We start from the raw sequence: 115,343 nt of genomic DNA on the forward strand, positions 1-115,343 counted from the left end.
GACTCTCGCGATCAGAGCGGCGGCATCCACCAGGTGCGGCGGCTGCACCTCCAACTCCAGCCCGGATGCGGCCGGAACGATACGAGCGCGCAGCATGTCGTGCCGATCCAGCAGCGCCTGAACGGTGCGAGTCAGCGCCGCACGTTCGATACCCAGCGGCAGCTGAACGACCATCGATTGGGCGAAATGCTCCCAGCCCGGCCGGGACAACAACCACGCCGCGACCGGGGTGAGCGGCAGCCGACCCACACCCTCACCGGGCAGCTCGGCGAGCTGCGCGGGACGATCGTCCGCGAGAGCGACCACGGCGGCCAGACCCGCCGGGGTGCGATGCTCGAAAACCTCCCGCGCCGAGAAGATCAACCCCGCCGCCCGCGCCCGCGAGACCAGCGTGATCGCCATGATCGAATCGCCGCCCAGCGCGAAGAACGAGGTATGCGGCCCCACCTCGGCCGTACCGAGAATCTCGGCGAACAGCGTGCACAGCATCCGCTCGGTCGCACTCGCCGGCTCCGCGCGGTGAACAGGCTGCGCGACAACGGGTTCGGGCAGCGCCCGGCGATCAACCTTGCCATTCGCCGTCAGCGGCAACGCCCCCAGCACGGTGACCGTGCCCGGCACCATATAGGGCGGCAGCCGCCGCGCGGCATGATCCAGCAGATCCGCCTCGGTGACACTCACCCCCGCGTGCGGCACCACATACGCCGCCAGCACCGTCCCCCCACCCGGCCCCGGCCGCGCCACGGTGACCGCGATCTCCACCGCCGCATGCGCATTCAGCGCCGCATCGATCTCCCCCAGCTCGATCCGCATCCCCCGCAACTTGACCTGGAAGTCTCCTCGCCCCACGTACTCCAACACCGGGGCGGGACGGCTGCCGCGCAGTTCGGAATCCACTCCCGACGCACCGGGAGTCGAGACCGACCCGAGTGTCCAGCGGACCAGATCGCCGGTGCGGTACATGCGACCGCCGCCGGGGGCGGGGACGAAGCGTTCGGCGGTCAGGCCGGGTCTGCCGACGTAGCCGCGTGCGACACCGGGGCCGGTCACATACAGCTCACCGGCGACGCCGATGGGGACCGGGCGCAGCCAGCGATCCAGGACCAGCATGCCCGCACCGGGGATGGGGTCGCCGATGCCCGCGTTCTCACCGGGCACCAGGCCCCTGGTGTAGGTGACGGCCACCGTGGATTCGCTGGGACCGTAGGAGTTGAGCAGGTCACGGCCGATTCCGAAGCGCGCCACTATATCCGGCGGGGTCGGCTCGCCGCCGGAGGAGACCGCGCGCACGCCGTCCAGAGCATCCGGCTCCAGGGTGGACAGCACCGCCGGGGTGGAACACACCTGGGTGATGCCGTAATCGCGGACCAACGCCGCCAATTCGTCCCCGAGCACCGGATCGGATTCGGCGACAACCAAGGTCGTGCCGGAGGCGAAGGCCATCAGCCACTCCAGCACCGACGCGTCGAAACTCGGGTTCAGGCATTGCAGCACCCGGGCACCGGGTGCGACCCGGTATGAATCAACCATCGCCGCAGCCAAACCCGCGAGACCCGCATGGGTCACCACCACGCCCTTGGGCGTCCCCGTCGACCCGGAGGTGAACACCACATATGCCGGGTTGGCCAGCCGCGGCCGACCGCGCAGCTCATGCGCGGCCAGCGGATCGGCGGAGTAGCGCACCCCGGTGACCTTGCCGCCCAGGTCATTCGGCGAATCCGGGCCTGCGTCGCGATGCGGCGCATCCACCGCAGCAGGCGCAGACTTCCCATCGGGCACAGCAGGCACAGACCCCCCATCGGGCGCTGCAGGCGCAGACTCCCCATCGGGCCGATCGGACGCGGGAATACCGGGAACGTCCTCGGTGGGCACTCCAACGGAGTCAGGGGCACTCGGTCCAGCGGGCGCGACAGGCGGCGCGCTCCGCAGACCCTGAATAAACGATTCGTTCGTCACGCGTTCGGCCAGGCCGTCCGGGTCGGCCTGCTCGGAAAGCAGGTGGTCCAGGGGAATCCAGCGCACCGCGTCGGGCAGGTCGGCGGAATTCGCAAGGGTCAGGCCCAGGGTCGCGCCGCATTCGGAGGCGATGCGCGCCATTCGGTCGGCGGGCATGGCGGTGCCCAGCGGTACGAAAGCGGCTCCAGTTTTGGCCACCGCCCACAGCGCGACCATCGCCTCGATGGAGCGTGGGAGTGACAGCAGCACAGTTGATTCCGGTCCGAGCGCCGGGAACGACGCGTGTGTGGATTCGGCGGATTCGTGTAGGAGCCTGCGCGCCAGGCGGTTCGACAGCGCGTCGAGTTCGCCGTACGTGAGTTGGCGGTCTCGGCCGATGACGGCGAGGCCGTCGCGCCCTGCCTGTCGCAGCCCCGCTGCCAGAATCTCCGGTAGCAAGCGGGGTTCCGGGGCTTTCGCACCGTGTGAACCCGCGAGCAGTGGCTTCTCGTCGGCGGTGTAGTACTCCAGGGATGTCAGCGGCGTATCGGCCTCGGCGGACAGCAGGGATTCGAGCAGAGTCAGGAAGCGGCGGTGCTGTCGGGAGAGCGAATCCTCTTCGTACAGCCGGGGATTCGCGGCGAAGTCGACGTGAATCGGTGCGCCCGCGCCATGCTGGTAGAAGTTGACGAACAGGTCCTCGATCGGACCGGAGGTCAGCACGTGCAGGCTGGAATCGACGCCCGCGAAGTCGATTCCAGCCGGGAACAGCATGATGTTGATGACCGGGCCGACGAAGCCGCGACCGAACTCCGGCCGTGCCGCGTCCTCCCGAGCCTCGCCCGGACGCATACCGTCGCCGCCCGACGGCACCCCCGAATCAGGCCCGGCATCCACGCCGACAGCAGGCCGATCCCCCGCACCCCAGTGCATATCCTCGGCGCGAAAACGCTGGTGGCGCAAGGCCCCCGAGGCCGCCACCCGAACCGCGTCGAGCACCTCGCCCACCGTGCCCTCGCGGGGCACGCGTAGGCGCAACGGCACCACATTGGCGATCATGCCGCCGGAGCGGCGCAGCACCGCCGTGGTGCGGCCCGAGACCGGCAGGCTCAGCACCACGTCCTCGGTGGCGGTCAGCCGCGCGTAGTACAGCGCCAGCGCCGCCATCACGACGGTGGCCGAGCTGGCGTCGAAGCGATGCGCCGCGCTCTCCAGGCGTGCGGCGATATCGGCTCCGAGTTGGGCGCGGGCTTCGCGGCCCAGGGCGCAGGCGGGGGCGGTGGCCGAGACCAGGCTGCACCGTTCGGGCATGCCCGCGGTGACCTCGCGCCAGTACCGCTCATCGGAGCCGAAGCGGCTCGAATCACGGTATGCCAGTTCGGCTTCGTGCACCTGTAGCAGGGAAGCGGCGGTGCCCGCGGGTGCGGATTCGCCGCGTACGGCCGCGTTGTACAGCTCGGCGACCCGGTACAGCATGGTCACCGAACCGAAGCCGTCGATGAGAATGTGGTGGGCGCGGGTGTACCAGAGGTGATGGTCGGACCCGACCCGGATCACCACGGTGATGCCCGCCCGCTCACCCAGCAGATCGATGGGTGCGGCCACATCCGCGCGCATCCATTCCAGCGCCGCCGCAACGGGTTCCGCCCGATCGGCGAAGTCCTCGAACTCCACGGCGGGCTCGATATTGGGGTCGACGACCTGGTAGGGCCGGTCCTCGATCTCCACCAATCGCAGTACGCCGGAACCGAATTCGCGCCCGGCGACGGCAGCGGCGTTACGCAGTGCCCCCAGATCGAGCGGTCCGCGCATCTCGATGTACTGCGCCTCCGACAGCGGCACGCTCGGATCCAGTTGCTGCGCATACCACATGCCGAGCTGGGCCGGAGAGAGCGGAAAGACTGTGGCGGTCTGTTCCGCCGCGAGTTCGCGCGTCATGACGCCTCATCGAGTACTGGTCGAGCAAGATTCGTCTTCCCGCTGTTCCTCATACGCCGGAACCCAGGAATCGGGACGGGCCGTCAGGCGACCCACCATGACCGTCCGCACATGTGCGGGCAGGCCGGGTGCGAACTTGCGCACATACGCGTCCATCCATTCCGGCTTTTCCAGCAGGAAAGGGAAATCGGTTGTCATCATCGAGCGCACCACCAACATGGGCAATGGCGCGTCCAATGGCCGGAAGTCTTTGTTCCACAATCCCGGCTGATCGCATCCCGGATAGAATTGCCCGAGCATCGCACCGCGTTCGACGAATTTGGTCTTGAATTCCGCGTGAATCTCGTCGATCAATGAATAGTCAACCAAATTCGGGAATACGGTGATCATTCCGCGCAACACCGATGTCGAACTACCATTGCCCGTCGGCAGTTCGGGATAGACCTCGAGGGCATCCTCGATGATGGCCCGCACCCACATCGGACGCGGCTCCGCGGCCGGGACCTGCGCGAGCCACAGCAGATCCCGTCGCATGGACGGTTTCACATACGGACATACCGGTCCGTCGCGGCCCAGTTCGGGACTGGGTCGGGTCAGAAAGGAATCAGCCCAAGATCGAAAGGCCGCAACCGTGGAACGGGCGGCAGGACAAGACGATCCAGAGTCCCCCAATGAGACCCATTGCAGCCCCGAACGGGGGCCGATAACAAGCTCGCTCATGACTCACCTCGACAGATTGAGCTACAGCGACAGGCGCCGTTGCCCCATACCTATCAATACTGCTCCGGTCATGGGCCGTTAACACGAGTAGTGGCATACCCAATTGCCAATCAGCGCCCCGAATTTCAGGGGCAACCGAATAAAGAAAAGACCGGTCAGGCATTGACCGGTCTTCCTCGGGAGTCGGAAATCAGGCGCCGATCAGGCGCGCGGCCAGGTAGCCCTCTACTTGATCAAGCGCGATTCGCTCCTGCGCCATGGAATCCCGCTCGCGCACGGTCACCGCGTGATCCTCGAGCGTGTCGAAGTCGACGGTGATGCAGAACGGGGTGCCGATCTCGTCCTGACGGCGATAGCGACGGCCGATGGCGCCCGCGTCGTCGAACTCGACGTTCCAGTTGCGGCGCAGCTGCGCGGCCAGATCCTTCGCCTTCGGCGACAGCTCGGCATTGCGCGAGAGCGGCAGCACCGCGGCCTTCACCGGCGCGAGGCGACGATCCAGGCGCAGCGTGGTGCGATCCTCCACACCGCCCTTGGCGGTCGGCACCTGCTCCACGTGATACGCGTCCACCAGGAACGCCATCAGCGAACGGGTCAGACCGGCCGCGGGTTCGATCACGTACGGCGTGTAGCGCTCACCGCTGGTCTGATCGAAGTAGCTCAGATCCTGTCCCGAATGCTCGGAATGGGTCTTCAGATCGAAGTCGGTGCGGTTGGCGACGCCCTCGAGCTCACCCCACTCGCTGCCCTGGAAACGGAAGCGGTACTCGATATCCACCGTGCGGGTGGAGTAGTGCGAGAGCTTCTCCTTCGGATGCTCGTACAGCCGCAGGTTCTCCGGATCGATGCCCAGATCGGTGTACCAGGCCAGCCGGGTGTCGATCCAGTACTGATGCCACTGCTCGTCCTCACCCGGCTTGACGAAGAACTCCATCTCCATCTGCTCGAACTCGCGGGTGCGGAAGATGAAGTTGCCCGGGGAGATCTCGTTGCGGAAGCTCTTGCCCATCTGGGCGATACCGAACGGCGGCTTCTTGCGCGCGGTGGTCTCGACGTTCTTGTAGTTCACGAAGATGCCCTGCGCGGTCTCCGGGCGCAGGTAGTGCATGCCCTCTTCGGACTCGACCGGGCCCAGGTACGTCTTGAGCATCATGTTGAAATCGCGCGGCTCGGTCCACTTGCCGACGGTGCCGCAATCGGGGCACACGATGAGCTCCATGGACACCGAATCCGGATCATCGAGCTTGTGCTTCTCGGCGTACGCCTCCTGCAGGTGGTCCTGCCGGTGCCGCTTATGGCAGTTCAGGCATTCCACCAGCGGATCGTTGAACACCGCGACGTGACCCGAGGCGACCCACACCTGACGCGGCAGGATGATCGACGAATCGAGGCCGACCACATCCTCGCGACTGGTGACCATCGAACGCCACCACTGCCGCTTGATGTTCTCCTTGAGCTCGACACCCAGCGGTCCGTAATCCCACGCCGATTTGGTGCCGCCGTAAATCTCACCGCTCGGGTACACCAGACCCCGTCGCTTGGCGAGGTTGGCGACGGTGTCCACCTTCGACTTGGGTGCCACTGAGGAAATCTCCATCCGGTCCGTGAAAACTACAAGGGACGTGCTCAAGCCTATCGGTACCGGGCTAGGCGTTTTACCCCGGGCGCGGGCACCGCGACCGAGCCCGGGTGGGCCACGCTGCCCCCGGTATTCGGGGCTGCGGGCATGCGAGCGACACGCCATAGTGGAACGACCGGTCAGCCGCTCCAGTGCGGTGGGCCGTTTCTCGGCCGAGCAGGTGGCCGCGGCCGAGGCGCGCGCCAAACAGCTCATCACGCTGGCCCGGCTCGACCCGCATGTACTCGAGACCGGTGATGCCGAACCGGTGCTGGCACTGCTCGCGCCACACCAGGTGGAAGCGCTGCGCGAGCAGCTCACACCGGGCAATGAGCGCCAAACCGCTTGGATCACCACCAAACTCGCGCCGGGCTTCACACTGCTGCCCGCTACACCGCGCGTGACCGGCAGCATGTCGGCGGACCTCGACGCCAAGGGCGAGCTGAGCATCAAGACCAATTACATCGTGGCCTACGCCTTCCGCCCGCCCGCCTCGCCCGTGATCAAGGATCCGATGCAGGTGATCGTGCTGGTGCGCGAGCAGGTCGAGTACACCTGGGTCGACGATCCCGCCTACGGACAGAGTTCGCAGGGCATGCACTTCGGCGACATCCGGTCACACACCTATGCCGCCAACTGCGAATGGTTCAAGAAGGGCTACCTGGCCCCGTCCTACAGCGAGACCGCGAAACCGAGCGGGACCCCGGCGCGACCGACCGAACAGTACTTCGACCCCACCATCCCGATTCCCACCGAATCCAACTGCTGAGCGGTCACGAACCGATCCCTCCCGATACGCTCCGAGTGTCACGTTTGACATGCGCACCCTTGCATATAAGAATGGCATCGGTTTCCAATAAGGAGTTGGTTCGATGACCACCGACAGTGGTGCCCCCCTGCGGCGCTCACGCGTCGCCACCGAGGCCCCGACCGCGATTCCGCACGACCCGTACCCGTACCGGTCACCCCAGCCGCCTATGGTGCCCTCCCGCACCATTCTGGACTCGGCCGGCGAACTGCTGCGCGCCCTGGCCGCCCCCGTGCGCATCGCCATCGTGCTGCAACTACGCGAATCGCCGCGCTGCGTCCACGAACTGGTCGACACCCTCGGGGTGACCCAGCCGCTGATCAGCCAGCACCTGCGAATCCTCAAGTCCGCGGGCGTGGTGCGCGGGGAGCGCACCGGGCGCGAAGTGATCTACGAACTGGTCGACGAACATCTGGCGCATATCGTCATCGATGCCGTCGCACACGCAGAGGAGGGGTGAGTGGTGGGAACAACCGAGAAGACGGTCGGCGTCCGCAGCACCCGTCAGCGCAGCGCCATCGCGGCGCTGCTCGCCGATATCGACGAGTTCCGGTCCGCCCAGGAGCTGCACGATGAACTCCGGCGGCGCGGTGAGGGCATCGGACTGACCACGGTCTATCGGACGCTGCAATCACTCGCCGAGGCCGGACTGGTCGACATGCTGCGCACCGACTCCGGCGAGTCCGTGTACCGGCAGTGCTCCACCGGACACCACCATCACCTGGTGTGCCGCCATTGCGGGCGCACCGTGGAGGTCGAGGGACCGACCGTGGAGGCGTGGGCGGATTCCATTGCGGCGGAACACGGTTTCACCGATATCAGCCACACCATGGAGATCTTCGGCACCTGCGGCGGCTGCGCGAGCGGCAAGAGCTGAGAGCGTCGGCCGAACGACATATTGCGCCCCTTGCAGTGAGACTGCAAGGGGCGCAATGCATTAGGCGGGTATCAGCCCGCGACGGGGACGGGCTCCCTGAGATCGGCCGTCGCGGTCGCGGGGCGCGAGCGCAGGATGCCGATGCCCAGCAGGGCGAGAGCGGCCGCGGCCCAGACCAGTAGGACCGTCAGCGGGCCGCCCGCCTTCGCGCCGTCGAAGAAGGCGACCGAGCGGAGCAGACTGGCGGCGGCACCCGGCGGGAGCAGCTGGCCGATCGTGCCCCAGGGCCGCGGGAGCAGTTCGGGCGCGGAAGTGGCCGCGGAGAACGGGTTTCCGATCAGCACGATGAGGATGGCGGCCAGGCCGATGCCCGCTCGGCCGATCGCCGCGGCGAGGCCGACCACGGTTCCAGCCACCGCGAAGGACACCAGCCCGGCGATGGCGGCGAGGGTCAGGTAGGAACCGGGGAGCAGGGACAGCCAGCCGCTGATGATGCTCATGCTGAGCAGTCCACCGGCGATCGCGAAGGTCGTCAGACCCAGGCCGCGCGCGGGAATGGACGGGATCAGCAGGGTCAGCAGAACACCAGCGGCGATGCCGGACAGGGCCAGGGGCAGCACCATCGCGCCGAAACCGGTGCCGCGCGGGTCATCCGGATCGGCGGCGATCACATCCCGCACGGCCGGGGCGGGCGTCCCCGACAGCTGCTGTGCGATGGCCGAGAGCTGTTGTGCCACCGCCGGACTCGCGGCGGAGGCGATCAGCACCACCGGCTGACCGCCGGTCACGATGGCCCCGTACACATCCCGGTCCGCGATGGCGGCGCGGGCGGCGGATTCGTCTGCGACGGTGCGGATATCGAAGGCGTCGGCGTCATGTTCGGCCAACTGCCGCGATACGGCCGCGGCCTGCGGGCCGGTGACGGCGATGGGCAGTTCGCGGGGCTTGATATTGGTGGCGGGCCAGGCGAAGGCGATGAGCATGATCGCTTGGATGAGGGCGGCCGCGAGGCCGAAGGCGACAGCGCGCTGGGTGGTGGTCATCAGGCACTTCCAGTAAATCGGATGTTCGTTCTCTTTTATTGGGACAACCCTGACATCGAGCTGTCAGCTTGTCAAGAACGGATATTCGTTTTACTTTGGGCGTATGCCCAGAGTCAGCGAAGAACACCTGGAACGCCGCAGACAGCAGATCCTCGACGCCGCGCAAACCTGCTTCGCCCGCAAGGGCCTGCACACCACCACCATGCAGGACGTCTTCGCCGAATCCGGACTGTCCGCGGGAGCGGTGTACCGCTACTTCAAATCCAAGGACGACATCATCGCGGCCCTCACCACCGAGGCCACCGTCGATCTGCGCGCCGCCCTGAGCGAAGCGGTCTTCAGCGATCCGCTGCCCACTCCCCCGGAGCTCATCCTCACCATCTCCGAAACCATCGTGCGCCTGTCCGGACCCGGCGGCCCGGTCCGGCTCATCCCGCAGGCCTGGGCGCTGGCGCTCACCGACGCCAATATCGCCGACTACGTGCGCACCAATATCGGTGGCATTCGGCGACTCTGGGTCGACTACGCCATCCGCATGCGCGAAATCGGCTGGCTCCCACCGGATGCCGATGTCGAGGCGGTGGCCAAGGCATTCCTCGGCCTGCTACCCGGCTTCATTCTGCAATTCCTGATCCTGGGCGATACCGACCCCGAATCCTTCGCGCGCGGAGTCGAACAGATGCTGCCCGCGTACGCGAAACTGCCGCAGCCCGAAACCTCGCCCAACTGAGCAGGATTCACCGGCGGCAGCGAAAACCGTTGCCGCCGTGCGGATTCAGGGCAGCACCAGGCCCTGGCGGGCGCGGCCCGCACCGGACAGCACCAGCAGCAGCATGGTCGCGAGCGCTTCATCCTCCAGGCCCGCGGCCGGGAACGTGTAGCGCAGGATGATATCCGCCAGCTTGTCATGGCCGACGATCGTGATCGAGCCGAACTGCAGCGCCGCGTTGCGTTCGGCAACCCGCTTGTGCAACTGCGGTTTCAGCGGGCGATCCCAGGCCAGCACACAGGTCAGGGTGAGCACATCCAGGCCGGGGGCCAGATTCACCCCGCGCAGCGAGCAGAGCGCGCCGTCGAATTCGAAACCCAGGCCACCGCCCTCCTCGACCCGGACCGCGACGTCATAGCGGGACAGCGCGGCTCCGGCACGCGCCTGCAATTCCGCCGCCGGGGCGATCGCATCGCTCACTTCGCGCCACCGAAGCGGCGGTCACGCTTGGCGTACTCCAGGCAGGCGTCCCACAGGTTGCGGCGGTCGAAATCCGGGAAAAGCGTTTCCTGGAACACGAATTCGGCGTAAGCGGACTGCCACATCAGGAAGTTCGAGGTGCGGAACTCACCCGACGGGCGCAGGAACAGATCCACATCCGGCATATCCGGCTCATCCAGGAAGCGGGCGACGGTGTCCTCGTTCACCTTCTCCGGATCGATCTCGCCGGACTTCACCCGGCGCGCGATTTCCCTTGCGGCATCGGCGATTTCGGCGCGACCACCGTAGTTGACGCACATGGTCAGCGTCATCACGTCATTGTCCTTGGTGAGCTCCTCGGCGATCTCGAGCTCCTTGATCACGCTGCGCCACAGGCGCGGCCGCCGGCCCGCCCAGCGCACCCGCACACCCATCTCGTGCATCTCATCGCGCCGCCTGCGGATCACATCGCGGTTGAAGCCCATCAGGAACTTCACCTCGTCCGGACTGCGCCGCCAATTCTCGGTGGAGAAGGCGTACGCCGACAGCCACTTCACCCCGATCTCGATACAGCCCTCGACGGTATCCATGAGCACCGCTTCGCCGCGCTCATGCCCCGCGGTCCGCGCCAGCCCGCGCTCCTGCGCCCAGCGGCCGTTACCGTCCATCACCAGCGCGACATGCCTGGGCACGAACTCGGCGGGAATCGCGGGCGGCGTCGCACCCGAGGGATGCGGCGAAGGCGGACGCACCGCGCGCTGGACAGCGGAAGGTTTGCGAGTACCGATCACGCCCACCATCCTGCCCGATGCCCCCAACCCCGCGAACACACCCACGGACTTCCCACCGACTCCCCACACTTCCCCCACACCGACCGGGTCGACGCGGTATCGGGAGCACGGTATGCCGCCACGACGAAAACGCACCGAGTGCGCATGCCGAAGTGCTCGCTATCTCGCCACGCAGCAAGCCGGCCGATACGACGAGCTGGACATGGACACGCTCGCGGCAGGGGTTGCGCGACTTGCGGGATCAGCCGACGGCGGCGGATTCGGCGGCCTCGTGCGGGCGGGTGCGCTCGATCAGGGGCAGGGTGCGGAGTTGGCGTTCGAGATGCCATTGCAGGTGGGCGGCGACCAGGCCGCTGGCTTGGCGGCGGAGGTTGTCGGGGACGGCGTTGACGCCGGACCAGTCGCCGCGGTGCAGGGCGCTGAGGTGTTCGAGGACGCCGAGCATGGGGGTGGCCGAGCCCGGGGGACGGCAGTGCACGCAGACCGCGCCGCCCGCCGCCACGTGGAAAGCGCGGTGCGGGCCGGGGGTGGCGCAGCGGGCGCAGTCGTCCAGAGCCGGTGCCCAACCGGCGAAACCCATGGCGCGCAACAGGAATGCGTCGAGGATGAGTTCATGCGGGCGGATGCCCTGCGCGATGGCGCGCAAAGCTCCGGCGGTCAGGGTGTGCAGTCGGGGCGCGGGCGCGCGCTCCTCACCCGCTAGGCGTTCGGCGGTTTCCAGTACGGCGCAGGCGGTGGTGTAGCGGCCGTAATCGGCGACGATGTCCGAAGCGAAGGCTTCGACCGTATGCACCTGGGTCACCACATCCAGATTGCGCCCGGGATGCAACTGCACGTCCACATACGCGAACGGTTCCAGCCGAGCCCCGAACTTGGACCGGGTACGCCGCACGCCCTTGGCGACCGCGCGCACCAGACCGTGCTGGCGGGTCAGCAGGGTGACGATACGGTCGGCCTCGCCCAGCTTGTGCTGGCGCACCACTACCGCATTGTCTCTGTACAACTGCACCGCAACAGTCTCGCACGCGACACCGACCGCGCGACGACCCATGCGAGCGCGCCGAAAGATTTGGTACGGGCGCGAATACCGGAAACTCCCGATGCCCTGCATCCGATCGCCCGTCTGTGCAGCGCCGGGATCGCAGCAGCCCCGAGGATATCGCCGACTGAGAACGCTCGGGTTCCTAAATGCCCGCGAACCCTGGACGTGTGACCAGAATCGCGCTAGGTTTCCCGCGTGCGGCAGGGAGACGGGATTCACGAATGACCACGGCATCGGTACATGAACTCGGGTTGGCGGAGCTGGCGGCGGCACTCGAGCGGGGGAAGATCAGTTCGGTGGCGGCTACCGGCGCGGTGCTGGATGCCATCGACGCGAGTCAGGATGGGCTCAACGCGTTTCGGATCGTGCGGCGGGAACAGGCGCTGATCGAAGCCGCCGAGGCCGATCGGAGATTGGCGGCGGGTGAGCGGGCACCGCTATTGGGAGTGCCCATCGCAGTCAAAGATGACACCGATATCGCCGGTAGCCCAACGGCTTTCGGATGCGGTGGCGAATTTCCGGATAAGACCGAGGATGCGGAATCGGTGCGCAGGTTGCGCGCGGCGGGTGCGGTGATCGTCGGTAAGACCAATACCTGTGAGCTGGGGCAGCTTCCGTTCACGAGCGGTAATGCGTTCGGGCACACCAGGAATCCGTGGAGTGCCGAGCACACGCCGGGCGGGTCGTCCGGTGGGTCGGCGGCGGCGGTCGCGGCCGGATTGGTGCCCGCCGCACTGGGATCCGACGGTGCGGGGTCGGTGCGCATTCCGTCGGCGTGGAACAACCTGGTGGGCATCAAACCGCAGCGCGGGCGCATCTCCACCTGGCCGCTGCCCGAGGCGTTCTACGGGCTCACCGTGAACGGGCCGCTGGCGCGCACCGTCGCCGACGCGGCGCTGCTGCTGGATGTGGCGGCGGGACCGCACGCGGGCGATCTGCATACGCCGCAACCGATTCGGGCCTCCGACGCGGTCGGCCGCGATCCGGGCAAGCTGCGCATCGCGCTCTCGCTGCGCACCCCGTTCACGGCCATCAAGACCGCACTGGACCGCGAGGTGGAGGCGCGCGTGCACGACACCGCCAACACCTTGCGCGGTCTCGGGCACGAGGTCACCGTCGCCGATGTGCACTACGGCGTACTGCTGGGCGCGACCTTCCTGCCCCGCTCCATGGTCGGCATCCGCGACGCACTGAATCGCCTGCCCGGCGCACAGGTCGATCCACGCACCCGGAGCAACGCCGTCACCGGCCGCGTACTCGGCCCGGCGCTCTTCGCAGCCCGACGAGCGGAACCGTTGCTGCGCATGCGAATCGGCCGCTTCTTCGACAATTACGACCTGGTGCTGGCCCCCACCACCGCCACTCCCCCGCCCGGCGTGCACGAGATCGACGATATCGGCTCGTGGGCCACGGACCAGCTCATCACCTCGTCATGCCCGTACACCTGGCCGTGGAATGTCCTGGGCTGGCCCGCGGTGAACGTCCCCTCGGGCTTCACCGACGCGGGCCTGCCCGTCGGTTCCCAGCTCATGGGCCCCGCCAACTCCGAGCCCCTGCTGATATCTGTTGCGGCCCAATTGGAATCCGAACTCCATTGGCACAAACACCGCCCCACCCCTTGGTGGAACCGCCCCGCCGCCTGACCAAGATCAGACGGCGGCATCGCACGGGTAGCCGATGTCAGAAGCCCAAGCGGCCCAGCTGTTTCGGGTCGCGCTGCCAGTCCTTCGCCACCTTCACATGCAGGTGCAGGTAGATGCGGGTGCCGAGGATCTTCTCGATCTGCTTGCGAGCGCTGGTGCCGACCTCTTTGAGGCGGGCGCCGCCCTTGCCGATGATGATGGCCTTCTGGCTGGGGCGTTCCACGTAGAGCAGGGCGTGCACGTCGAGCATGCCCTCGTGGGTGCGGGTGCCCTCGGTGGCGGTGTCCTCGTTCTCCTCGCGCTCGAGGATGTCCTCGATGACGACCGCGAGGGAATGCGGGAGTTCGTTGTCCAGGCCCTCGAGCGCGGCTTCGCGAATGAGCTCGGCCATGAGGGTTTCCTCGGGCTCATCGGTGAGTTCGCCGTCCGGATAGAAGGCCGGGCCCTCGGGCATCTGCGAGGCGATGACGTCGATCAACGTCTCGACCTGCTCACCCTTGACCGCGGAGACCGGCACCAGTTCGGCTTCGGGGCCGAGCAGCGCGGATACCGCCATGAGCTGATGCGCGATGGCGTCCCGGCTCACCTTGTCGATCTTGGTGACCACACCCAGCAGCTTGGTCTTGGGGGCCATCAACTTGATCTGCTCGACGATCCACCGGTCACCCGGGCCGATCTTCTCATCCGCCGGAATGCAGATGGCGATCACGTCGACCTCGGAATAGGTATCGCGCACCAGGTCATTGAGCCGCTGTCCGAGCAGCGTGCGCGGCCGGTGCAGACCGGGGGTGTCCACCAGGATCAGCTGCGCGTGCTCACGATGCACGATGCCGCGAATGGTGTGCCGGGTGGTCTGCGGGCGCGAGGAGGTGATGGCGATCTTCTGCCCCACCATGGCATTGGTCAGCGTGGACTTGCCGGTATTCGGCCGTCCCACGAAACATACGAAGCCCGAACGGAATACGTCTTTGCTGCTCATTCGAATACCTCCGACTCGGTTTCCAGATCGAAGCCCTCGGGAATACCGGGCCGGGTAGCCGGGTCACCTTCGACCGGCCCTTCCACTACCTCGAACACCGCGCCCTTGGCATCGGTGAACACGATGCGCGCCGTCGCCGACACCTCACGCACCGCGTGCACGCCGGGATCGGAGAACCGCCCGGCCACCACCACCGCGGCCTCGAAACCCTCTGCGCCACTGGAGATCGCGGCCGCCACCGCGGCCTGCAACGCGGTCAGCTTCAGACTGGCCAGACCGACCTCGCCCGCCGCGTAGGTGCGCCCATCGGTATCCCGGATGGCCGCGCCCGCACCACCGCCGGTGCGGCCCATCGCGCCGCGCGCGAGGATCAACAGTTTGTTGTCCTCGGCGTCCAAGTCAGTCATCGGATTCTCCCTCTTGATGTGCGCCGTCCGGTTTCCCTTCGGCCGCTTCGTTTTTGGCTTTCTCCAGCGGACGGCGCACCACGACCGTGTGCACCCGCACCCGGCCGCGCGCATCCGAACCGCCCTCACCGCGCAGGTGCAAACCGTGGATCACGGCCTTGGAACCCGGCAGCGGGACGCGGCCCAGCGCATGCGCGAGCAGACCGCCGACGGTGTCGACATCCTCATCGTCGATTTCCATATCGAACAACTCGCCCAGGTCCTCGACCGGAAGTCGCGCGGAGACACGGTATTTGCCCGGGCCGATCTGCTCGACGGGCGCGGTCTCATCGGTGTCGTACTCGTCGGCGATCTCACCGACGATCTCCTCCAGCACATCCTCGATGGTGACCAGACCGGCGATACCGCCGTACTCGTCCACCAGCACCGCCATATGATTACGGCGGCGCTGCATCTCATCGAGCAGGGCGTCCAGGGGTTTGGAGTCCGGCATGAAGACGGCCGGGCGCATCACCTCGCGCACCTTCACCTTCTTGGCCCGATCCGCGTACGGCACAAGGTCTTTCAGGTAGACGACGCCGAGAATGTCATCGACGTTCTCACCCACCACCGGAATACGCGAATGACCCGACCGCACCGCCAGCGACATGGCCTGCGCCGCGGTCTTCTCCGCCTCGATCCAGACCATCTCGGTGCGCGGCACCATGACCGCGCGCGCCGTGGTCTCACCGAGTTCGAACACCGACTGGATCATCCGGCGTTCCTCGGCGTCCACCACCCCGCGCTCACCGGCCAGATCGACGACCTCGCGCAATTCGATCTCGGAAGCGAAGGGGCCGTTGCGGAATCCCTTACCCGGGGTGATGGCATTACCGACCAGAATCAGCAGGCGGCTGATCGGGCCGAGCAGCGTGCCGATGGCCTGCAAGGGCAGCGACGCGCCCAGCGCCAGCGAATACGCGTGCTGGCGGCCCAGCGTACGCGGGCCGACCCCGATCACCAGATAGTCGACCAGCACCATGACGGCGGCCGTAACCACCAGTGCCGCAACCTCGTTCAGCCAATCCAGCAGCACCGCCGCCAGCAGCACCGTCGCGGTGATCTCGCACAGCACGCGCAGCAGCACCATGAGATTCACATAGCGCGGGCGATCGGCGATGATCTTTGCCAGCCGAGTCGCGCCGGGGCGTTCGGCACGCACCATATCGTCAACGCGCGCAATGGAAATCGTGTTCAAAGCCGAATCCAGCGCGGCGAACACGCCGCCGGCCGGAACCAGCACTACGGCCAGCAGCAGCAGGACGAACGAATTCACGCGGGATCCAGCGGATCACCGGAATCGGTGAAACCGGTCTTACCCAGCAGCCGGCGATCACGCTCACGATCCCGCTCGGCGATCTCGGCACGCACCTGCGCCTCGCGCAGGCTCTCGTACCAGCCCTCCAGCAGTGAAGCCTGGAGCGCGAACATCTCCTTCTCCTCCTCCGGCTCGGCATGGTCGTAGCCGAGCAGGTGCAGGACGCCGTGCACGGTCAGCAGGGCGAGCTCGTGATCCATGGAATGCCCGGCCTTCTCGGCCTGCTGGGCCGCGAACTCGGGGCAGAGCACGATATCGCCGAGCATGGAAGGGCCGGGCTCGGCGGCATCGGGCCGCCCGCCCGGCTCCAGCTCATCCATGGGGAAGGACATCACATCGGTCGGACCCGGCAGGTCCATCCAGCGCATGTGCAGGTCCGCCATGGTGTCGAGATCGACCAACACCATCGACAGCTCCGCGGCCGAATGGACATCCATCTGACCGATCGCGAAGCGCGCGACGCTGACCAGTTCCTCTTCGGATACTTCGATACCCGATTCGTTGGCGATCTCGATACTCACCCGCTCAGCCTATCGGCCGAGTTCAGTGCCGCCCCTCCCGGCTCGCGGCACGCCGCTGCGCGCGGTTGCCCGGATAGTGCGCCACCTGTGGCCGGGACTCGGCCTCATAGCGGTCATAGGCGTCCACGATCTCACCGACCAGGCGATGCCGCACCACATCCGCGCTGGTGAGCTCGGCGACGTGAATATCGTCGACATCGGCCAGGATCTCGGTCGCGGCCCGCAGCCCCGAACGCGAGCTGCCGGGTAGGTCGACCTGGGTGACGTCACCGGTCACCACGATCTTCGACCCGAAGCCCAGACGCGTCAGGAACATCTTCATCTGCTCGGCGGTGGTGTTCTGCGCCTCGTCGAGAATGATGAACGAATCGTTCAGGCTGCGACCGCGCATATACGCCAGCGGCGCGACCTCGATGACGCCCGCGGCCATGAGCTTGGGAATGGCCTCGGGATCCATCATGTCGTGCAGGGCGTCATAGAGCGGGCGCAGGTACGGATCGATCTTCTCGTTGAGGGTGCCGGGCAGGAAGCCCAGCCGCTCACCCGCCTCGACCGCCGGACGCGTCAGGATGATGCGGGTGACCTGCTTGTTCTGCAGGGCCTGCACCGCCTTGGCCATGGCCAGATACGTCTTACCGGTACCGGCCGGGCCGACACCGAACACGATGGTGTGATGATCGATGGCGTCGACATAGCGCTTCTGGTTCAGCGTCTTCGGGCGAATGGTCTTACCGCGCCGGGACAGGATGTCCAGACTCAGCACCTCCGCCGGGGAATCAGAGGAACCCTCGGTGAGCATGGAGTAGGTGTGCCGCACCGCCTCCGGACTGACCTGGCGATTGCGCGCCGTCAAGGCCACCAGCTGCGCGATGACGCGCTCGGCGAGGGCGATATCGGCGGGCTTGCCGGTGAGGGTGACGGTATTGCCGCGGACGTGGATATCGGCATCGAGGAGTCGCTCGAGTTCACGCAGGTTCTCATCAGCCGAACCCAGGAAACCGAACACCGATTCCGGTGCCAATTCAATGCTGGAGCGAACGGTCCGGCCCGCCGGTCCGGACCCATTGTCGTCGGCGCCGATGCCGACATTGGGGATGTTCTGGTCGCCGATTTTGCCTGGTGTACTCAAAAGTGACTATGGCCTGCTTCCCGGTCTAGAGAGTCACATCTTTGATGGAAGTTTACCGCCGCCCACCGACACCGCCCAGTGAATAAGCCGCTACCGGCAGGCTGACGCGAGACCGCAGCATCGCCGCTGCCTGGGCGTTATCCGCCGCCGGAGCGCTGTTGCGCCCAATCGACGGTGAAATCGCGAAAACGCCGGACCGCGTCCGACGGCGCGCCGCCGGTGCGCCAGATCAGGCCGACCTCGCGAACAGCGTCCGGTTCGGCGAGCGGGATGAGCGCCGCGTCCGGCTGCGGGCCGCCGGTCAGCGGATATTCCAGCGGCACCACCGAAACGCCCAAACCGACCGCCACCAGACCCGCGATGGTGCCGAGATTGCTGCATTCGAACCCGATGCGCGGTCGGAAATCCGCCGCCGCGCACAGCTCGTCGAGCACCTGCCGCATACCGAAGCCCGGATGCATGGCGATGAATTCGGCATCGGCCACCTCGGCCAGCCGCACCTGCCGCCGCGCCGCCAGCCGATGATCCGGCGGCACCGCCAGCGCCAGCCGCTGCCGCAGCAGCGGCCGCCACCCGACCCCCGGCCGCTTCGGCCGCGGCGACAACATCCCGAGGTCGGCGCTGCCATCCAGGACCACATCGGTGACGATGTCGGCGGCGTCCTGTTGCAGGGTGAAGGTGATCCGGCCGGACACCCGCCGGAATCCGGCGATCAGCTCCGGCACCACCCGCGCACCCAGCGAATGCTGGAAAGCCAGCCGCACAACGCCTTTCGCCGGATGCGCCAGATCCGCGAGTTCACGTACGGCGGAGTCGAGCTCGGCCTGCGCGCGCCGCGCGTGCTCGTAGTAGACCCGCCCGAAATCATTGAGCGCCAATCGCTTTCCATAGCGATCGAACAGCCGGACACCCAACCGCGCCTCCAGCCGGGCCAGCATGCGCGACAGCGTCGGCTGCGTCAGATGCAACCGCTCCGCCGCCACCCCGACCCGCTCGAGCTCGGCCAGCGTAATGAACCAGTGCAGATCCTCACCGGCCACGAGCGCACTCCTGAACCGGGCGGACGCGAACAACTCGCTCACGACGCCACAAGCGATCTCGGTCGCCGCGCCCGTTTCCCACCCCGGAGGACGCCGCCCCCTTCGGCTCGGCGCGGGCCATCGCGAACAGAATCCAGCCGGAAGTCACAGCGAACTCCTCCTCTGCCGGTGCGATGTACCGCCGGTTCCGATCCGGAACCCGGAAACCGCGACGAACTCCGCGTGTACGCGGGGTGAGTGGCGAGTGCGGATTGTCACTCGGCATGGTCGGCCTCCCTCCGAATAGCTGTACTAATACCGCAGGTGCATGAAGTAGGACTTGATTATGCATTTCCTTTGGAATCGGGACGCGCTCATGCTCGGATGATGACCGCCACCGTGCTCGATTCCGATGACATCGCGGTGCATGAGCGTCGAATCACGGTCGCGCTCTTCGCCGCCGGGCTGACCACCTTCGCTTCGATGTACAGCGCGCAGGCGCTGCTGCCGAGCCTGTCGATCGCATTCGGAGCGACTCCGGCGCGGGCCGCGCTGGCGGTATCGCTGACCACCGGGCTGCTGGCATTGGCGATCGTGCCGATGAGTGTGCTGTCCGATCGAGTCGGGCGCACCCGCGTGATGATCGGATCGGCCGTGGCGGCCAGCGTCATCGGGCTGTTGCTGCCGTTCAGCCCGACGCTGGAGGTGCTGCTGGCCGGGCGGGCGATACAGGGTGTGGCGCTGGCCGGGGTGCCCGCCGTGGCCATGGGATATCTGGCCGAGGAGATCGGGGCGGCCGGACTGGGGGCGGCCATGGGCGTCTATGTCGCGGGCACCAGCCTGGGCGGATTGACGGGGCGACTCATCCCGGCGTTCACCCTGGAAGTCGGATCGTGGCGCTGGGGCGCGGCAACGATCGCCATCGCCGCGGCGGTATGTGCCGGGATCTTCGTGCGAATGCTGCCGAATTCGCGCCGATTCACCCCTCAGCCACTCCAAACACGCACTGTCGCTGCCGGTTTCGCGGCACACCTGCGGGATCGCACCCTACTGCCGCTATACGGGCTTGCCTTCGTCATGATGGGCGGCTTCGTCTCGCTGTACAACTTCCTCGGCTACCGACTCACTCGCGAACCATTCGGGTTATCCGCTGCCACAGTGGGTTTGGTGTTCGTGCTGTATCTCGCGGGTACGGCCACCGCTGCCGCCTCGGGACGGATGACGGCGCGGCTCGGCCGGTCCCGCGTCATGGGGCTCGGACTACTCGGCATGATCATCGGGCTGCTGCTGACCCTGCCCGACCTCTTGCCGGTCCTCCTCTTCGGTGTACTGCTGTGCACCGCAGGCTTTTTCGCCATTCACGCCGCCGCCAGCAGCTGGGTCGGCGCGGCGGCCAACGGCAATCGCGCGGCGGCGTCCGCCCTGTACATGTGCGCCTACTACCTGGGCAGCTCCATCGCCGGTGGACTGGGCGGGCTGGTCTTCGGCCGTTTCGGCTGGCCCGGCCTGACGGGGTACGTCGCGGCACTGGTCGCGCTCGCAGCCGGTCTGATCGGCACGCTGACAATGCGCTCGCGACCCGCGTCGATCGAATCACCGGTGATCGCAACCGATTCCATGCGGTCCTCGTAGCGCACTCGATCGGGGCGGCAATGATGGCCTCGACCGCGGCATCCGGTGCGAACTCGATGACCGGGCCGGCTCGTTCGCCATCCTGGCCGTGTGGATTCCGGCCACGAACGTGCCGGAACGGCCGGGGGCGCGTTACCAGCGCGGGGTCAGTGCGCCCAATGCGCCGAGAGCCACGGCCGCGGCGGTGGAGGTGCGCAGCACGGTGGGGCCGAGCAGCACGATGTCCGCGCCCGCGTCGGCGAGGGCTGTCAGCTCCGAATCGTCCAGACCGCCTTCGGGGCCGACGATCAGGACCACTTCGGGGACGCCGTCGAACGGCAGATCGGTGAAGCGGCCAGCGCCGGATTCGTGCAGGGCCGCGACGATCGCGCCGTGGGATTTGGCTTCGCGTACCAGGTTCAGCAGGTCGCGGGTGTGGTGCAGGTCGGCGACATCGGGGATGTAGGGGCGGCGGGATTGGCGGGCGGCCTGTTTGGCCGCGGTGCGCCATTTCTCGACGGCCTTGTGCGCCTTGTTCTCCCATTTGGAGACGCAGCGAATGGCCTGCCAGGGGACGATGGCGTCGGCCCCCGCCTCGGTCATGAGTTCGACCGCGAGTTCGGAACGTTCCGATTTGGGCAGTGCCTGGACGACCGTGACCTGCGGGGTCGCCGGTGCGGCGACCCGGCGGTCCAGCACCTTCAGTTCGAGGCGATCCTTTTCGGCCGCGACCACTTCGGAGTCGGCGAGCAGCCCATTGCCGTCGGAGAGCGTGATCGGCTCTCCGACGCGGATGCGGCGGACGGTCGCGGCATGGCGGCCCTCCGGGCCGTCCAGCACGGCCGTGGCACCCGGTTCCGGGATGTCGTCGAGGTAGAAGACGGTGGCGGCCAAGGGATCAGCGTCCGCTGAAGGAGGCGCGCAGGCGGGCGAACAGACCGCTGTTGTGCTCGGACTGCGTGGAGAGCACCTCGGTGCGCTCATTGGGTCGCATGCCCTTGTACTTGCGCAACAGTTCCTGCTGCTTGGAATCCATCTTGGTGGGGATGACGATGTCCAGGTGCGCGATCAGATCACCGCGGGAATTGGCGCGCAGCTTGGGCATACCGTGGCCGCGCAGCACCGAGACCTCGCCGGGCTGGGTGCCCGCGGGAATGGTGAGTTCGACCGGACCGTCCAGGATGGTGTCGATGACGACCGTGGTGCCCAGCGTCGCGTCCACCATGGGCACGCGAATCGTGCAGTGCAGATCATCGCTGTCGCGCACGAAGGTGTCGTGCGGCTGCTCCACGACCTCGACGTACAGATCACCGGCGGGACCGCCACCCGGGCCGACCTCGCCCTGCGCGGCCAGACGCACGCGCATACCGCTGGCCACACCCGCCGGAATCGGCGCGGCGATCTCGCGGCGCGAGCGCACGCGACCGTCGCCGCCGCACTTGCGGCAGGGGTCCGGAATGGTCTCGCCCGCGCCACGGCAGGTGGGGCACGGCCGCGAGGTCATGACCTGACCCAGGAACGACCGCTGTACGGTCTGCACTTCGCCCGCGCCACCGCAGGTTTCGCAGCGCACCGGCTTGGAGTTGCCGTTGGTGCCCGAACCCACGCACACATCGCAGAGGATGGCGGTGTCGACGGTCAGGTGTTTGGTGACACCGACCGCGCACTCCTGTAGCGAGAGCCGGGTGCGCAGCAGCGAATCCGCGCCGGGCTGCACCCGGCCGCGCGGCTTGCGCGGGTTGGACGTGTTCATCCCGCCGAAGAAAGCCTCGAACACATCACCCAGACCGCCGAAGCCCGCACCGGAGAATCCGCCGCCGGCACCGCCGCCGGATTCCAGCGGGTCACCGCCGAGGTCGACGATGCGCCGCTTCTCCGCATCGGTCAGTACCTCGTAGGCCGTCGACACCTCGCGGAAGCGCTCCTGCGCCTCCGGCTCCGGGTTGACGTCGGGATGCAGTTCACGCGCCAGCTTCCGATAGGCGCGCTTGATCTCCTGGTCGGTCGCGTTGCGTGCGACGCCGAGCAGTGCGTAATAGTCCCGTGCCACTTGTGCTCTCTAGTCCTGTTTCGTCTCGCTGGTTGCTCACCGTTCGGAGAGCACCTCACCGATGTACCGGGCCACGGCCGCTACCGAGGCGATGGTCCCCGGATAGTCCATACGCGTCGGGCCCAGCACCCCCATGCCGCCAAGAACGGTACCGGGCATCCCGTATCCGGTGGACACCACCGCCGTTCCACGCATCTGTTCGACCTTGGTCTCCTCCCCGATCTGCACGGTCACGGTACCCGGCTGCTGTGAGGCGGCCAGCAACTTCAGCACGATGACCTGTTCTTCCAGGGCCTCGAGGACTGAACGCAGGGAGCCCGGGAATCCGTTCCCGGCGAAGTCCCCGGCATTGCGGGTGAGGTTCGCGGTGCCGCCCAGCACCAGGCGCTCCTCGGGATGTTCGACGAGGGTTTCCACCAGCACCGTGGAGACGCGGATGAGCACATCGCGCAGCTTGCCGGTGGAGTGCTCGGGTAGTTCGGCGACCGAGGCGGACGCGGAGGCCAGGCGCTTGCCCTCCATGGCCTTGCCGAGCATCGCGCGCAATGCGCCCAGATCGTCATCGCCGACGATATTGCCCAGATCCACCAGACGCTGATCGACGCGCCCGGAATCGGTGATGACCACCAGCAGCAGCCGGGCCGGATTGAGCGCCACGACTTCGATATGGCGGACGGTGGAGGCGCTCACGGTCGGGTACTGCACCATGGCGACCTGACGGGTCAGCTGCGCGAGTAACCGGACACCGCGGCGCAGGACGTCATCGAGGTCGACGCCGCTCTCCAGGAATTCCATGATGGCCCGGCGCTCGGCGTTCGAGAGCGGCTTCACCTCGGAGATGTGATCGACGAACTGCCGATAGCCCTTATCGGTCGGTATCCGCCCCGAGCTGGTGTGCGGCTGGGTGATGTACCCCTCGGCCTCGAGCACCGCCATGTCATTGCGGACGGTGGCACTGGAGACACCCAGATTGTGCCGTTCCACCAGTGTTTTCGAGCCGATCGGCTCCTTGGTCGAAATGTAGTCCGCGACGATCGCCCGCAGGACCTCGAGCCGCCGTTGCTCCGTGGTCGACATTCAGCCCCACCTCCTCGCTCGCCTTCGGGTTCACCGTGCGTGCCGCGATTGGGCCCGTGCGCAGGAGATTCCCGGATCTTCGAAATCCAGTTTAGTTGCCCGTCGGCAAATTGCCCGCGTGCGGTCGGCCGCGCCGGTCGTGTACTCAGCTGCGCAGATCGGCGAAGAACTCGCGGAGGTCGGCGACCAGCAGGTCCGGGGTCTGCATGGCGGCGAAGTGGCCGCCGGTGTCGAATTCGGTCCAGCGCACGATGGTGTTGAGCTGCTCGGCGTAGCGGCGGATGGCCGGGTCGCCGGCGAAATTGGCCACGCCGGTGGGGACGCGGGAGTGGGTGGGGTGCTGCGGGGAATGCAGGGATTCGTAATACATTTGGGCCGATGAGCTGCCGGTATTGGTGAACCAGTAGATGGAGACGTCGGCGAGCATATGGTCGCGGTCGATGCGGTCTTCCAGGGCGCCGCAGGATCCGGTCCAGGCGTGGAACTTCTCCACGATCCAAGCCAGTTGGCCCGCAGGGGAATCCGCCAGGGCGAAGCCGAGGGTGTGCGGGCGGGTGCCCTGGATCTGGTAGTAGCCGCTGCCGTCGGTGAGGAATTCGCCTATGAGCGTGAGCTTTTCGCGCTCCAGTGCGGTGAGGGTGGCGGCATCGTCATCGGGCACCTGACCGTGCGGCATGAAACCCCAGGTGGCGGCATTGACATGGACGCCGAGCACGCGATCGGCGTCGATGCGGCCCAGATCGGGGCCGATGAACGCGCCGTAGTCGCCGCCCTGCACGGCGTAGCGCGGATAGCCCAGGCGGCGCATGAGTTCGGCGTAGGCGCGCGCGGTGCGGATACTGTCCCAGCCGGAATCGGTTGTGGGACCGGAGAATCCGAAATTCGGGTGGGAGGGAATGATCAGATCGAATGCGGGACTGCCGTCCTCGGGGTCGCTGAGCGGTTCGATCACGTCCAGGAATTCCAGCACCGAACCGGGCCAGCCGTGCAACATGATCATCGGCGTCGCACCCGTGCGGTGAGATCGTATGTGCAGGAAATGAATTCGCGCACCATCGATGACCGTCGTGTATTGCGGGTAGGAATTGAGCCGCTTCTCCCACACCTGCCAGTCGAACCGCTGCGCCCAGTACTCGGCGAGCTCGCGCAGATAGTCACCCGGCACCCCGCGCGCCCAGCCGGTGCCGGGAATCTGTGCGGGCCACCGGGTTTGACTCAAGCGCTGCCGGAGATCACGCAGCTGTGCCTGCGAGACCTCGACTTGAAAGGGAACGATGTCCTCGTCGAACGTACTGATAGAGGCCAGGGTAATCCCGCATCCGACCGCTCGTGGCCGAATAAACGGGATCTCCGGAGGACGGGCGAGGCAGCGACCGCGTTCGGCGATCCCGGCGAGCCCGGTGCACCGGAGCGCACAGCGCGCGACGGGCCTGCCCCGCGAATGAGCAACGCGACAGTCAAATGAGCCGCGTGCCGATCAAGTGAGCAGGGTGCGGACGACGGCATCGGCCAGCAGGCGACCGCGATCGGTCAACACCAGCCGGTCGGCGCGCAGTTCGGCCAGACCGTCCGCCACCACGCGCTGTGCCGCCGCCGCACCATCGGCATCCAGATCGCCCAGCGGCAATCCGGTGCGCAGGCGCGCGGTGAGCATGACCCGCTCGGTGTAGCGCTCGGAGTCGGTGAGCCGCTCCCAACCGGCCGCGGGCAGACCACCGAGCGCGACCCGATCCGCATAGCGCGCAGGGTGTTTCACATTCCACCAGCGGACGCCGCCGATATGGCTGTGCGCACCCGGACCCGCGCCGAGCCAATCGCCGCCGTCCCAGTAGCCGAGGTTGTGGCGGCAGCGCGCGGCATCGTTCGCGGCCCAATTGGAGACCTCGTACCAGCCCAGACCGGCGGCTTCGAGGCGCGAATCGATGCGTTCGTAGCGGGCGGCGAGGACATCGTCATCGGGTGCGGGCAGTTCACCACGACGCACCCGGCGAGCCAGCGCCGTGCCGTCCTCGACGATCAGCGAGTAGGCGGAGACGTGATCGACCCCGGCGGTGAGCACCGCGTCCAAGCTGGCATCGAGATCAGCGTCCGTCTCCCCCGGCGTGCCATAGATCAAATCCAGATTGACGTGCTCGAACCCGGCCGCCCGCGCCTCCTGCGCGGCGGCAACCGCTCGCCCCGGAGTGTGCGTGCGGTCCAGCACCTTCAGCACATGCGCGGCCGCGGACTGCATGCCCAGCGAGATCCTGGTGAAGCCACCGTCCAAGAGTCTGGCGAAGAACTCCGGCGAGGTCGATTCCGGATTCGACTCGGTGGTCACCTCGGCCCCCGGCGCGAGCGTGAAGTTGTCCCGAATAGCGGTCAGCACATTCGCGAGCCCGTCCCCGCCGAGCAGCGAGGGCGTGCCCCCGCCAACGAAGATCGTCTCCACGGGCGGCATCGCACTGGGAAAAGCCGCGAATTGCTCAGCAGCAGTTGCCAATTCCCCACGCAGTGCCTCGAACCAGGACTGCGGCGACGCCGAAGTACCCAGCTCCCCCGCCGTATAGGTATTGAAATCGCAGTACCCGCACCGCGTCGCACAGAACGGCACGTGGATATAGATCCCGAACGGCCCGCCCCCGAAGTCCCGCAGCTCCAGCGAAGGCTGATCTGCGGAAACGGTTGGGGCGACACCGACGGAATTCACCTCTCCAGTGTGACCGGTAGCCCAGCTCACACCGCACGCGCCCGGGCACCGCGCCTGAGCCGCGCTACATCTCAGTGGTCAACGACCGGGGTGTTCTGGCAGAAGGTGAGCAGCCAGCGGCCGTCCTCCTTGGTAAGGCCGTAGAGCGGGGTGCCTTCGGAGACGAGTTCGTCATTGTGGGTGAGGTACTGCTGGCGGACCTTGACCACGGCGACATCGGGGCGGACGAAGCGGATGAAGAACGGCTCGTAGGTGGCGTAGCCGTCCTTGGTCGCGCCGGGGAGCACCGCGCGGGTGAATTCGGCGATCTCGTCGCGCCCGTTGAGGAATTTGCCGTGGCCGGTGGTCCAGATGGCGTCGGGGTGGAAGAGGGCGAGGAAGGCGTCGGCGTCCTCGGCGCGCTGTGCGGCGGCGACCTGGGCGACGACGGCGTGGATGGCTGCGGTCTCGGCCGCGGTGTCGAGTTCTACGGTGCTCATGGGTCCAGTTTCGAACCTCGAGTGCGGTGAAGGTCAACCGTCCAAGATCGATAACGCGGCGATCTATGACTGTTGTCACAAACCGGGTGCGCCTACCAGGGGATTTCCCTCCAAAGTCCGGAAAATATCGGCGGACGGTCGGAACAACCCATCTGACATGGCACAATAAGCTCCATGACGGAACTTGGAGTGCGACTCGTGGCCCGGCGCCACGTCGACTTCAAGCGTGTCTGCAGCGCGAGCTGTCTGGCCGGAAGCCTCCGGTAGATCGGCTCCCCCCTTACCCGGATCGACGCCAATTCTGCGGCGTCGAACTCACCGGTTCGCTGATATCGGAGGCGTGAGTCAGCCCCTCTCGCCTGCCCGCAAGACCTTCAGGAGCGACCCCCATGACGTCGAGCACCGACGCCGACAGTTCCGAATCCGCTCGTCCCGCACGCCCCGAACGGCCCGCCGCCGAACGCCGCGTCCGGCCGGACCGCCCCCGCTCGGACGCGCCCGTCGCGCCGCGTGAGCGCACCGGTAAGCCGGTGCGGCGCAAGTCGGAGGGACAGTGGGCGCTCGGCTATCGCGAGCCGCTGAACGCGAACGAGCAGAGCAAGAAGGACGACAACCCGCTCAACGTGCGCGCGCGCATCGAGAACATCTACTCGAAGCAGGGTTTCGCCTCCATCGACAAGAGCGATCTGCGCGGCCGCATGCGCTGGTGGGGTCTGTACACCCAGCGCGAACAGGGCTACGACGGCACCTTCACCGGTGACGAGAACATCGATCTGCTCGAGGCCGAGTACTTCATGATGCGGGTGCGCTGCGACGCCGGCGCGCTCAATGTGCGCCAATTGCGCACGCTCGGACAGATTTCCACCGAGTTCGGCCGCGATACCGCGGATCTGTCCGACCGCGAGAACGTGCAGTACCACTGGATCGAGATCGAGAACGTGCCGGAGATCTGGCGGCGGCTCGAAGAGGTCGGCCTGCAGACCACCGAGGCGTGCGGCGACTGCCCGCGCGTGGTGCTCGGCTCCCCGCTGGCCGGGGAATCGTTCGGTGAGGTGCTCGATCCGACCCCCGCCATCGACGAGATCGTCAAGCGGTACATCGGCAAGAAGGAATACTCCAACCTGCCGCGCAAGTTCAAGACCGCCATCTCGGGCCAGCAGGATGTGGTGCACGAGATCAACGACATCGCGTTCGTCGGTGTCGAACATCCCGAACACGGTCCGGGACTTGACCTTTGGGTCGGCGGCGGCCTGTCCACCAATCCGATGCTGGCGCAGCGCCTGGGCGCGTGGGTGCCCCTGGACGAGGTGCCGGATGTGTGGGAAGCGGTCGTCTCGCTGTACCGCGACTACGGTTACCGCCGCCTGCGCACCAAGGCGCGGATCAAGTTCCTGGTCAAGGACTGGGGCGTGGAGAAGTTCCGCGAAGTGCTCGAGACCGAGTACCTCAAGCGCAAGTTGATCGACGGTCCCGCGCCGGAGAAGCCGGAACGCCCGATCGATCACATCGGTGTGCAGAAGCTGCGTAATGGCTTGAACGCCATCGGTTTCTCCCCCATCGCCGGTCGTGTCTCGGGCACCATCCTGCAGAAGGTCGCCGACGCGGTGGAATCCATCGGCTCGGACCGGATTCGGTTCACCCCGTACCAGAAGCTGATCGTCCTGGACGTCCCCGACGACAAGGTCGAATGGCTCATCGACGAGCTCAAGCCGCTCGGCCTGCACGGGCGTCCGTCGCATTGGCGGCGAAACCTGCTGGCGTGCAGTGGTATCGAGTTCTGCAAGCTGTCCTTCACCGAAACCCGCAAGCGGTCCCAGGTGCTGGCTCCCGAGCTGGAGACCCGCCTCGCCGATATCAACGCCGATCTCGATGTGCCCATCACGGTGAACATCAACGGCTGCCCCAACTCCTGCGGTCGTTCGCAGATCGCCGATATCGGTTTCAAGGGCATGCTCGTCGACGACGGCGCAGGGAATCAGATCGAGGGCTTCCAGGTTCACCTCGGAGGCAGCCTCGGACTCGACAGCGGCTTCGGCCGGAAACTGCGCCAGCACAAGGTGACCAGCACCGAGCTCGGCGATTACATCGAGCGCGTCGTACGCAACTTCGTCAAGAACCGTGACGAGGGTGAGCGTTTCGCGGTGTGGGCTGTCCGCGCCGAAGAGGCAGACCTGCGGTAGTTGGAGGAAACAGCAATGACCACAACGAAACTCGCCGAAGCAGACCTGCGCGCGCTCGCGGAGCAGGGCAATCAGGACCTGGGCCCGAACGCCACCGCGCAGGATCTGCTGCAGTGGACCGAGAAGACCTTCGGCTCCAATTACATTGTCGCGTCCAATATGCAGGACGCGGTGCTGGTGCAGCTGGCCTCGCAGGTGCGACCCGGCGTGGACGTGCTGTTCCTCGATACCGGCTACCACTTCGCCGAGACCATCGGCACGCGTGACGCCGTGGAACTGGTGTACGGCGTGAATATCGTCAATGTGCAGCCGGAAAACACTGTCGCCGAACAGGATCAGCTGCTCGGCAAGGACCTGTTCGCCCGTGACGCCGCCGAATGCTGCCGCCTGCGCAAGGTGGTGCCGCTGACCAAGTCGCTGACCCCGTACAACGCCTGGGTCACCGGCATCCGCCGGGTGGAGGCCCCCACCCGCGCCAACGCGCCCTTGATCTCCTATGACGAGGGCTTCGGCCTGGTGAAGATCAATCCGATTGCCGCCTGGTCCGACGAAGAGATGGCCGCGTACATCGAAGCCAATGGCATCCTCGTCAATCCCCTTGTGGAAGAGGGATATCCGTCCATCGGTTGCGCTCCGTGCACACGGAAGCCGGAACCGGGATCCGATCCGCGAAGCGGCCGCTGGGCCGGCCTCGCCAAGACCGAATGCGGGTTGCACGCCTCATGACTTCAACAGAGACGGAATTCGACACTCTTGCCGCGCTGGAGTCCGAGTCCATCCACATCTTCCGCGAGGTCGCGGGCGAGTTCGAACGGCCGGTGATCCTGTTCTCCGGCGGTAAGGACTCCACCGTCCTGCTGCACCTGGCGCTCAAGGCCTTCTGGCCCGCCAAGCTGCCGTTCGCGCTGCTGCACGTGGACACCGGGCACAATCTGCCCGAGGTCCTCGAATTCCGCGATCACGTGGTCGAGAAGTACGGGCTGCGTTTGCATGTCGCGTCCGTCGAGGAATACCTCGCGGACGGGCGGCTCACCGAACGCCCGGACGGCATCCGCAATCCGCTGCAGACCGTGCCGCTGCTGGACGCCATCAACGAGAACCGCTTCGACGCGGTCTTCGGCGGCGGCCGCCGCGATGAGGAGCGTTCGCGCGCCAAGGAGCGCATCTTCTCGCTGCGCGACGCGTTCGGGCGCTGGGATCCCAAGCGGCAGCGGCCCGAACTGTGGAACCTGTACAACGGCAGGCACGCTCCGGGCGAGCACGTGCGCGTGTTCCCGATCTCCAACTGGACCGAGCTGGATATCTGGCGCTACATCGCCCGCGAGAACGTGGAACTGGCGAACATCTACTACGCGCATGAGCGCCCGGTGTACCAGCGCGACGGCATGTGGATGACCCCCGGCGTCTGGGGCGGCCCGGCCGAAGGTGAGGAGCTGTCGGTGAAGTCGGTGCGCTACCGCACCGTCGGCGACGGATCCACCACCGGCGCAATCATTTCCGATGCGGCCGACAATGCGGCGATTCTCGCCGAGGTCGCCGCCTCCCGGCTCACCGAACGCGGCGCGACCCGCGGCGACGACCGCGTCTCCGAGGCCGCCATGGAAGACCGTAAACGAGAGGGTTACTTCTGATGTCCGACCTACTCAGACTGGCCACCGCCGGCAGTGTCGACGACGGCAAGTCCACCCTGGTCGGACGGTTGCTGTACGACACGAAATCGGTGCTGGCGGACCAGATCGACGCGGTCACCCGCGCCTCGGTCGACAAGGGTCTGGCGACGCCGGACCTGTCGCTGCTGGTGGACGGCTTGCGCGCCGAGCGCGAGCAGGGCATCACCATCGATGTGGCGTACCGCTACTTCGCCACGCCCGCACGGTCTTTCGTGCTCGCCGACACCCCCGGACATGTGCAGTACACCCGGAACACGGTGTCCGGGGCGTCGACCGCGCAGCTGGTGATTCTGCTGGTGGACGCCCGCAAGGGTGTTATCGAGCAGACCCGGCGGCATGCCGCGGTGATGGCGCTGCTGGGTGTGCCGAAGCTGGTGCTGGCCGTGAACAAGATCGACCTGGTCGATGATCCGGCCGGTGTCTTCGCGCGCATCGTCACCGAATTCTCGGAGCTGACAGCCAAATTGGGCTGGGCGGCCGAGGATGTGGTGGAGATTCCGGTGTCCGCGCTGCACGGTGACAACGTCGCCTCGCGGTCGGACAAGACGCCGTACTACACCGGGCCCTCGCTCATCGAGCATCTGGAATCGGTGCCGGTGGATGCCGACAGCACTCGCCACGAGGTGGGTCTGCGCTTCCCCGTGCAGTACGTGATCCGGCCCCGCACGGCCGAATACCCGGATTACCGCGGTTATGCGGGCCAGGTCGCGGCGGGCACCGTGCGCAAGGGCGATGAGGTCGTGGTGCTGCCGTCCGGCACCCGCACCACCGTCGAGCGCATCGACACCCCCAATGGTGAACTCGCCTCCGCACAGCCCGGCCGCAGCGTCACCCTGGTGCTGGCCAATGATGTCGACGTCTCGCGCGGTGACACCATCGTGGCCGCCGACGATGCCCCCGAACCGATCGAATCCTTCGACGCGACGGTCTGCTGGCTCGGCGACAAGCCGCTGCGCCCCGGCGCCCGGCTGCTGCTCAAGCACGGCACCCGCACCACGCAGGCCATCGTCGGCGCGCTCATCGAGCGTTTCGACGAACAGCACCTGTCCGCGGATCCGGCCCCGGAAACGCTGGCGCTCAACGATATCGGCCGCATCTCGATCCGGGTCGCCGACCCGATCGCGGCCGACGACTACAGCGTCAACCGCTACACCGGCAGCTTCCTGCTCATCGACCCGGCGGGCGGCAACACCCTCGCCGCGGGCCTGGTCGGCGACGCCCTGACCAAGGTCGAGGTCGGCACGGAAGCCGGAGCCTGACATGAGTTCGCCCGGCAGCGGCGCGTTCTCGACCGCGCCGCTCCCGGTCACCCTCCGCCACACCACGATTCGGCCGGGATCGGCAGGCGTGACCTCGCTCGATGCCGCCGAGTACCCCGCGACGGCGGAAACCTCCAGCGGAGCAACATCTTCGGCGAGCGCACAGGTGCGACCGTCGGCGAGCACGCGGCCGCTCGGCCTGACCAGGACCAGCGGGATGCGCCCCGCCCTGATCGCTGTCGCGCACGGCAGCCGCGACCCGCGCTCGGCCGCGACCATGTACGCGGTCGTCGAACAACTCGCGGCGGCCCGCCCCGACGTGGATGTACGCCTGGCCTTCCTGGATCTGAACGCCCCCTCGGTCGACCAGGTCGTGGACGCCATTGCCGCCGAAGGCCATTCACACGCGGTAGTGGTCCCCCTCCTGCTCGGCAAAGCATTCCACGCCCGAGTGGATCTCCCCGGAATGCTGGCGGCAGCCCGCAGCCGCCATCCCCGACTACGCCTGACCCAAGCCGACGTGCTGGGCCCGGACCCACGATTGATCACCGCCCTGCGCGACCGTGCCCTGGATCGGCTCGGCGCCGATCCCGTGGGACGCGTAGGCATTGCCGTGGCGGCGGTGGGATCATCCTCCGCGACGGCGAACGCACGCACCGGACAGGTAGCGCGCGACCTTACGGCCCTCACCGGCTGGGATACCGAAATCTGCTTCGCCACAACCGAACCCAGCATCACCGAGGCACAATCCCGCCTGCGCGCCCGCGGCGCGGACCAGATCCTGGTGGCCCCGTGGTTCCTCGCCCCCGGCCTCCTCACCGACCGGCTCTCCGCAGCCGCCGCTCAGCTGCCACACGCCGAAGTCATCGGCGCTCATCCGCTCCTGATCGATACCATCTGCGATCGCTACGCAGCGGCGGCGACAACCGCACTCACCCTCTCCGCCTGATCGGATCGTGTCGCAGAGCGGCCATCATGCTCTCATCGATAGCACTCAGCCGGTCGGTCGAATCCGTGCGGATTCGCGGGTGTGCCGGATCGGCTGGCGCACAGGCGATTCAAGCGGGGCGCGGGCAACCTGCGGGCAGGTAGGCGAATCGGCTCGATGTGGGCTCGGCGCGGTCCGTTCCCACGGTCGAGGGTGCCGCGGTCCTGCTACATGCAGGCGAGGAAGTGGCCCGCGGAGCCGGAGGACTTGGAGCACATGGCGTAGTCGTCGCTGGCGATCGGGGCGGGGTTGGTGGTGCCGGGAGTGACCGAGACGTCGGCCGAGGGAGCGTCGACGAGGGGGATTTCGGCGGAGGCGGTCGCGGCGGAGAGAGCGGCGGCGGCGATGCCCAGGGTGAGGACACTGGCGCGGAGGACGGGACGCATGAGCGGGCTCCTTGTGAAAAGAATTCATTTCATAACAGCAGCTCGCATGCTACCCAGACACATCCACCCGCAACAGGTATAGCGCAGATTCGGCGCGGACGCTGCCGAATGGTCATTCGGACGAGTTCGGATTTGCGCCGCGAATAGTTTAGGCTTTCCTAAGTTAGTGGAAGGTTTGGGCATGCTCGGAGAGATCGGCGTTGGGCGCGCTACCGCGCGGGGACGGGATTCCTGGCAGGCGTTCTGTGGGTACGCGGTGTTGGCCACCGGGGTGCTGGCGGGGGCGGTGTGGATCGCGGGGCATGCGCGGATCAGTCCGGAGGTGCATTTCTGGGGGTTGTCCGTTCATCTCGCTTCGTTGGCGGTGGGGTTCGGGGCGGTGTTGATCGCGGATTCGTACGCGCTGCGCTGGGCGATCGGGCGGGTCACGCTGAGTGAGATGTTGCGGGGGATGAATCGGCTGCATGCGCCGATTTGGGCGGGGCTGGCCGGACTGGTCGGTAGCGGGTGTGTGCTGGAGCCGAATCTCGCGTCGTCCATGACTCGGACCAAGTTGGTGATGGTGCTTGTGTTGACACTCAACGGGATTCAGGCCGCCGCCCTGGCTCGGCGACTGCGGGCGCGCGGGGACGCACCGCTCACCGGGCGGCTGCTCGCATGGGGTGTGGCGACCGGGGTGGTGTCGCAGGTGTGCTGGTGGACCGCGACCGGCATCGGGGTCGTCAACGCGCAGCGCTGAGCTCTCGACCCCGCATCGGGTTCTCCGGCGTGGGGTGTTCGCGCGCCCGATAAGCTGGTCCGATGATCAAGGCAGTGGTGTTCGATGTGGGCGAGACGCTGATCGACGAGACCCGGATCTGGAGCCGATGGGCGGACCGGCTCGGGATTCCGCGGTTCGCGCTGCTCGGGGTGATCGGTGGTATGGCGGCGACGGGGCGACCGCTCACCGACGCGTTCGAACTGCTGCTGCCCGGGGTGGATCTCGATCGCGAACAGGTCAGCTGGGCCACCGATGAACCGGAGAGCCTGCGCAATAACTTCGACGCCAATGATCTGTACCCGGATGTGCGGCGGGCGCTGGGCGAGTTGAAGGCGCGCGGATTGACCGTCATCATCGCCGGAAATCAACCGCCGCAGGCGAAGTCCGCGCTGGAGCGGATGAGCCTGCCGGTGGACGGCATCTACACCTCGGCCGAATGGGATCTGGAGAAGCCCGATCCGAAGTTCTTCCACAAGTGTGCCGAGGTGGCGGGCGTCGAACTCGGCGAGGTCTGCTACGTCGGCGATCGCGTCGACAACGATGTGCTGCCCGCGAACGGGGTCGGCATGATTCCGGTGCTGATTCGGCGTGGGCCGTGGGGTTATCTGCATTCGGAACTGCCGCAGACCTCGTACGGCGTCGTGGTCAACAGCCTGGACGAGTTGGCCGAATTGCTCGCTCCCGCCTGAGTTCTCGCGCTTTCCGCACCTGCCCACCGGGTCTCGGCGATCCGATCGGGGCGGGGCTCCGCGCATTTACATGACGTATCAACCCAAAGGCCGATTCCCGCCAGCCAAGGTATGCCGTTTCTCGTTTACTAGACGTGTCAACAAAAACGGTTCTACCGCAAAAGGAATGGTCATCATGGGTGCACGCTTCGAGTCCAAGGTTGTTCTGATCACCGGCGCCACCTCCGGAATCGGCGCGGCCGTTGCCCGCCGCATCGCCGCCGAAGGCGGCGCGGTGGTGCTGGGCGCGCGCGGCAAAGAGGTCGGCGATCGCATCGCCGAGGAGATTCGCGCCACCGGGGGCCGCGCCCTGTTCATCCCCACGGATGTCACCGTCGAAGCCGATGTGGCCCGCCTGACCGAGGCCGCCGTCAGCGAATTCGGCCGCCTGGACGGGGCTTTCAACAACGCGGGCGCGATCAATGCCTTCGGCGATATCCAGGACATCGACGAGGCGAGCTGGCGCGCCGATCTGGAACTCAACCTCACCTCGGTGTATTACGGTCTGCGCCACCAGGTTCCGGCGATCGCGGCCTCCGGTGGCGGCGCGATCCTCAATAACGCCTCGAATCTGGGCAAGGTCGGCATGGCCCAGGTCGCGCCCTATGTCATGGCCAAGCACGGCGTCGTCGGCCTGACCCGCGCCGTGGCGCTGGAGGGCGCGCCCAAGCAGGTCCGGGTGAACGCCCTGGCTTCCGGTGCGGTGGACACCCCCGCGTTCCGCAACTCCATGGGCGCGACCCCCGAGGGCGAGGCGGCCATCGCCGCCCTGCATCCGCTCAATCGCATCGCCCAGCCCGAGGAGATCGCCTCGTTCTGCGCGTACCTGCTCAGCGATGAGACGACGTTCATCACCGGTGCGGTGCTGTCCGTCGACGGCGGTTTCACCGCCCGCTGACACGACCGCGCCCACCACCGCGCCCTGGGCACTGACAGCGCGGCGGTGGGCCGGTCGTACTCGACGCCGCGGTGGAGTGTTCGAGGGGTTCACCCCACCCGCGTCGCCGTCTTCTATTGCGGGACTTGGTCTTCGCGGCCGCCGGCGGACAACACGGCGACCGCGATATCAAGCCCATGGAGGTGGCGGCCGACGCTCTCCGCCACCCCCGGAGCCGCGTCGAGCAGCGGTATGCGGCCGGACAGCCGGTGGCCAGCACGTCCACCCGCCGCATCATCGCCGCCGCTCGAACGGCCAGGCATCTCGATGGCACTCCACGCCCGCGCGAATCGCTGTGCCGCACAAGCCCGATGCGCACACTCCCCGGCAAAACACTCCCGCGCGGAACCGCGCCGCCCCGAATCCCGCTCCGCCAGCGGACGAATCGCTCCCGAACGCGACAGCTGTGAATCAGCCGACGACCGCCACACGTGCCGCCAAGCCGCCGCATCTTCCGCCGCCCGCCCTGCTCCGGGAGCCACCGCCCACGACACCGTCCCAGGGCGAACCGTCGCCGGGGCAAACTCGCCCGCAGCAGGGGGCAAGTCGGTTCGGTAGACGAGCAGTGGGTTAGCGACGTCGGCCACCCCCGCCGTCACTGTGGCCGCCACCGGCACTCGTACCGCCGGCTCGAATCGATCGGCGTAGTGGGTACGTCGCGAGTCGGCGATGACCGCCACTCCCGATGCTTCCGCGACCGCCATGGCAGCCTGGGGCGGGCCGGTTCGGTACGTGCGCTGTGGGTTAGCGATGGCCGCCACCCCCGCCGCCTCCGCCGCCACCGTGGCCGCCTCCGCCGCCCGCTCCCCCGCCGCCGCCCATACCGCCGCCGCCCATGCCACCACCGGCGCCCGCACCGCCGCCGGGAGAACCGCCGCCTGCGCGGCTGCCGCCGCCCGAGGGTGAACCGCCTTGTGCGCCACCGGCACCGGCTCTGGAACCAGCTCCTGCGCCTGCGCTACTCGCGCCACCGCCGCCACCGGCTCCGGCACCAGCGCCGCCACCGGCTCCAGCGCCACCGCCGGCTCCGGCACCCGCACCGCCGCCAGCGCCCGCACCACCACCGGCACCAGCGCCAGCGCCACCGCCAGCTCCGGCACCACCACCGGCACCAGCTCCGCCACCGCCGCCCGCTCCGGCGCTGCCACCGGCTCCAGCTCCGGCGCTGCCACCGGCTCCCGCTCCGGCTCCGCCTGCGCCGCCACCCGCACCACCGGCTCCGGCACCGGTTCCAGCGCCAGCACCGGCTCCCGAGCCACCGGTTCCGGCTCCGGCCCCGGCGCCACCCGTACCCGCACCGGCACCACCGCCCGAGGTGTCGCCGCCGCCGGAAGTTGTTCCGCCACTGGGTGTTCCGCCGGTGCCCGCGGTGCCGCCGGGGCTCGTCGTTCCGCCGCCCGTGGTGCCGCCGGGGGTTGATCCGCTACCGGCGGGGTCGCCCGTGGTGCTGCCGCCCGGGGTGGTTTCTCCGCCCGGACCCGTGGTTGATCCGCCGGGTGTGGTCTCGCCGCCGGGACCCGTGGTGGAACCGCCCGGGGTGGTTTGGCCGCCATTGCCGCCGCCCGCGTTCTCGCCGGGAGAGGTTCCGCCACCAGGGGTGGTTCCGCCCGGAGTCGTGCCGCCGGGGGTTGTGCCGCCAGGGGTCGTGCTGCCCGGAGTTGTGCCGCCGGGCGCTGTTCCGCCCGGTGCGGTACCGGGGGTGCTCGCGGGGTCTCCGGTCGTCGAGCCGGGGGTCGCGGGTGCACCCGGAGTGCCGGGAGTTGTTGCGCCGGGTGCTGTTCCGGGCGCGGTGCCGGGTGCTCCGGGCAACGTGCGAGGCATGCTGATCGAGGGGATCTGCCCCAGACCGAAGGGCGAGGTCAGCGACTGCGCCGCCAGGAACGGCAGCGGGTTGGTGAACTGCGCCGGATTGGCATAGGTGAGAGAGTTTGCGGCGCTGCGACTTTCGCAGTGCGATCCGGGACGGGTGTCGACCGGACGGCCGCCGGACCAGGCGGGCGTGACCGTCGCCGCGGCCGGGGCGTAATTGCTGATCGCCGCTGCGGTGGTCACCATGTGCACCCGATTGGGCGCGCCGGGCGCGGCGGTGGCGTCTTCCAGGAGCAGTACATCGGCCGCGCCGCGGGTGCCGGAATCGGTGGGTCCGGGCAGGGCTTGCAGGCCGGTGCTCCCGGCGACGGTGCCGCCCAGGACGGTGGCGGCGGACATGGCCAGCGCGGAAGCCACTGCGGCGCCGGAGAATACGGCGGCGCGCGGGGCGTAGCGGCCGATGGCCGAGCCGGTATCGGCGGAGCGGAATGCGGCCAGGGCCGCGCCGACCGCGACGGTATGCGCCGGATCGGGAGACATGATGACGGGGCGGCCCAGATCGCCGAGCACCCGGGCCACTTCGATGGGCCGGGCCGCGCCGCCGATCAGCAGTACACGGTCGATATCGTCCATGGTGAGCCCGGCGCCGTGCACACAGGACCGCACCACCCGTAGTGAATTGCGAATGTGCCAGCTGCGCAATCTATTCGTATCCGCGGCGGGCACCACGGCCGAGACCGGCTGATGCTCACCGGGCGCGATACTGCGTGCGTACCGGGCCAGCAGCGCGCCGAGCGGCCGCCCGCCGAATTCGGTGGAGCGTTCGGCGACACCGAGAATGCCGCGCTCCTCGCGGTCGGCCTCGGTGCGCACCACGGCGACGTCGAGACAGTTGCCGCCCAGGTCATACACGAGAGTGATTCCGGCACTGGAGATTCCGTATTCGGTGTCGAGCCATTCCACCGCCGCGACCGGTTCGGGCATGAGCGCCACATCCGCCGCGCCGGACCAGTCCAGCGCGCGCCGCAGCCGGGTCACATGCTTCTCGGTGTAGCAGGCCGGATAGGTGGTCACCGCGGGGGCTTCGGGCGCATTGGTTTCGATCAGCCCGTTCACCACCGCTGCCACCAGATCGGCCGGTGACCAGATGCGCCCGTTGATCACGACCGGATCCGGATCGGTGGTCAGATCGGCGAAATCGGTGACCACCGGGGCGAATCGAGGAATGCCGCCGATGCGGGGCCCGCCCGCACTGTCGAAGGTGACGGCTGTCCGGCGAACCCGTACGGCGGGCCGGTTACGTTCACCGGCGGCGGTCGCCCATACGGAGTTCACTGTGCCGATGCTCATGCCAAAGCCAACAGTCATTGCTATCCCGTCAACGCACCGTGACCACGGCCTCACAGGCGTACCAACCATGTGGACGCGGTCGTTTTCCAAACAGCGCGTTCAGGTTAGCTGGCACATGCCGGATGTGAATATCGAATCAGGAGAAAAGATTTCGCGTCCAGTAGCGAAGTTGGCGAATCTACTGGTCAGACAGATGTAGCTTCAAGATCGAATCGAACTGGACACCAAGAGAGTTGAAAAATGGTCGTCGTGTGGCAACGACACAGCGAACGCCGAATTCATACCGACCGGTAGGCGATTAGTGTCCGGAAAAGAAAACCGCAGCGTCAGTTTGCGCGCGTGAATTGCCGATCACTGGTCGGTTGCTGTGCCCGAGTTCCCCACTCGCGCAGGCGCACCGACCGCGATTCGACGTCGTTTCGTCTCTACTACCCGAGATGTCGTCCTGGGCAAACGCAGCATTACAACTCACACAACACAATCCGTACACAAAACAGACCGCCTCATACGACGGGGTCGTATGAGGCGGTCCGAAGTACAGCGGAACTAGCGACTGCGCACCAGCAGCGGCAGTCGCCGCCGCACCGGACGGTTCACCGCGCCGCCGCGAATGGCATGCGGTTGACGTGAACCGACCAGTCGGTCGAATTCTCCCGCGCCCCGGCCGGGTTGAGCCAGCCGCCCCGCATTGAAGTCATCCACCAGCTGCCGCACCGTCTCCTGCGCGCACGACTTATTGGTACCGATGAACCCGGTCGGCCCGCGCTTGATCCAGCCGGTCACATAGGACCCCGGCACCACATTCCCACCGGCGCTCTCCAGCACCCGCCCGTCGAGGTTCGGGATCACGCCCGCCCGCTCGTCGAACGGCAGTCCCGCGAGCGGAACGCCCCGGTAACCCACCGAGGTGAGCACCAGACCGGTCGTCAAAACCTCGGTGTCCGTGGTGGCCTCGGCCCGCAGCACGCCGTCGTCACCGGCCACCAGCTCATTGCGCACCACCGCGACACCGGTCACCCGGTCCACGCCCTCGAACGCGGTCGGCGCGGACAGATACCGGAAGGTGATCCGCTTGCGCCCGCTCACCGGCCGATCGGCCAAGCCGCGCAACAACTTCAGCTTCTGTTCGACCTTCTGCGAAGCGTCGGCGGGCGTCTCGGGAATCTCGCCCTCGACCACGATGTCCACATCCGCGCCGAGCAGTCCCACGAATTCCGGCACGGTGAAAGCGGATTCGGCCGGACCGCGGCGGCCGAGCACGACCACTTCCTCGATCTTGCTGCGCCGCAACGCCGTCAGCGCCCGCGGCGCGATATCGGTGCCCGCCAGCAGTTCCGGATCGGTGGTCAGAATGCGCGCCACGTCGAGCGCCACATTGCCGTTGCCGACGATCACCGCACGCTTTTGCGACAGATCGAAGAAGCGGCCCGCGTGATCGGGATGCCCGTTGTACCAGGCCACGAACTCGGTCGCGGAGACGCTGCCCGGCAGCCCCTCCCCCGGAATCCCGAGCTTGCGATCACTGGACGCGCCCACCGCGTAGATCACCGCGTGGTGGTGCGCCAGCAGCTCCTCATGCGAAACATGTTCTCCGACATTCACATTCAGGTACGAGCCGAACCCGTCCTGTGCGGAGATGACGTCGAACAGCTCGCCGACCTGCCGGGTCCTGGTGTGATCGGGCGCGACGCCGAAGCGGGCCAGACCGTACGGCGTGGCCAGCCGGTCGAATACCGTCACCGAAACACCGGGCTGGGTCAGCAGTTCATCGGCCGCGTACATGGCCGAGGGACCGGAGCCGACGATCGCCACCCGCAGCGGCTCGCGTCCCGGCTTGACCTCCGCGGCCTCGATCGGCCGGGCCAGCAGCGGCCGCGGCCGCTCCTGGCGATAGAAGTCGGCATTGATCTCGATGAAGGGCAGCTGCTCATCGGTCAGCTTCTTCGTCGAGACAATGGCATCCACCGGGCAGGCGGTCGCGCACGCGCCGCAGTCCACGCACGCCTGCGGGTCCACGTACAGCATCTCCGCCGTCCGGAAATCCGGTTCGTCAGGCGTGGGATGGATGCAGTTGACCGGGCAGGCGTAGACGCAGGAGGCGTCGCTGCAACAGGATTGGGTGACTACGTACGGCACTGTACGTCCCTTGTCTCAGGCGGCCTTGCCGGAGCGGATGGGCTCCGAGCGGTAACGGGAGGCCGCGCCGGCGATTCCGAACATCTTCCAGACCCGCTTGGAAATCGGGTTCATCAGACCGATCTCCTTGGCGAGCGCGCGCACATCGATGAAGTAATCGCTGAACGCCTGCTTGGAATCCTCGGAGCCGTAGAACAGCTCCTTGCGCACCTTGTCGGGCACGTTGAACTCGTCGAAGAACGCCTTGGGCGGGGTCACGATGGAACGGCCCAGGATGAACATGACGATCGGCATGGCGATCGAGAGCACCAGCTTGCTGGCCGGATTCGCTTCCGGCACATGGCGCTTGAGGAATTCGTGCGCGAACGAGATGTGCCGCGCTTCCTCGGCGACGTGAATCGCCATGACACCGCGCATGATCGGGTGCACATCCTCGCCGGAGCGCAGGATCTGCTTCTGGATGTGGTCGATCGGCTCCTCGCCGGCGAGCACGGCCATGAAGAACAGGTTGGGGAACAGCACCGCCACCGGGACGGCGACCTGGCGGAACTGTCGCACCAGCGGGCCCATACCGGGTACGTCCAGGCCGATGCGGTTCACCATCTCCTGGAACATCTGGGTGTGGTTCAGCTCTTCGGACATCTCATGGGTGCAGTACCGGAATTCCGGGTCACCGTTGGCGAGGCCGAAGGTGTGGTTCACCATGCCGCTGATCAGGATCGACTCGAACTGCAGGCCGACCTTGGCGACATTGGCCTGGCGGTACTTGCCGACGGCGATCTGCTGCTCCTCGCTGAGGGCGAGGTACCAGGGGTGGCGGCCGATCGGGTCTGCCGAGGCGGGCAGAATCCAGCGCTCGGGCTTGGTGTTCGCGTCGAAGTCCGGGTTCTCCCAGTCGATGTCCTCGAACGGATCGAAGCTGCGGTTGACCGAGCCTTCGGAAAGCAGCAGCAGCTTCTGCGCGTATTCGATAGCTTCGGCAACCACGGGGTCGTCGACGTGGGTAGTGGTCGGAGACATCGTCGTCACCCTCCAGTCGGTGGTTTATGTGTATCCCATGGTTACACCAAACTGGAGCAGCGTCAACACGTGCTAGCAAGATGCTTGCACGTGTTGACCCGAAACGTCCCATGATCACGGGCAAACTGCCCGGTAACCGGCGGATCTAGAGTGCGGCCACCCGGGTGACACGCCGGAAGAGATCAGCTAGCACATGATGCCGATGGCCCCCGGAATCCTGCGCGAGTACCGACTCTTTGGCCGCGATGGCCGCACCGTCCGCGATGGTGCGCTCCGGATCGGGAGCCACCGTCACCGGGCGGGCCAGCTGTTCGGCCAGCACATCGGCGACCTCGGGCGGCCGGGCCGCACCGCCGACCACCAGCACCCGATCCACATCGGCCATGGTGACATCGGCGATGCGCAGGCAGCGGTACACCAGCTTCATCGACGCCAGCACGTGCTGGGCGCGCAGTTCACCGGTATCGCTGTCCGAACTCACCCGGGAGACCACGGGCGCGTCCGGACCGCGCCGCAAGCGCCCCGCGACCATGCCGCCGAACGCCCGGCCGCCGAAATCGGCCGAATGCAAAGGCAATCCGACGATCGGATTGCTCGGCGCGCCCGCGCCCACCCGCACCAGCGTCACATCCAGTCCGGAGCCACCCAGGTCGTACACCAGGGCCAGGCCGGGCATGAGCGGACCGCGCTGCGCCGCCAGCCAGGCCGCCGCGGCCACCGGTTCGGGCAGCAGGCGCACATTCGTGAGCCCGATCCCGTCGAGCGCGGAACGCAGGTCGGCCACCAGATTCGCGGAGTACCCGGCCGGATGGGTCACGGTGATTCCGGTATCACCGCTCCCCTGCTGCCCGGCCGGAGCCTTCCCCAGCACCTCCTCGAGCACGCTGTCGGCCACGGTCGCGACGAGATCCGCGGCGGAAAGCGCTCGGTGACCGACCCGCGCGACCGAGGCCCCGCGCTGGGTCAGATCGGCGAATTCGGTGATGACCCGGCCGTGCCGCGGAATACGGCCCACCCGCGCCAGCCCGGAACTGTCGAAGGTGAGGGTGGTGCGCCAGGTGGTCGGCGGCGGTGCGCCGCGACGGGCCGCGAACGGCGTGCTCCCCCGCCGAACCGAGCGATCGGCGGCCGTGACGCACACCGTATTGACCGTGCCGATACTCAAGCCCACACCGAACGCCATCTCATCCACCTCGATCGACGAGTCGTTCTCAGCCGTCCTGACCCGACCCGGGATTCATGCAACTCCTGCGCCGGATGCTTGCCAACCACCGGACACGCGGTTGTCCGCAACTGCACCTATCCGTCAGCACAACCGCGCCAGCCAGCGCCGGGGTGCGAAACACGCCCGGGGGCAATGACGGTCGCGAGAAGTTTGCTCGACCTGGACATTTCACAACACACGCGACAGTCGATACCGGTCGGACCGCAAGTGCGCCGGGACGACGAAAAACGCCCCCGCACCGAATGATTCGGTGCGGGGGCGCTCGCGCTGTGCGGTTATTTGGCCGGAGCCGACAGAATCGTCGAGCTCAGCGCCGACACCATGCTGTACGCCAGGTTGATCAGATCCGAGGCGACGCCGTTCTGACCCATCAGCATCTTGGCCAGCGGTCCCACCATCTTGATGACCGACTGCACCAGTCCGCTCATCGACTCGGTGTCGAACAGTTCACCGGTCTTGGAGCTGCGATCGGTGGACGGCGACTGCGTACCCGGCGTACCCGGGTTCGGCAGCGTACCGGGACTGGTCCGGATGCCCGGGCTGGATTCCGTTCCCGCACTCGGGGGTTGCGGTGCGGCGGCCGGTGGCGCCTTGGGCGCGATCGGAGCCGCGATCGGCTGCACGCCGGTCATCACATTGGCCCTGGGCAGTTCGCTCGCGCCCGGAATCGTGGCGGGCAGCACCCGGCTGTCGGCCGCGGGCTGCTGGCCGGGCACCACCGGATTCGGCTGTGCCACACCGGGAGCGGGAGCGGCCGGTTTCGACTGACCCGGCTGCGCCACCTGCGGCTTGAGCAGATCGCTCAGTTGCGGGAACAGCAATTCCGGCGAGAATCCCTGCGGCGCGGGCGTACCCGGCTGCGTCTTGGGATCCACCGCGCCACCCTGGGACTGCGGTTGCGGTGCGGCGCCCGGAGACTGCGGTGCGGGCTGGGCCCCACCCGGCGCGGGCTTGGCGTCCGGTGCGGGCGCGGCCTGCGGTGCGGGCGCGGTACCCGGTGCCACCTCGGCGGGCGCGGCACCCTGCGGAGCGACCGGCGGTGCGGCCGGAACACCCTGCGGTGCAACCGGTTCGGGACCACCGGCGGCCGGACCACTCGGTTCGGGCAGCCCACCGGGCATGGCACCCGGCGATTGCGCGCCACCCTGCGGTGAGTTGGCTCCCGGTCCACCCTGCGGAACCGCTTGCGGCTCAGCCTGAGTCCCGCCGGGTTCGGTTTGCGGTTCGGTACCCGGCGCGGCCGGAAGCTGATGCTGTGCGGGCTGCGCGGGCGGTACGTTCGCGGGCCCGACCACCTGATCGGCGCTCGGCGGCGGGACCGGCATACCGAGCAGATACGACACCACACCGGTGGTGATGGTGACCGCGTGCCGCAGCTGGCCCTCCTGCGACTCCAGCAGCGCGGCATCCTCGGCATTGGCGCCATTGCCCATTTCGAGGAAGACGTCGGGCACCTGGGTCAGGGCCGGTCCGGCGATATCGGAGCGCGGTTGCAGACCCTCGACCGCGCCGTTGTAGGCCGCGGCCGGGAATCCGGCCTGAATGTAGGCGTCGCGCATGGCTTTACTGGCGGCCAGTCCGGCGACGGACTGCACCTCGTTGGCCTTGGCGTCCGGAATCGGCAGCTGCGGCACGATGAGGTGGAAGCCGCGGGCATCGGCGGGCGCGCTGTCGGCGTGAATGCTCACCGCGATATCGGCGCCGGATTGATTGGCGGCGCGGGCGCGTTCGTCGACGCAGCCGCCCCAGCCGGTGTCATCGGGGCGGCTCATCACGACCCGCGCGCCGAGACCTTCGAGGGAGGTGCGCACCAATTGCGCCACATCCCAGTTGATGGTGTGTTCGGGGACGCCGTGCAGGCTGGTCATGCCGGTGGTCTGGCAGGCCTTGGTGCCGCCGCGACCGTCGTCGACCTGTTTGGCGACGTCCTGACTGTGATTGGGACCCTGATGACCGGGGTCGAGGAAGATCGTCTTACCGGCGAGCCTTTGCGGCAGTTCCGGCAAAACGGGCGAAGCTAGGACGATGCCCGGGATCAGCCCGGAGACCGTCGAGAATGCCGCGGCCGTCACGGCGGTGAAGATACCGGCCTTGACCATATTCGGCTTCATAAGCTGGCGGCGCTCCCGGGATCGAGGCGCCCCTCCCTTCCCACTAGTAACACCAAACCCAGCGGTTCACTTTCGCAACACCAGTTACCTTCTGGCAAGCCTCGTGATCGAACTGTTACTAGTGGTCAGGGCTATTGGACGCTTGATCCCGCAGCTCGAGTTCGGTATTTCAGCTATCGATCAGGCCGACACGATGGAATCGCCCTCGACCCGTACCGCGCGGGTATCGAGCGCACGTGGCGCGGGACCGCCCGCGACGCTACCGTCGAGATTGAATTTGCTGCCGTGACATGGGCATTTGATAACGCCGTCGCTCACCTCGCCGACCTTGCAGCCCAGATGCGTACAGGTGGACGAGAACCCCGCGAAGGCACCCGCGGTGGCCTGGGTGATGACGGTGTCGCCCTTGATGACACCGCCGCCGACGGGCACCTCGGAGGTTTTGGCGAGCTCGGTGCTGCCGTCCTGACGCTTGTCCTGAGCGCCGTTGGTCGAGGCGGCGGCCTTCTCGGTATTGCCGTAGCTACTGCACGCGACGGCGGTCAGGGCGGTGGCCGCGATGCCGGTGGCGGCGAGCGCGGTGCGGCGATCCATCCGGAATATGTCCGGGGCCGAAATCTGGTCGGTCATGATTACTCCTCGCTTGTGGCGGCCGTGGGCTGACGGCCACACCTTGTGGACGTGTTTACGGGGGTGACGGGTTCACTCGGCCGGGACCGGAAATCACGGGGCAAACCCCCGGGTGCGGAAGTACCAGACCGCCGAGGTGAACCAGAGCGCCACGAAACCGGTGAACAGCACCCCGCCCATGACCGGAATCACCCAGCGGGGCAAGCCTTTTCGAGTCAGCAGCAGCATCTTCGCGACGAAGACGCCGTAGACGGCGCAGCCCAGCAGCGAATGCAGCAGCACCCGGCGGTCGGTGGCCTCGAATCCGAAGGCGTACAGGCAGTGCGCCGCAACGGGAATGCTCACCAGCACCGCCAGTCGCCCGGACCACACATGCCATACCGAGGCCCAGCGCCCGCCGCGAATCCTGGGCAGCACCCCGTACATGGCCAGCGCGCTGATGTCCTGCCCGACCGCGAGCAGCACCACGACCGTGGCAAGCCACGCCTTCACCGCGCCCGGACTGGAGAATCCCGCCAGGCTCACCGCGTAACCGCGTGCGGGATGGGTGTATCCGTACACCCCCAGCAGCACTGACACCGCGGCTCCGGCAATCACTATCAGCGCGATCGTGAGTGCGGTGCGCTGGGGAGACGCAGCGGCGGACAACGGCATCGAGTCGCCTGACACGGACTGGGAAGGGGCATCGGCCACCGGCTGGGACAAGTCATCGCGCGCGGGCTGGACGCCATATGCGGACGGGGGTCGGGCACCCCATGGAGGCTGGACAGCGCCTCGGATCACGGTGGGGATGGAGCGCTGGGTGTTGGGGTCACGGGGGTCAGAAGTCGGTGTCATCGCCGTGCACCTTTCGTGCGTCCGGGGCGAGAGTCGGTGCGGGAGCCGTGGTTCCGTCAGCTTGGCGGCGGACGCCGGTGACGCTGCCGTCGGGGCGGACTATCCAGCTGTCGCGCGCGCCGTTCGAGCGGGCGTAGTAGATACCGGCCGGGGCCTGCACCAGGGGTGCGGTGAAATCCATGGCGCGGTTGTCCAGGGTCAGCGTGCCCGTCAGGACATTGTCCTTCAGGGTGGCCTGTAGTTCGGAGTTCTTGCCGGTCAAGGACATTCGGCCGGCATCGGCCGCACCGCGCAGCCAGCTCTCGACCGATGCGCCGTCGCAGGCGTATGCCACGGCCTGTTTGCCGGTGACCGTGATGGACAGGGTGATCGAGCGGGGCTGGGCGGGGATCACCGCGACATAGTCGGCCTGGGCCGGGAAGGCCGAGGGGGCGGCGCTCGGCCCTGACCCGGCGGAGGTGGTGGCTGCTCCGGCGGATGTGGTGACCGCGGCACGATCCGCGGTGTCATCGGTGGGGTCGGTGACGATATCGGTGATCAGCAGTCCACCGCCGAGTAGAGCGGCGGCGGCGAGGGTGAGGAGGGGGCCCGCCCGTTTCATGACTGTTCTCCGTTGTCAGGCGCTGAGCGGAAGACGCCGCAGCGAGCGCAATGCGTAGTGCACGCGGGTTTTCACGGTGCCGACCGGAACTCCGAGATCGGCGGCGACATCCTGATAGGCGCGATCGCGCAGGATCACCTGGACGACCGCATCACGCTGCGGTCCGGGCAGATGTGCGAGCAGTTCGTCGACCAGCAGTCCGTCGGCGAGCCCGTCGGTGAAATCGGGCCGGGCGCAATGGCCCTCGGCGACATCGCCGATCTCGTCCCAGTGCGCGTCGCCGGGCCGGGCCGAGCGCATGCGGGCGATATCGGTGAGGATATTGCGCTCGATGGTGAGCAGCCAGGTGCGCACGCTGCCCCGGCTCGGGTCATAGCTGGCGCAGGCTTTCCAGCCGCGCAGCAGGGTTTCCTGAACCGCGTGCTCGGCCAGACCGGTATCACCGAGGCGGCGCATGGCTCGCCAGTGCAGCAGCGCCTTGTCGGCGCGCAGGACGGCGGCGAGTCCGTCGTGGGTGCAGAGCCGGGCGCATTCTTCGGCGCAGGTGGAGGGGCCGGGCGAACTCGCGTCGGGGAGGGGGTGGAGTCGTCTCATGCCCTGAATATCGCGAGCGGCGACAAGAAGAGAATCGGTGATTACTACCTATTTCGGTGTTAACAGTTTTGCCCGTGATTTCCGAATCGAAACCGGTTTGTACGCAATCAATTACACGGAACAACCGAAATGGACGGTCGATTTCTGATAAACCTCCCCGGGAGATGCGGGGATCTCCACACCGGGCGGAAGCGAGGCCGCCCGGCTCACAGAGATTTCAAGGGAGGAACACTGTGCGTACAGGCGCGCTGATGATCGCGGGAGCCCTCGCTTCCGCACTGCTGACCACCACCGCGGCCATCGCCGCCGCCGATCCGGCGACCGAGATTCCGGGCGACGGCCTCTACCTGGTGAATGTCGATATCAAACCGGGCACCTACGTCTCGGACGGCACCCCGGACAATGCCACCGGCTGCTTCTGGCGCCGGCTCTGGCACGTCCAGACGCCCGCCGATTACAACGATCCGAACTTCTACATCATCGCCAGCGATTTCACCCGGCAGCACCCGTTGCGGATTGTCATCAAGTCGACCGATGTGGCCTTCAGTACCGAGAGCTGCGGCGCGTGGCGACTGGTGCCGGACGTGCCGACGGGGTCCTTCGGCGGCTGACATTTCGGCGTTCACTGACAATTGTCAGTGACTCGGGTACGGCTAGGGTGTCCGATATGACGCGGCAGAAGATTCTCATCACCGGTGCGAGCTCCGGGCTCGGCGCGGGTATGGCTCGCGAATTCGCCCGGCGCGGACGCGATCTCGCGCTCTGCGCCCGGCGCACCGAGAATCTGGCAGCGCTGCGCACCGAACTTCTGGCCGCCCACCCGGGTATCACGGTGGCCGTGCGCGGGCTCGATGTCGATGATCACGCGGCCGTACCCAAGGTCTTCGAGGACCTGCGCGCGGAATTGGGCGGGCTGGACCGGGTGATCGTCAATGCCGGGCTCGGCAAGGGCGCGCGCATCGGCACCGGGCGCGCGGATGCCAATATCGCCACGGCCACCACCAATTTCGTGAGCGCGCTGGCGCAGACCGAGGCGGCCATGAGCATCTTCCGGGAGCAGAAAGCCGGGCATCTGGTGCTCATCTCGTCCATGAGCGCGGTGCGCGGACTACCCGGTAAGAAAGCGGCCTACGCGGCCAGCAAGGCCGGGCTCACCGCGCTCGGCGAGGGCCTGGCCATCGAATTGCGCGGCACCCCGATCAAGGTCACCACGGTGCAGCCGGGCTATATCGCCACCGATATGTCCGGCCGCGCCGGTGACACCACCCTGCTCACCCCGCTGGACAAGGGCGTCGCGGCCATGGTCGCCGCCATCGAACACGAGACCGTGCGCGCCTCGGTGCCGCAGTGGCCGTGGCGGGTGTTCGGCGCGGTCATGCCGCTGCTCCCCCGCGCCGTCATGGCCCGCATCTCCTGACCCCGCCCCGGACAACGGCTTTCGCCACTAGCATCGGCCGCATGGCGAAGTTCACCAGCTGGGATGGTCTCGAGCTCAACTACCGCGTGTGGGAGGGCGAGGGCATGCCGGTCGTGCTGCAGCACGGCATCGTCGCCGATACCAATGCGAACTGGATGAGCGTCGGCGTGGTGGCGGCGCTGCACACGGCCGGGCATCACGTGATCTCGCTGGACGCGCGCGGGCACGGGCGCTCGGAGAAGCCGCATGATCCGGCGCGGTATTCCTGGCACGCCATGGCCGATGACGTGCGGGCGCTCTACGACCACCTGGGGCTGGATGAGGTTGCGCAGGTGGGTTATTCGATGGGCGGGATCATCTCGATCCTGGTCGCGCAGGCCGATGCGCGGGTGCGCAGGCTGGCGGTCGGTGGCATCGGTTCCGGGGTGGTGGATTGCGGCGGTATCGACTGGCGGGTGATCAATGCCGAGGACATCGTCACCGCCATGCGCGGTGACGGGTCCGAGACGGTGGAGCGGGCCAAGATGTTCCGCATGCTGGCCGATGTGCTGGGTGCGGATCGTGAGGCCATCGCCGCGCTGGCGGGCGGGTTGAACGAGGCCCCGATCAAGACGGTCGCCGATATCGCCGTGCCCACGCTGGTGCTGGCGGGCGACGCCGATCCATTCGCCGCCGAACCCGACCGGCTGGCCGCCGCCTTCCCGAACGCGAAGCTGGCGGTGGTGCCGGGTGATCACCTGGTCGCCACCACCGATCCGGGCTTCTCCGCCGCGCTGGTGGAATTCCTGGCCTGAGAACAGCTCTCAGTACTCGCGGCGGTGCGGGACGAACTCCAGGGTGAGCAGTGCCGCCGCCGCGATGAGCACCTCGCGCCAGCGGATCAGCACGAATCGCTGATCCGAGAACGAATTGAACTTGCGCAGAAACCGGTACAGCGATTCCAGCCGGATGAGCGGATCACCCAGTCGCACAGCCGCATACGCCAGCTGTCCGAGCCTGCCGCGTTCCTTGTCCGCGAACATCTCCGGAAAAGCCGCGAACGCCAGCGAGATTCGGGTGATGCCGCGCGCCTTCGCGTAGTCGATCAGATCGACGATCATGCGCTCGTCCAGCCCGTTGGGCGCGTCCTTGCGCCGCCACGGCACGTCCAGGCTCAGCTCCCGGCCGTTGCCGGAGACGCCGTAGCGCTGGAATCCGGCGATCTCGCCGTGCTCATCGCGGGCCAGCACGATCAGCATGCCCGGATGCCGCCCGTCCAGCAGATGGTCCAGGATCATCGAGAAGCCGCGGGTCTGCCGCCCGTGCCCCCAGTCGTCGACAATGCTCAGCAGGTTCTCGCGCTGCGGTTCGGTGAGCGCGACCTCGGGCACGATCTCGGTGGTGACGCCGAAATTGCGGGTGCGGCTGACCGCCTGCCGCAGGTTACGGAACCGCCTGCCGACCATGTCGAAATCGCCGACCTCGACCACCACGTCCCGCCCGATCGGGACCTGGCGCAGCCCGCGATGTTCGAAGGCGCGCAACTGCCACAGCTGGGTGAGTTCCGGACTCGCGCCGAGCACCGCGACGCGCCACCCGTGTGAGCTGGCGAATTCGGAGAATTCCGAGACCAATTCGCCGAAGCGCGCCTTATCGCCGATCGGATCGCCCGCGACCACGGCGATACCGAACCGCGCCCGATAGGCGATGGCCGCCGAGGAATCGGCATTGAAGAAATAACTCTTGGACGAGTGCAGCGCGAATGGCGCGACCGGATCCAATTGTGTGCGGCGCACCAGTTCGGCCACCCTGGGTAGCTGTTCGGGCTGCGGTTTACTGCCCAGCGGGGCCATCAGCACCAGCCCGCTGGCCGCCAGGAAGACGAATCCGATGCTGGTGTGCTCGGCCCGGTAGCCGAAGTTCGCGATCACCAGTACGACGGTCGCGGCGGTGAGATGCGGGAGGGTGATGGAACGCCGCAGGTGCAGACCGCGGGCCACGAAGAGCCCGGCTATGGAGACCGCCACGAACCAGCCGTGGTCGGTGCCCTCGCGGGCGGAGCGTTCGGCCGCCCAGACCAGCACCAGGGAACCGAATACGAGCACTCCCATGAGTGGTACCCGGGTGGTCGGCCCGGCGGTGAAAACGGTGTCGCGATACGCGGTCAGACCGGTGGTCCGCACCGCCATATTCTCGTCACGCATGCTGCTCCCTTTGCTCCACATGCGGCCCGCTCACCAAGCGTATACCCATGGTGATCCTCCCTCGGTCCCTACAAACACACTAAACGGGACATACGACGGGAGGCACTCGGTTATTCCGGCCAGCCTTTCCAGAGGCTGCCCAGGACCGGGTCGGTGATGCCTCCGGGGCAGGCCAGAGCGGGTGCGTCCCAGCCGGCGAGACGTGAGCCCGCGGCGTAGGCGGAGTGCAGGAAATCGAGGGCGGCGCCGACCGGATCGGCGCTGCGCCGGGCCGCGTCATAGGAGTAGTAGGCGGCGTGCGCGGATCCCGATGGCACCCAGCGCGCTTCGGGCGGCCGCAGCGGAAGCTCGGTCAGCCCTTCGGGTTCGGGGGCGGTGTAGGAGTAGAAGGTCGGCTCGGGGACCTTATCGTCGCCGAACCAGAATCCGGCGCTGATCTCCTCGCGCGAATAGGCCTCGCGGGTCACCGGATCCACGTTCTCCGGCATGTCGATCTTGCGATCGGAGAAGCGCTGCACCGCGAGATCGAAGGTGTGCCAGAACAGTTGGACCGGGCTGATCTTGCCGGAGTAGCTCGCGCTGAAGTCCTCGAGGATGCGGCCCACCTGACTGGTGACCCGGAAGGCGCGCTGGGCGGCGGCCGGGTCGTAGTGGTGGTGTTCCTCGTCCTCGGCGAAGGGGCGGCCGTGATCGGGCAGGTCGTACGGGGTCGGGAAGGGCAGCTCCACCTCGACGCCGAGATCGCGCAACCCGCGCATGGTTTCGGCGTAGAAGCCCGCGACGGATTGTTCGGCGAGCGGAATTTCCTCCTGGCTGCCGCGATCATTGGAAATGCGCAGCACGTGATCGAAGAAATCGAAGGCGCAGGTGAATACCGGGCCGTCGGTGGCGCTGCCGAGCGGCAGGGTGGTCCAGCCGCGCGCATTGACGCGATAGGTCATATGCCACCAGTGATTGCGGCGAATGCCTTTCGCCAGTGCGACTTTGCCGACGATCTGAATGTAGCGGTGCAGGGTTTCCTTGGTCGGCCGCCAGACTCCCAGCGGCAGGGCCGGGAGCACATCGCTCGAATCCGCCGCGATGGTGCCGGTAACCGAGGAATCGCCCATGCTCCTGCCCACTTTCGTTCGAGACGGTCGTGTTTCAGATCGGCATTGCGCCGCCAATCCTACACACTCGCAGGCCACCTGCGAGTACAGCGAAACACGCAGTAGTGCAAGATCTTTCAAAGTAACCTGAACATTCCCCGCGCAACGCGCGAGACAGCGCCGGAACCGAGAACAGGGGTGAATCCGCATGACGGACATCAATACGGCCTACGCCGTCGTCGTCACAGCGGTCAGCGACCCGACGCAGGTGCAGGGTCTGGAGTGGGAGCGGGCGGTGGAATATCTGCCCAGTCTGGCGTCCAATGCCATGCGCAACTGGGTGCGCGCGCAGGAGGCGGCGGACGAACCCGAGGGCGAGGAATTGCGGCACGGGGTGGTGATACCCGGGCCGCAACGACGGGTGGAACCGCGCCAGCCCTATCGCGAGGTGTGCGTACCACCGGCGGAGTATCTGCTCTTCAGTGACGCGGTACGACAAATTCCCCAGCGCGGTGTGGCCGCGCCGGGGAATCGCCCGGTAGGAACGGGACAGGCGGCCGGCGCGATGGCGGGTCGGCTATTCGCTTAACAGGCGAGTTTTTTCTTCATCTGGAATGAAGCTGGTTCCCGCCGTGCCCGGCTCAGTTCCCGTAGTACCTATTCAATCTCGTATTCGGTTGTGGCGCAATCCATTTAAATCAGGCCGCGAACAGGGAGGCGTACACCGGCCGGTCGTGCTCGACGACCAGCTGGCCGGTGAGGCCGTCGCCGGTCACGGTGTGCAGGCGCAGGTCCAGGTAGCGCTCCTCCTCGGTGAGCCGCACCTGCGCGGGTGCGGGCATCCAGGACAGCACCTCATCCGCACGGCGTTCGCGCGCGCGGGTGAGTTCGGCGCGCAGCGCCGCCAGGCTGTCCACCTCGAACGGCTCGGCCGCGGTGCGCTCCGGCTCGGCGTGCCAAGCGGCGACGCCGTACGCGAAACACACCAGCGGCATCCACATTTCGGCGAAGTACCGGGGATCGGGCGCGATCTCCAGACCCGCGAACCTGCCGTCGACGAAGAACAGCGCGCCGAGTTGACCGGGCAGCAATTCCAGCCGACTGCGGAACTGGGTCAGCACCGCGCGCTTACGCGTGAGCAACTGCTCCAGATGTCCGCGCGCGGGCAACCGGTAGCGCGCGTTCACCGCCGAAATATCCTGCCACAGCTTGGAATAGCCCGGCTTCCCGCGCAATTCCAGTGCCCGGGCGCGCAATTCGAGCGGCAGTACGAAGAACCACTGATCGCGCGCCTCGAGGTAGCCGCCCTGCGCGGCCTGTACGCAGCAGGCATCGTCGAACAGCCGGGTCTGCCCCGCGCCCATGAGCGCGGCCGAGCACAGCGCGTGATTCTGCGCGCCCTCCTGGATGTATCCGATGTGCAGCGGCACGATGGCCACGCCCGCGGGCGCGCCATTGTGCAGCTCCACACTTCCGTATCCCACCACGCGATTGAGCTTCAATCCCGAGCGCGGCGGCACGATGCCGGGCCGCTCCGGTCCGTGGATCGGCACCATGGTGAGCGCCCCCGCCTGCTGCGGCGCACCCAACCGGTACCCGCTCAGATCGACCGGCGCGTGTACGAGCGTATCGAGTCGGTTCATGTCCTCACTCCTTCCCGCCCGTCCAGGAACGCCCGGGCCGTAGCGAGAACCCAGTCCTTCCCGGCCGGGCACCGCACGAACATCCACGGCAGCAGCGCCGCGAAATCGTCCTGATGCCAGCACCGCTGATGCGGCAGCGCGGGCGCGGGATCCCGCAGCGACAACTCGTCCCGCCCCGTGAATGTGCTCTGGCACAGCACGATCGGCGTCCGCACCCCGATCCGCAGCAGCGTCGCCACCACCCGAGCCAAATCCCCGGGCAGCCGATTCTCATACCCGTCGGTCACGATCACCACCAGATCCGGCCCACCGGCCGCCAATGCCCCAGCGTCCCGTGTCGCCCCTGTGACCGCTGCCGATTCGACGAGGGGCGTAGATGTACCCGACTCGGCGGACTGCGTAGTCGGGTCCGCGAAGGCCGCACGGCTGGGTCGTCCGGCGAGGGCGTCGAGCAGGGCGGTGGCCAGGTCGGTCGGGCCGGTCTGGGCCGCGCCCGCCTCGATGACGGTGAGGTTGTCGCAGAGCCGGGCCAGCACCAGGCGCAGCGCTTCGGCCTGGGACAGCAGGGCCCATTCACGCTCGCCGTAGCCGCGCATGGAGTCCGAGGTGTCCAGCACCAGCGCCACATTCGCGGCCAGGCGCGGGAGGCCGTCCGTCGCGGCCGATACGTAACCGGCCAGGGCGGAACGCAATTCGGGACTCGCGTCGCCCCGATACGCGTGCACCAGGGTCGCCGCGATATCGCCGCGATTGGTCACGGTGACGATCGGCTCGCGATGCCGCGTCGGCTCCAATGGCGCGATGGGTTCGGTCAGCACGGGCACGCCGTGGGTGCCGGGCGCGTACAGCTGGCGCACCCGTTCGACCGCGACGGCCGGATTCGCACTGAACCGCAGCAGCTTTCGATGCGACTCCGAGCCACCGGCGATCTCGCGCACACACCCCCGCGCCGTCGCCTTGCCGAGCGCGTGCTCGAAGCAGTCGCGCAGGGCGGGACGGCGGGCGGCGATGAGGAGTTCGGCGTCCGGATGATCGAGGATGAAGGTGAGGACGGCCCGGGTGACATGCTTATGGTTGACGCGGCGCTGCCGCAGTGCCAGCAAGACCGTGATGACGTGGTTCGGCGCGAGTGCGAAAAGTAGTGCGCGCGTTGCCTTGTCGAGGGTCACCCGGGTGTGCTGATCGATACCCGCACGGCTGGCCGACAGCACCTGGAGCAGAACGCGGGCGCGCTGGTGCTCGTGGACGCCCGGGGTCAGGGCCAGCAACACGTAGGTCTCGGGGTCGGAATCGTATGCGGTGCGGTGGAATTCCGCGTCATCCCAGCTCAGCACACCGGCGCGGGACAGCGCCGGGGGCATGCTGTGGGTGCGGAGGTGGTCCAGCAGGGTTGCGGTGTTCACTATTCGAGGGTAGGGAACCTCACACTTGACAATCCACTGATTTTCCTTGAACCCCTGCGGGTTTGGCGGACATGGAAACGGGGCCCTGCCGGACGGTCGGCGGCAGGGCCCCGCAATGGAATTCACGGCTCGGATGGGGGACGCGCCGCGAATCCGGTCTATGGGGTGACGATGGCGAAGCCGGGATCCGGCTTGTCGAACAGTCCCTTCATCTGAATGAGAGCGGCGGCATTGCCGTCGATCTTGATGTCGCCCTTGGCGACCGCGTCCTGCATATTGCCGCCGCCGACCATGTTCTGAATGAATCCGCCGCGGGTGAGGGTGACGGTCGCGTCGGGTGCGGGCAGACCGTCGTCCGGCCAGCGGTCGTAGTGCACCAGCACGCCGTTGCGCAGTTCGGCGCGATGCACCTTGTCCTGCTGATCGCTGAACTTCCAGTCGGTGACCAGGTGGGTGTCCCAGGCCCTGGGGCCGTTGACGAACAGCGAGATGGCGTCGAACGCCTGATCCACGGTGAGCGCCGCCAGCAGCCCTTTGGAATTGGCCGCGGTCGGCGTGCCGAAGGATCCGTTGCGCAGTTCATACGCTCCGGAGAGGTAGAAGTTGCGCCAGGTGGCGTTCTCCGAACCGTAGCCCAGCTGTTCGAATGCGCTGGCCTGCAAGTCTTTCGCCTTCTTGTTGTTCGCGTCGGCGAAGATCGCGTAGTTGAGCAACTGCACGGCCCAGCGGAAATCGGCGTCGTCATAAGCCTTTTGGGCCTTCTTCAGCACCTCGTTCGCACCGCCCATGGCATCGACGTGCCGCTTGGCGTTGTCGACGGGCGGATGCTCCCACAGGTGCGCGGGATTGCCGTCGAACCAGCCCATGTACCGCTGGTAGATGGCTTTCACATTGTGGCTGACCGACCCGTAGTAACCGTGTGAGTACCAGGCTTTCTCGATCGCGGGCGGCATCCGCATGGCTTCGGCGATCTCACTGCCGACCATGCCGGTGTTGAGCATCCGCAGGGTCTGGTCATTGAGGTATCCGTACAGATCCCGTTGCGCGGAAAGGTATTCCACGATCTTGTCGGTGCCCCGGATCGGCCAGTGATGGGAGGAGAACACGATATCGGACTGGCGCGCATAGAGATTGATGGATTCGGTGAGGTACTTGGACCACACATGCGGATCACGCACCAGCGCGCCGCGCAAGGTGAGCAGGTTGTGCAGGGTGTGTGTGGCGTTCTCGGCCATGCACAGGATGCGGCGGTCGGGGAAGTAGAAGTTCATCTCCGACGGCGCTTCGGTGCCCGGTGTCATCTGGAACACCATGCGAACACCGTCGATGGTCTCCTGCTGTCCGGTCGCGGTGATGTTCACGGTCGGATCGATCAGGCTGACGGTGCCGACCGAGGTGGTCTGTCCCAGGCCCGCGCCGATCTGTCCCTTCGGCCCGCGCGGTAGCGCCGCGCCGTACATGTACGCGGCGCGGCGCGACATGGCGGTGCCCGCGTAAATGTTCTCCGCGACAGCGTGTTCCAGCAGTCCGGACGGCGCGACCACCGGACAGCGACCCGCGGCCACATCCTCGCGGGTGGTGACGCCGAGCGAACCACCGAAGTGATCGACGTGCGCATGGGTGTAGATCAACCCGGTCACCGGCTTGTCGCCGCGATGCTTGCGGTACAGCGCCAGCCCCGCGGCCGCGGTCTCATTGGAGATGAGCGGGTCGATGACGATGACGCCGGTATCGCCCTCGATGAGCGTCATATTCGACAGATCCAGGCCGCGCACCTGGTAGAGGCCGGGCGCGATCTCGTACAGACCCTGTTTGACGGTGAGCTGGGATTGCCGCCACAGGCTCGGATTGGCCGAGGACGGGCAGGTGCCCTGTAGGAAGCCGTAGGAGTCGGTATCCCAGACCACCTTGCCCTTGTCGTCCTTGATGACGCCCGGCCGCAGCGCCTCGATGAACCCGTGGTCCGCGTCGGCGAAATCGGTGGTGTCGTCGAACGGCATGGTCTGGGTGACCTTCTTGTTCGCCGCCGCGATGGCATCGGTGGGCTCGGTCTGGGTGGTGGACGGATTCACCTCGTCCGAGGAGCCGCACGCGGTGAGCGCACCGCCGACGCCGACCGCGGCCAGTGCGGCCGCGCCGACGCCGAGCATGCCGCGCCGGGATACCCGGGCTGCGCCGTTGTCGTGATTACCTGCGCCCTTTATCGGATTGCCGTCGACCACGCCGTCTCCTCGATCTTCCGTTAGCGCGCACCGCAAACCAGCCAAGCAGCCGATAGCTGTGCGTTCGCCAATTTCGCCATAACGATTCGTTCACGGCATTGAGAACGCCTTCTATGGTTTCTTCAGCGTTTGCCGCGCACCGACACCCTAACCACTATTGCAGTTAGACTGCAATAGCAATGGCCGAAATGCTCCCCCGACCCCGCGTAGGTCGACGGAAGCCCATGTGATCGGATGCAGAGATGAGCGAGGGCACCACCGAGCGCCACCCGAGCGGGGAGCGCCGCCGCAGGCGCAATCCGGAGCAGACCCGCAAGGCGATCGTGGAGGCGCTGCTCGCGGCCCTCAAGGACGGCAGTTACGCACCGACCACCAAGGACATCGCGGACCGCGCGGGCGTGTCCGAACGCAGTATCTTCGTGCATTTCCCGGGTCGCGAGGACCTGCGGGTGGCGGCGGTGGACGCGCAGTCCGAACTGGTGGAATCACTGGTGGTCGCACCCGATCCGAGCCTGCCGCTGGATGCGCGGATCGCGGCGGTGGTCGAACAGAGCGCGATCGTCTTCGCACATCAGCGCACCCCACGCCTGCTCGGCCTGCTGGAGTCGCCGGCCATTACCGCTATCGATGAGCGAATGCGGCTGACCGACGGCAAGATCCGCGCCGGTCTGGCGCGGATCTTCGCTGCCGAGCTGAATCGGGACGGTACGCAGGATCGTGAACTACTCGATCTGATCGAGGCCACGGTGGGCTGGGCGTATCGGCACCAGCTGGTCGACCGGCGCGGGCTCTCCCAGCGCGCCGCCTCGCACGCCATTACCCGCGCGTTGCGAACCCTGTTGTCCGGCAACGACTCTGACTGAGCGTCCGACACCGCAAGGACTCGAACAATCGTCCAGCAAGCATCCGGACACACACTGTTCGGCACCCACACCGGCCAATCACATCGTCAGATTTCGACCATCTGGTAGTCGCCGACGTACTCGCCGAGCCGGCGCAGGTGATCGCTGGAGTCACCGAGGGTGTGTTCGATGGCGGTGAGCCGGGCGGTGTAGTGGCCGACCGGATACTCCGCCGTCATGCCGATGCCGCCGTGCAGTTGGATGGCCTCCTGCCCGATGTGCCGGGCGGAGCGGCCGACGCGCAATTTGGCGCGCGAGGCGACCACCGGATCGGTGATGCCGTCCGCCAGCGACATGGACGCGTACATGCTCATGCCGCGCGCCAATTCCAGTGAGACGTACATATCGGCGGCACGCTGGGTGAGGGCCTGGAATGCGCGCAGCGGAACGCCGAATTGCTTGCGGGTCTTCAGATATTCGGCGGTGAGCCGCAGCGACTCCTCCATCGCGCCGACCGCTTCGGCGCAGAGCGCGGCCTGCGCACCGGCCAACGCGGCCTCGATGGGATCGGAGACATCGGTCACCGAACCCAGGGGTTCGGCGGTCGCACCCTCGAATTCGATTGTCGCGCCGCGCAATCCGTCATGGGTGCGATAGCCGGTGCGCCGCACGCCCGGATCGGCGGGGTCGACCAGGAACAGCCCCATCCCACCGTCGGTGAGCGCGACGCTGACGATCAGCAGATCCGCGCAATCACCGTGCGCCACCGGATGTTTGACACCGGTGATCTGCCAGCCGTCACCGTGCCGGACGGCCTGGGCGGTGAGTTCGGCGGACGGCCAGCGCACACCCGATTCGGCGTGCGCGAAGGCGAGCCGCAGGTCGCCCTCGGCGACCTTGGGCAGCAACCCCTTACGCTGTGCGTCCGAGCCGACGGCGGCGATCAGCCCGCCGGGCAGCAGTGCGCAGTCCAGCAGTGGTTCCGGAGCGAGTTTGCGGCCGATCTCGGTGAGCACCAGCATGGCCTCCAGCGGTCCGGCACCCATACCGCCGTCCTCTTCGGCGAAGGTGAGCCCGAGCAGTCCGACCTCGGCGAAGGTCTGCCAGAGCTGCGGGTCCCAGCCGAGTTCGGTATCGGTGATCCGGGTGCGGGCTTCCGGGCTGTGGCCGCGGGCCAGGACGTCACGCACGGTGTCGCGCAGCATTTCCTGTTCGGTGGTCAGATCGAAATCCATTGTGCTGCCTCACAATCCGAGGATCGTCGAGGCGATGATATTGCGCTGCACCTCGTTCGACCCCCCGTAGATCGATGTCTTGCGATAGTTCAGGTAGGTGGCGGTGCTGCGGCGCGCGGTGTCGGGGGTATCCCCCTCGCGCACCACCGAATCCGGTCCGGCGATATCGACCATCAATTCGGTGACGGCCTGCTGTAGTTCGGTGCCGCGCAGTTTGAGAATCGAGGAGACCGGGTTCGGCTTACCGTCCGAGGGGTCGGAGGCCACCCGCAGCTGCACCAATTCCAGTGCCAGCAGCTCGTTTTCGAGTTCGGCCAGCCGGGTGGCGAAGACCGGATCGTCGAGCAGGGTGCGCGCGCCGAGCCGGGTGGCGCGGGCCTGTTCCTTGGCCAGCCACAGTCGCACCTTGGTCTGCCCGACCGCGGCGATACCGGTGCGTTCGTTGCCGAGCAGGAATTTGGCGTAGGTCCAGCCCTGATTCTCCCGTCCGACAAGGTTTTCCGCGGGCACCCGGACGTTCTCCAGGAAGACCTCGTTGACCTCGTGGGTACCGTCGATGAGCTCGATGGGCCGTACGGTCACGCCGGGGGTGTCCAGCGGGAACAGCAGCATGGAGATGCCCGCCTGCTTCTTGGGCGCGTCCGGATCGGTGCGCACCAGACAGAAGATCCAGTCGGCGAACTGAGCCAGGGTGGTCCAGGTCTTCTGGCCGTTGACGATGTAGGAATCGCCGTCGCGCACCGCGGTGGTGCGCAGCGAGGCCAGGTCCGATCCCGCCTCGGGCTCGGAAAAGCCCTGGCACCACCAGATATCGAGATTGGCGGTGGCGGCGAGGAAGCGTTCCTTCAACTGTTGCGAACCGAATTGGGCGATGACCGGGCCGATCATATTCGCGTTGAAGGTCAGCGGTTCCGGTACCGAGGCCAGCTGCATTTCCTCATGCCAGAGGTGCCGCTGCACGGGGGTCCAGTCCCGGCCGCCCCATTCGACCGGCCAGTTCGGCACCGCCAGCCCGTGCGCGTTCAGGATGCGCTGGGTGGTGACGACATCGTCCCGGCTCAGCTCCTGTCCGTGCCGGTTGCGATTGCGAATCTCGGCGGGGATTTCGCTCCGGTAGAACGCGCGCAGTTCATCACGAAAGGCGAGCTCGTCCTCGGTGAGCGCCAATTTCATGCTTGGCCTCCAATGTCTTCGGGTAGCGCCGGATATGATACACAGACTATCCAATGTCTCAAATAGCTCTCGTAGACTCGGGAGGCCACGAAAGGGGACCCATGCCGGAGCAGGACCAGACCCTCGGAGTCGGAGAGCTCATCGCCCACCGCCACCGCGCGGACAGCGCACCCGGAGCACGCACCGACGGGCATCGACTCGCCCTGGTCATCGAGGGCGGTTCCTCGCGCGGCGCGTTCTCGCACGGTATGGCCATGGCCATCGAGGAGCTGGGCGTCCTGCACTGCTTCGACGCGGTCTACGGCGCGTCGGCGGGCGCGCTGAACGCGGCCTGGCTGCTGTGCGGGCGCGCCCGCAATTCCGAACGGGCCTGGCATCCCGAGGTCATCAACCGGGTCATCTCCCCCGCGCGAGCGCTGCGCGGCGGGCGCGTGGTGGATACCGAATATCTGGTGCACACCGTGTACGAGCGCATCGTGCCGATGGACTTCCCGGCGATCCTGGCCAATCCGGTCACCTTCCATCCGATCGCCACCGATGCCGACACCGGCGCGGCCGTCGACCTGCACCCCGAACTCACCGACAGCGCCTCGGTGCAGGCCGCCTTGCGCGCCTCCACCTGCCTGCCGATCCTGGCCGGGCGGCCGGTCCGAATCGGCGCGCATCGCTACGTGGACGCCGGAATCTCCGAATCGGTGCCCATTCGAACCGCGCTGGCACAGGGCGCGACCCGGGTGCTGGTGCTGCGCACCCGCCGCGAGGACGAGAACATGAGCGCGCCTTCGGCTTTGGAGAGCAGGGTGGTGGCGCGCTACCTGGCCCGGCACGCACCCGGCACCGTCGGCCCGTGGCTCGGCCGAGTACAGCAGCACCACCGCGACGAGGCCGATTTCGCCACCGATCCGGCCGTACTCCAGATCCGCCCGCCGCACACCGCACCCGCCATCGGCCGCACCAATCGCGATCCGGCGCTACTGCGCGAAGCGCTCAGTCTGGGCCGCGCGGTCACCGCCCGCACGCTGTCGCCATATCTGACACCTATGCTTTCGGCGTGACGCGCGCGGAGGGGACACGAGCACCGGGACGGCCGGCATCGGCCAGTCGAGACGATGTACTCAAAGCCGCCATCGATATGTTCCTGGCCGGAAAACGCCTGGATGTGAATGCCATCGCCGCCCAGCTCGGGGTGGGCCGGGCCAGCATCTACCGCTGGTTCGGATCCCGCGACGGACTGCTCGGCGCGGCCATCGCCCGGCAATTGGAGCGCATGGTCGCGCACGCCGACAAACGCTGCCGAGCCGAGGGCGGGCAGCGCCTGAACGAGATCCTCGACCACACCATCCACTGGCTGGTCGAGGACGACTCCCTGCGCACCTATTTCGACAATGAATCCACCGCCGCACTCCGCCTGATCACCCGCAGTGACGGCGTGGTGCATCCGGCGGCGGTGGCGATCGTGGAACAGCTCATCGACAAGGCGCAGTCACAGGGCTACGAACCGCCGATCGAGCGAAACACCTTGGCGTACGCGCTGGTTCGACTGTGGGAGGCATTCCTCTACAACGACGCCGTAGCCGGGTTCCGCGGCGACGTGGATCGCCTGCGCCAGGTACAGGCCGCCCTACTGCGCACCTGAGACCGACGCGAAAACAGGGAAAATCACACAGACCCGAAAATGAAAGGGCAAGAATTCTGAATATCCTTATATCACAACGTAATTCGACTTTCGGGGTCTGTTTTGCGGGGGTAGAATAGGAGTATGAATTCAGGGGAGACAATCGCAATCACGGAGAGCGCATCAGCGCTCTCCGCTGCGATCGACGCCCTGACCTCCCAGCCGCTTATTCCGTTGTCGGACAATGACATTGTCGAATTGATGCAGCAGGTCGAAACCGCTACCCGCAAACTCGATGCGATGAAACTCGATTTGGTGGTGCAGACCTGCTCGCGGTCACTGCCCAAGCTGGCCGGAGCAGGCTCGGTGGCGCTGTTTCTGCAAGACACCCTGCGGATCTCGCACGGGGACGCGTTGAACCGGTGGCACTGCGCCGAGCAAGCCGCCATCTGGCCCCGCGTCGGAGACAACGCCGAAATCTCCGTCCCGGCACCGATACTGCCGAACACCGCACTGGCACAAGAAGAAGGCGCGATCGGTCTCGACCACGTACGGGTCATTCGGCAGGTCATGGACCGACTCCCCAACAAGGTCACCGCGGAAGACCGGGCACTCGCCGAAGAGCACCTCGCGCGGCACGCTCGTGCACTGAACCCGAACCAGCTCCCCAAGATCGGTGACCGGATCCTCGGACATCTGGATCCCGATGGCACCCTCACCGACGACACGGACCGCGCTCGCATGCGCAGTATGCGGTTGAGCCCACAGGGTTTCGACCTGATGTCCACCATGACGGTGGTGTTGACTCCCGAAGCACGCGCGGCGATGGATGCGGTGCTGGCCAAGCTCGCGCGGCCCGGTCTGTGCAACCCGGCCGATCCTGAAAGCCCGTTCGTGGTCGATGACAAGCTCGATCCGGAGGTCGTGAAGGCTGCGGCCGCACGAGACACGCGTACGACCGTGCAGCGTCAGCACGACGCGTTGTTCGCGCTCCTGCACCCGGACTTCAACCCCGCACACCTCGGCTCCCACCGGGGGCTCCCGGTGACCACGATCCTGACCATGTCCATCACCGACGTGGAACGCGCCGCCGGAGTCGCGACCACCGCCACCGGTGGGACCGTGCCGGTCGCGGTCGCGTTGGAAATGGCCGCCCGCAAAAGCAAGACGTTCTCCGTCGTGACCGACGCCAACAACATGCCCCTGCACATCGGCGAAGCCCGCCTTGCCAACCCGGCACAGCGCATGGCGTTGATCGCCACCGAGCGGGGTTGCACACGCCCCGGCTGCACCGCGCCCGCGAGCATGGCGGCCGTGCATCACGTGACCGAGTACGTCAAGGGCGGCCCGACCGACATCGAAAACCTCACGCTGGCGTGCGATCACTGCCACGCATTGGTGAACGACACCCCGACCGGCTGGACCACCGTCAAGCTCGGTAAGGAATCGGCCTTCGCGGGCCGTACCGCGTGGATCGCGCCCGCGCACATCGACCCGACCCGGACACCGAAGGTGAATCATCTGCATCACCCGGACGAGTTGATGGCTACCGCCCCGGCGGCGCAACCGTTGCCTGCTCGCCCCTCTCGGGCGTGTGTGCCGAGTCGGATGCATCAGCGACCCTGGGTATTGCCTCGCCCGGCGTGCCCAGCCCGGCAATAGCTTCCACCCCACCTGTATCCAACCGTCAGGAACCCTCCTGCCGGTCATACAGGCATGTCCCGCACGGCCTCTGCCAAGTCCGTACGGCTCCATGCCGGTATCTCGAGGCCCTTCGGGCCTTCTTTCTTCTTGTCCAGGCGTCTTTATCTTTTGTTCTTTATTCTTTTGTTCTTTTCTTCTCTTGTCTATCGATCATCGCTGCGCCGGAAGGCGCAACCGCTTGAGCGATAAGGCATTCAAAGCCACGATGACACTGGACCCGGACATGGAAAGTGCCGCGATCTCCGGCCGAAGCGTGAACCCGAAAGCAGGCTCGAAGACACCCGCGGCAATCGGGAGAGCGATGGTGTTGTAACCAACCGCCCAGGCAAGGTTCTGGTGCATTTTCCGGAGCGTTCCACGACCGATGCGAAGCGCGGTAGGAATGTCGAGCGGATCCGACCGCATCAGAACCAAATCCGCGGTCTCGATCGCCACGTCGGTCCCCGCACCGATCGCGATGCCGAGATCAGCTCGGGCAAGCGCGGGCGCGTCGTTCACCCCATCCCCCACCATGGCGACTTTCTTTCCGGTGGCCTGCAATTCGGCGATCCGGTCGGACTTGTCGCCCGGCAGAACCTCGGCGATCACCGTGTCGATGCCGAGTTCGGCGGCGATGCGTTCCGCGGTGGCTTGATTGTCACCCGTGAGCATGACCACCTCGACACCCATATCGTGCAGGTCCTGCACTGCGCGAGCAGAGGTTTCGCGCACCGCGTCCGCGATACCGATGACCGCGGCGGCCTTCCCGTCCACGGCCGCGAGCACTGCGGTCTGCCCTGCTCCCGCGACGCGATCGCGGGCCGCGGCCAGCTCTCCGAGCTCGATACCTTCCCGCTCCAGCAGACGGCGGTTGCCCACCACGACGCGACGCCCGTTCACAGTGGCGATCGCACCGTGGCCGGGAACGTTCTCGAAGTCCTGTGCGCGTTCACCATTCGCGCCGCGCCCCTCGGCATAGTTCACGACCGCCTCGGCCAGCGGGTGTTCGGATTCGCGTTCCACGGCCGCCAGCAGTGGGATCAATTCCTCCGCGCTGATCACCCCGTCGGTGACGATCTCGGTGACCTCGGGCTCGCCCTTGGTGAGCGTCCCGGTCTTGTCCATGACGACCGTTTGAATGCGTGCCGCGCTCTCCAGCGCCATCGCATTCTTGAACAGCACACCGCGTTTCGCGCCCAGTCCGGTGCCGACCATGATGGCGGTCGGCGTCGCCAGCCCGAGGGCGTCGGGGCAGGTGATGACCACGACGGTGATGGCGAAGAGCATGGCCTTGGCGAAGGTGGCTCCGGCGAGCAGCCATACGCCCAAAGTCAGTGCGCCGCCTATCAATGCGACCAGCACCAGCCAGAATGCCGCGCGGTCGGCCAGTTTCTGTCCGGGTGCCTTCGAATTCTGGGCTTCCTGAACGAGATTCACGATCTGCGCGAGGGCGGTGTCGGACCCGACCTTGGTGGCGCGGACCCGCAGCACACCGTTCTTGTTGAGGGTCGCGCCGATGACCGCCGACCCGGGTTCCTTGTGCACCGGCAGGCTTTCGCCGGTGACCATGGCCTCGTCGACTTCGCTCTCGCCCTCGACGACCTCACCGTCGACGGCGATCTTCGCGCCGGGCCGCACCAGCAGCAGATCTCCGACAATCACTTCGGCCGTGGGGATTTCGACTTCCCGGCCGTCGCGGATCACCACGGCCTGCGGCGGCGCCAGGTCGAGCAGTGCGCGAATGGCGTCATTGGCCCCGCCGCGCGCCCGCATCTCGAACCAGTGGCCGAGCAGTACGAATGTGGCCAGCATGGTGGACGCCTCATAGAACACCTCGCCGCCCCCGGTGAGGGTGATGGCCAGCGAATACAGCCAGCCCGCACCGATACCGACGGCGACGAGCACCATCATGTCGAGGGTGCGCGCCTTGAGCGCCGCGACCGCCCCGGTGAAGAAGATGGTCGACGAGTAGAAGATCACCGGCAGGCTGAGGATGAGCGCCCAGATGTCCTGCCGCAGCCCGAACGGCGTCGGCAGATCCAGGCCGAACATATCTTTGGCCATCGGCGACCAGAACATCACCAGCAGCGAGAACACCAGCGCGACCAGGAATCGATTGCGCATATCGCGCGCCATGTCATCCATGGACATGCCCGCGTGCCCGGCATGACCGCCGTGTCCCATGGCGGCGTGATCCATGCCCGAGTGATCTATGCCCGCTGCCCCGGCATGATCCGTGCCCGCGTGCTCGGCATGGCTCATTTCCGCAGTTCCGGCGTGGTTCATCGCCTCGTGCCCGGCGTGGTTCACGTCCTTGTGCGCGGCATGCTCGTCATGATCCATATCCCGACCATATACCCTCGGGGGGTACCTGGCGAGTCTGCTGTGACCGGCGAGTCATTCCAGCTGTTCACCGCTACCGGATCCCCGGAGTCGCCGGATCGGTCCCGAAGCAGCCGACGATGTAGCAGCCGGGCGGCCAATCCGACACCGGCGGCGCGAGCGGCTTGTCCAGGCACGACAGCATCCCGCAGCCCGGATAGGCCATCGGCCCCAGTCCCAGCGCGGCGAGGGTGGCCGCCGGATTGGAGATCATCGGATCGGCCAGGCTGATATCCGGATGATCCTGATACGGCCCGGGATCGGCGAGCACCGGATCGCGGAAGGCGAAGGTGAGCGCGCGCAGCACATCGTGCGGGAAGCCCACCGAACTTCCCGGCACCGTGATGCCGGTCCAGCTCACCAGCAGCCCGAGACTGGGCACAATCGTATTGTCCTGCCGCATCATTCCCGACATCTGCACCGCGTCAGCGGGCATACCGGGGAAGATGGAGCCGCAGTCGGGCCCGTTCACCACGAACAGGAAGCCGTAGCAGTCATTGGCGGCGGTGCCGGTGGTTGCCTCGCGCAGGTAGTCAGCCGAAAGCACCTGTGTCCCAGCCCAATTGCCATGATTGGCAACCAGCAGACCGAGCTTCGCGAAATCATCCGGCGGCAGCACCAGGTGCGCGTACCCGTACGTGTTCTGACTGCGGTCCCGCGCCCAGTGATAGTCACCGCGCTCAATCCCCAAGGGCGTGAACAGTTTCCGCTGCGCATACGCCTGGAAGTCCTCGCGCACCGCCTGCTGCACCACATACACCAGCAGATCCACCGCCCGCTGGCTGTACTGCCACTGCGTACCCTGCGGATGCACGATGGGCATAGCGAGCGCCTGCGCCACCACATTCGGATCGAGCTGCACCAGCCCGGTGACGCCCTCGGACGCCACCGCGACCTGCATCCCGGAGGTCTCGGTCAGCAGGCTGCGCACGGTGATGGCGCGGTGCGCCGAATCACCGAGTCCGGCAGGCAGATACGCGTCGATCGGACTGTCGATCCGAAGCAGCCCGTCATCCACGGCCGCACCGGCGACCATGGCCACCACGCTCTTGGTGCTGCTCCACAGGTTCCACGGCATTCCGCCCGCGCGCTTGTTGTTCGGCCCGCCCGCGACGAGGCAGTTGTTCCGGAAGATCTGCACGGTGAATCGTGTCGGGTCCGCCGCGAAGTCGACGGCGCGCTGCAACTCCGCCGGATCCAGCCCTACCGCTTCCGGTTTCGCGGTCGGCTGGGTGCGCCCGCTGCTCACCTCGCACCGCTGCTGTGGCGCGGCCTGTGCCGGTTGCCCGACGAGCAGCAGGCTCGCCGTGATCGCCGCCGCTACGGCGACCGTCCACGCTCGAAACACCCTTATCCGAAACACCCATTCCGCCTCTCCCGAAGTCCCTGTCCGGCACATCGGCAGCGAAATTGGCCCGTTATCGATTCGTGACCCCCGACTTACCTGGACGATGCTTCTCGGGGCCATGGTTTTCGGGGCGTAAGCGATGTCCGTATTCGTCCCTCCTGTTGCGGACCTCGCACGTCATACGATAAGAACCTGACGACACGTGGTCCGGGGGGCTCCGGTCGCGTCCGTTCGTAGTCCGCTGAGCCGCAAAGGAATCACCGCGCCATGACCGCACCGGTCGTCTTCACCAGCTCGTATTCCGACAATTCCAATGACAATGGCTTCCAGTGGGAGTTCCATTGCGATCGCTGCAACACCGCGTACAAGTCGCCGTTCGAGCAGAACTACCTCTCGCGCGGACGCGGTGTACTGCGCGTGCTGCGAGATCTGTTCGGCGACTACTCCAAGACCATCTACAAGGTCTCCAACGCCGCCGACGACTTCTCCAACACCTGGAGCGGCGGTTCGGCCTCGGCCACCAAGGACAAGGCGTTCGCCAAGGCCGTCGACCTGGTCAAGGACGATTTCCGGTCCTGCGCGGGCTGTGGCTCCTGGGTCTGCGCGCGCATCTGCTGGAACGATCACGTCGGCCAGTGCACGCGCTGCTCCCCCATGGCCGCACATCAGCTGGCGCAGGCGCAGGCCGAAGCGCGCGGTTCACAGTTCCGCGACGCCGCCAATCAGCAGAACTGGACCCAGAACCAGGATATGTCGGTCCCGGCCCGCGTCACCTGCCCCACCTGCGCGGCCAGCACCACCGGCGGGCGCTTCTGCGGATCCTGCGGCACCGCACTGGATTTGCGGGTGCACTGCACCGGATGCGGACATCAGATTCAGGCGGGTACGGCGTTCTGCTCGAATTGCGGTCGCTCGCAATAGGAGTCCGCACACAAAACAGCGCCCCTTCCCGAATTCGGCAGGGGCGCTGGGTTTTGGGTGTTAGGCGATCAGCCTCGGATCAGCTCCGCGTCAACACGGACCAACTCCGCGTCAACACGGACCAACTCCGCGTCAACTCGGAGTCGAGCGTCAGAAGGAGCCGGTGCCGGGCAGCGGCGGCAGGCCGGGCCAGTTCTGGTTCCAGTCGCCGGGGTGATCGTGGTGGTGCCGCCACTCGCCGTGGTGGTCCCAGTCACCGTGATGTCCGGGACGGCTGATATCGGCGGGAGACGAGACATTGGCGTCGGCGCTGGCCGGAATCGCCAGTGCGGCAAGAGGTACTGCGGCGAAGATGCCGATCGCTGCGATTCTGGCTACTACTGCGGTACGAGTCATCCACCTATCGAACGACTCATTCCTCACAGGTCCATCGGAGTTGCCTGGCAAACGGCTGGGAGTCGGGTGCCGGGCGTCGGTGTGACGCCCGGCGATCGTCGGATTGTCAGCCGACTTTCGTCAATGCCGGCGGCTGCCAGCCGCCGTCGACGGCGCTCTGTTCCGGCGCGTACAGCCGCATGGTCAGGGAGAACTTGCCGCTCGCCGGAATCGGCAGCCAGTTGCCCTGCGGTACGGCCGGACCCGGATCGGCGTTCTGCACGGTGATATCCGCCGACCCGTCGGCGTTCTTCGTCACCGGGATCTGATGGCCGACCGCGTAGATATTCGCGGGATTGTCGATCAGGAAACTGTCGGCGTCATAGGCCGTGATCGACCAGAATGCCTTGGCGGGCGGCAGCTTTCCGTCCGGGAAGTGCAGGGTGTAGCGGATCGGCGTGCCATTGTCGTCGGCAGTGCTGAATACCGTCGGGTAGAGCGCGTCCTTGGGCAGGTTCGCGCCCAGACCGCGCAGTGCGATATTGGCGCGGTTCAGGTAGTCGGTGCCGTAGGTGCCGACATTGGTGGCGAACTGCCAGCCGTTCTCATTCTTCATCTGCGGATTCTGGTAGGCCGCTATGGTTTTCGTCGCGCTCGCGACCGCACCGTTGAGCACATCCGCGGACACCTTGTCGGCGGTCGCGCCGGGCGCGACGCCGATCTTGGCGAAACGCGCCATTGCGGGAGCGTCGGCCACGGCGGGCGGATTGGTGACCATGAGCTGATTCAGCTTGTCGAAGAAGGCGGGGCCGTCCATCGCCGCGACCTGCTTGGACGGATTCTGCGATTTGTCACCGGGGATACCGCCACCCGGATTGTCGTGATTACCGCTCTCCCACTGGCTCAGTGGCACCAGCTTCATCTGATCCTGAATGGCCTTCACATTCGCGAGATCGTCCTGACCGTTGACCTGCACCCGCCCCAGCAGCCAGACGGTGTCGGTGGGCATGGGCAGCGAGGTGACGCCCTCGGGCAGCTGCCCCTTCCACGCCGGACCGGTGATCGCATAGGTGAACGGGCCCTTATCGCCCGAGCTCAGCTGCGGATCGACGCTGCCGGGGTCGTGCACGGTATTGGTCCAGGCGTCCAGGAACTGCATGAGCCAGTACCGGTTCGGGTCCATCTCCGGTATCTGCACGATCATCGGCTCGTTCTTCACATCGAGCCAGGCCTGCGAATAGAGCGTGTCCAGGTTCAGGCGCACCACCTGGCGGTCGGCCGGGGTGGGCAGGGTGTCGGCGTGGTCGAAGTGGTTGGCCGAGGCCGCCGACGCGCGGGTGGCGTCCATCAGGACCAGGGGGTAGCCGAAGACGTAGGCGTCTGCCGCGATGGCCGCCGGATCGTCGGACGGTGCGGCGGTGGAGGTTGCCGAATCCTTGCTAGATGAGGAATCGCTTCCGCACGCGCCCAATGCCACAGCCGCCAGCACCACGGACAGGGCGGCGGCCGCGCCGATCAGCAGTCGTCGAAAACGTACTCCGCGAGTAGTCATCGCATTACGCTCGCACGCGCGCGAACGAATTCGATTCACCCGGAATGGGCGAGTTTCGCACCTGGCACGGCGGCCGAATCAACGCCGCACGCCCGGAGCCAGCGCCGCGATGAGGACGGCGGACAGCAGTCCGGCGCAGCCGAGGGCGACGCTCGCCTGCTGGAATCCGTGCAGGAAGGCTTGTTTGGCGAAGTCCGCGAGGGGTGCGCCCGCCGGACCTGCGCGCTCGGCCACCTGTAGCGCGGCGGCGAGCGAATCGCCTACCGGGCCGCGCGCCGCCTCCGGCAGCCGGGGCAGGGCGGACGCGATACGACCGGAGTATCCGGCCGCGAGCACGCTGCCCGCGACGGCAATGCCGAGGGCGGCGCCGATTTCGCGGGCAGCGTCATTCACGGCGGCGGCGACCCCGTGCTTTGCCACGGGTGTGCCCGCGACGATCGCGGCGGTGGCGGGCGCACTGCACAGGCCCATACCGGTGCTCATGATCACCAGCGACCACAGCAGGCCCCAGTAGCCGCTGTCCAGATCCAGGCGGGAGATGGCGAGCAGGCCCGCACCGACCGTCGCCAAACCGATCAGCGTCACCCAGCGCAGGCCGATGCGGTCGGCCAGCATGGGCGCGATGAGCGAAACCAGTACCAGCGGAACGACCATCGGGCCCAGCGCCAGCGATGAGGCCAGCGGCGAATAGCCGAGGATCAGTTGCAGATACTGCACGATCAGCATGAACAGGCCGAATGAGATCAGGAACTGCACGGTGAGTGACAGTGTGCCGCTCGCGAATCCGCGATCGGCGAACAGTCGCACATCGAGCAGTGGATGCGCGGTGCGCAATTCGATCAGGGCGAAGGCCACCGCGGCGAGCAGTCCGCCGGCCAGCAGGCCGAGCACCAGTGGATCGAGCCAGCCGCGGCTCGGAACCTCCATGGCGGCAACGACTATCGCGCCGACGGCGGCGATGACGGTCACCGAACCCCACGGGTCCAGGGGCGGCCGGTCGGCATCGATCGATTCCGATACGGTGCAACCCGCCGCCAGCAGTATCGCGCCGACGGCGGTCATGGCCACGAAAACCGACTGCCAGGGCAGCCATTGCAACAGGATGCCGGAGCCGATAATGCCCAGTGCGCCACCGGATCCCGCGACGCCCGCCCAGACGCCGACGGCTTGACCGCGCCGCTCCTCCGGAAATCCGGCGGTGAGCAGGGAGAGCGTCGAGGGCATCACGAACGCCGCGCCCGCACCGGCCGCCGCGCGGGCACCGATCAGCCAGAGCGGGCCGTCGAATATCAGCGGGAGCGCGGAAGCCACCGTGAATACGGCCATTCCGATGATCAGCACCACCCGCCTGCCCAGCCGGTCGCCGAGCGCGCCCGCGGGCAGCACCAGGCAGGCCAGGGCGAGGGTGTAGCCGTCGACCACCCAGGTCAGCTGCTGCTGGGTGACGCCGGTATCGGCGGCTATGCCGGGCAGCGCGGAATACAGTGCGGCCATGGCCGCCACCACGAGCGCGATGCACAGGCAGGACACCGTGAGCATCCAGCGTTGCGGGCGTGACAATCTGGTGGTGACGGCCGTGCCCTGTCCGGTGGATACCATGGCAACTCCCGAGAAACGATACTGACAGTAGCGCTACGGTACTACCGGTAGCGTCGGAAAGGAACCGGTGCGGTGGCAGCGAATACGCCCGACGACGACATCGATCCGCGCAAGCTGCGCTCGCGGGCCCGGCTGCTCGATGCCGCCACCACCCTGCTGAAAACAGGTGGGGTGCAGGCGGTCACCATCGACGCGGTGACCAAACTGTCCAAGGTCGCGCGCACCACCCTCTATCGGCACTTCGACAGCTCCGCCGAACTGCTGGCGGCGACTTTCGAACGGCTGGTGCCGCAGGTGTCACCGCCGCCGGACACCGGCACGCTGCGGGACCGGCTGGTGGAATTGATCGTGCGCCAATCCGCGCTCATCGATGAGGCGCCGGTACAACTGACCACGCTGGCCTGGCTCGCCATGGGCAAGACGGAATCGAAAGACACCGCGTCCCAAAGCTTCACGAGCTTGCAGCGCCGGGTGATCGAACAGTACCGCCAGCCCTTCGACCGCCTGCTGAATACCGAGCAGGCGCGCGCCGAACTGGGCGAGTTCGACCTGAATCTCGCACTGGCGCAACTGATCGGCCCGATCGTCTTCACCAAACTGACCGGGCTGCACACCTTAAGCCGGGCCGATATCAGTCAGGTGGTCGACGACTTCCTGCGAGCTCGCCAACGATCTTGAATTACCGACCCGCGTCGACCGTGGCGAAGGCCGCCCAGACCAGGGGCGAATGTTCGACGGCACCGGTCGCGCGCCAGGCGGCGAGCCGCTCGCGCTGCCAATCATTCAGTGCGGCAACCGGATCGGGACGCTCGTGAGCGGTATCGATGGCGCATACCGCGTCCTGCAGCGGGCGGCTGTCCGGGGCCGCGCCGCCGAAGCGCTGGAAGGCAAGATCCGTCGGCAGTGCCCAGCGGCCCGCGGTCACCAATTCCGCTCCGCCGGTGAGCATTGCGGCCACCAGGCCGAGTGCCTCACCGAAACGCAGATCGCCGCCGCTCTCGCAGGCGATGAGGGCTACCCGGCTGGGGATGGGCCAGAGCTGCGGGCCGGTGCGGGGGTCGTCGGTCAGGGTGTAGGTGCCCAGCAGCAGATCCCGCGCGGATAGCGGACGGTGATCACGCTGCGCGGGAGCGAAGCCGAGTGTTTCCGCGGTGCACGCCAAATGCATTGTGGCCGACTCGCTCTGGCCGGAGTCGGGAGCGGCCGCGGTCACGTGCCCGATGTAGAGCAGCCGGGACGCGCCCGCGCGCAATGCCTCTCCCAGCCATACCCGGTCCACATCGGTTCGGCGGAACGCGGCGACCGGATCACTCACCTCGGGTGTCAGCCGATCCTGTCCCGCGTACTCGGCGACGAGCTTGGTCAGCGGCGCGTCCAACTCCATCCGGCCGAGCACCGAGCCGAGGGCGGAATCCGCGCGGAAGCCGGGGACCCTGGGGTCCAGCACCGCGACGACGGGCAGCTCTCGCGCATCGGCCCAGGAGCGCCCCACCCGCGCGGGCGCGTGCACGATGCCCGGCGGCGCGAGCAAGCTCACCTCGGCGATATCCACCAGTCGCACACCGGAATCCGGGGCGATCAACTCCCACGGAATCTGCGCCACCCGGGGCGACGGCTGGATCCGGATACGCGGGCGCACCCCCGCCACGTGCAATTCATAGAGACGGACCGCGAGCTGATACGGCAGGAAGGTCGCCGACAGGAATCCGGCCAGCGCCTCCTCCGCGGCGACCGTGGCCAATTCGCCCGTGGTCAGCGCGGATTCCAGCCCCGCCTCCCCCGTGGTCGGCAGTGCCGCCGCGAACCGCCGCACCGCCGCGACGACCTGTTCCTCGGGCACCACGCCGATTCCCGGTGCGCCGCCGTCGTTCTCCCATCGCCAGGAGATGAACAGATCCCCGGCGTCGGCCATCCGGACGTAGGCCGTGGGTTGAGCGGTCATGAGTGCACCACCCGGCTGTCACGCAGGGGGCGGCCGTAGCGCTGTTCGGCGACGGAAATCGCCGCGGCCAAAGCGATATGACCGTCGGGGGCCACGGCGACCCGAGGCGGCAGGGCTACCGGCAGGCCCGCACGCGCGGCCACGGCGGCCAGGGCGTTACCCAGTTGCAGAGCGTCGTTGATGGGGCCGGGGTTGGCGGGCAGTGGTTCCAGGGGATCGAGGGTGTCCAGGGTGGGGTGGTTCGGTTGTGCGGCGAGGCGGTCGATATCGAGGGTGGTTCCGGCGCAGGCGGTTTCGATGAGGTCGGCGATCAGAGTCGCGTCACCGGCCAGGAATCCGAAGCGGAAGGCCAGTCGCATAGCGGGATCGGCCATGCGGCGGTTCCAGTTCTCGCGCTGTGCGCCGTCGGGGAGTTCGTAGCGCACCGCATCCAGGGCCAGTGCGGCGGGCACGGCCAGGTCGACCGCCCTGGGCAGCAGTTCGGGCATGGCTTCGAGCAGGGGCTCGAGCAGGCCCGCATGCCAGAAGTCCACCTGCGCGCAGAGCAGGCCGAGGCCGTGTTCGGCGTAAATGGCTCGGGCGGTGGCCAATTCGGCCTCGCCGTCCGGGTAGCGACCGGCGGCGAAGGCCAGGGTGGCCAGGCGGGTGCGCACATCGGCGGCATCGGCGATGACGCCGGATTCCTCGAAGTGCCGCAGTGCGCGCCGATAGTGCGCGTCCGCGAGCTCGGGCCGATCGCGGCGTTCGGCGATCAAACCCATGACCTTCCAGCCGATTCCGGCGCGGTGCGCGTGACCGGAGGTCTCGAAGTACTCCTGCGCGGTGGTGAGCAGCGGTTCGGCCGCATCGTATCTGCCCGTGCGGGTGTGCATTATGGCCAGATTCTGTTGCGTCTCGGCCACACCGTCGCCGTCACCGGCGGCGGTGAACGCGGCCAGGGCCTGCCCGGCGAAATCCTCCGCCAGCTCCCAGCGACCGGTCTCGAAATGCGCGGCGGCCAGATTCATCAGCGAGTGACCGACCTGATCGGGGGCGAAACGGGTTGCCGCGTCCAATGATTCGGTGGCGATCTCGATACTGCGCGCCCACTGCTGCCGATGCAGGGCGACCGCGCTCAATGACACCAGGCAGGCATACCGCAACTCCAGCGGCGCTCCCTCGCCCGACAATAACTCCCGAGCCTGCTCCAGCGCGTTCTGCGCACCGTCCAGATCGCCGAGCAACTGCAAAGCCTGCGACATATTGATCAGCGCCGCCGGGCGCATGCGCGGCGCATCGGGGCCCATCTGTGCCAGCGCGTCCCGGAACAGTTCGGCCGCACCCGCGTGATCACCCAGTTGATCAGTGACGCAGGCCGCGTTCACCATGGCGCACACCCGAATATCGCCGGTCTCGGTCGATACCGCGGTCTCGAATATCCGCAGTGCCTCCCCCAGCTCACCCCGCGCCATCGCCTCGGCTCCGGCCCGCAGTACCGCCGATTCCCCGGGTGTTCCACCACCGGTGGTCGCGACCACGTCAGAAGTCCGAATCGTCTGCGGCGGCGGCGATTTCGGCCAGCAGCGGCGCATCGGGGGAAACCCCGCCGAAGGTCGCACCGGGCACATCCGCGGAGACACCGAGTGGCGCGGCCGCCCGCCGCAGCCTTCCCGAAGCGAGTTCTCTTATCCGACTGCGCAATTCATCCTCACCGGGCACCGACGGCGACGCGGCGTCGAGACGGGTCGCGGACGACCCCGGAAGCCGAGATGCGCTGGCCGAGTCCGCGACCGGCGATCCCACCGTCGCGGAGTACGACTCCGCACCCGGCGCGAGACCGAACCCGGGGACATAGATGTCCACACGAACGGTCGATCCCGTTGTGGCGAAAGCGATTTCGCCGGACCAGTTACCACCGGACGATCGCAGCGCGACCTCGCGGACTTCTCCCCCGGTGGCCACCCGCGCCCACGGCCGCAGGTAGGCCGGAACCGCACCGGTCAGCCCCGGGGCAGTTGCCGCGGCGACCGCGATCGTAGTCACGCCCGCATCGCGAATCACCTGCCAGGACACCGCTTTTTCCGAGGCGTCCACCAGCCCGGGCGGGCAGCAGCGCCAATCCCAGCCGCCCATGCCCCGCCCGAGCACCATCCCATTCGGGATCTCATCCCCCGCCGCCAGCGCGTAATCCGAAGCGCGCCCCAGACTCTCGACCCGGGCCTCGACCTCGGGCCCGATCGAGTCCGCACCGTCGAGCAGGGATTCACATTCCTCGGTGAGCCCGGCGATCTCCTGATCGAGCAACCGCTGATCCAGCGCCGCGATCCCGTCCAGCGTGGACGCGGGCCACCACCGAGAAACCCACAGCGCGAACGCGAGCCGCCAAGCGCTCGCCGCGAGCCCGGACAGGAGCGCGGGCCGATCCGTCAGGACCGTAGCGTCGGCCTCATCGAGGGCGAGGGCGATGGGCTCGCCGTAGATGGCCCACACCCATTCCTGGGCGAGCTCCACATCATCGATGACCGCCGCCGGAAGTGCCGGTCCCGCAGGCACATTCCAGGTGAGGTGGCCGCCCGCGACCTCGAGCACCATGACATCCAGGCGTGGCGCGGCATCGAGCACGGTCGCGGCTCCGGCGGGCATGATGCCGCGCAGCCCGTCGCCGAGCCGCCGAATGAGCAATCCCGTCTCCGTCATCCCGCCCTCGATTCCAGCTCATCGAGTTCGGCCGCCACCGCGGTCGCCGCCAATGCCTTCTTCACCCGCATCCGATGATCCAGCATGACCGACCGCGCCACCCCGTCCAGCAGATCCCACAGCTCATCCGCCTCGTACACCGGCACCTCGCGCACATCGCGCCCGTGCACCCGCGCCCATAATCGCCGCAGGTACGGCCGCCACGGCACTTGAAGATCAGCCGCGATCACAGCCAGCGGCCCGGGTGCGCTTACGGCTCCCGGTGTTTCGAGACTCCCGAGCGCATCGGCACCCACGGGCGGCACCGCGCCACTGGACTCGCTGCCCGTGCCGAAACCCGGGGCGACACGGTTCGAAGCGGCCGCGCCGTGGAAACCCGCCACGTCGGTCGAAACCACCTCGCCGATCGAACCGCCCACCGCGGACATCGCCGCCGTCGGTGCCGCGGCGGCGGTGAGCGATGTGGGGCACACCATCATCCGGCGGGCCTGGAGCACGTACGCCTCGCGCTGCCAGCGACTGTTGATCACTCGCGCGGCGGCCGACGCGACACCGGTTTCCGGCCCGCGCGTGCTGTGTCCGTTGCCGGGCGCGCCTGCCAACGGCGATCCGATATCGTTGGGCGCGTTGACAATCGGCCGCAGTTGCAATGCCAGATGCGCGCCCGCCGCAGCGGCCAGGCGCAGCGATTCGTCCAGCAGCGCCCAGGGCGAGCAGGACCGCGCGATCTCGGCGTCCACCAGTTCCGGGATGGGCGGCAGATCGGCGCGCTCGGAAGCCGCTTGCAGCACCGTGAACACCCGCTCGTGAATGGTCCGATCGAACGGCAGGCCCAGGCTCGCCTTGGAAGCGGACGCACCGACGCGCGGTGGCTGCGGCGCGGGATAGGCGGTCAGTCCGAGATATTGCGCGGAGGGGACGGGGCCGGCGGCTGCCGCGTGACCACCCGCCGCGGTAACCCCCGCGAGCGTGGATTCGCGCACGGCCGGGATGGCGGGCTCGAGTTCCAGCGCCGCGGGAATCGCGGGCGCCGCGTCACTGCCCTGTGCGAGCCAGAGCCGAATCCCGTGGTGGGTGCCTATAGATGCCGCGATCAGATCGTCGATATCCACATCGGGTTCGGGTTCGCCGAGGCGGGCGGCGGCGCAGGCGTTGAGCAGATCGGTGAGCGGCTCGGTGTGGTCGGGGGTGGTGGTGAGCGGGCGGCGACGCCAGGCGGTCGCGATCAATTCGGCCAGGTCCCCGGATTGTTCCGGATCGGCGAGGAATTCCTTGAGCGCCTGGGTGGTGCGGCCCGCGGTGAGGTTGTGGATTTCCAGCAGGGCGTCCTCCGCCGCACCGCGATCAGCGACCGCATCGGGCATACCGGACACGGTGGCGAGTTCGTAGCAGCGCTGGAAGTACAGGTCCTGGGCATTGCCCGCGGTGATGCGCAATGCCCGGCGGACCTGTTTGAGCAGGGTGAACCAGGCGGCGGTGGCGCGCAGCACGTCGGCGGCGGCATTGATGCGGGCGGTCAGCAGCACCGCGCCGTCGGCGGTGAGGATGGAGCCCGCGCATTCGGGATGCTGGACCGGCCGGATGACCAGCGGGTCCAGGATGAGTTTCACGGTGCGGCGCAGCGGCCCGCCATGGGGCCCGCTGAGGGCTTCCACACCGTCCAGGCGGCGCCAGACCTCATCCAGCACCATGGCCCGCGGTCGTCGCATTCGCCCAGGTTAGCGGAGTTTGTCCGGAAATCGCGCGGCAAAAGTTGGTATCGGTAGGACACCGCACCCTTCCTACGGTTCTCTCATCGGCCCCGAACGCGAGCCGAACCGAGAAGAACTGGGAAACACCATGAACACCAAGTCGATTCGCCTGACCGCCGCTATCGCCGCCGCCGCGGCCGCCGCCCTGGTCGTCACCGGCTGCAGTGACAACTCCAGCAGCAGCTCCCCCTCGACGAACTCCGCCACCTCGGCGGCCGCCACCTCGGCCACCCCCGGCAACACCGCCCCGGCCGGCGGCAAGTCCAGCGCCACCGTCGACGGTAAGGCCCTGGACGCCAAGTTCGACACCACCTGCGTGAAGCAGGGCGGCACCCTGGCGCTGGCGCTCACCGATACCGCCAACGCCAACTACGGCCAGCTCAGCGTGAGCGCGACGCTCACCGGCGACGACACCGTGCAGGCGGTCGGCATCGCGGGCTCCAAGGGCGGCAGCAACGGTATGCCCTACGCGGTCGGCTACGGCAACGGCGCGCCCGGCGGCTCGGCCAAGGTCGTCAAGAACGGCAATACCTACACCGTCACCGGTGAGGGCGTCGGCGCTCCGGATCTCACCAATCCCACCGCCGGGGTCAAGAACTCGAAGTTCGAGATCGTGTTCGCCTGCGCGAACATCGTCGGTTCCTGATCGAACCGAGGCGGCGCCTGACTGCTATCCCCGCTCATGCCGCGCCGGGCATGAGCGGGATAAAACCCCGTACGCAGCACCATAATTCCGATTACGAGGACATCATGAAGAATCAGATCCGCACCGCCGCAGTCATTTTCGCCGTCCTGGGGATCGGCTACTACCTCTGGCACGGCCTCACCTCCACCGACTTCCTGCCCTGGGTGGGCTGGCAGATGAGTCTGCCGATCATCGCCCTGACCGTCGTCCCGATGGCGTTCGCCTTCACCGGCGACAGCGTGCTGTCGGCGCTGACCGGCAACAACAGCTCCGAATACCGCAACGGCCTGATGGGCCTGGGCACCGTGGAATCGGTGCGCAATACCGGTGTCTCGCTCAATGATCAGCCGCAGGTGCGCATCGACTTCCGCGTCGAGGGCGCGGACGGCAAGGTCTTCCCGGCCTACGCCAAGATGATCGTGCCGCTCACCGAACTGGCCCTGCTGCGCCCCGGCGTGGTGCTGCCGGTCCGCTATCTGCCCGAGCGCCCCGACCGCGTCGAGGTGGATCTGTCCGGTGATTCCTCCGCCGCGCAGAACGCCATGAACCAAGCCATGATTCGCAAGGGCATCACCACCCAGGCCAAACTCGATATCGCCCGCAACGGCATTCCGGCGCAGGCCGTGGTGAGCGCGCTGTCGGTGCCCGGCGAGATCCGCGACGGCCACCCGCGACTGGATCTGACCCTGATCGTCACCCGCCCCGACGGCAGCACCTTCGAGGCGCGGACGGAGAAGTTCCTCCCTCCTACCCAGGTCGGGCAGGTGCAGATCGGACGGGTGGTGCGGGTGCACTATCTGCCCGGACAGGAGCAGGATCTTGTCATCTCGCTTCCGGTGAACTCCGGCTCTTGAGGACCACCGGGGGTACCGCGTACGACAGACGGAAAACTTAGCGCCGCAGGCTTATTCAGCCCGCGGCGCTTTTGCCGTCTCAGAGCCCGAGTTGCCCCTGCAAACCCCAGTAGACCCGGGTCAGCGCGCCGTCGACACCGAATTCGACGCGCAGCTCGTACAGGCCGAAATGGCCGATCAGCATTTGCGGTTCGCCGACGAACAGGGTCGGGATCCGGAAATGCTCGAAGTAGCCGACGATCATCTCCCGCATGGTGCGGTAGCGGTTCTCTACATCGGTGAGCGGGTTCAGCAGATTGGCGGTGACCTCGAAGATGGTGGCCGCGAAATCCGGATCGGTACCCGGCGGGGTGATGCGCGGATCGGTGATCGCCAGGCAGCGGAAGCCGGATCCATCCTCGAGCGGTACGTGCACCCAGCCGACACCGCCGCCCAGGTGCACCGCCGCGGTGGTGAGCAGATCGGCCGCATTGGCCGGTTTGAACGCCGGTCCCAGTGAGACTCGCTCGGCGGCAAGGTGATTCGCACCGGACTCGAACGCCGCGCGACGCACGGCGGCACTGCCCGGCCAGCCGTTCCCGGCCCAGACCCAGGTATCGGTGGCGAATTCGTAGTGACCGAGTTCGACTGCCGCCAAGGCCAATTCAGGAAGTTCGGCAATACCGTAGCGGCCCGTGACGGGATCCCAGGTGGGCGTCGGGGATTCCAGTTCCCGCAGACCCGTCGCGAAATCGAGCAGGCCACGCTTGAAGCCCATGGCAACGGCCGAAGCGGGCGCGAGCCGCGCCAACAGCTCATCGGGGATGAACGGCTGTCGCGGCGGGCGCGGTCTCTCGGCCGTAATCGGCTGTTGTGCGACACCTTCCGCGTTCACGACGCTGGCGTCGACGATATTGTCCCGTTCGTCGATGCGCGCGAGCAACCGATAGCCGCCGGGCAGGTCCAGTTCATTGCCGCCGGGCACCTCACGCACGATCAGACCGTGCCGCCGGGCGTACCCGGCGATAACCGCCCGCGCCCCGCCGCCGAGCAGCAGATCCGAGGCGATGCGCAGCCAGGTGGCCACATTGCCGGGATCGGGTTGCGCCAGTGCGACACTCTCGTCATCGATGGCGAGGTAGGTGTAGGCGCGGCCGCCGTGATTGAACTTGGTCATCCCGCGCGCACCGAGCACGCCCTGCGCGATCAGCGACAGATGGTCGGCGGCGAGCTTCGGATCGTGGAAACCGCCCAGATCCAGCAGTTCGGTGGTGAATTCCGGAATCCCATGTGCCGCACCGATTTCCTGTAGCCGCACCGAATGCCGGGTGCCGGGTAGTCCGGCCAGATCCGGTTTGGCCCACGCCCACATGAAGGTCTGATCCTCGGCGAAGGTGCCCAGCTGTCCCGAGCGCGCCAGCTGCCGATCACCGATCCAGGCCAGTCCGGCATCCAGATCGCAGCCGGTGCGACCCGGTGCGATCTGCTCCATGAACCAGTTGTACTGCTCGATGCCACCGCCGAGATATCCCCGTGCGAAGGACAGCAACTCGCTACTGAAAGTGTCCACGGCAGGGCAGGCTACTACCCGGGGTCAGTCCTGGGTCCGGCGGTCGAAAACCTGCGGGCGAGCGATCCGCAGCGCCGTTGCGATCGCGCCGAGAAGTACTGCGTCATCGCCCAATTCACTGGATGCCACCTGCGGGCGCAGCGGCGTGGAGCGTTGCAGCGCGGCGCGCACCTCGTCGAGGTAGAGGTCCGCGCTGTGCCCGAGGCCGCCGCCGAGCGCGATGACATCGGGGTCCAGGACGGCGGTGACCGCGGCGACGACCAGTGCGACGCGTTCCCCCTCCTGGCGAACGACATTCGCGGCGATGGGATGGCCCGCGCGAGCGGCCTCGAAGACGCCCTTGGCCGTGAGCCGTCCGATCATACCCTGTGCGCGTGCCGCTTTGACGACGGCCTCGGCGGAGACGGCTTCTTCCAGTGCGCCGCGGCGCGGGGCCTCGGTCTCGGGTGCGCCGAAAGTCGTTGGCAGGAAGCCGACTTCACCGGCCGCACCGTGCGCGCCGGTGAAAAGTTCGCCCTGGGAGACGATTCCGACGCCGAGGCCGGTGCCGATCAGCACGTAGACGAACAGGCGGCTGCCGCGACCCGCACCGAAGACGTACTCGCCCAGCGCCGCCAGATTGGCGTCATTGTGCACCGACAGTTCCGGGCCGCCGAGTCGCTCGCGAATGGTGTCGAGCAGTCCGGCGCGGCCCCAGCCCGGCAGGTTCACCGCGAAATGCATGCGGCCGTCCTGCGGATCGAAGACCCCTGGACTGCCCAGCGCGGCGTGGATCACCTGGTCGGCGGTGATTCCGGCGGTCGCGCAGACCTGTTCGGCCGCCCGCACCGCGATATCCGCGACGGCGGCGGCGGTGCGGGCCTTGTTCGGGATATCGATGCGGGCCAGCACTTTTCCGGAGAGATCGGCGACGGCCGCGCGCAGATTGGCCCGGCCGATATCCAGGCCGAGCACATATCCGGCGGTGGGGTCGGGCTCGTACAGCACCGCGGTGCGCCCGCGTTCGGGTGCGACCGTGCCCATCTCGCGGACCAGCCCGCTGTGCTGGAGCGCGGCAAGGGCACTGGACACGGTCGGCTTGGAAAGCCCGGTGTCCCTGGCGAGTTGGGCACGGCTCGACGGGCCCGCGTTGCGCAGCTGTTCGAGCAGCAACCACTCGTTATTGCTGCGCAGGCGCTGCCGGTTCCAGGGGACTTCTTCCATCGCCTTCCGTTTCTCGCTCGGGTCGTCGGCTCAACTCTAGGCAAACGAATCTTGATGACCTCTTGACGGCAATAGTAAAGGAATTTAACTTTACTAAACCACTCGCTCGCTCAGCTCCCACCGGAGGAAGCCCCATGTCCGGTCCCCGCCAACTGCCCCGCAGTATCGGCCCCTTCCAGGCCACCGCCATCAATATGAGTCAGATGGTCGGCATCGGCCCGTTCGTCACCATTCCGCTCATGGTCGCCGCGTTCGGCGGCCCGCACGCCGTCATCGGCTTCGTCGCCGGGGCCGTGCTGGCCCTGGCCGACGGGCTGATCTGGGCCGAACTGGGTGCCGCCATGCCCGGCACCGGCGGCACCTACGTCTATCTGAAGCAGGCTTTCCAGTACCGCACCGGACGACTCATGCCGTTCCTGTTCGTCTGGACCGCAATGCTTTTCATTCCGCTCATCATGTCCACGGGCGTGCAGGGGCTGGTGCAGTACTTGACCTACCTGTGGCCGTCGATGAGTGACACCCAGGGCGATATCGTCGGCGTCGCGGTGGTGGCGCTGGTGATCGCGCTGCTGTGGCGGCGGGTGGCCTCGATCGGGAAGATCAGCGTCGTCATGTGGACGGTCATGATCATCTCGGTGGCGGCGGTCATTCTGGCCTCGTTCACGCATTTCCATCCGGATATGGCGTTCACCTGGCCCGAGCACGCGATCGACCTGGGCAGCAACACTTTCTGGCTGGGGTTCGCCTCCGGTCTGACCATCGGCATCTACGACTACCTCGGCTACAACACCTCGGCGTACCTCGGCGGGGAGCTGAAGAATCCGGGGCGGGTGCTGCCGCGTTCGATCATCTTCGCGATTCTCGGGGTGATGAGCATCTATCTGCTCATGCAGATCGGCGTACTGGGCGTGACCAATTGGAAGGACATGCTCGACCCGGACAATGTGGCCTCGCGATCGGTCGCCTCGGCGGTGCTGGAGACGACCATGGGCAAGGGCGCGGCGCAGGTGGTGACCGGGCTCATCCTGATCACCGCGTTCGCCTCGGTGTTCACCGGACTGCTGGGCGGGTCGCGGGTGCCGTTCGACGCCGCGCATGATCGGGTGTTCTTCAAGGCATTCGGGCGGCTGCATCCCAAGTACGAGTTCCCGGTGCTCGGCCTGATCGCCATGGGCGTGGTGACCGCGGGCGGATTCCTGCTGGCACGGCATATCGGGACCTCGGCGACGCATCCGCCACTGGCGGTGCTGATTTCACTGCTCACCACCGTGATGGTGATCGTGCAGGCGCTGGCGCAGATCGCGGCGGTGATCGTATTGCGCAGGCGGCAGCCGGATCTCGTGCGGCCGTACAAGATGTTCCTGTATCCGCTGCCCGCGATCGTGGCGGCCGTCGGCTGGCTGGTCATCTACGGCTACGCGGACAAGTCGAATCCGGGTGTGCATCCCATCGAATGGTCGCTGGCCTGGGTGGCGCTCGGTGGTGTCGCGTTCCTCATCTGGGCGCGAGCGGAGAAGGTATGGCCGTTCGGCCCCAAGGAGATTCGGGAGGAGTACCTGACACCCGAACCCGAAGTCACCGAAACCGTCGCCGACTGACGGATTTCCGCGCGGCGCGATACCGATATCGCGCCGGAGAACGATACCGAGATAGGCCGGGCCGCCACCTTCGCGGCGGCTCGGCCCGATTGCAGCGAGGACGTCGAATGCCGCACGCAGCAAGTGAATTCGCCGTCATCGGCATCGATTTCGGCGGCACCAAGACCGAGGTGGCGCTGGCCGATTCCCGCGGCGCGATCCTGGCCCGCGAACGCCTCGACACCCGAACCGATCTCGGCCCCGACCACATTCTGGGGCGCACCGCCGGCACCGTGCGGCGATTCGAACAGCTCGCGCGTGAGGGGCATGACCTGTCCGTCACCGAATGGGCGGCGGTGTGTCCCGGCATCATCCGGGCCGACGGCATCCAGTTGACTCCCAACCTGCCCGGCTGGGAGACGCTGGCGCTGTCGGCCCGGCTCGCAACGGAATTCGGGGTGCCCGCGGTGCGGGTCGCCAATGACGTGCGAGCCGCCGCCCTCGCCGAAGTCCGCTTCGGCGCGCTGCGCGGTGTGGACACCGGGATCTATGTCAGCCTCGGCACCGGGATAGCGGCCGCGCTCATCGTCGGCGGCCGCGTCATCGTCGGCGCGCATCAGGCCGCCGGGGAGATCGCCTACATGAATCCCGGCAACTACCCCGTCGGCGCGGTAGCCGTGGGCCGAGCTCCCCTGGAGGAATTGGTGGCCGGACGCGCTCTCGGCGAACGCGCCTCCGCCCGGCTCGGCACCCCGATCACCAGCGCCGAACTCTTCCACCGCACCGATGCCGAAGCACGAAACCTGGTGCGGCACACACTGGAAACCCTGGCAACGGCACTGGCCAACCTCACCGTCTTCGTCGACCCCGCCCGCATCGTCCTGGGCGGCGGCATGATGGCCGCCGCCGACCACATCCTCCCGGCCCTCACCGACCTGATCGCCACGGCCACCCCGTACCCACCCGAAATCCACGCCGCCCACTTCCTCGAAGACGCCTCCCTGCACGGCGCGATAACCCTCGCCCTCGACACCGAAACCCTCGCCCCCACCCCGTAATCCCCGAGGGACGCGCGGCCCGATGCGTCCGCCTACCGCGATACCAATCCGGCGGGGCCACATCACGTCCCGATCCGACTGACATACCCGGAGGAATCCGATGACCGATACTCGACTCGGCAGACTGATGGAAGCCGAGATGCGTGATCAACCGCGCGTGCTCGCCACGCTCGCCGACCGCTTCACCACGATTGGCAGTGAAGTCGCCGCGCTCTTCCCGAGCGCGGGCGAGAGATTCATGGACAGTGGAGGCGGTGCGACCCCCAGCCGCCCCGCAGGCAACCCTCGCGATCATGCGGGCGGCCCGGTCGGCGTTGCGTTTCTGGCTCGGGGTTCATCCGATAACGCCGCGTTGCTCGGGCGGTACGCGGTGGAGTTGCAGACCGGGTTGCCGACGTGTCTGGTGGCTCCGAGCATTGCCACCGCGTACGGGCGCGAGCCCGCCGGGTTTCGGGGCTGGCTGCTCATCGCGCTGTCGCAGTCGGGGCGGACGCCGGAGGTCGTGGATCTGACCGGGCGCTATATCGCGGCGGGGGCGAAAGTGGTTGCGGTCACCAATGATCCGGATTCGGCGCTGGCGCGGATCGCGGATTACACGGTGGCGCTGGAGGCCGGGCCGGAGCGGGCGGTGCCCGCGACCAAGACCGTGACCGCGCAGATGCTCGCGGTGCTGGCGATCGCGTCGGGGCTCGGGGCAGGCGATATGACCCAACTCGAGGCAGGCGAATTACCAGCCGCAGCAGCCGATCTGCTGGCCGATGGCGGGGCGGTCGAGCGTGCTGCGGAACTGCTCGCGACAGTCGACCGGCTGGCGGTGGTCGGGCGCAGTGCCTGCTATCCGGCGGCTTTGGAGACCGCGCTCAAACTTCAGGAGACCACCGGGCTTATGGCGCATGGTTTCTCCAGCGCGGATTTCCGGCACGGCCCGATCGCGGTCACCGGCCCGGGCGCGCCCGCATTGCTGATGGCGGGTTCCGGTCCGGCTGATACCGACACCCTCGCGCTGCGCGAACCACTCAGCGCCCGGTACGCGCCGATTGTGCTGGCGGGCACCGCGACCGAAGCACCCATCACCTGGCCCGCGCTCGGAAATCTGGGCGAATGCCTGCTGGCAACCATTCGCGGTCAACAGCTGGCACTGGCCGTGGCAAGGGAATTGGGGATAGACGCCGACCATCCGACGGGCCTGGCGAAGGTGACGCTCACGCACTGATCAGTGCGCGACGGCCCACCTTCGGCGGCGGAGGTCGGCGGTAATGGTCGTCAGCGGACTGTCGGTGGGCTGTCGGCGGGTCCGGCCACTGTGGGAACCACGCCGGACACGGCGCTCAATCCCACACCGGAGTAAGCACATGAGCACCATCACACTCAGCAAGGACGACGCCCGCCGCATCCGGCGACCGCCGAACTCATCCGGGAGATCGACTCGGCGCTGGGCAACTGACCCGCGCGATCCTGGTTGCCCGGAGGTAACAGACCGTTCTGCACTCTCGATTTCGGAAGTAGCGGGGCGGATCGGAACCGAAGGGCAGGCAGGGCGATGACGTTCATCAATGGGATCTCGAACGCGCTGTATCAGTATTCGATCGGGGCGCCGCAGGATGTGGTTGTCGGATGGTTGCTGTACGCGATCGGAATGTAGTTCCGTCGAGAGCAAGCGACATCACAGGCGGGCAATGACCTTGAATCTTGCGCACTGGGCTATGGTTGTAGCCGTTGAGTAGCGCGATCTTGCCTATTCTTCTCCGTCGTGGATGTCTTTTCCTTCGCGTCGGCCACGCAGCGAGGTCAGCAAGTGCGGACAAACAGTTCGGCACACCCCTGCGATTTCATCCGATGCTCGAAAGGCACCAGGAACCCCTATGACTTCTCGTTCAACGAGCCCCGCCACGTCCTTCGCCGATTTCGGTGTGCGTCCCGCCCTGGTCGACGCCCTCGCGGCGAACGGCATCAGCTCGCCCATGCCGATTCAGGCCGCCACCCTGCCCGATGTGATCGCCGGGCACGATGTGCTCGCTCGCGGACGGACCGGCAGCGGTAAGACCCTCGCCTTCTCGGTGCCGATGGTGGAGCGCCTGGCCGCCGCCGGTGGTAGCCGCCGGCCGGGACAGCCGACCGGTTTGATCCTCGCCCCGACCCGTGAGCTGGCCACCCAGATCGCGGCCGCGCTGGAGCCGATGGTCAAGGCGTGCGGGTTGCGGGTGACCACCGTTTTCGGTGGCGTACCGCAGAATCGGCAGGCCAAGGCACTCAAGGCCGGTGTCGATATCGTCGTCGCCTGCCCGGGACGGCTGGAGGATCTGATGAAGCAGCGCCTGGTGGCGCTGGATTCGGTGCGGATCACCGTGCTCGACGAGGCCGACCATATGGCGGATCTGGGCTTCCTGCCCGGCGTGACCCGCATTCTCGCGGCCACCCCCGCCGATGGGCAGCGGCTGCTGTTCTCCGCGACCCTGGACAACGGCGTGGACAAGCTGGTGAAGCGGTTCATGCGGAATCCGTTGTCGCACAGCGTGGACGAGGCGCATTCGCCGGTTCCGGCGATGACCCACCACGTGTTCGAGGTCGGCGGCGCGGACGCCAAGAAGGATCTGGTCTACACCCTGGCCTCGGGTGAGGGACGCCGAATCCTGTTCATGCGCACCAAACATCACGCGCGCCGCCTCGCCAAGCAGCTGACCGCCGCGGGCATTCCGGCCACCGATCTGCACGGCAATCTCTCCCAGGCCGCTCGCGACCGCAACCTGGCAGCGTTCTCCGCGGGCACCGCGCGGGTCCTGGTCGCCACCGATGTGGCGGCGCGCGGCGTGCACGTGGATGACGTGGAACTCGTCGTGCACGTGGATCCGCCCGCCGAACACAAGGCGTACCTGCATCGTTCGGGCCGCACCGCCCGCGCGGGCAGCGCCGGTGACGTGGTCACGGTCGTGCTCCCCGAACAGCGCAAGGATGTCGCCTTCCTGCTCCGCAAGGCGGGCATCGACACCAAACCCCAACAGGTGACCGCGCATTCGGCCCCGGTGACCGCCCTGGTCGGCCCCATCGCCGCCCTGGTCACCCCGCAGGCCGACGCCCCGCGCGTCGACGACCGCGATGATCAGCCCCCGCGTCGCGGCAACCGCCGCGGCAGCGCCTCCCGCATGGCCAAGGCCCGCGAGGGCGGCAACGCCCGCCGCACCACCGAATTCAGCGGCGCGCGCGGTGACGCCCCCACCCGCCGCAATGGCGACGGCCCGGCCCGCGGCGACAACTCCGCCCGCCGCACCGGCGGCACCCGCAACGCGGACAACCGCTCTTCGGACGGCAACCGCGGCACCCGTGGCGACCGCAACTTCGACGGCGATCGCACCGCGGGCAGCGGCCGTACCCGCGGAGCGGCCGCCACCGCCACTCGTGGTGCGCACGCCACCGACCGTCGCGCCACGGCGGGCCCGGCCCCGCGCACCGGCGGCACCCGCCGCACCGCGGCCCCCGAGCGCGCCACGGCCACCGCCACCGGCCGCCCGCCCCGCACCGAGGACCGCGCCACCGCGACCAACGGAGCCCCGGCCCGCCGCCGCGCCTCCCGCCCCCAGGCCGCGGCCACCCGCGACCAAGCGGCACACTCCGGCCGCCGCTGATCCAGCGCGCACAACCGAATTCGAGCCCGGCCCGCCTCTTCACGGAGGCGGGCCGGGCTCGTTTCATGGTGGCCGGGGTGGGATTCGGCGTCGTACAGTGGCGATGGTCGTCTATGGGAGGTAGGGGTCGTGCAGCCTGATCCACCGTTGGAACCGACCGCGGGTGAGCGGCTCTCGCATGCGGGGCGGATTTTCACCTCGGATCTGTCGGTCAATGAGTTCGCGCTATTGCACGGGGCCGGGTTCGAGCCGATCGATCTGGTGATGGGGGTGTCGGTCTATCACGTGGGGTTCCAGTTCACCGGCATCCGGCAGCAGATGGAGTTGACGGTGCTGACCGAGGCCACCTATCGGGCGCGCTGGAATGCCATGACCCGAATGCAGGCCGAGGCGGACGCGTTGCATGCCGACGGCGTGGTGGGGGTGCGGCTGGAGTGGCGGCACGTGGGGACCGAGGCCAGTCATCTGGAGTTCATCGCGGTCGGCACCGCGGTGCGGTTCACGCAGGCGCCGGGCAGGTTCCGCAGGCCGAATGGGCAGGCGTTCACCAGTCATCTGTCCGGCCAGGACATGGTGACGCTGATGCGGTCCGGGTTCGCGCCGGTGGCTTTCGTCATGGGCAATTGCGTATTCCACGTGGCCGTACAGGGTTTCATGCAGTCCATGCGCCAGATCGGCAACAATGTCGAGATGCCGCAGTGGACGCAGGGCAACTATCAGGCCCGCGAACTCGCCATGTCGCGCATGCAGGCCGAGGCCGAGCGGGACGGCGGGATCGGCGTCACCGGGGTGGAGTTCCAGATCCAGAACTATGCCTGGGGTCATCACACCGTCGAGTTCTACGCCGCCGGAACCGCGTTGCGCCGCACCGGATCCGGTGAGACGATCACCCCGCAGTTCGTCCTCCCGATGGGCGGCTGACCGGTGGATTTCGATCCGGAGCACGCGGCGCGGGTGATCGGCGCGGCGCTGCACGGCCCCGGCGGGGTCGCGATGGTCTTCACCGTGTTCGCCGGGGTGCCGGGCGCGGTGCGCACGCCCGCCAAGCGCGGCCTGTTCCGCTCCGAACCCGAACGGCTGCAATTGGGTTCGTGGCGCTACCAGGTCACCGGTGATCAGCGCGTGCTGGCCGCGCATGTGGTGAACGGCATTGTGCTGGCCGAGGATGTGCTCACTGCGGCGGCGGTCGGACCGCATGTGGCGCGCGCCCTGTCCGATCTGGTGGCGGGTTTCGGCGAGCCCGCTGTTCCGCGCATCACAGCCGCGCTGGAGGTCTTGGAAACAGTCGGCTGACCGGGCGTTCACCTGCGAGTATTAAGGGGTGAAGCGCGATGTTTCCGCCCATCTCGACGTTCTTGTACATGCCGATTCCGTGCTCGAGTTCCAAATCGCAGTGGCGCGTCAGCCCGGTATGGATTTGAGCGAATCACTGGTGTTCGAATTGGACGGCCGGCGCTGTCAGGCGCGCGAGGTGCTCGGCCCGCACGGCACGCGAATTCACGTATTGCGCTGTGGCGCGGGGAATCTGCACGCGTATTACAGCGCGACGGTGCTCGGGACCGCGCTCGCCGAGCCCCCGTCGGAGTACGATCTCGCGATTTACACCCGCCCCAGCAGGTTTGCCGAATCCGATAAGCTGCTGAATTTCGCCGCCGCCGAATTCGGCTGCGGCATAGATGATCCGGAAACCCCCGCCCGCGTCGCCGCCTGGGTGGGCCGCCGGGTCCGTTATCTCCCCGGCGGCAGCACCCCCAGTGACGGCGCGGTGGAGACCCTGCTGTCCGGCACCGGCGTCTGCCGCGATTTCTCCCATCTCACCGTCGCGCTGCTGCGCGCGGTCGGCGTGCCCGCCCGGGTCGCCTCGGCCTATCCCCCGGGCGGGGTCCCGATGGATTTCCATTCCGTCCCCGAGGCTTACGTGGGCGGCTCCTGGCGGGTCCTGGATCCCACCCGCATCGCACCGCGCTCCACCCTGGTTCGCATAGCCACGGGCCGCGATGCCTCCGATATCGCCTTCCTCGGCAACCACGGTGGCGATATCACCGTGAACGGCCTGTGGGTCAACGCCTTCGTCGACGGCCCGCTCCCGTACGACGATTTCGAGCAGCCGCTGACCCTGGCCTGAGGGTCCGCGCCGGGTTCGCGGGCCCCGGAAGCCTGCACCAGATCCTGCCCCCTTCGCAGGATCTGGTGCCCTTCGAGCATGACTCAGCACCCCGGCTTCGATCACCCTCTCCGGAACCGGAATTCCTGGAAAAACGCTGATGGATGGGCCATTTCAAGACCGAAAAGGACTTTCCGGACCGGAAAGATTTGGCCGGAATCCAGTCGTTCCGAGATGACGCGCCCGCCCCGGAACCGCGAAATCCTCGCGTCTGCGGCGATTGCCGACGGTGTGCTCATGAAGGTGCGATGATGCTGATCGGCGATCGTGATCGCGGCACGGTCGCGGACGATATCGATCCCGTGGAAAGGCCGGCCATGACCGGATCGAAGCCCGTATCGACCTCGCGGCTGGCCCGCGGTTCCAAACTCGGTGCGGTGGTGGCCGTGCAGGCCGTTCGCAAGCGCCGGACCAAACTCGCCATGATCGGCAGATCGGCCGATGTGCGCGCCCGCATGGCCGATGAGTCGGTATTGCATCTGGCCGAATCGCTGGTTTCGGTGCTCGGTCAGATGAAGGGCCTGGCGATGAAACTCGGGCAGCTGCTGTCGCTGCTGGATCTGGAGTTGGTGCCGCCCAGGTATCGGGAGAGCTTCCAGCGCCGCCTGGCGGTGCTCTTCGATCACGCGCCGCAGGTGGATTTCGCGGCCATGCGCGGGGTCATCGAGGAGGATCTGGGCAAACCCCTCGACGAGCTGTTCGCCGACTTCGATCCGGAGCCGATCGCGGCCGCCTCCATCGGGCAGGTCTATCGCGCACGGCTTTTCGACGGCACGGCGGTGGCGGTGAAGGTGCAGTATCCGGGCATCGATCTGGCGGTGCGCGCGGATCTGCGCAATCTCGGCATGCTGCGGGTGCTGATGCAGCAGGTGATGCTGCCCGGTTTCACCCTGGGCGTGCTGGACGAGATGCGCGCCAATTTCGAGAACGAACTCGATTACGAGGTCGAGGCCCGCACCCAGCGACATGTGGCGAATATGTACGCCGATCACCCGTTCATCACTGTGCCGCAGGCTTTTCCGGAGTACAGCAGCCGCCGCGTATTGGTGACCGAATACACCCCCGGCCTCGATTTCGAGGCCATGCGGGCGCTGCCGGACGCCGAACGCGATCGCATCGGCGAGATCGTCTACCGCTTCTACGTGGGTTCGCTGTTCGAGTTCGCCGAATTCTGCGGTGATCCGCATCCGGGCAATCTGCTGCTGCGCCCGGACGGTCGTGTGGCGTTCCTGGATTTCGGGCTCTACAAGCGAATGGCGCACGAGCACATAGCCTTCGAGGCCACCTGTCTGCGCGCCGCGGCCGAGGATCGCGATGACGATCTGTACCGGCTCATGGTCGAACGCGGCGTCATCGACGAGCAGTCCGGCGTCACCCCCGAGGAGTGCTACAACTACGTGCTGTCGGCGGCGGAGTGGAGCCTGGTGGACGAGGATCTGCCGCTGACCCCGGAGCTGGCCTCGGCCGCCTTCCTGCACGCGGTCGATCCGCGCATCGCCGAATTCGACGGTATGCGCAGGCAGAATCTGCCGCCGGAGCATCTGTTCTCCCGCCGGGTCGACTTCTGGACCTGCGCCACCCTGGGTCAGCTGCGCGCGACGGCGAACTGGCATCGCATTGCCCGGGAATGGCTGTACGACGAGGAGCCGATCACCGAACTGGGCCGCCTGCACCGAGATTGGCGAATGTGGCCACCATCACCCCGTTAACGAACATAGCGTCATAGAGGATTTCACTGCGAATCACTCGTCCGGATCTTCCGGGCGTCGCGCACTGAGATGGCAAATCTTCTGGGAGGCAGAGCGTGCGATCGACAATCCAATCAAAAGGTAAAGCGGTGCAAAAAAGCCGCATATTCACGACCGTGGGGGCGGTGCTCGTAATCAGCACATCGGCATTGCTCATGACGGCGTGTAATGACAAGGACACCAAGGCCGGGCCGACCAGTTCGCAAATCGCGCAGCCGATGGGCACCGGCCAGCCCGGCGGCGGCAGCCCGGGCGGCACCTCCACCAACGGTCAGGCCACCGTCCGCACCGTCGGCAAGACCGGCTGGTACGAGGGCTTCGACATCACGGTGGACAAGGCGACCGTCATCCCGGACGAGTTCGGCGGAGCCAAGATCCGCATCGACATCACCTACAAGAACAACACCACCGATAACAAGACCCTGAGCGTCGTGCCGACGTTGCAGGTGGGCAATGAGATCGACGCCGGGGCGGGCTTCGACAATCCGGCCGTGCCCGGAAAGGGTTCGGCCACCGGCAATGTCACCACTACGGTGAAGAAGCTGTCCGACGCCCAGCATCTACTGGACACCATCAAGGTCAGCTACGGCACCGCCGCCGAGAATCAGACCATCATCCCGCTATCCGCCGACGGCAAGGTCGAGAGCGTCAAGCCCAAGGAATTGAGCGTCTCGGGCACCCTGGTCCAGGATCAGACGACGATCCAAATCACCGGCGGCACACTGAGTCCCAGTTACAGCAAGGGCGAGAACGGGAAGATGGATCTCGCGCTGCACGTCAAAATCATTGGCGGATCGGGTATTTCCGATGGCGGCTCGAATATCTTCTACGAATACTTCAGCGTGAAAACACCGGACGGCCAAAATCTGCCCGCCGATATTCGCGGACCCATCAACGAGTTGCTCGAACGCAATCAAACCATCGACAACGCAAAGAATTTCGCGATTTTCGTGGTGCCCTCCCCCGGCACCGGAACCTACGTGGTGACCTACGACGCCAAGAAGGGCGAGGGCACCGCGCCGACGTTCTCCTTCACCGTCAGTTGATCCGGGCGCGGCGCACGGTCCGGCCGTCCGCCACCGCGACCACCAGTGTGCGGGTCTCGGGGGTGTGCGCCCACCAGCGGTGAGCCACACCCGCCACGCAGTAGTAACTGTCGCCGGTGGCGAGGACGATCTCCTCGCCACCGGCGATCACCGTGATGGTTCCGGCCACCACGTGGATCAATTCGTCATTGCCGTGCGCGAATTCGCGGTCACCGCGTTCGGTGCCGCCGGTGAATTCCAGGGCGCGCAGATCCCGCGCGCCGTGCACGAGCGAGCGCACCGAGCCGTCGCCGCCGTGCTCGGCCTGCGCCAGCGCGGTGTCATCGGCGGCCCGCACCACCGTCGCGGCGGGAGCGCTATCCGCGGCGGCGAGCAATTCGGTGGCGGTGGTACCCAGCGCGTCGGCGATGCGCTGGAGCGATCGCAGGCTGGTATTGGTGCGGCCGTTCTCCAGTTGGCTCAGGAACGATTGCGAGAGTTCGGTATGCGCCGCGAGCTGGGCCAGCGTAAGCCCGGCCGCGCGCCTGCGGCGATGGATGACATCACGCAGACCGGAATCGGATCCCGCCACACTCTCGCCGCTCACATCGCCCTCTCGTCGGTATCCGAACCGCCTCATTGTCGGCCCCGCACGGACGATCGCACGGGTTTGCCTCACCGTGAGCAGAAGGCTTCTGCCGAGCGCCATCGTACTGAATATTCAGTATCACTAAATATTCAGGAGGTTGTTCGGTGGAGCAGAACACGCTCAAACGTCGGGGTACGGGTCTGATCGGCAGCGATCGCGAACTGGCCTCGCCCGGGTACACGCTGTACGCGCCGCTGGCCGGCAACGGCATCGTCGATCTGGTCGACCTGGACGGCGAGCTCGCGCACCGGTGGACGCTGCCGTACCGGCCGGGCAGGCATGCCCGGCTACTGCCCGGCGGCGTGCTGGCCTACAACGGCGCGACCCTGAATATCGCGCCGCTGTTCGCCATGTGGCGCAAATACAGTGGCGGCTCGATGGGCCGGTACGACGCACAGGGCGTGCTGCTCAACGAGATTCGCGACGACTACCAGCACCACGACGCGCATCACTACGACGACGGCCGCGTGCTGTACGCCGCCGTGGAACCGCTGCGCGGGGCCGACGCGGCGCGCATCCGGGGCGGTGTGCCCGGTACCGAGGCCGACGGGATCGTCTGGTCCGATGTGATCAGGGAGGCCGCCCCCGACGGCACTTCGCTGTGGGAGTGGCGTGCGGTCGAACACCTCGATCCGGCCGAATTCGGCTTGCAGCCGCACTATTGGCGCGAGCACTGGCCGCTGATCAACAGCGTGTACCCGCTCGATGAGCACACCGTGGTCGCCAGCCTGCGCAGCGTTTCGGCGGTGATCACCATCGATCGGCGCACCGGGAAGGCCACCACGCTGGCCGATCGCGCCAGCCTGGCGCAGCAGCATCACGCCACCCCGGTCGGGGACGGGCGCATTCTGGTGTTCGACAACGGCACCTTCCGCACCGGGGAATCGGTGACCTACAGCCGGGTCGTCGAAATCGACACCGCCACCGGCGATATCGCGTGGAGCTATCAGGATTCGCCGCGCGAGGCGTTCTTCACCCCGTTCATGGGCGGGGCGCAGCGGCTGCCCAATGGCAATACCCTGATCACCGAGGCGGCGTTCGGGCGCATCTTCGAGGTGACACCGGAACGGCGGATCGTCTGGGAGTACGTGGTGCCGTCCTTCACCGAATATCCGGATCCGGATACCGCGGCGGTGTTCCCGGGCATCTCCAATGCCATCTTCCGCGCCTACCGCTACCGCGGCGAGGACATCCCCTGGCTCGGTGCGCTGTGAGTGTTACCGCCGTGCGGCCGGATTCGGCTGTCGACGAGGTGCCGCCGCCGGGGCGCGCGTTCACCGCCGCGCTGCAACACCTGGCGGTCATGGTCGCCATGCCGATCACCTCGGTGCTGTTGATCGCGCACAGTCTGCGACTCGATGACGGTCAGGCGCGCGCACTGCTCTGCGCCACCCTGCTTTTCAGCGGTATCGGCACGATTCTGCAATCCAGCGGGCGGTTTTCACTCGGTGCGGGACTACCGTTCGTCATGCTGCCGGGCGGGGCGGCGGTGGTGCTGTTCATTCAGATCGCGCAGGAGTCCGATGCGGCGACGGCCAGCGGTGCGGTGATCATCACCGCGCTGGCCGGAATCGTGCTGGTGCCGGTGGCGCGGCGGCTGGTGACCCGGCTGGCGATGGTGGTCATGGCGAGCATGGTGCTGGTGATCGGGGTCAACCTGGTCAAGGTCGCGGGCAATCTCATTGTCGGCGAACAGCCTTCGCGGACCGCGGTGGCGCTGGCCGGGGTGACCGTGGTGAGCACCGTGGTGGCGCACCGGTTTCTACCGCGGACGTGGCGACGGGTCTCGGTGTTGCTCGGCATGATCGCGGGCTGCCTGGTGGCGGCCGCGCTGGGGCAGTTCCATCTGCAATCGGGATCCGAGGTCGCGCAGCTGCCACGGCTGTTCCTGTTCGGCACACCGCATTTCGACTTCCTGGCGGCCATACCGCTGCTGGTCTTCAGTATCGGCTCGATGGCCGAGGCGACCGGGCAGACCGTGCTGAACGCCAAGATCATCGGTAAGGATATCGACACCGGCGTGACCACCGGGCGCACCATTCGCGGCGACGCGGTGACCTCGCTGCTGGGCGGACTGTTCGGCGGCGCGACCATGGTGACCAGCGGTGAGAATGTCGGACTGCTGCGGCTGACCGGGGTGCGCAGCCGGTATGTCACCATGCTGACCGGCGCGCTGCTGGTGATCGCGGCCTTCGTGGCTCCCATTGGGCGACTGGTGAATTCACTGCCGGGACCGGTGGTGGGCGGTACCGCCGCCATTGTGTTCGCCATGATCATCGCGGCGGCCATCGGCATGTTCCGGCAGGTCGATCTGGATTCCGATGCCGCGCTCATCACCGCGACCGCCGCGCTGACAGCCGGACTGCTGCCGATTCTGGTGCCCGGGCTCTACAAGAGCTTCCCGTCGGATCTGCGGCTGCTGCTCGGCAGCGGGGTGACCATGTCCGCCATCACCGGGGTGCTGGTGCACCTGCTGTTCAGCCGCCGTACACCGGCCGCGGCACCCTCGCCATAACTGGAGATCTCACGACTGGAGGGGGATACCGGGCATTCGGTACTGTGTGGGCGGATCAGGGGAGAAACAATGCGACTCATCTCGGTATCGGCGGCTGCCCTCGGCGCGGGTGTGCTGCTGGCCCTCACCGCCACACCCGCGAATGCCGAACGCGGCGACGATCATCCGGGCTCCTGCCTGGTGGTGGCGAATCACAGCGGGGGGCCGCTCACGCTCACCCTGAAATATCCCGAGGTGTCCGGCACCTGGAACTACGACGACAATGAGCAGCCCACGGTGGTCGCCGATCAGGCGAACTCGATCATCACCTCGCCGAACGGGTTCTGGGAGGTGCGCCTCGACAAGGAGGTCCCCCGGGACTGGACCTATGACGCCGAGCAGAACTCCGGTCAGGGCTGCAACGGCTCCTGGCTGCTCACCGTGAACAAATAATTCGGGAGGCGGCGGGCCACCGGCTATCGGTAGCCTCGGGGGCGGCAAAAGCCGGGGGTGGAATCGATCCGCGCCCGGTGAGTGAATGGCAGTGACGTCGGCGGCTGTACGCCGGTGGATGGGGGACGATTCCGATTACGGCACGGGGAATTTCGCTATGGGGTGGGGCAGGCGGCGACCGACCGGGTGGGCCGAGGCTGATCGGGCCGCATCGGATCAGGCTGATCGGACTGCTCGCGGGCGTGCTGGGCATTCTGCTGGCGGTGCTGACACCGCTGCTACCGGTGCGCCAGGACCGCGCGAGCCTGGATTGGCCGCAGCCGCAGTCGATCCAGCTCACCGCGCCCCTGGTGGATTACGTCCCCCTCACCCTGGATGTCAGCATCCCCTGCACTGCCCTGCGTGACCTCACCACCGGCACCGTGCTGGCAACGGTGCCGCCCAAATCCCAGGGCGCGACGGCGAAGGGCCTGCTGGCTCGCATCGAGGACAAGAACGGCTCCGGCCGCACCCTCTCGGTTCTGCTCCGCGATACCCCGCTCCTCACGGTGCCCCTGACCGAGATATCCACGGCCGCGCCGATATTCGACCCGAATCCGCCGACCACCGCTCGCAGCCAACCCCCTGCCACCGGCCCGCCGGGCGGAAATCAGCCGGTCGGGGGCAACACACCTCCATCGGGGTCCACCCCTCCCCCGGGATCGACCCCTCCTCCGGGCAGTACACCTCCGCCGGGCGTGACCCCTCCGCCGGGTGCGACACCACCGCCGGGTGCGACTCCCCCGCCAGGTGCGACACCACCGCCCGGTGCGACTCCCCCGCCGGGCTCGACGCCACCGCCAGGTGCGACTCCGCTGCCGGGTAGTACTCCACCGCCGGGATCGACCCCGCCCCCGGGCAGCACACCGCCACCCGGCGCGACACCTCCACCCGGCAGTACTCCGCCTGCGGATTCCACTCCGCCAGCTGGAAATACACCCTCGAACCCGGGCGCGGATCCGGGCACCAACTCGGTGATCGGCAGCGGTGCGGGCCCGGCCGCGAATCAGGAGACGTCACCGCCTCCCAATTGCGGTGCGCTGGTCGTACATTCGACGTCCGGGGCGACCACGGTGGAGCTCACCGGACTGAATCGCAAGGACGGAACGCCGTATCGGACCACGGTCGAGAAGGATGTGCGGCCGCAGATCGTCGGCGTCTACACGGATTTGGATCGGGCCCGGCTGACCGATGCGCGGCTGCACGCCGAGATCGATTCGCGGTTCTCGTCGAGTCCGAGTGCGCTCAAGCTAGCCGCGATCGTGGGCGCGGTGCTGTGCACGCTGATCGCGCTCGCCTGCCTGCACCTGCTCGATTCCGCCGACGGGCGTAAGGCGCGCAGGTTTCTGCCCGCCCGCTGGTGGCGATTCGGCCGGGTGGACGGCGTGGTGATCGCGGTGCTGGCGCTGTGGCATGTGATCGGAGCCAACACCTCCGACGACGGCTACATCCTCACCATGGCAAGGGTTTCCAAGCACGCCGGATACACCGCCAACTACTACCGCTGGTTCCAGGTCGCGGAGGCCCCCTTCGGCTGGCCGTACGAAGTCCTCGCCCAGCTGACCCGCATCACCGACGCCGGCCTCTGGCTGCGCCTGCCGTCCCTGCTCGCGGGCATACTGTGCTGGCTGGTCATCAGCCGAGAAGTGCTGCCCCGCCTCGGTTCCCGCGTTCGCGCGCACGCGGCCGCCCGCTGGACCGCCGCCCTGATCTTCCTGGCCATCTGGCTCCCCTACAACAATGGCCTGCGCCCCGAACCCCTGATCGCCTTGGGCGCTCTGCTCACCTGGTGCTCGATGGAACGCGCCATAGCCACCCGCCGCCTGCTCCCCGCCGCCATAGCGGCCCTGATCGCGGCCTTCTCCTTGGCCGCCGGTCCCAGCGGCCTGATCTGCGTAGCCGCCCTGATCGCCGGTTCCCGCTCGGTCATCCGCACCGTAATCGCCCGCGCCCGAACCGATTCCGGCCGCATCGCGGCGGGTCGCGCGCCGCTCGCGTCGCGCGGCGGCCAGCTCGATGCGAAGGCACAGGTCGAGGACCACTCCAACAGGCGCGACATCGCCCCGGCACGCACCGATTCCGGCCGTGGTCTGTTGCGATATGGCGCGTTGGTGGCACCGATCGTGGCGGCCGGGGTGCTGGTGCTCGTTGTGGTGTTCGCGGATCAGACGATTGCGTCGGTGCTCGAAGCGACGCGGGTTCGGACGCTGGTGGGGCCGAATCTGGGGTGGCCGGATGAGCCGACGCGGTGGGAATCGCTGTTGTCGCTGACGCCGGATGGGTCGCTGGCCAGGCGGTTCGGGATTCTCGGAATGCTGCTGTGCCTGGTGGTGTGCGTGCTGGTGGCACGAGGCCGCGGGTTCCGGATTCCGGATACCGCGCGCGGGCCGGTGGCGCGGGTGCTTGGCATTGTGGTCATGGCGCTGCTGTTGATGATGTTCACGCCGACCAAGTGGACGCATCACTTCGGCGTGTACGCGGGGCTTGCCGCCGCGTTGGCGGCGATCACCACGGTCGCGTTGAGTGGCAACAGGGTTCGTGTGCCGTATCGGCGGTGGTTGTTCGGCGCGGGGGTGCTGTTCCTGCTCGCCGTCACTTTCACCGGGTCCAATGGTTGGTGGTATGTCTCCGGGTACGGGGTGTCGTGGCCGGATCGCGCGCCGGTGCTGGGCGGGATGAGTATCGCCACCATTTTCCTGGCACTCGCGATGCTGAGCCTGGTGGGAGCGGGGTGGCAGTACTATCGCGATCCGCTCGGAACCGCCGCTACCACCGGGCGTTTCGATCGGATCAGGCCGTTGACGGTGGCGGCGGCCGCGCTGGTGCTGTTCGAGGTGGCGTCCATGGCGCAGGCCGCGTACGCGCGATATCCGGCGTATTCGGTGGCACTGTCGAATCTGCGCACGCTCACGGGTAAGGACTGCGCGCTGGCGGATGACGTACTGGTGGAGACGGATACGCCCGGTTCGGTGCTGGAGCCGTACAGCGGCAAGCCCGCCGACGGGCTCGCCGCCGAAAACACCGGTTTCACCGCGAATGGCGTCGGTGATCTCATGCCGGACGGACCGGGCGGTAAGCAATCCGGACCGCCCTCGGGCAGTGGGCCTTCCGGCGGTGGACCTTCGGGAAGCGGTCCGGGCAGTGGCGGTCCGAGCGGTGGCCCGGGCGGACCGGGCGCACACGGCGGTCCGCCGCCCGGTGGACCCGGCGGGTCCACCACCGAGACCGGAATCAATGGCAGCACAGTGGCTCTACCGTTCGGCTTGGATGCCGCGCGCACGCCAATACTCGGCAGTTACACCAGCGGCGACAGGCAGCCCGCGCATCTGACCACGCAGTGGTATCGCATGGATCTTGCTGCGGTGCAGAAAGATTCCGCATACCGCGTGCTGGTGTTGACGGTCGCGGGCCGAATCGCCGTGACGGATGACACTGGCCATCACGTCGACGGTCAGCAATTACGCGTGGAATTCGCGCATCGCGCCGAGGACGGCACCGTCACCCCGCTGGGTGATCTGGTCCCGCCCGGTGTCGGCGGTGCGCCCATGTGGCGGAATCTGCCGATCGCGCTGGATCGAATTCCCGCGCAGACCAATGCGATTCGCCTGGTCGCCACGGTCGATGATCTCACCGATAAGCAGTGGCTGGCGGTGACGCCGCCGCGCCTGCCCAAGCTGGCGACTCTCAACACCGTCGTCGGCAGGTCCGAGCCGGTGCTGACGGATTTCCATGTGGGACTGGCTTTCCCATGCCAGCAGCCGCTGGATCACCTGGACGGTGTCGGGGAACTGCCGGGCTGGCGCATCCTGCCGGATAAACTCAACTCCCAGGTCTCGACCTCATGGGAGGGTGATTCCGGTGGCGGCCCGCTGGGCTGGATCGATCTGCTGCTGACCCCGCGCACGGTCCCGTCCTATCTGGACCACGACTGGACCCGCGACTGGGGCGAGCTACAGCGCTATCAGTTCGCCGCCAATGCCCGTGCACCGCAGGCGGATATCACGGTGCGCGTCGAAAATCGCTGGGGCTGGGTCGATGACGCCCCGATCAAGACCGAGTAACACGCTCGAATAGACGAAAAGGTCCGCCGCACTCCGAATCCCGGACTGCGGCGGACCTTTCAACCGTGCTTACTTCTGCGGCGGCGCACCGCCACCCGGCGGCGGCTGCTGCCCGTCACCGGGCGGCTGCTGTCCGCCCGGAGGCTGCTGCCCCGCGGGCAGCGGCTTGCCGATGTGCTGCGCGATATCGGGCAGCATGCGATTCGCCACCTGCTCCCACTGTCCCCAGTTGTGCACGCCGATACTCGGGAAGTCGTAGGTGACATTGTCATATCCGAGTCCCTGCAACCGCGACTGGAACGCCTTGGTATTGGCCAGCGCGATCCCCTCCAGCGGCATGCCCTGGATGATCGCGTCCACCGAGGACAGATCCTGTTGTGCCGGAACGGCACTGCCCGCAGCGATGTACAGCCGGATGTTATTGGCGATCAGCGTCGGCGCGAAGCCGACGGCGTCCTGTCGCTCCCAGGCCGGGCTGCCCGCGGCCGCCATGGAGTCGATGTTGTAGCCGCCCGCGGCGATCATGGCCAGCCGCAACGCTTCTCGCATGCCCGGCGCGGACGAATGCAGATAACCCGAGAGCGATCCGGCGTACACGAACTGATCCGGATGGTAGGCCGCCAGCACCACCGCGGCGCTGCCGCCGCTGGAGAGCCCGAACACGCCATTACGACTATCGCTGAACCCCAGCCGATTTCGCAGCGCGTCGCGCAGCTCGTGGGTCAGGAAGGTTTCCCATTTGTAGGTATTGGTCTTGCCCTGCGTCTCATCCCAGCCCGCGATGGCCGATCCGGAGTCGCGCCCCGGCAGCAGCGACGCATCGGGATTGACGCCGCCGAAGCTGCTCGGCTCATTCCAGTCCGCGTAGAAACTGGATTCGCCGCCGACCGGCATCACCACATTGATATTGAACTTGGCCAGTGCCGCCGGAATGCTGGTGTGCAGCTCCCAGCCGTTCAGATCGTTCTGCGCCCGTTCCCCGTCGAGCAGGTACACCACCCGATCGGTATTGCCGTCGGCCGCACGGATGATCCGGGTATTGATCGCGCCCATGGCGGAGTCGACCGAGAAGTCGAACGCCGCCGGATCACGGTCCGCCACAGCGGGTCCCGCCACTACCACCGACGCCCCGAACGGTAGTAGTGCGACCGCGACAGCACCGATGACGGTCCGCCTGGCCCACCCACCCCGGGATCTGTGTCGGCGCTCCTGCGCCCCTCGCACAGCCACGCCAGCCATATCCTGTTATGCCCTTCCGTTGTGCGGTCCGCTCGACCGCTCCCCACACCGCCCCGCCTATGCCGAACACCGGGCGCGGCCCCTATCGCCGTGCAGCATAACGCGCCCCCGCACCGTCGTCCCCACCAAATCCGCCACGCACGGACCTGGACAAATGATCACGGGGCAATGGTGAAGGCGAGGCTGCGGCCGCGCGCGTCCAGGCGGCCGTCACCCCAGCTGGCGCCGCCGTAGCCGTCGACTTCGATGGCGTACTCCCCGGCCGGCAGGGTGCCGGGCAGGCGCACCGTGGCCCAGGGGTGGCCGTCGACGAGCTCGAGGTAGGTGCGCTCGGCCCCGATTGCCAACGGCACCAAGAAGATTCGCGCGTATTCGAGTGTCATGTGCGCGGCTGTCGCACTGGCGGGCGACCAGCCGATTCCGACCTCGCGGGTATCCGCCTCGAATTCCACGGTGACCCGCAGCCGCGCCTGCCCCTCCAGTCCCGCCTGATAGCCCACGACATCCTCCTCGACCGCCTGCCCGGTGCACCGCGAGTGGCGGCGCGATCGGGCACGCTCTGTACTCCAGGCTGGCATGAAGACTTCAGGTGGGCAACGCCGCCGTGCCCGGCCGGCCCGCCGCCGGTCAGGCCGACAGCCGGATACCGAAGCGCTGCTCGGCCTCGGTCCCGGCCAGTGGCGGCTCCCGGGGAGTGGCGCTCGATGTCATAGGGTCACGCTAGCCTCGGGCGCATGGGGTTGGCAGTGGCAACACACGCGTTGGCTTACGCGCTGGAACATGATGAAGAGCATGCCGAAACGCTGCGCGAGCAGCTGCAAGCGCTGAACGAACTGCTCACGGCCGAGGGGCTGGCACCCCATGATGAGCCCGCCGTCCACGGCCCGGCGACGGCCCGCGATCGGCTGGGCGGGTTCCCCTACAGCTTCGTGCACTATCTGCGGCGCGCGTACGCCCGGGCGCTGGAGCATCCCGACGCTCCGCTGGCACCCGTTGCCGCGGGCGAGGATCCGACCGCGGACGAGGCGCTGGACCGTGTCATGTACACCTTCGAATCGCACCTGATCTGCCATTCGGACTGCGAGGGCTTCTACGTCCCGACCGATTTCGATGAGGTGCTCTTCCCCGATGCCGCACTGCAGATCCCGGGCGGCATGGTCGGCTCCAGCGCCGCCCTGCTGCGCGAACTCGTCTATGTCGCACCGTATCTCGGCATCACCCTGGTCGACGGCGAGCTATCGGACGCGGAGATAGCCAAGTTCGCGCAGGACGAGGACGAGCATCCGCTCTACCGCGAACGCGAAACCTGGCTGGTGCTGTTCGAACGGGCGCGCGTCTCGATGGCGAACCGCACCCTGATCACCTTCTGCTGAAAACCGGTTCAGCCGACCGCTTTACGCACGAGTTCGGCCAGGCGCTTCTCATCGGCGGCGGTCAGTTTCGCGAGCCCGAAGGCGGTCGGCCACATGGAGCCGTCGTCGATCTTCGCCTCATCGCTGAAACCCAAAGTGGCATAGCGGGTTTTGAACTTGGCGGCGGCCTGGAAGAAGCAGACGACCTTGCCGTTCAGGGCGTAGGCGGGCTGGCCGTACCAGAGTTTGGCCGTCAGCGCGGGCGCGTTCTCGGTGATGACGGCGTGTACGCGCTCGGCCAGCACGCGGTCGGCCGCGGGCATCTCGGCGATCGTCGCCAGCACATCGGCCAGCGGATCCTTCTTGCCGCGCCCCGAGGCCGCCTTCAACTCCTTGGCGCGATCCTTCATGGCCTCGCGTTCCTCGGCCGAGAATCCCTCGTAGCTCTTCTTCGTCGCGGCCATTTCGGTCCTCCTCCAGTGGTCTGATCTGGGCGTTTCCCATGCTAGGGGGCGGGCGCGGCGCGAAGCTTCTTCAAAACTGATCGATCGGCGCGCGTCGTGATGGGTTACGCTGCGGTCATGTCCATCAGCGTCCGTCTCGCTCCCGGTTGCCGCCCGCGCGGCTGCCGTGCGCCTGCGCGACGGGTGCTGGGGCGACGGGTGCGGTATGTGATCGGTTCCGAACCCGGGCAGGTCAATGGAATGCGATGGCTCAACGCGTCGCGTGCCGGGCGGGGTGTCTGAGGGAGCGTTAGCTCCCGGTTCCGTCCTCTCCTTTTCGAGGGTGTCAACGGTTGTCGAGCCGTCGGCATCGGCGCGCGCATACGCGTTCTCGTGACCCATTCCGAGCCTGCCGACCGGGGCAAACGCCCCAGGAGACCGAACCATGACCACACAATTCTTCGTTCCGGACCTCGATGGCCGAACGCCCGACGCCGAAGGTTATTTCGGCGCTTTCGGCGGCAAATTCATTCCCGAGGCGCTGGTCGCCGCGGTGGAAGAGGTGGCGGCCGAATATGAGAAAGCCAAGGTGGACCCCGCTTTTCTCGCGGAGTTCGATGAACTGCTCGCCGATTACGCGGGACGGCCGACCGCGCTGACCGAGGTGCCGCGATTCGCGGAGCACGCGGGCGGGGCGCGGATCTTCCTCAAGCGCGAGGATCTGAACCACACCGGTTCGCACAAGATCAACAATGTGCTGGGCCAGGCCCTGCTCACCAAGCGCATGGGCAAGCGCCGCGTCATCGCCGAGACCGGGGCCGGATCGCACGGTGTCGCCACCGCCACCGTCTGCGCGCTGTTCGGGCTCGAATGCGTCATCTACATGGGCGAAGTCGACACCCAGCGGCAGGCGCTCAATGTGGCGCGCATGAAAATGCTTGGTGCGGAGGTGATTCCGGTGCTGTCCGGGGCGCGAACGCTCAAGGACGCCATCAACGAGACGTTCCGGGACTGGGTCGCCAACGCGGCCACCACGCACTACATTTTCGGGACGGTCGCGGGACCGCATCCCTTTCCCGCCATGATCCGCGATTTCCAGCGCGTCATCGGCGTGGAATCGAAGGCCCAGATCCTCAGGCGGGCAGGGCGATTGCCGGATGCGGCGATCGCCTGCGTCGGCGGCGGATCGAATGCGATCGGGCTCTTCCACCCCTTCCTCGACGATGCCGGGGTGCGCCTGATCGGTTGCGAGGCGGCCGGTCACGGTATCGAGACCGGTGAGCACGCGGCCACCCTGTCGGCGGGTGAACCCGGCATCCTGCACGGTTCGCGCTCGTACGTGCTCCAGGACGACGAGGGTCAGATCACCGAACCCTGTTCCATCTCAGCGGGTCTGGACTATCCGGGCATCGGACCGGAACACGCGCATCTGCACGATATCGGCCGCGCGGAATACCTTCCCATCACCGATGACGCCGCCATGCAGGCATTTCGGCTGCTGTCCGCCACCGAGGGCATCATCCCCGCCATCGAGAGCGCGCACGCGCTCGCGGGTGCGCTCGAGGTCGGCCGCGCACTCGGCCCGGACGGATTGATCCTGGTCAACCTCTCCGGTCGCGGCGATAAGGATATGGATACCGCCACCAAGTATTTCGCACAGTCGGAGGATGCCAAGTGAGCGGGAACACGCAACTGCTGAGCGATACGCTCGCCCGCGCCGCCCGGGAGAACCGGGCCGCGCTCATCGGATATCTGCCCGCCGGGTTTCCGACCGTCGACGGCGGTATCGCCGCGATCAAGGCGGTGCTGGACAGCGGGGCCGATGTGATGGAAATCGGCCTGCCGCACAGTGATCCGGTCATCGACGGTCCCGTCATCCAGGCGGCCGACGATATCGCGCTGCGCGGCGGCGTCCGCATCAAGGATGTACTGCGCACCGTGCGCGAGGCATTCGAGGCGACCGGGAAACCGGTGCTGGTGATGAGTTACTGGAATCCCATCCAGCGCTACGGGATCGAGCGTTTCACCACCGAACTCGCCGCGGCGGGCGGCGCGGGCGCGATCCTGCCCGATCTGCCGGTGCAGGAGTCCGCGGTGTGGCGCGAGCATGCCGAGCGGCAGGGTCTGGCAACGGTTTTCGTGGTCGCGCCGAGCAGCCGCAATGATCGGCTCGCCGAAATCACCGCGGCCGGATCGGGTTTCGTCTACGCCTCGGCGCTGATGGGCGTCACCGGTACCCGGCAGTCCGTCGGCACGGCGGCGAACACCCTGGTGCGGCGCACCAAGGCCACCACCGAACTGCCGGTCTGCGTCGGCATCGGCATCTCCACACCCGCCCAGGCGGCCGATGTCGCGACCTTCGCCGATGGTGTGATCGTCGGTACCGCGCTGGTCAAGACGCTGCTCGACGCGGCCGATCTGGATACCGGAATCACCGCCGCCCGGGAACTCACCGCCGCGCTCGCGGAAGGGGTGCGCAGACGCTGACGGCTCAGTGCGCGCCCAGGAAGGGAGCCACCGCGGTCCACCAGCCGTACACCGTGTCCACGAGCAGTCCGACGGCCAGGCCGGAGAGCACCGACAGGATATTGGGGTCCATGCTCTCCAGCCTAGTCCGAGGCTGCGCACGGTCCAGTCTGGCCTTCGTGCGGCAACACTCGGGGCCTTCGTGCGGCACAGTCCGAGCTTGTTTCGGACACTCGGTGCTTCGTGCGGCACGGTGCGGCGAACTCTGGTTGTATGCCCCGCATGGCATTGCATATGAGCCCGGACGGAGACTGGCACATCGGCGACAACCCACTCGATTTGGATGCGTTTCTGCACGAAATCGGCGCGGAAGGCTATGCGATCCACGAGACCAGACACTCGCTCTGCGTTAACTGCGGGTCCACTGTTTTCGGCGTATCGGGCGATCCCGACCAGGGTGCCATTCGCCGCGATTGCCGCGGTTGCGGCGCAGGGCATTTCGTCGCCGGATGCGATGATGATTGGTCCGACGACCATACCGATGCGGTGGTATGCGTATGCGGCGAAAAGGATTTCAATATCGCCGTCGGCTATTCGCTGTACGCCGAGCGCACCGGAATTCGCGCGCTGACCACCGCCGAGCGCTGTCTGTCCTGCGGGCGCATCGAATCGTTCACCGGCTGGATGGTGCGGGGAGGCGCACTGCATCTGCTCGATCTGGCCTGAGCCCGAACACGAAACCGGTTGCGGTGGCGGCGGAACGAACGCCACCGCACCCCCCGGTCGGCGCGCGAACGCCCAGATAAGCGATGGACAGTCGGCGACCGGGTGTGTAACGTACCGCGGGCCGTGACTTCGACCGAGGAGGTGAGACCCATGAACGCTGTATCCGTATGGGTGCTCCCGCTCGGTTCACGGTTGAGCGATTGACATAGGTGTCGCTGGGAGTGCCTCGAACGCAAGGCATTTCGAAAGGCACCATCATGAACATCATCTCCGAGACATCGTCCAACGGTGTCGTCGAACGCGGTTTCGTCCTCGACGAGGTCACCGGCGTTCTCTTCTCCCCCGAATCCGGTTCCACGGGCGCACCGCTGATCCTGAGCGGTCATTCCGGCGGCGTGCACAAGCGCGCACCGGGACTCGTGGCCAATGCCCACCACCTGGTGACCGAGCTCGGCTATTCGGTCGCCGCGATCGACGCACCCGGGCACGGCGACCGGCCGCGCACTGAGCGGGATCAGCAGTGGGTCGCGCAAATGCAGGCGGCGCGGGCGGCGGGCGAATCCCTCGCACCCGTCATCACCGAGTTCAACCTGTCCCTGGCCGAGCGGGCCGTTCCGGAGTGGCAGGCCACCATCGACGCCCTGCAACAGCTGCCCGAGATCGGGCCGGACGCGCCGATCGGGTTCGGCGGCATGACCCTCGGCGTGGTCACCGGCCTGTTGCTGGTCGCGGCCGAACCGCGGATCACCGCGGCGTCATTCGGTCCGGTGTTCGTCTTCGACGAGTTGCTGGACGCGGCCAAACGAATCACCGTCCCGGTCGAATTCCTGATCGCCTGGGACGATGAGGAGATCGATCCGCGGCCGGGCCTGGCGCTGTTCGACGCCTGCGGCTCCCTCGACAAGTCGGTGCACGTCTATCCGGGCAGGCATAACCGGATGCGCGGCGTCCCAGCCGACAGCCGGAGCCGCTTCTTCGCCCGGCATCTGAATGGAACCGCTGTCTGACCGAGGCTGTCCCGGGCGTTCGGTACATGCCGGACGCCCGGGATCGGTTCCGATGAATCACACCGCACCGAACCGTCCTACCCTGCGACAGATCGTTTCGAATCGAGCGAAGGAATCACACATGCTCATCGTCGCGGGACACCTCATCGTCGACCCCCAGGACCGTCGGTCGTATCTCGCCGAGTGCGCCGAGGTCGTAGAATCGGCACGCAACGCACCCGGCAATCTGGACTTCTCGCTCACCGCGGATCTGCTCGATCCCGCGCGCGTCAACATCTTCGAACGCTGGGAGTCCCAGCAGGCGGTCAATGACTTCCGGGGCAGCGGTCCGACGGATTCGCAAGCGGCGATGATCCGGTCCGCGCAGGTAGCCGAGTATGACATCGCGCAAGTGCGCTCGCTGACCTGATTGTGCGTGAGCCCTCAATTTGCGGGGATCGCAAGTGAAAGTATCGCTGGGATAACGGAATAGGTATGTTGTGGGCTACGGTCGGGCGTGTTGCGCGAGTGCGCCCGACCCCGGTGTAGCCGACAGGATTGACGAAACCCCATATGGCCGTGATGTTTCTCTGGATAGTTGTTCCCCTACTTGTGGTTGCGGTGGCGGCGGCCGGTTATACGGCGCTGCGACTGCGGGCGGAGCGGGCGCGGGCCGACGCGCTGACCGCTCAGGTGCGCGGCTGGGAGCAGTTGCTCGAACAGCTTGTGCGCAAGACGCTTCCGTCGGTCACCGAATCGATTCGGCGACCCGGAATGCCGGTCACCGGGACCGATATCCCGGTCGGACTGGAGCAGTCGAGTATCGCTCCGCTGGTGTGGCAGACCGTCGAATACTATGCCGAGGATTTGCGGCTGCTCTGGTCCGAGGCTGCCGAACAGGGCAGGCGCGAGGTGGAGACGCAGGCCCGGCAGGCGATCGCCAAGGCGGAGCAGACCGTGCGCGATGAGGCGCAGGCCGTGCGCGATGCCGCCCAGGGCGCGTCCCGCGATGTCACCGGCGCGGCCGTGCGCTCGTTCGGCACCTCGGTGGTGAGCCTCGGCGCGGACGTCGGCAAGGTGGTGAGCGCCGCGCTGCGCGAGCATCGCGATGACGCGGTGTACGAGACGCTGATCCGCATCGATCACAGTGTGCAGCAGATGATCCGGCAGGCGCAGTCCTACGTGATCGTCAGCGGCGGGTTGCCCGGACGCCGCTGGCCGCAGCAGGCGGTCACCGATGTGGTGGGCGGCGCGATCGGCCGTGTTCGCGATTATCTGCGCGTTCGCTCCACCCAGGCCGACCGCGTGGTGGTGAGCCGCGTCGTGGAGCCACTGGTGCATACGGTGGCGACGCTGCTGGACAACGCGTTGCGCTACTCGCCGCCAACCTCGTTCGTGGACATCAGTTTTCAGGAAGGCCACCACGGTGTGACCATTCTGATCGATGATGCCGGGGTGCGGATGAATCCCGAACAGCTCGAGGATGCCCGGCAGGTGCTGGCGGGTGAGCGCGCCATCGACATTCTCGAACTCGGTCCCGCGCCCAAGATCGGCTTCCCGTCCATCGCGGCGCTGGTGCGCCGCTACGGATTCAGCGTGTACGTCGACGGGCCGAACGCCTACGGCGGCGTGCGCGCCATGGTCTTCATTCCCGAATCACTCTTGGTCGCACCGCAGGATGTGCGGGAGCAGCCCGCGCTTGCAGCGCCTGTGGTCGCACCCGTGCAGGAGCGCAGTGTGGCAGAAGAGGAAGAAATCGCCGCGGCGCTGACCGCGAGCGGACTAACGAAACGTCGGCGGCGCACCGTGGTTCAGCCCAGCGCACCGACTTCGGCGCCCATGCCCGCATTGCAGGCGGCGCCCAATCTCCAATCCGCACCGGCGCTCGCCCCCGCGCCGACGCTCCAACTCGCTCGACCCGATATCGCGGTGGCGTGGTACAGCGGTTCGGTGAGCGGCCGTACCGCCGCGGCCGAAGTCGATCAGACCGAAGGGAACAACTCGTGAATTCACCGACAGCGGCCGACTCGCACACCGCGGTCGACAATCCGTCCGACGGCAGCAACCGGCTCGGCTGGATGCTCGCCGATCTCGACATTCCGGGCGTGCGTTTCGCCGTGCTGCTATCGGAGGACGGGCTGCGGATCGCGCATTCGGGCAATATCACCAAGGACAACGCGGAACGTTTCGCCGCCGCCGCCTCGGGATTGCGTTCGCTCGGTAAGGCGCTCGGTGAATTCTGCGGCGGCCCGGGCGATCGCGTACGCCAGAACGTCACCGAATACGACGGCGGGATGATCTTCATTACCGCCGCGGGCGAGGGCGCGGTCATCGGCGTCTCCACCACCCCCGAGGTCGATGTGGCGCTGGTCGCGCACCGGCTCAACGAGCTCGCGGCGCGGGTCGGGCACGAGCTCGGTGCCATACCGCGCGGCGGCGCCCGGCCGTGACCGGGCCGCGGCGGGATCCCGATCTGGTCCGGGCCTATGTGCGCACGGGCGGGCGTTCGCGCGCCTCCCGGCAGCTGGACCTGGTCACCGTGATCGTCGCCGCCGAAACCCCACCGCAGGGCGGCTCGCCCGATGCCCGGCGCATCTACGCGCTGTGCCGGGACGCGTTGTCGCTTGCGGAGATCGCCGCATATCTCGATCTGCCGCCCTCGGTGGTGAAGATCGTCGTGGCCGACCTGCTCGATGGCGGTCACCTGATAACCCGGACGCCCGCACACACCCTGCCGGACGTCAGCCTGCTGGAAGAGGTACTGAATGGGCTCCGCGCCCTTGCGGTCTGAGTTGGCGCCCCCGGGCGTCGACTATCTGGCCCCCACCGTCGTCAAGTCGGTAAAGCTGTTGGTGGCAGGCAACTTCGGCGTCGGTAAGACCACGTTCGTCAGCAGCGTGTCGGAGATCAAGCCGCTGCGCACCGAGGAGACGATCACCGAGGCCAGTGTCGGCGTCGACGATATGGCCGGACTGCGTGAGAAGACGACCACAACGGTCGCAATGGATTTCGGCCGCATCACGCTGAATCCGCAACTGGCGCTGTATCTATTCGGTACGCCGGGTCAGCAGCGGTTCGTCCCGCTGTGGGAAGAACTCGCACTCGGCGCGCTCGGCGCGCTGGTGCTGGTCGATACCCGGCGCATCGAGCAGTCCGATGAGGTGCTGGCCGTGCTCGAACAGCGCGGTGTGCCGTATTCGGTGGCGGTCAATGAATTCGAAGGCGCGCACCGGTATCCGCTGTCGGAGATCCGCGATGCGCTCGACCTCGCCGAGGGCACCCCGCTGACCGCCCTGGACGCACGCGATCGGCGTACGTGCGTGCAGTCGCTCATCACCCTCGTCGAGTACCTGTTCCAATCTCGTCAGGAGTCACGACTTTGACCACTTCGACCGGGCCCACCGTCCTAGTCGACGGCACGCAATTCCCGCTCTACGCAGAGGAATTCGCGGCCGACCCGCACGGAAACTATCGCGAGATGCGCCGGCGTTACGGCTCGCTGGTGCCGGTGGAACTCGCGCCGGGGGTGTCCGCCACCCTGGTGATCGGCTATCACGACGCGGTGCGGATTCTCAATGATCCGGAGCATTTCCCGGCCGATCCGCGCATCTGGCAGCAGAACATTCCGGCGGACTGCCCGGTCAAGCCGATGATGGAGTGGTATCCGAACGTGCTGCGCAATGCCGGTGAGGCGCATCGCCGGTACCGGCAGGCCAATGTGCACGCCGTGGACGGGGTGGATCTGCACGGGCTGCACGCGATCGTGGAGCGGGAGGCTATTCCGCTGATCAATACGTTCTGCGAGAACGGATCCGCGGAGCTGATCACCCAGTACGCGTTCCCTCTGGTTTTCGCGGGACTGAACGACATGCTGGGCTGCCCGCCGGAGATCGGGCAGCGGGTGGCCGCGGGGATGGCGGCGCTGTTCGACTCGGTCGACGAGAACGCCGAACTCGGAATGCAGACGCTCAGTGGCGCTTTGCTCGAGCTCATCGAGCTCAAGCGGAGTGAGCCCGGCGACGATATGGTGACGCGGCTGCTACAGCATGACGCGGGCCTGGACGACACCGAGATGCTGGCCAACATCATCAGCATCTACGGCGCGGGGCTGGAACCGCAGCAGAATCTGATCATCAACACGCTGCGGCTCATCCTCACCGACGATCGCTTCGCCGGTGACGTGCTGGGTGGAAGTCTTTCCACCCGTGACGCTTTGGACGAGGTGTTGTTCAACGATCCGCCGATGGCGAATTTCGCCATCTCCTACCCGCGGCAGCCCATGCTGGTCGGTGAGACCTGGCTGCCCGCGCATCAGCCGGTGGTGATCAGCCTGGCGGGCTGCAATAACGATCCCGCCATCGGCGGCGGGGAGCGCATCGGCAATCGCTCACATCTGGCGTGGAGCCTGGGACCGCATGCGTGCCCGGCGAAGTCAGTCGCATCACTGGTGGCGCAGGAGGCCATCGACCAACTGCTGGACGCGCTGCCCGAGCTGCGTCTCGCCGTTCCGGTTGATGAATTATCTTGGCGTCCAGGGCCATTCCACCGCGCGCTGGCAGCGCTGCCGGTGGTGTTCCCTGCGTGCCCGCCGTTGAATGTGAAGTAGGAGAGCTGTTTTGACGATCGAACCCTTGGCATTGGACCTGACCGGTGTCGACATTCAAGGTGAGAACGCCCACATTCGTGCACGTGGACCGGTGACCCTGGTCGAGCTCATGGGTGTGCCCGCGTGGTCGGTGACCGACGCGGATGTGTTGAAGCGTTTGCTGGCTGATCCCCGGGTGTCCAAGGATCCGGCGCAGCACTGGGCGGCGTTCGGCAATGGTGAGGTCACCCCCGAATGGCCGCTGTTCCCGTGGGTCGCGGCGACCAATATGTTCACCGCGTACGGCTCGGATCACCGCCGCCTGCGCAAACTGGTGTCCCCCGCGTTCACGCACCGCCGCACCATGGCGCTGCGCCCGCGCATCGAGGAGATCGTCACCACCCTGCTGGACAACCTCGCCGCGACCCCGGCGGGTGAAACCGTCGATCTGCGTGAGGGTTTCGCCTATCCGGTGCCGATTCAGGTGCTCACCGAACTGATGGGCGTCCCCGAGGATCGTGAACCCGCGCTGCGCATCTGCGTGGCGCGCTTCTTCGACACCGAGATCTCCCCCGAGGCGGCCGGTGCCAACTACCTCGAAATGTTCGGTCTCATCGAGGAACTCGTCGCTTTCAAGCGCGATAACCCGGGCGACGATATGACCAGCGTCCTGATCGCCACCCGCGATGAGGACGGTGAGCGTCTCACCGAGAAGGAAATGGTCGACACGCTGATGCTCGTCATCAACGCCGGCCACGAAACCACGGTGAATCTCCTCGACCAGGCCATCGTGGCCCTGCTCACCCACCCCGAACAGCTCGCCGCCGTGCGCGCGGGCGAGGTCACCTGGGACGACGTCATCGAGGAAACCCTGCGCTACGAGGCCCCCGTCGCCCACCTCCCCCTCCGCTACGCGGTCGAGGACATCGAGATCGACGGCATCCGAATCCCCAAGGGCGAAGCGATTCTCGCCTCCTACGCCGCCGCCGGCCGCGACCCCAAAATCCACGGCGAAACCTCCGAATCCTTCGACATCACCCGAGTCAACAAGGACCACCTCTCCTTCGGCCACGGCGTCCACCACTGCATCGGCGCCCCCCTGGCCCGCCTGGAAGCCACCATCGCCCTCCCGGCACTGTTCAACCGCTTCCCCGACCTGACTCTCGCAGACCCC

101 protein-coding genes and 1 pseudogene (2 of these 102 running past the window's edge) are annotated in these 115,343 nt (G+C 67.2%); 51 read left to right on the forward strand and 51 right to left on the reverse strand.

The annotated features are described in order from the left end of the window. The 3 genes from AB0L82_RS20900 to AB0L82_RS20910 form a co-directional block, all read right to left on the reverse strand. A protein-coding gene (locus AB0L82_RS20900; protein WP_364638505.1) for an amino acid adenylation domain-containing protein crosses the window boundary here: on the reverse strand, positions 1 to 3,873 show its 5' portion. Its footprint begins 10,188 nt before the window's first position; only the first 3,873 of its 14,061 coding nucleotides appear in the window; the start codon lies at positions 3,871 to 3,873; its stop codon lies off the left edge, out of view. A 6-nt stretch (positions 3,874 to 3,879) separates the two neighbouring features. Next, positions 3,880 to 4,593 (reverse strand): DUF6875 domain-containing protein, encoded by a 714-nt coding sequence (locus AB0L82_RS20905; protein WP_364638508.1) that lies wholly within the window; start codon positions 4,591 to 4,593, stop codon positions 3,880 to 3,882. Positions 4,594 to 4,783: 190 nt separating this feature from the next. After that, a complete protein-coding gene (locus AB0L82_RS20910) occupies positions 4,784 to 6,175 on the reverse strand; it encodes a glycine--tRNA ligase (protein ID WP_364638511.1) in 1,392 nt (463 codons plus the stop codon). Positions 6,176 to 6,338: 163 nt separating this feature from the next. Here AB0L82_RS20910 and AB0L82_RS20915 point away from each other — a divergent pair, with 163 nt between their 5' ends. From AB0L82_RS20915 to AB0L82_RS20925, 3 genes are all read left to right on the forward strand, one after another. After that, a complete protein-coding gene (locus tag AB0L82_RS20915; protein WP_364638514.1) occupies positions 6,339 to 6,980 on the forward strand; it encodes a hypothetical protein in 642 nt (213 codons plus the stop codon). A 208-nt stretch (positions 6,981 to 7,188) separates the two neighbouring features. Beyond that, positions 7,189 to 7,479, forward strand: a complete 291-nt coding sequence (locus AB0L82_RS20920; protein WP_364640379.1) for a metalloregulator ArsR/SmtB family transcription factor — start codon at positions 7,189 to 7,191, stop codon at positions 7,477 to 7,479. Next, on the forward strand, positions 7,480 to 7,896 hold the full coding sequence (locus AB0L82_RS20925) for a Fur family transcriptional regulator (protein ID WP_364638517.1): 417 nt from the start codon (positions 7,480 to 7,482) through the stop codon (positions 7,894 to 7,896). 71 nt (positions 7,897 to 7,967) lie between these two features. Here the strand turns inward: AB0L82_RS20925 and AB0L82_RS20930 are convergent, their stop codons facing one another. Further along, positions 7,968 to 8,939, reverse strand: a complete 972-nt coding sequence (locus tag AB0L82_RS20930) for a hypothetical protein (RefSeq protein ID WP_364638520.1) — start codon at positions 8,937 to 8,939, stop codon at positions 7,968 to 7,970. A 103-nt stretch (positions 8,940 to 9,042) separates the two neighbouring features. On the opposite strand from AB0L82_RS20930, the gene AB0L82_RS20935 reads away from it, so the two are divergent. Beyond that, the gene (locus tag AB0L82_RS20935; protein WP_364638523.1) at positions 9,043 to 9,669 is read left to right on the forward strand and encodes a TetR/AcrR family transcriptional regulator; all 627 of its coding nucleotides are present in this window, start codon (positions 9,043 to 9,045) and stop codon (positions 9,667 to 9,669) included. A 45-nt stretch (positions 9,670 to 9,714) separates the two neighbouring features. Here AB0L82_RS20935 and AB0L82_RS20940 read toward each other — a convergent pair whose 3' ends face one another. The 3 genes from AB0L82_RS20940 to recO all read right to left on the reverse strand — a co-directional run bounded on the left by AB0L82_RS20940 (position 9,715) and on the right by recO (position 11,928). Beyond that, positions 9,715 to 10,098 (reverse strand): hypothetical protein, encoded by a 384-nt coding sequence (locus AB0L82_RS20940; protein WP_364640382.1) that lies wholly within the window; start codon positions 10,096 to 10,098, stop codon positions 9,715 to 9,717. 26 nt (positions 10,099 to 10,124) lie between these two features. Next, positions 10,125 to 10,928, reverse strand: a complete 804-nt coding sequence (locus tag AB0L82_RS20945) for an isoprenyl transferase (RefSeq protein WP_364638526.1) — start codon at positions 10,926 to 10,928, stop codon at positions 10,125 to 10,127. Positions 10,929 to 11,160: 232 nt separating this feature from the next. Then, positions 11,161 to 11,928, reverse strand: coding sequence for a DNA repair protein RecO (recO, locus tag AB0L82_RS20950; RefSeq protein WP_364638529.1), 768 nt, complete (start codon positions 11,926 to 11,928; stop codon positions 11,161 to 11,163). Positions 11,929 to 12,182: 254 nt separating this feature from the next. On the opposite strand from recO, the gene AB0L82_RS20955 reads away from it, so the two are divergent. After that, entirely contained in the window at positions 12,183 to 13,604 is a 1,422-nt protein-coding gene (locus tag AB0L82_RS20955; RefSeq protein ID WP_364638532.1) for an amidase, read from the forward strand. A 37-nt stretch (positions 13,605 to 13,641) separates the two neighbouring features. On the opposite strand, the gene era is transcribed toward AB0L82_RS20955, so the two are convergent. From era to AB0L82_RS20985, 6 genes are all read right to left on the reverse strand, one after another. Further along, on the reverse strand, positions 13,642 to 14,583 hold the full coding sequence (gene era / locus AB0L82_RS20960; RefSeq protein ID WP_364638534.1) for a GTPase Era: 942 nt from the start codon (positions 14,581 to 14,583) through the stop codon (positions 13,642 to 13,644). Then, positions 14,580 to 14,990: a cytidine deaminase gene (locus tag AB0L82_RS20965; RefSeq protein WP_364638537.1), complete on the reverse strand. Its 411-nt coding sequence runs from the start codon at positions 14,988 to 14,990 to the stop codon at positions 14,580 to 14,582. The genes era and AB0L82_RS20965 overlap by 4 nt, the downstream gene beginning before the upstream one ends. After that, complete coding sequence (locus AB0L82_RS20970) at positions 14,983 to 16,305, reverse strand: hemolysin family protein (protein WP_364638540.1); 1,323 nt, start codon at positions 16,303 to 16,305, stop codon at positions 14,983 to 14,985. The genes AB0L82_RS20965 and AB0L82_RS20970 overlap by 8 nt, the downstream gene beginning before the upstream one ends. Then, on the reverse strand, positions 16,302 to 16,868 hold the full coding sequence (ybeY, locus tag AB0L82_RS20975) for an rRNA maturation RNase YbeY (protein WP_364638543.1): 567 nt from the start codon (positions 16,866 to 16,868) through the stop codon (positions 16,302 to 16,304). The genes AB0L82_RS20970 and ybeY overlap by 4 nt, the downstream gene beginning before the upstream one ends. Positions 16,869 to 16,890: 22 nt before the next feature. After that, a complete protein-coding gene (locus tag AB0L82_RS20980) occupies positions 16,891 to 17,964 on the reverse strand; it encodes a PhoH family protein (protein WP_364640385.1) in 1,074 nt (357 codons plus the stop codon). A 170-nt stretch (positions 17,965 to 18,134) separates the two neighbouring features. Beyond that, entirely contained in the window at positions 18,135 to 19,037 is a 903-nt protein-coding gene (locus AB0L82_RS20985; protein WP_364638546.1) for a LysR family transcriptional regulator, read from the reverse strand. A 366-nt stretch (positions 19,038 to 19,403) separates the two neighbouring features. Here AB0L82_RS20985 and AB0L82_RS20990 point away from each other — a divergent pair, with 366 nt between their 5' ends. Continuing rightward, a complete protein-coding gene (locus tag AB0L82_RS20990) occupies positions 19,404 to 20,648 on the forward strand; it encodes an MFS transporter (protein ID WP_364638549.1) in 1,245 nt (414 codons plus the stop codon). 132 nt (positions 20,649 to 20,780) lie between these two features. Here AB0L82_RS20990 and AB0L82_RS20995 read toward each other — a convergent pair whose 3' ends face one another. The 6 genes from AB0L82_RS20995 to AB0L82_RS21020 all read right to left on the reverse strand — a co-directional run bounded on the left by AB0L82_RS20995 (position 20,781) and on the right by AB0L82_RS21020 (position 26,922). Then, positions 20,781 to 21,521: a 16S rRNA (uracil(1498)-N(3))-methyltransferase gene (locus AB0L82_RS20995; RefSeq protein ID WP_364638552.1), complete on the reverse strand. Its 741-nt coding sequence runs from the start codon at positions 21,519 to 21,521 to the stop codon at positions 20,781 to 20,783. Positions 21,522 to 21,525: 4 nt separating this feature from the next. Next, positions 21,526 to 22,677 (reverse strand): molecular chaperone DnaJ, encoded by a 1,152-nt coding sequence (gene dnaJ, locus AB0L82_RS21000; protein WP_364638555.1) that lies wholly within the window; start codon positions 22,675 to 22,677, stop codon positions 21,526 to 21,528. A gap of 36 nt (positions 22,678 to 22,713) precedes the next feature. Next, the gene (gene hrcA / locus AB0L82_RS21005; RefSeq protein WP_364638557.1) at positions 22,714 to 23,754 is read right to left on the reverse strand and encodes a heat-inducible transcriptional repressor HrcA; all 1,041 of its coding nucleotides are present in this window, start codon (positions 23,752 to 23,754) and stop codon (positions 22,714 to 22,716) included. 145 nt (positions 23,755 to 23,899) lie between these two features. Next, positions 23,900 to 25,093 carry an epoxide hydrolase family protein gene (locus AB0L82_RS21010; RefSeq protein ID WP_364640388.1) on the reverse strand — a complete coding sequence of 398 codons (1,194 nt, stop codon included), beginning with the start codon at positions 25,091 to 25,093 and terminating at the stop codon, positions 23,900 to 23,902. A 138-nt stretch (positions 25,094 to 25,231) separates the two neighbouring features. Beyond that, the gene (gene hemW, locus AB0L82_RS21015; RefSeq protein WP_364640391.1) at positions 25,232 to 26,395 is read right to left on the reverse strand and encodes a radical SAM family heme chaperone HemW; all 1,164 of its coding nucleotides are present in this window, start codon (positions 26,393 to 26,395) and stop codon (positions 25,232 to 25,234) included. 119 nt (positions 26,396 to 26,514) lie between these two features. Next, on the reverse strand, positions 26,515 to 26,922 hold the full coding sequence (locus AB0L82_RS21020; RefSeq protein WP_364638560.1) for an SgcJ/EcaC family oxidoreductase: 408 nt from the start codon (positions 26,920 to 26,922) through the stop codon (positions 26,515 to 26,517). Between the two features lie 389 nt (positions 26,923 to 27,311). On the opposite strand from AB0L82_RS21020, the gene AB0L82_RS21025 reads away from it, so the two are divergent. From AB0L82_RS21025 to AB0L82_RS21045, 5 genes are all read left to right on the forward strand, one after another. After that, positions 27,312 to 29,102, forward strand: coding sequence for a nitrite/sulfite reductase (locus tag AB0L82_RS21025; RefSeq protein WP_364638563.1), 1,791 nt, complete (start codon positions 27,312 to 27,314; stop codon positions 29,100 to 29,102). Positions 29,103 to 29,117: 15 nt separating this feature from the next. After that, positions 29,118 to 29,828, forward strand: a complete 711-nt coding sequence (locus AB0L82_RS21030) for a phosphoadenylyl-sulfate reductase (RefSeq protein WP_364638566.1) — start codon at positions 29,118 to 29,120, stop codon at positions 29,826 to 29,828. Beyond that, positions 29,825 to 30,733 (forward strand): sulfate adenylyltransferase subunit CysD, encoded by a 909-nt coding sequence (cysD, locus tag AB0L82_RS21035; RefSeq protein ID WP_364638569.1) that lies wholly within the window; start codon positions 29,825 to 29,827, stop codon positions 30,731 to 30,733. The genes AB0L82_RS21030 and cysD overlap by 4 nt, the downstream gene beginning before the upstream one ends. Beyond that, positions 30,733 to 32,031, forward strand: coding sequence for a GTP-binding protein (locus tag AB0L82_RS21040; RefSeq protein WP_364638572.1), 1,299 nt, complete (start codon positions 30,733 to 30,735; stop codon positions 32,029 to 32,031). The genes cysD and AB0L82_RS21040 overlap by 1 nt, the downstream gene beginning before the upstream one ends. A gap of 217 nt (positions 32,032 to 32,248) precedes the next feature. Beyond that, positions 32,249 to 32,980, forward strand: a complete 732-nt coding sequence (locus tag AB0L82_RS21045) for a sirohydrochlorin chelatase (RefSeq protein WP_364640394.1) — start codon at positions 32,249 to 32,251, stop codon at positions 32,978 to 32,980. A 206-nt stretch (positions 32,981 to 33,186) separates the two neighbouring features. Here the strand turns inward: AB0L82_RS21045 and AB0L82_RS21050 are convergent, their stop codons facing one another. Continuing rightward, positions 33,187 to 33,405, reverse strand: a complete 219-nt coding sequence (locus AB0L82_RS21050) for a hypothetical protein (RefSeq protein ID WP_364638575.1) — start codon at positions 33,403 to 33,405, stop codon at positions 33,187 to 33,189. Positions 33,406 to 33,586: 181 nt separating this feature from the next. On the opposite strand from AB0L82_RS21050, the gene AB0L82_RS21055 reads away from it, so the two are divergent. The 3 genes from AB0L82_RS21055 (at position 33,587) to AB0L82_RS21065 (ending at position 35,791) form a co-directional block, all read left to right on the forward strand. Continuing rightward, positions 33,587 to 34,144: a hypothetical protein gene (locus AB0L82_RS21055; RefSeq protein WP_364638578.1), complete on the forward strand. Its 558-nt coding sequence runs from the start codon at positions 33,587 to 33,589 to the stop codon at positions 34,142 to 34,144. A 62-nt stretch (positions 34,145 to 34,206) separates the two neighbouring features. Next, entirely contained in the window at positions 34,207 to 34,854 is a 648-nt protein-coding gene (locus AB0L82_RS21060; RefSeq protein ID WP_364638581.1) for an HAD family hydrolase, read from the forward strand. A 175-nt stretch (positions 34,855 to 35,029) separates the two neighbouring features. Then, the gene (locus tag AB0L82_RS21065) at positions 35,030 to 35,791 is read left to right on the forward strand and encodes a glucose 1-dehydrogenase (RefSeq protein ID WP_364638584.1); all 762 of its coding nucleotides are present in this window, start codon (positions 35,030 to 35,032) and stop codon (positions 35,789 to 35,791) included. A 783-nt stretch (positions 35,792 to 36,574) separates the two neighbouring features. Here AB0L82_RS21065 and AB0L82_RS21070 read toward each other — a convergent pair. The 9 genes and pseudogenes from AB0L82_RS21070 to AB0L82_RS21110 form a co-directional block, all read right to left on the reverse strand. Continuing rightward, positions 36,575 to 38,989, reverse strand: coding sequence for an Hsp70 family protein (locus AB0L82_RS21070; protein ID WP_364638587.1), 2,415 nt, complete (start codon positions 38,987 to 38,989; stop codon positions 36,575 to 36,577). Positions 38,990 to 39,535: 546 nt separating this feature from the next. Beyond that, on the reverse strand, positions 39,536 to 41,125 hold the full coding sequence (locus AB0L82_RS21075; protein ID WP_364638589.1) for an FAD-dependent oxidoreductase: 1,590 nt from the start codon (positions 41,123 to 41,125) through the stop codon (positions 39,536 to 39,538). A 15-nt stretch (positions 41,126 to 41,140) separates the two neighbouring features. Then, positions 41,141 to 42,145, reverse strand: coding sequence for a diiron oxygenase (locus tag AB0L82_RS21080; RefSeq protein WP_364638592.1), 1,005 nt, complete (start codon positions 42,143 to 42,145; stop codon positions 41,141 to 41,143). A 145-nt stretch (positions 42,146 to 42,290) separates the two neighbouring features. Further along, positions 42,291 to 43,328: an Hsp70 family protein gene (locus tag AB0L82_RS21085; RefSeq protein WP_364638595.1), complete on the reverse strand. Its 1,038-nt coding sequence runs from the start codon at positions 43,326 to 43,328 to the stop codon at positions 42,291 to 42,293. A gap of 1,370 nt (positions 43,329 to 44,698) precedes the next feature. After that, a pseudogene (locus tag AB0L82_RS21090) lies at positions 44,699 to 45,355 on the reverse strand (N-acetylmuramoyl-L-alanine amidase); the annotation flags it as partial. Between the two features lie 306 nt (positions 45,356 to 45,661). Further along, positions 45,662 to 46,111 (reverse strand): Rieske (2Fe-2S) protein, encoded by a 450-nt coding sequence (locus AB0L82_RS21095; protein ID WP_364638598.1) that lies wholly within the window; start codon positions 46,109 to 46,111, stop codon positions 45,662 to 45,664. Positions 46,112 to 46,204: 93 nt separating this feature from the next. Continuing rightward, positions 46,205 to 46,765, reverse strand: a complete 561-nt coding sequence (locus tag AB0L82_RS21100) for a DUF6529 family protein (protein WP_364638601.1) — start codon at positions 46,763 to 46,765, stop codon at positions 46,205 to 46,207. A 166-nt stretch (positions 46,766 to 46,931) separates the two neighbouring features. After that, positions 46,932 to 47,549: a hypothetical protein gene (locus AB0L82_RS21105; RefSeq protein ID WP_364638604.1), complete on the reverse strand. Its 618-nt coding sequence runs from the start codon at positions 47,547 to 47,549 to the stop codon at positions 46,932 to 46,934. Positions 47,550 to 47,564: 15 nt separating this feature from the next. After that, positions 47,565 to 48,143 carry a sigma-70 family RNA polymerase sigma factor gene (locus tag AB0L82_RS21110; protein WP_364638607.1) on the reverse strand — a complete coding sequence of 193 codons (579 nt, stop codon included), beginning with the start codon at positions 48,141 to 48,143 and terminating at the stop codon, positions 47,565 to 47,567. 233 nt (positions 48,144 to 48,376) lie between these two features. Between AB0L82_RS21110 and AB0L82_RS21115 the strand changes: the two genes are divergently transcribed. Genes AB0L82_RS21115 through AB0L82_RS21125 form a run of 3 tightly spaced genes read left to right on the forward strand, consistent with a single transcriptional unit; the run spans position 48,377 to position 50,354 of the window. Continuing rightward, a complete protein-coding gene (locus AB0L82_RS21115; protein ID WP_364638610.1) occupies positions 48,377 to 48,754 on the forward strand; it encodes a hypothetical protein in 378 nt (125 codons plus the stop codon). A 56-nt stretch (positions 48,755 to 48,810) separates the two neighbouring features. Further along, positions 48,811 to 49,560 carry an SDR family oxidoreductase gene (locus AB0L82_RS21120; protein WP_364638612.1) on the forward strand — a complete coding sequence of 250 codons (750 nt, stop codon included), beginning with the start codon at positions 48,811 to 48,813 and terminating at the stop codon, positions 49,558 to 49,560. Between the two features lie 41 nt (positions 49,561 to 49,601). Then, positions 49,602 to 50,354, forward strand: a complete 753-nt coding sequence (locus AB0L82_RS21125) for an alpha/beta fold hydrolase (RefSeq protein ID WP_364638615.1) — start codon at positions 49,602 to 49,604, stop codon at positions 50,352 to 50,354. A 9-nt stretch (positions 50,355 to 50,363) separates the two neighbouring features. On the opposite strand, the gene AB0L82_RS21130 is transcribed toward AB0L82_RS21125, so the two are convergent. Beyond that, positions 50,364 to 51,743: a phosphatidylglycerol lysyltransferase domain-containing protein gene (locus AB0L82_RS21130; protein ID WP_364638618.1), complete on the reverse strand. Its 1,380-nt coding sequence runs from the start codon at positions 51,741 to 51,743 to the stop codon at positions 50,364 to 50,366. A gap of 110 nt (positions 51,744 to 51,853) precedes the next feature. Next, on the reverse strand, positions 51,854 to 52,852 hold the full coding sequence (locus AB0L82_RS21135; RefSeq protein WP_364638621.1) for a DUF5996 family protein: 999 nt from the start codon (positions 52,850 to 52,852) through the stop codon (positions 51,854 to 51,856). A 187-nt stretch (positions 52,853 to 53,039) separates the two neighbouring features. Here AB0L82_RS21135 and AB0L82_RS21140 point away from each other — a divergent pair, with 187 nt between their 5' ends. Continuing rightward, positions 53,040 to 53,420: a hypothetical protein gene (locus AB0L82_RS21140; RefSeq protein WP_364638624.1), complete on the forward strand. Its 381-nt coding sequence runs from the start codon at positions 53,040 to 53,042 to the stop codon at positions 53,418 to 53,420. Positions 53,421 to 53,529: 109 nt separating this feature from the next. On the opposite strand, the gene AB0L82_RS21145 is transcribed toward AB0L82_RS21140, so the two are convergent. The 3 genes from AB0L82_RS21145 to AB0L82_RS21155 form a co-directional block, all read right to left on the reverse strand. Next, the gene (locus AB0L82_RS21145) at positions 53,530 to 54,474 is read right to left on the reverse strand and encodes a DUF6569 family protein (protein ID WP_364638627.1); all 945 of its coding nucleotides are present in this window, start codon (positions 54,472 to 54,474) and stop codon (positions 53,530 to 53,532) included. Then, a complete protein-coding gene (locus tag AB0L82_RS21150; protein ID WP_364638630.1) occupies positions 54,471 to 55,877 on the reverse strand; it encodes a hypothetical protein in 1,407 nt (468 codons plus the stop codon). The genes AB0L82_RS21145 and AB0L82_RS21150 overlap by 4 nt, the downstream gene beginning before the upstream one ends. Before the next feature lie 158 nt (positions 55,878 to 56,035). After that, a complete protein-coding gene (locus AB0L82_RS21155) occupies positions 56,036 to 57,877 on the reverse strand; it encodes an alkyl sulfatase dimerization domain-containing protein (RefSeq protein ID WP_364640396.1) in 1,842 nt (613 codons plus the stop codon). A 464-nt stretch (positions 57,878 to 58,341) separates the two neighbouring features. On the opposite strand from AB0L82_RS21155, the gene AB0L82_RS21160 reads away from it, so the two are divergent. Beyond that, positions 58,342 to 58,962, forward strand: coding sequence for a TetR/AcrR family transcriptional regulator (locus tag AB0L82_RS21160; RefSeq protein ID WP_364638633.1), 621 nt, complete (start codon positions 58,342 to 58,344; stop codon positions 58,960 to 58,962). A gap of 86 nt (positions 58,963 to 59,048) precedes the next feature. Here the strand turns inward: AB0L82_RS21160 and AB0L82_RS21165 are convergent, their stop codons facing one another. Then, on the reverse strand, positions 59,049 to 60,176 hold the full coding sequence (locus AB0L82_RS21165; protein ID WP_364638636.1) for an acyl-CoA dehydrogenase family protein: 1,128 nt from the start codon (positions 60,174 to 60,176) through the stop codon (positions 59,049 to 59,051). A gap of 9 nt (positions 60,177 to 60,185) precedes the next feature. After that, positions 60,186 to 61,349, reverse strand: a complete 1,164-nt coding sequence (locus AB0L82_RS21170) for an acyl-CoA dehydrogenase family protein (protein WP_364638639.1) — start codon at positions 61,347 to 61,349, stop codon at positions 60,186 to 60,188. Between the two features lie 101 nt (positions 61,350 to 61,450). Here AB0L82_RS21170 and AB0L82_RS21175 point away from each other — a divergent pair, with 101 nt between their 5' ends. From AB0L82_RS21175 to AB0L82_RS21185, 3 genes are all read left to right on the forward strand, one after another. Further along, positions 61,451 to 62,404 (forward strand): patatin family protein, encoded by a 954-nt coding sequence (locus AB0L82_RS21175; protein ID WP_364638642.1) that lies wholly within the window; start codon positions 61,451 to 61,453, stop codon positions 62,402 to 62,404. Continuing rightward, positions 62,401 to 62,985 (forward strand): QsdR family transcriptional regulator, encoded by a 585-nt coding sequence (locus AB0L82_RS21180; protein ID WP_364638645.1) that lies wholly within the window; start codon positions 62,401 to 62,403, stop codon positions 62,983 to 62,985. The genes AB0L82_RS21175 and AB0L82_RS21180 overlap by 4 nt, the downstream gene beginning before the upstream one ends. Before the next feature lie 123 nt (positions 62,986 to 63,108). Beyond that, entirely contained in the window at positions 63,109 to 64,626 is a 1,518-nt protein-coding gene (locus AB0L82_RS21185) for a DUF222 domain-containing protein (protein WP_364638648.1), read from the forward strand. A 192-nt stretch (positions 64,627 to 64,818) separates the two neighbouring features. Here AB0L82_RS21185 and AB0L82_RS21190 read toward each other — a convergent pair whose 3' ends face one another. Together AB0L82_RS21190 and AB0L82_RS21195 are read right to left on the reverse strand one after the other, a co-directional pair. Continuing rightward, positions 64,819 to 66,990 carry a copper-translocating P-type ATPase gene (locus tag AB0L82_RS21190; RefSeq protein ID WP_364638651.1) on the reverse strand — a complete coding sequence of 724 codons (2,172 nt, stop codon included), beginning with the start codon at positions 66,988 to 66,990 and terminating at the stop codon, positions 64,819 to 64,821. Positions 66,991 to 67,063: 73 nt separating this feature from the next. Beyond that, positions 67,064 to 68,377, reverse strand: coding sequence for a serine hydrolase (locus tag AB0L82_RS21195; RefSeq protein WP_364638654.1), 1,314 nt, complete (start codon positions 68,375 to 68,377; stop codon positions 67,064 to 67,066). A 267-nt stretch (positions 68,378 to 68,644) separates the two neighbouring features. Between AB0L82_RS21195 and AB0L82_RS21200 the strand changes: the two genes are divergently transcribed. Beyond that, positions 68,645 to 69,298 carry a zinc ribbon domain-containing protein gene (locus AB0L82_RS21200; protein WP_364638657.1) on the forward strand — a complete coding sequence of 218 codons (654 nt, stop codon included), beginning with the start codon at positions 68,645 to 68,647 and terminating at the stop codon, positions 69,296 to 69,298. Between the two features lie 150 nt (positions 69,299 to 69,448). Here AB0L82_RS21200 and AB0L82_RS21205 read toward each other — a convergent pair whose 3' ends face one another. The 3 genes from AB0L82_RS21205 to AB0L82_RS21215 form a co-directional block, all read right to left on the reverse strand. Continuing rightward, positions 69,449 to 69,694, reverse strand: coding sequence for a hypothetical protein (locus AB0L82_RS21205; protein WP_364638660.1), 246 nt, complete (start codon positions 69,692 to 69,694; stop codon positions 69,449 to 69,451). A 106-nt stretch (positions 69,695 to 69,800) separates the two neighbouring features. Next, positions 69,801 to 71,225 (reverse strand): DUF1254 domain-containing protein, encoded by a 1,425-nt coding sequence (locus AB0L82_RS21210; protein WP_364638663.1) that lies wholly within the window; start codon positions 71,223 to 71,225, stop codon positions 69,801 to 69,803. 78 nt (positions 71,226 to 71,303) lie between these two features. Next, a complete protein-coding gene (locus AB0L82_RS21215) occupies positions 71,304 to 72,824 on the reverse strand; it encodes an MFS transporter (protein WP_364638666.1) in 1,521 nt (506 codons plus the stop codon). A 72-nt stretch (positions 72,825 to 72,896) separates the two neighbouring features. Between AB0L82_RS21215 and AB0L82_RS21220 the strand changes: the two genes are divergently transcribed. Then, positions 72,897 to 73,502 (forward strand): TetR/AcrR family transcriptional regulator, encoded by a 606-nt coding sequence (locus tag AB0L82_RS21220; protein ID WP_364638669.1) that lies wholly within the window; start codon positions 72,897 to 72,899, stop codon positions 73,500 to 73,502. 1 nt (position 73,503) lies between these two features. Here the strand turns inward: AB0L82_RS21220 and AB0L82_RS21225 are convergent, their stop codons facing one another. From AB0L82_RS21225 to AB0L82_RS21240, 4 genes are read right to left on the reverse strand one after another with little or no spacing between them, the layout of a single operon-like run. Continuing rightward, positions 73,504 to 74,766, reverse strand: a complete 1,263-nt coding sequence (locus AB0L82_RS21225) for a hypothetical protein (RefSeq protein ID WP_364638672.1) — start codon at positions 74,764 to 74,766, stop codon at positions 73,504 to 73,506. Further along, positions 74,763 to 76,283 carry a tetratricopeptide repeat protein gene (locus AB0L82_RS21230; protein ID WP_364638675.1) on the reverse strand — a complete coding sequence of 507 codons (1,521 nt, stop codon included), beginning with the start codon at positions 76,281 to 76,283 and terminating at the stop codon, positions 74,763 to 74,765. Before AB0L82_RS21230 ends, AB0L82_RS21225 begins: the two co-directional genes overlap by 4 nt. A 1-nt stretch (position 76,284) precedes the next feature. Beyond that, complete coding sequence (locus tag AB0L82_RS21235; RefSeq protein ID WP_364638678.1) at positions 76,285 to 77,442, reverse strand: hypothetical protein; 1,158 nt, start codon at positions 77,440 to 77,442, stop codon at positions 76,285 to 76,287. Continuing rightward, positions 77,439 to 79,151, reverse strand: coding sequence for a hypothetical protein (locus AB0L82_RS21240; protein ID WP_364638681.1), 1,713 nt, complete (start codon positions 79,149 to 79,151; stop codon positions 77,439 to 77,441). Before AB0L82_RS21240 ends, AB0L82_RS21235 begins: the two co-directional genes overlap by 4 nt. A 130-nt stretch (positions 79,152 to 79,281) precedes the next feature. On the opposite strand from AB0L82_RS21240, the gene AB0L82_RS21245 reads away from it, so the two are divergent. Together AB0L82_RS21245 and AB0L82_RS21250 are read left to right on the forward strand one after the other, a co-directional pair. Next, on the forward strand, positions 79,282 to 79,839 hold the full coding sequence (locus AB0L82_RS21245) for a lipoprotein LpqH (protein WP_364638684.1): 558 nt from the start codon (positions 79,282 to 79,284) through the stop codon (positions 79,837 to 79,839). A gap of 104 nt (positions 79,840 to 79,943) precedes the next feature. Next, positions 79,944 to 80,732: a hypothetical protein gene (locus AB0L82_RS21250; protein WP_364638687.1), complete on the forward strand. Its 789-nt coding sequence runs from the start codon at positions 79,944 to 79,946 to the stop codon at positions 80,730 to 80,732. Positions 80,733 to 80,811: 79 nt separating this feature from the next. Here the strand turns inward: AB0L82_RS21250 and AB0L82_RS21255 are convergent, their stop codons facing one another. Together AB0L82_RS21255 and AB0L82_RS21260 are read right to left on the reverse strand one after the other, a co-directional pair. Further along, positions 80,812 to 82,281: a DUF6882 domain-containing protein gene (locus tag AB0L82_RS21255; protein ID WP_364638690.1), complete on the reverse strand. Its 1,470-nt coding sequence runs from the start codon at positions 82,279 to 82,281 to the stop codon at positions 80,812 to 80,814. A 24-nt stretch (positions 82,282 to 82,305) separates the two neighbouring features. Continuing rightward, positions 82,306 to 83,484 carry an ROK family protein gene (locus AB0L82_RS21260; protein ID WP_364638693.1) on the reverse strand — a complete coding sequence of 393 codons (1,179 nt, stop codon included), beginning with the start codon at positions 83,482 to 83,484 and terminating at the stop codon, positions 82,306 to 82,308. Positions 83,485 to 83,618: 134 nt separating this feature from the next. Between AB0L82_RS21260 and AB0L82_RS21265 the strand changes: the two genes are divergently transcribed. The 9 genes from AB0L82_RS21265 (at position 83,619) to AB0L82_RS21305 (ending at position 94,697) form a co-directional block, all read left to right on the forward strand. Then, positions 83,619 to 85,082 (forward strand): APC family permease, encoded by a 1,464-nt coding sequence (locus tag AB0L82_RS21265; RefSeq protein WP_364638696.1) that lies wholly within the window; start codon positions 83,619 to 83,621, stop codon positions 85,080 to 85,082. Between the two features lie 107 nt (positions 85,083 to 85,189). Further along, positions 85,190 to 86,119 (forward strand): ROK family protein, encoded by a 930-nt coding sequence (locus AB0L82_RS21270; RefSeq protein ID WP_364638698.1) that lies wholly within the window; start codon positions 85,190 to 85,192, stop codon positions 86,117 to 86,119. A 100-nt stretch (positions 86,120 to 86,219) separates the two neighbouring features. Continuing rightward, positions 86,220 to 87,332 carry an SIS domain-containing protein gene (locus AB0L82_RS21275; protein ID WP_364638701.1) on the forward strand — a complete coding sequence of 371 codons (1,113 nt, stop codon included), beginning with the start codon at positions 86,220 to 86,222 and terminating at the stop codon, positions 87,330 to 87,332. 649 nt (positions 87,333 to 87,981) lie between these two features. Further along, on the forward strand, positions 87,982 to 89,739 hold the full coding sequence (locus AB0L82_RS21280; RefSeq protein ID WP_364638704.1) for a DEAD/DEAH box helicase: 1,758 nt from the start codon (positions 87,982 to 87,984) through the stop codon (positions 89,737 to 89,739). A 129-nt stretch (positions 89,740 to 89,868) separates the two neighbouring features. After that, a complete protein-coding gene (locus tag AB0L82_RS21285) occupies positions 89,869 to 90,660 on the forward strand; it encodes a heavy metal-binding domain-containing protein (protein WP_364638707.1) in 792 nt (263 codons plus the stop codon). 3 nt (positions 90,661 to 90,663) lie between these two features. Further along, positions 90,664 to 91,032, forward strand: a complete 369-nt coding sequence (locus AB0L82_RS21290; protein ID WP_364638710.1) for a DUF5073 family protein — start codon at positions 90,664 to 90,666, stop codon at positions 91,030 to 91,032. Positions 91,033 to 91,060: 28 nt separating this feature from the next. After that, positions 91,061 to 91,864, forward strand: coding sequence for a transglutaminase-like domain-containing protein (locus tag AB0L82_RS21295; protein WP_364638713.1), 804 nt, complete (start codon positions 91,061 to 91,063; stop codon positions 91,862 to 91,864). 356 nt (positions 91,865 to 92,220) lie between these two features. Continuing rightward, positions 92,221 to 93,612: an AarF/ABC1/UbiB kinase family protein gene (locus tag AB0L82_RS21300; protein WP_364640399.1), complete on the forward strand. Its 1,392-nt coding sequence runs from the start codon at positions 92,221 to 92,223 to the stop codon at positions 93,610 to 93,612. A gap of 164 nt (positions 93,613 to 93,776) precedes the next feature. Then, entirely contained in the window at positions 93,777 to 94,697 is a 921-nt protein-coding gene (locus AB0L82_RS21305; protein WP_364638716.1) for a hypothetical protein, read from the forward strand. Here AB0L82_RS21305 and AB0L82_RS21310 read toward each other — a convergent pair. Continuing rightward, on the reverse strand, positions 94,690 to 95,283 hold the full coding sequence (locus tag AB0L82_RS21310; RefSeq protein WP_364638719.1) for a helix-turn-helix domain-containing protein: 594 nt from the start codon (positions 95,281 to 95,283) through the stop codon (positions 94,690 to 94,692). The genes AB0L82_RS21305 and AB0L82_RS21310 overlap by 8 nt on opposite strands. A 146-nt stretch (positions 95,284 to 95,429) precedes the next feature. Here AB0L82_RS21310 and AB0L82_RS21315 point away from each other — a divergent pair, with 146 nt between their 5' ends. From AB0L82_RS21315 to AB0L82_RS21330, 4 genes are all read left to right on the forward strand, one after another. After that, entirely contained in the window at positions 95,430 to 96,539 is a 1,110-nt protein-coding gene (locus tag AB0L82_RS21315) for an aryl-sulfate sulfotransferase (RefSeq protein WP_364638722.1), read from the forward strand. Further along, complete coding sequence (locus AB0L82_RS21320; RefSeq protein ID WP_364638725.1) at positions 96,536 to 97,840, forward strand: solute carrier family 23 protein; 1,305 nt, start codon at positions 96,536 to 96,538, stop codon at positions 97,838 to 97,840. Before AB0L82_RS21315 ends, AB0L82_RS21320 begins: the two co-directional genes overlap by 4 nt. Before the next feature lie 69 nt (positions 97,841 to 97,909). After that, complete coding sequence (locus AB0L82_RS21325; RefSeq protein ID WP_364638728.1) at positions 97,910 to 98,272, forward strand: hypothetical protein; 363 nt, start codon at positions 97,910 to 97,912, stop codon at positions 98,270 to 98,272. Between the two features lie 242 nt (positions 98,273 to 98,514). Then, entirely contained in the window at positions 98,515 to 102,372 is a 3,858-nt protein-coding gene (locus AB0L82_RS21330) for an arabinosyltransferase domain-containing protein (RefSeq protein WP_364638731.1), read from the forward strand. 69 nt (positions 102,373 to 102,441) lie between these two features. Here the strand turns inward: AB0L82_RS21330 and AB0L82_RS21335 are convergent, their stop codons facing one another. Next, positions 102,442 to 103,473 carry an alpha/beta hydrolase family protein gene (locus AB0L82_RS21335; RefSeq protein WP_364638734.1) on the reverse strand — a complete coding sequence of 344 codons (1,032 nt, stop codon included), beginning with the start codon at positions 103,471 to 103,473 and terminating at the stop codon, positions 102,442 to 102,444. Between the two features lie 296 nt (positions 103,474 to 103,769). Further along, positions 103,770 to 104,111 carry a hypothetical protein gene (locus AB0L82_RS21340; protein WP_364638737.1) on the reverse strand — a complete coding sequence of 114 codons (342 nt, stop codon included), beginning with the start codon at positions 104,109 to 104,111 and terminating at the stop codon, positions 103,770 to 103,772. Between the two features lie 234 nt (positions 104,112 to 104,345). Between AB0L82_RS21340 and AB0L82_RS21345 the strand changes: the two genes are divergently transcribed. Continuing rightward, positions 104,346 to 104,984, forward strand: coding sequence for a hypothetical protein (locus AB0L82_RS21345; RefSeq protein WP_364638740.1), 639 nt, complete (start codon positions 104,346 to 104,348; stop codon positions 104,982 to 104,984). 8 nt (positions 104,985 to 104,992) lie between these two features. Here AB0L82_RS21345 and AB0L82_RS21350 read toward each other — a convergent pair whose 3' ends face one another. Continuing rightward, on the reverse strand, positions 104,993 to 105,427 hold the full coding sequence (locus AB0L82_RS21350) for a DUF1801 domain-containing protein (protein ID WP_364638743.1): 435 nt from the start codon (positions 105,425 to 105,427) through the stop codon (positions 104,993 to 104,995). A 424-nt stretch (positions 105,428 to 105,851) separates the two neighbouring features. Here AB0L82_RS21350 and trpB point away from each other — a divergent pair, with 424 nt between their 5' ends. From trpB to AB0L82_RS21405, 11 genes are all read left to right on the forward strand, one after another. Continuing rightward, entirely contained in the window at positions 105,852 to 107,084 is a 1,233-nt protein-coding gene (gene trpB / locus AB0L82_RS21355) for a tryptophan synthase subunit beta (RefSeq protein WP_364638746.1), read from the forward strand. After that, positions 107,081 to 107,893, forward strand: coding sequence for a tryptophan synthase subunit alpha (trpA, locus tag AB0L82_RS21360; RefSeq protein ID WP_364638749.1), 813 nt, complete (start codon positions 107,081 to 107,083; stop codon positions 107,891 to 107,893). The genes trpB and trpA overlap by 4 nt, the downstream gene beginning before the upstream one ends. 261 nt (positions 107,894 to 108,154) lie before the next feature. Further along, positions 108,155 to 108,598 (forward strand): hypothetical protein, encoded by a 444-nt coding sequence (locus AB0L82_RS21365; RefSeq protein ID WP_364638752.1) that lies wholly within the window; start codon positions 108,155 to 108,157, stop codon positions 108,596 to 108,598. Positions 108,599 to 108,855: 257 nt separating this feature from the next. Continuing rightward, positions 108,856 to 109,605: an alpha/beta hydrolase gene (locus AB0L82_RS21370; RefSeq protein WP_364638755.1), complete on the forward strand. Its 750-nt coding sequence runs from the start codon at positions 108,856 to 108,858 to the stop codon at positions 109,603 to 109,605. 121 nt (positions 109,606 to 109,726) lie between these two features. After that, entirely contained in the window at positions 109,727 to 110,014 is a 288-nt protein-coding gene (locus tag AB0L82_RS21375) for an antibiotic biosynthesis monooxygenase family protein (RefSeq protein ID WP_364638758.1), read from the forward strand. 143 nt (positions 110,015 to 110,157) lie between these two features. Further along, positions 110,158 to 111,591, forward strand: coding sequence for a sensor histidine kinase (locus AB0L82_RS21380; protein ID WP_364638761.1), 1,434 nt, complete (start codon positions 110,158 to 110,160; stop codon positions 111,589 to 111,591). A gap of 71 nt (positions 111,592 to 111,662) precedes the next feature. Continuing rightward, positions 111,663 to 112,034, forward strand: coding sequence for a roadblock/LC7 domain-containing protein (locus tag AB0L82_RS21385; RefSeq protein ID WP_364640402.1), 372 nt, complete (start codon positions 111,663 to 111,665; stop codon positions 112,032 to 112,034). After that, positions 112,031 to 112,375: a DUF742 domain-containing protein gene (locus tag AB0L82_RS21390; RefSeq protein ID WP_364638764.1), complete on the forward strand. Its 345-nt coding sequence runs from the start codon at positions 112,031 to 112,033 to the stop codon at positions 112,373 to 112,375. The genes AB0L82_RS21385 and AB0L82_RS21390 overlap by 4 nt, the downstream gene beginning before the upstream one ends. After that, the gene (locus AB0L82_RS21395; protein ID WP_364638767.1) at positions 112,350 to 112,967 is read left to right on the forward strand and encodes an ATP/GTP-binding protein; all 618 of its coding nucleotides are present in this window, start codon (positions 112,350 to 112,352) and stop codon (positions 112,965 to 112,967) included. The genes AB0L82_RS21390 and AB0L82_RS21395 overlap by 26 nt, the downstream gene beginning before the upstream one ends. Next, positions 112,964 to 114,190 carry a cytochrome P450 gene (locus tag AB0L82_RS21400; RefSeq protein ID WP_364638770.1) on the forward strand — a complete coding sequence of 409 codons (1,227 nt, stop codon included), beginning with the start codon at positions 112,964 to 112,966 and terminating at the stop codon, positions 114,188 to 114,190. Before AB0L82_RS21395 ends, AB0L82_RS21400 begins: the two co-directional genes overlap by 4 nt. A gap of 10 nt (positions 114,191 to 114,200) precedes the next feature. After that, on the forward strand, positions 114,201 to 115,343 hold the 5' portion of the coding sequence (locus AB0L82_RS21405; RefSeq protein WP_364638773.1) for a cytochrome P450. It continues 75 nt past the right edge of the window; the window shows 1,143 of its 1,218 coding nt (coding positions 1-1,143); its start codon is at positions 114,201 to 114,203; its stop codon lies beyond the right edge, outside the window.

It is taken from the genome of Nocardia sp. NPDC052001 (assembly GCF_040680615.1).
Taxonomy (GTDB): Bacteria; Actinomycetota; Actinomycetes; order Mycobacteriales; family Mycobacteriaceae; genus Nocardia.

Bases quoted from the DNA above. Each gene is read 5' to 3' on its own strand.
- era (WP_364638534.1), bottom strand. From the start codon at position 14,583: ATGAGCAGCAAAGACGTATTCCGTTCGGGCTTCGTATGTTTCGTGGGA.
- AB0L82_RS21385 (WP_364640402.1), top strand. From the start codon at position 111,663: ATGCTCGCCGATCTCGACATTCCGGGCGTGCGTTTCGCCGTGCTGCTA.
- AB0L82_RS21265 (WP_364638696.1), top strand. From the start codon at position 83,619: ATGTCCGGTCCCCGCCAACTGCCCCGCAGTATCGGCCCCTTCCAGGCC.
- AB0L82_RS21395 (WP_364638767.1), top strand. From the start codon at position 112,350: ATGGGCTCCGCGCCCTTGCGGTCTGAGTTGGCGCCCCCGGGCGTCGAC.
- AB0L82_RS21125 (WP_364638615.1), top strand. From the start codon at position 49,602: ATGGCGAAGTTCACCAGCTGGGATGGTCTCGAGCTCAACTACCGCGTG.
- AB0L82_RS21070 (WP_364638587.1), bottom strand. From the start codon at position 38,989: ATGAGCATCGGCACAGTGAACTCCGTATGGGCGACCGCCGCCGGTGAA.
- AB0L82_RS21170 (WP_364638639.1), bottom strand. From the start codon at position 61,349: ATGAAATTGGCGCTCACCGAGGACGAGCTCGCCTTTCGTGATGAACTG.
- AB0L82_RS21060 (WP_364638581.1), top strand. From the start codon at position 34,207: ATGATCAAGGCAGTGGTGTTCGATGTGGGCGAGACGCTGATCGACGAG.
- AB0L82_RS21145 (WP_364638627.1), bottom strand. From the start codon at position 54,474: ATGAACCGACTCGATACGCTCGTACACGCGCCGGTCGATCTGAGCGGG.
- AB0L82_RS21185 (WP_364638648.1), top strand. From the start codon at position 63,109: ATGAATTCAGGGGAGACAATCGCAATCACGGAGAGCGCATCAGCGCTC.
- AB0L82_RS21100 (WP_364638601.1), bottom strand. From the start codon at position 46,765: ATGCCGTTGTCCGCCGCTGCGTCTCCCCAGCGCACCGCACTCACGATC.
- AB0L82_RS21375 (WP_364638758.1), top strand. From the start codon at position 109,727: ATGCTCATCGTCGCGGGACACCTCATCGTCGACCCCCAGGACCGTCGG.
- AB0L82_RS21085 (WP_364638595.1), bottom strand. From the start codon at position 43,328: ATGGCGTTCGGTGTGGGCTTGAGTATCGGCACGGTCAATACGGTGTGC.
- AB0L82_RS21190 (WP_364638651.1), bottom strand. From the start codon at position 66,990: ATGGATCATGACGAGCATGCCGCGCACAAGGACGTGAACCACGCCGGG.
- AB0L82_RS21300 (WP_364640399.1), top strand. From the start codon at position 92,221: ATGACCGGATCGAAGCCCGTATCGACCTCGCGGCTGGCCCGCGGTTCC.
- AB0L82_RS21105 (WP_364638604.1), bottom strand. From the start codon at position 47,549: ATGAAACGGGCGGGCCCCCTCCTCACCCTCGCCGCCGCCGCTCTACTC.
- AB0L82_RS20905 (WP_364638508.1), bottom strand. From the start codon at position 4,593: ATGAGCGAGCTTGTTATCGGCCCCCGTTCGGGGCTGCAATGGGTCTCA.
- AB0L82_RS20920 (WP_364640379.1), top strand. From the start codon at position 7,189: ATGGTGCCCTCCCGCACCATTCTGGACTCGGCCGGCGAACTGCTGCGC.
- AB0L82_RS21155 (WP_364640396.1), bottom strand. From the start codon at position 57,877: ATGCCGTTCGACGACACCACCGATTTCGCCGACGCGGACCACGGGTTC.
- AB0L82_RS21245 (WP_364638684.1), top strand. From the start codon at position 79,282: ATGAACACCAAGTCGATTCGCCTGACCGCCGCTATCGCCGCCGCCGCG.
- AB0L82_RS21065 (WP_364638584.1), top strand. From the start codon at position 35,030: ATGGGTGCACGCTTCGAGTCCAAGGTTGTTCTGATCACCGGCGCCACC.
- AB0L82_RS21250 (WP_364638687.1), top strand. From the start codon at position 79,944: ATGAAGAATCAGATCCGCACCGCCGCAGTCATTTTCGCCGTCCTGGGG.
- hrcA (WP_364638557.1), bottom strand. From the start codon at position 23,754: ATGTCGACCACGGAGCAACGGCGGCTCGAGGTCCTGCGGGCGATCGTC.
- AB0L82_RS21025 (WP_364638563.1), top strand. From the start codon at position 27,312: ATGACGTCGAGCACCGACGCCGACAGTTCCGAATCCGCTCGTCCCGCA.
- AB0L82_RS20935 (WP_364638523.1), top strand. From the start codon at position 9,043: ATGCCCAGAGTCAGCGAAGAACACCTGGAACGCCGCAGACAGCAGATC.
- AB0L82_RS21050 (WP_364638575.1), bottom strand. From the start codon at position 33,405: ATGCGTCCCGTCCTCCGCGCCAGTGTCCTCACCCTGGGCATCGCCGCC.
- AB0L82_RS21275 (WP_364638701.1), top strand. From the start codon at position 86,220: ATGACCGATACTCGACTCGGCAGACTGATGGAAGCCGAGATGCGTGAT.
- AB0L82_RS21120 (WP_364638612.1), top strand. From the start codon at position 48,811: ATGACGCGGCAGAAGATTCTCATCACCGGTGCGAGCTCCGGGCTCGGC.
- AB0L82_RS21110 (WP_364638607.1), bottom strand. From the start codon at position 48,143: ATGAGACGACTCCACCCCCTCCCCGACGCGAGTTCGCCCGGCCCCTCC.
- AB0L82_RS21325 (WP_364638728.1), top strand. From the start codon at position 97,910: ATGCGACTCATCTCGGTATCGGCGGCTGCCCTCGGCGCGGGTGTGCTG.
- AB0L82_RS21380 (WP_364638761.1), top strand. From the start codon at position 110,158: ATGGCCGTGATGTTTCTCTGGATAGTTGTTCCCCTACTTGTGGTTGCG.
- AB0L82_RS21260 (WP_364638693.1), bottom strand. From the start codon at position 83,484: ATGGAAGAAGTCCCCTGGAACCGGCAGCGCCTGCGCAGCAATAACGAG.
- AB0L82_RS21030 (WP_364638566.1), top strand. From the start codon at position 29,118: ATGACCACAACGAAACTCGCCGAAGCAGACCTGCGCGCGCTCGCGGAG.
- AB0L82_RS21270 (WP_364638698.1), top strand. From the start codon at position 85,190: ATGCCGCACGCAGCAAGTGAATTCGCCGTCATCGGCATCGATTTCGGC.
- AB0L82_RS21045 (WP_364640394.1), top strand. From the start codon at position 32,249: ATGCGCCCCGCCCTGATCGCTGTCGCGCACGGCAGCCGCGACCCGCGC.
- cysD (WP_364638569.1), top strand. From the start codon at position 29,825: ATGACTTCAACAGAGACGGAATTCGACACTCTTGCCGCGCTGGAGTCC.
- AB0L82_RS21135 (WP_364638621.1), bottom strand. From the start codon at position 52,852: ATGGGCGATTCCTCGGTTACCGGCACCATCGCGGCGGATTCGAGCGAT.
- AB0L82_RS21095 (WP_364638598.1), bottom strand. From the start codon at position 46,111: ATGACCGACCAGATTTCGGCCCCGGACATATTCCGGATGGATCGCCGC.
- AB0L82_RS21200 (WP_364638657.1), top strand. From the start codon at position 68,645: ATGACCGCACCGGTCGTCTTCACCAGCTCGTATTCCGACAATTCCAAT.
- AB0L82_RS21210 (WP_364638663.1), bottom strand. From the start codon at position 71,225: ATGACTACTCGCGGAGTACGTTTTCGACGACTGCTGATCGGCGCGGCC.
- AB0L82_RS21140 (WP_364638624.1), top strand. From the start codon at position 53,040: ATGACGGACATCAATACGGCCTACGCCGTCGTCGTCACAGCGGTCAGC.
- AB0L82_RS20965 (WP_364638537.1), bottom strand. From the start codon at position 14,990: ATGACTGACTTGGACGCCGAGGACAACAAACTGTTGATCCTCGCGCGC.
- AB0L82_RS21040 (WP_364638572.1), top strand. From the start codon at position 30,733: ATGTCCGACCTACTCAGACTGGCCACCGCCGGCAGTGTCGACGACGGC.
- AB0L82_RS21225 (WP_364638672.1), bottom strand. From the start codon at position 74,766: ATGACCGCTCAACCCACGGCCTACGTCCGGATGGCCGACGCCGGGGAT.
- AB0L82_RS20955 (WP_364638532.1), top strand. From the start codon at position 12,183: ATGACCACGGCATCGGTACATGAACTCGGGTTGGCGGAGCTGGCGGCG.
- AB0L82_RS21080 (WP_364638592.1), bottom strand. From the start codon at position 42,145: ATGTCTCCGACCACTACCCACGTCGACGACCCCGTGGTTGCCGAAGCT.
- AB0L82_RS21235 (WP_364638678.1), bottom strand. From the start codon at position 77,442: ATGACGGAGACGGGATTGCTCATTCGGCGGCTCGGCGACGGGCTGCGC.
- AB0L82_RS21240 (WP_364638681.1), bottom strand. From the start codon at position 79,151: ATGCGACGACCGCGGGCCATGGTGCTGGATGAGGTCTGGCGCCGCCTG.
- AB0L82_RS20945 (WP_364638526.1), bottom strand. From the start codon at position 10,928: ATGGTGGGCGTGATCGGTACTCGCAAACCTTCCGCTGTCCAGCGCGCG.
- AB0L82_RS21345 (WP_364638740.1), top strand. From the start codon at position 104,346: ATGGGGTTGGCAGTGGCAACACACGCGTTGGCTTACGCGCTGGAACAT.
- AB0L82_RS21175 (WP_364638642.1), top strand. From the start codon at position 61,451: ATGCCGGAGCAGGACCAGACCCTCGGAGTCGGAGAGCTCATCGCCCAC.
- AB0L82_RS21130 (WP_364638618.1), bottom strand. From the start codon at position 51,743: ATGCGTGACGAGAATATGGCGGTGCGGACCACCGGTCTGACCGCGTAT.
- AB0L82_RS21350 (WP_364638743.1), bottom strand. From the start codon at position 105,427: ATGGCCGCGACGAAGAAGAGCTACGAGGGATTCTCGGCCGAGGAACGC.
- AB0L82_RS21165 (WP_364638636.1), bottom strand. From the start codon at position 60,176: ATGGATTTCGATCTGACCACCGAACAGGAAATGCTGCGCGACACCGTG.
- AB0L82_RS21365 (WP_364638752.1), top strand. From the start codon at position 108,155: ATGGCATTGCATATGAGCCCGGACGGAGACTGGCACATCGGCGACAAC.
- AB0L82_RS20930 (WP_364638520.1), bottom strand. From the start codon at position 8,939: ATGACCACCACCCAGCGCGCTGTCGCCTTCGGCCTCGCGGCCGCCCTC.
- trpB (WP_364638746.1), top strand. From the start codon at position 105,852: ATGACCACACAATTCTTCGTTCCGGACCTCGATGGCCGAACGCCCGAC.
- AB0L82_RS21055 (WP_364638578.1), top strand. From the start codon at position 33,587: ATGCTCGGAGAGATCGGCGTTGGGCGCGCTACCGCGCGGGGACGGGAT.
- AB0L82_RS21215 (WP_364638666.1), bottom strand. From the start codon at position 72,824: ATGGTATCCACCGGACAGGGCACGGCCGTCACCACCAGATTGTCACGC.
- AB0L82_RS21370 (WP_364638755.1), top strand. From the start codon at position 108,856: ATGAACATCATCTCCGAGACATCGTCCAACGGTGTCGTCGAACGCGGT.
- AB0L82_RS21205 (WP_364638660.1), bottom strand. From the start codon at position 69,694: ATGACTCGTACCGCAGTAGTAGCCAGAATCGCAGCGATCGGCATCTTC.
- AB0L82_RS21280 (WP_364638704.1), top strand. From the start codon at position 87,982: ATGACTTCTCGTTCAACGAGCCCCGCCACGTCCTTCGCCGATTTCGGT.
- AB0L82_RS20990 (WP_364638549.1), top strand. From the start codon at position 19,404: ATGACCGCCACCGTGCTCGATTCCGATGACATCGCGGTGCATGAGCGT.
- AB0L82_RS21160 (WP_364638633.1), top strand. From the start codon at position 58,342: ATGAGCGAGGGCACCACCGAGCGCCACCCGAGCGGGGAGCGCCGCCGC.
- AB0L82_RS21020 (WP_364638560.1), bottom strand. From the start codon at position 26,922: ATGAGCACCGTAGAACTCGACACCGCGGCCGAGACCGCAGCCATCCAC.